This is a genomic window from Neobacillus niacini, from assembly GCF_023715785.1.
Taxonomy (GTDB): domain Bacteria; phylum Bacillota; class Bacilli; order Bacillales; family Cytobacillaceae; genus Neobacillus; species Neobacillus niacini_E.
Genome location: NZ_JAMBOX010000006.1, coordinates 1 through 115,343, shown reverse-complemented (window position 1 = coordinate 115,343; position 115,343 = coordinate 1). Strand labels below are relative to the sequence as shown.

At 44.1% G+C, this 115,343-nt stretch carries 115 protein-coding genes, 1 tRNA gene, 1 other RNA gene, 1 pseudogene and 2 riboswitches (1 of these 120 running past the window's edge); of the genes and pseudogenes, 31 read left to right on the top strand and 87 right to left on the bottom strand.

Annotated elements, in window-relative coordinates; translation table 11 throughout:
- The 4 genes from M3234_RS12990 to M3234_RS12975 form a co-directional block, all read right to left on the bottom strand.
- A protein-coding gene (locus tag M3234_RS12990) for a methionine ABC transporter ATP-binding protein (protein ID WP_262305121.1) crosses the window boundary here: on the bottom strand, window positions 1–1,001 show its 5' portion. The gene continues 25 nt to the left of window position 1, outside the view; only the first 1,001 of its 1,026 coding nucleotides appear in the window; it begins with the start codon at window positions 999–1,001; the stop codon falls past the left edge of the window.
- 120 nt (window positions 1,002–1,121) lie between these two features.
- A riboswitch (SAM riboswitch) is annotated at window positions 1,122–1,234 on the bottom strand.
- A 142-nt stretch (window positions 1,235–1,376) separates the two neighbouring features.
- The gene (locus M3234_RS12985; protein ID WP_262305120.1) at window positions 1,377–2,690 is read right to left on the bottom strand and encodes an O-acetylhomoserine aminocarboxypropyltransferase/cysteine synthase family protein; all 1,314 of its coding nucleotides are present in this window, start codon (window positions 2,688–2,690) and stop codon (window positions 1,377–1,379) included.
- Window positions 2,691–2,751: 61 nt separating this feature from the next.
- Window positions 2,752–2,854, bottom strand: a riboswitch (SAM riboswitch).
- A gap of 201 nt (window positions 2,855–3,055) precedes the next feature.
- A complete protein-coding gene (locus tag M3234_RS12980; protein WP_262305119.1) occupies window positions 3,056–3,406 on the bottom strand; it encodes an SCP2 sterol-binding domain-containing protein in 351 nt (116 codons plus the stop codon).
- Between the two features lie 127 nt (window positions 3,407–3,533).
- Complete coding sequence (locus tag M3234_RS12975; RefSeq protein ID WP_262305118.1) at window positions 3,534–4,796, bottom strand: MFS transporter; 1,263 nt, start codon at window positions 4,794–4,796, stop codon at window positions 3,534–3,536.
- A 301-nt stretch (window positions 4,797–5,097) separates the two neighbouring features.
- Here M3234_RS12975 and M3234_RS12970 point away from each other — a divergent pair, with 301 nt between their 5' ends.
- Window positions 5,098–5,958, top strand: coding sequence for a nuclease-related domain-containing protein (locus tag M3234_RS12970; RefSeq protein ID WP_262305117.1), 861 nt, complete (start codon window positions 5,098–5,100; stop codon window positions 5,956–5,958).
- A gap of 1,231 nt (window positions 5,959–7,189) precedes the next feature.
- On the opposite strand, the gene M3234_RS12965 is transcribed toward M3234_RS12970, so the two are convergent.
- The 8 genes from M3234_RS12965 to M3234_RS12930 form a co-directional block, all read right to left on the bottom strand.
- Window positions 7,190–7,498 carry a thioredoxin family protein gene (locus tag M3234_RS12965; protein WP_262305116.1) on the bottom strand — a complete coding sequence of 103 codons (309 nt, stop codon included), beginning with the start codon at window positions 7,496–7,498 and terminating at the stop codon, window positions 7,190–7,192.
- A 199-nt stretch (window positions 7,499–7,697) separates the two neighbouring features.
- Window positions 7,698–8,060, bottom strand: coding sequence for a toprim domain-containing protein (locus tag M3234_RS12960; RefSeq protein ID WP_066314318.1), 363 nt, complete (start codon window positions 8,058–8,060; stop codon window positions 7,698–7,700).
- 141 nt (window positions 8,061–8,201) lie between these two features.
- The gene (locus tag M3234_RS12955) at window positions 8,202–8,438 is read right to left on the bottom strand and encodes a YusG family protein (protein WP_262305115.1); all 237 of its coding nucleotides are present in this window, start codon (window positions 8,436–8,438) and stop codon (window positions 8,202–8,204) included.
- A 145-nt stretch (window positions 8,439–8,583) separates the two neighbouring features.
- Window positions 8,584–8,967: a glycine cleavage system protein GcvH gene (gene gcvH / locus M3234_RS12950; RefSeq protein ID WP_066314323.1), complete on the bottom strand. Its 384-nt coding sequence runs from the start codon at window positions 8,965–8,967 to the stop codon at window positions 8,584–8,586.
- A 70-nt stretch (window positions 8,968–9,037) separates the two neighbouring features.
- On the bottom strand, window positions 9,038–9,397 hold the full coding sequence (locus tag M3234_RS12945) for an arsenate reductase family protein (protein ID WP_262305114.1): 360 nt from the start codon (window positions 9,395–9,397) through the stop codon (window positions 9,038–9,040).
- 165 nt (window positions 9,398–9,562) lie between these two features.
- Window positions 9,563–11,344, bottom strand: coding sequence for an acyl-CoA dehydrogenase family protein (locus M3234_RS12940; protein WP_262305113.1), 1,782 nt, complete (start codon window positions 11,342–11,344; stop codon window positions 9,563–9,565).
- Window positions 11,345–11,410: 66 nt separating this feature from the next.
- The gene (locus tag M3234_RS12935; RefSeq protein ID WP_262305112.1) at window positions 11,411–12,586 is read right to left on the bottom strand and encodes an acetyl-CoA C-acetyltransferase; all 1,176 of its coding nucleotides are present in this window, start codon (window positions 12,584–12,586) and stop codon (window positions 11,411–11,413) included.
- 69 nt (window positions 12,587–12,655) lie between these two features.
- Window positions 12,656–15,046 (bottom strand): 3-hydroxyacyl-CoA dehydrogenase/enoyl-CoA hydratase family protein, encoded by a 2,391-nt coding sequence (locus M3234_RS12930; RefSeq protein WP_262305111.1) that lies wholly within the window; start codon window positions 15,044–15,046, stop codon window positions 12,656–12,658.
- Between the two features lie 217 nt (window positions 15,047–15,263).
- Here M3234_RS12930 and M3234_RS12925 point away from each other — a divergent pair, with 217 nt between their 5' ends.
- The gene (locus M3234_RS12925; RefSeq protein WP_262305110.1) at window positions 15,264–15,395 is read left to right on the top strand and encodes a YuzL family protein; all 132 of its coding nucleotides are present in this window, start codon (window positions 15,264–15,266) and stop codon (window positions 15,393–15,395) included.
- A gap of 165 nt (window positions 15,396–15,560) precedes the next feature.
- Here the strand turns inward: M3234_RS12925 and M3234_RS12920 are convergent, their stop codons facing one another.
- The 5 genes from M3234_RS12920 to M3234_RS12900 are packed head-to-tail and all read right to left on the bottom strand — an operon-like array spanning window position 15,561 to window position 19,487.
- On the bottom strand, window positions 15,561–15,812 hold the full coding sequence (locus M3234_RS12920) for a YusU family protein (protein ID WP_262305109.1): 252 nt from the start codon (window positions 15,810–15,812) through the stop codon (window positions 15,561–15,563).
- Window positions 15,772–16,563, bottom strand: coding sequence for an IucA/IucC family C-terminal-domain containing protein (locus M3234_RS12915; RefSeq protein ID WP_262305108.1), 792 nt, complete (start codon window positions 16,561–16,563; stop codon window positions 15,772–15,774). The genes M3234_RS12920 and M3234_RS12915 overlap by 41 nt, the downstream gene beginning before the upstream one ends.
- Window positions 16,556–17,377 (bottom strand): ABC transporter ATP-binding protein, encoded by an 822-nt coding sequence (locus tag M3234_RS12910; RefSeq protein WP_262305107.1) that lies wholly within the window; start codon window positions 17,375–17,377, stop codon window positions 16,556–16,558. The genes M3234_RS12915 and M3234_RS12910 overlap by 8 nt, the downstream gene beginning before the upstream one ends.
- A gap of 53 nt (window positions 17,378–17,430) precedes the next feature.
- Entirely contained in the window at window positions 17,431–18,486 is a 1,056-nt protein-coding gene (locus M3234_RS12905; protein WP_262305106.1) for a FecCD family ABC transporter permease, read from the bottom strand.
- A complete protein-coding gene (locus tag M3234_RS12900) occupies window positions 18,483–19,487 on the bottom strand; it encodes a FecCD family ABC transporter permease (RefSeq protein ID WP_262305105.1) in 1,005 nt (334 codons plus the stop codon). Before M3234_RS12900 ends, M3234_RS12905 begins: the two co-directional genes overlap by 4 nt.
- A gap of 385 nt (window positions 19,488–19,872) precedes the next feature.
- Between M3234_RS12900 and M3234_RS12895 the strand changes: the two genes are divergently transcribed.
- A complete protein-coding gene (locus M3234_RS12895; protein WP_262305104.1) occupies window positions 19,873–20,862 on the top strand; it encodes an ABC transporter substrate-binding protein in 990 nt (329 codons plus the stop codon).
- Window positions 20,863–21,093: 231 nt separating this feature from the next.
- Here the strand turns inward: M3234_RS12895 and rodA are convergent, their stop codons facing one another.
- Together rodA and M3234_RS12885 are read right to left on the bottom strand one after the other, a co-directional pair.
- Window positions 21,094–22,266, bottom strand: a complete 1,173-nt coding sequence (gene rodA, locus M3234_RS12890; protein ID WP_262305103.1) for a rod shape-determining protein RodA — start codon at window positions 22,264–22,266, stop codon at window positions 21,094–21,096.
- A gap of 135 nt (window positions 22,267–22,401) precedes the next feature.
- The gene (locus M3234_RS12885) at window positions 22,402–23,160 is read right to left on the bottom strand and encodes a DUF4931 domain-containing protein (RefSeq protein WP_262305102.1); all 759 of its coding nucleotides are present in this window, start codon (window positions 23,158–23,160) and stop codon (window positions 22,402–22,404) included.
- Between the two features lie 199 nt (window positions 23,161–23,359).
- Here M3234_RS12885 and M3234_RS12880 point away from each other — a divergent pair, with 199 nt between their 5' ends.
- Window positions 23,360–24,142, top strand: a complete 783-nt coding sequence (locus M3234_RS12880) for an undecaprenyl-diphosphate phosphatase (protein ID WP_262305101.1) — start codon at window positions 23,360–23,362, stop codon at window positions 24,140–24,142.
- A 126-nt stretch (window positions 24,143–24,268) separates the two neighbouring features.
- Here the strand turns inward: M3234_RS12880 and M3234_RS12875 are convergent, their stop codons facing one another.
- The gene (locus M3234_RS12875) at window positions 24,269–24,931 is read right to left on the bottom strand and encodes an FMN-dependent NADH-azoreductase (RefSeq protein WP_262305100.1); all 663 of its coding nucleotides are present in this window, start codon (window positions 24,929–24,931) and stop codon (window positions 24,269–24,271) included.
- A gap of 264 nt (window positions 24,932–25,195) precedes the next feature.
- Here M3234_RS12875 and M3234_RS12870 point away from each other — a divergent pair, with 264 nt between their 5' ends.
- The 5 genes from M3234_RS12870 to M3234_RS12850 all read left to right on the top strand — a co-directional run bounded on the left by M3234_RS12870 (window position 25,196) and on the right by M3234_RS12850 (window position 29,385).
- Window positions 25,196–26,140, top strand: a complete 945-nt coding sequence (locus M3234_RS12870) for a helix-turn-helix transcriptional regulator (RefSeq protein WP_262305099.1) — start codon at window positions 25,196–25,198, stop codon at window positions 26,138–26,140.
- A complete protein-coding gene (locus M3234_RS12865; protein WP_262305098.1) occupies window positions 26,137–27,006 on the top strand; it encodes an ABC transporter substrate-binding protein in 870 nt (289 codons plus the stop codon). Before M3234_RS12870 ends, M3234_RS12865 begins: the two co-directional genes overlap by 4 nt.
- Before the next feature lie 71 nt (window positions 27,007–27,077).
- On the top strand, window positions 27,078–27,776 hold the full coding sequence (locus tag M3234_RS12860) for an ABC transporter permease (protein ID WP_066314349.1): 699 nt from the start codon (window positions 27,078–27,080) through the stop codon (window positions 27,774–27,776).
- Window positions 27,773–28,519 carry an ABC transporter ATP-binding protein gene (locus M3234_RS12855; protein ID WP_262305097.1) on the top strand — a complete coding sequence of 249 codons (747 nt, stop codon included), beginning with the start codon at window positions 27,773–27,775 and terminating at the stop codon, window positions 28,517–28,519. The genes M3234_RS12860 and M3234_RS12855 overlap by 4 nt, the downstream gene beginning before the upstream one ends.
- A 104-nt stretch (window positions 28,520–28,623) precedes the next feature.
- Complete coding sequence (locus M3234_RS12850; RefSeq protein ID WP_262305096.1) at window positions 28,624–29,385, top strand: (S)-benzoin forming benzil reductase; 762 nt, start codon at window positions 28,624–28,626, stop codon at window positions 29,383–29,385.
- Window positions 29,386–29,607: 222 nt separating this feature from the next.
- Here the strand turns inward: M3234_RS12850 and M3234_RS12845 are convergent, their stop codons facing one another.
- The 10 genes from M3234_RS12845 to nadE form a co-directional block, all read right to left on the bottom strand.
- The gene (locus M3234_RS12845) at window positions 29,608–30,981 is read right to left on the bottom strand and encodes a HAMP domain-containing sensor histidine kinase (protein WP_262305095.1); all 1,374 of its coding nucleotides are present in this window, start codon (window positions 30,979–30,981) and stop codon (window positions 29,608–29,610) included.
- Window positions 30,959–31,669, bottom strand: coding sequence for a response regulator transcription factor (locus M3234_RS12840; RefSeq protein ID WP_262305094.1), 711 nt, complete (start codon window positions 31,667–31,669; stop codon window positions 30,959–30,961). Before M3234_RS12840 ends, M3234_RS12845 begins: the two co-directional genes overlap by 23 nt.
- Window positions 31,670–32,255: 586 nt before the next feature.
- Entirely contained in the window at window positions 32,256–33,773 is a 1,518-nt protein-coding gene (locus M3234_RS12835; RefSeq protein WP_262305093.1) for a flotillin family protein, read from the bottom strand.
- A 66-nt stretch (window positions 33,774–33,839) separates the two neighbouring features.
- Window positions 33,840–34,376 (bottom strand): NfeD family protein, encoded by a 537-nt coding sequence (locus M3234_RS12830; RefSeq protein WP_262305092.1) that lies wholly within the window; start codon window positions 34,374–34,376, stop codon window positions 33,840–33,842.
- A gap of 334 nt (window positions 34,377–34,710) precedes the next feature.
- A complete protein-coding gene (locus M3234_RS12825; protein WP_262305091.1) occupies window positions 34,711–35,445 on the bottom strand; it encodes an amino acid ABC transporter ATP-binding protein in 735 nt (244 codons plus the stop codon).
- A 167-nt stretch (window positions 35,446–35,612) separates the two neighbouring features.
- Window positions 35,613–36,308, bottom strand: coding sequence for an amino acid ABC transporter permease (locus M3234_RS12820; RefSeq protein ID WP_262305090.1), 696 nt, complete (start codon window positions 36,306–36,308; stop codon window positions 35,613–35,615).
- Window positions 36,295–37,128, bottom strand: a complete 834-nt coding sequence (locus M3234_RS12815) for an amino acid ABC transporter substrate-binding protein (RefSeq protein WP_262305089.1) — start codon at window positions 37,126–37,128, stop codon at window positions 36,295–36,297. The genes M3234_RS12820 and M3234_RS12815 overlap by 14 nt, the downstream gene beginning before the upstream one ends.
- 143 nt (window positions 37,129–37,271) lie before the next feature.
- Window positions 37,272–38,696 carry an amino acid permease gene (locus M3234_RS12810; RefSeq protein WP_262305088.1) on the bottom strand — a complete coding sequence of 475 codons (1,425 nt, stop codon included), beginning with the start codon at window positions 38,694–38,696 and terminating at the stop codon, window positions 37,272–37,274.
- A 147-nt stretch (window positions 38,697–38,843) separates the two neighbouring features.
- Window positions 38,844–40,040: an MASE3 domain-containing protein gene (locus M3234_RS12805; RefSeq protein WP_262305087.1), complete on the bottom strand. Its 1,197-nt coding sequence runs from the start codon at window positions 40,038–40,040 to the stop codon at window positions 38,844–38,846.
- 396 nt (window positions 40,041–40,436) lie between these two features.
- Window positions 40,437–41,258, bottom strand: coding sequence for an ammonia-dependent NAD(+) synthetase (gene nadE, locus M3234_RS12800; RefSeq protein WP_262305086.1), 822 nt, complete (start codon window positions 41,256–41,258; stop codon window positions 40,437–40,439).
- A gap of 105 nt (window positions 41,259–41,363) precedes the next feature.
- Between nadE and M3234_RS12795 the strand changes: the two genes are divergently transcribed.
- Window positions 41,364–41,876, top strand: a complete 513-nt coding sequence (locus tag M3234_RS12795; protein WP_262305085.1) for an acyl-CoA thioesterase — start codon at window positions 41,364–41,366, stop codon at window positions 41,874–41,876.
- Between the two features lie 73 nt (window positions 41,877–41,949).
- Here the strand turns inward: M3234_RS12795 and M3234_RS12790 are convergent, their stop codons facing one another.
- From M3234_RS12790 to M3234_RS12770, 5 genes are all read right to left on the bottom strand, one after another.
- Window positions 41,950–42,951, bottom strand: coding sequence for a DUF3231 family protein (locus M3234_RS12790; RefSeq protein ID WP_262305084.1), 1,002 nt, complete (start codon window positions 42,949–42,951; stop codon window positions 41,950–41,952).
- Window positions 42,952–43,023: 72 nt separating this feature from the next.
- The gene (locus tag M3234_RS12785) at window positions 43,024–44,007 is read right to left on the bottom strand and encodes a cation diffusion facilitator family transporter (RefSeq protein WP_262305083.1); all 984 of its coding nucleotides are present in this window, start codon (window positions 44,005–44,007) and stop codon (window positions 43,024–43,026) included.
- 193 nt (window positions 44,008–44,200) lie between these two features.
- Window positions 44,201–44,434: a group-specific protein gene (locus M3234_RS12780; RefSeq protein ID WP_262305082.1), complete on the bottom strand. Its 234-nt coding sequence runs from the start codon at window positions 44,432–44,434 to the stop codon at window positions 44,201–44,203.
- Window positions 44,435–44,511: 77 nt separating this feature from the next.
- Window positions 44,512–45,519, bottom strand: a complete 1,008-nt coding sequence (locus tag M3234_RS12775; protein WP_396953950.1) for an AI-2E family transporter — start codon at window positions 45,517–45,519, stop codon at window positions 44,512–44,514.
- A gap of 98 nt (window positions 45,520–45,617) precedes the next feature.
- Window positions 45,618–46,583 (bottom strand): polysaccharide deacetylase family protein, encoded by a 966-nt coding sequence (locus M3234_RS12770; RefSeq protein WP_262305081.1) that lies wholly within the window; start codon window positions 46,581–46,583, stop codon window positions 45,618–45,620.
- Window positions 46,584–46,886: 303 nt separating this feature from the next.
- Here M3234_RS12770 and M3234_RS12765 point away from each other — a divergent pair, with 303 nt between their 5' ends.
- Window positions 46,887–47,108, top strand: coding sequence for a hypothetical protein (locus M3234_RS12765; protein ID WP_262305080.1), 222 nt, complete (start codon window positions 46,887–46,889; stop codon window positions 47,106–47,108).
- Between the two features lie 78 nt (window positions 47,109–47,186).
- Complete coding sequence (locus M3234_RS12760) at window positions 47,187–47,816, top strand: DUF2085 domain-containing protein (protein ID WP_262305079.1); 630 nt, start codon at window positions 47,187–47,189, stop codon at window positions 47,814–47,816.
- Between the two features lie 10 nt (window positions 47,817–47,826).
- On the opposite strand, the gene M3234_RS12755 is transcribed toward M3234_RS12760, so the two are convergent.
- The 9 genes from M3234_RS12755 to M3234_RS12715 all read right to left on the bottom strand — a co-directional run bounded on the left by M3234_RS12755 (window position 47,827) and on the right by M3234_RS12715 (window position 54,461).
- Window positions 47,827–48,165, bottom strand: coding sequence for a helix-turn-helix domain-containing protein (locus tag M3234_RS12755; protein WP_262305078.1), 339 nt, complete (start codon window positions 48,163–48,165; stop codon window positions 47,827–47,829).
- A gap of 55 nt (window positions 48,166–48,220) precedes the next feature.
- Window positions 48,221–49,150 carry a type II secretion system F family protein gene (locus tag M3234_RS12750; RefSeq protein WP_262305077.1) on the bottom strand — a complete coding sequence of 310 codons (930 nt, stop codon included), beginning with the start codon at window positions 49,148–49,150 and terminating at the stop codon, window positions 48,221–48,223.
- A gap of 5 nt (window positions 49,151–49,155) precedes the next feature.
- Window positions 49,156–50,112 (bottom strand): type II secretion system F family protein, encoded by a 957-nt coding sequence (locus M3234_RS12745; protein WP_262305076.1) that lies wholly within the window; start codon window positions 50,110–50,112, stop codon window positions 49,156–49,158.
- A 2-nt stretch (window positions 50,113–50,114) separates the two neighbouring features.
- A complete protein-coding gene (locus tag M3234_RS12740) occupies window positions 50,115–51,458 on the bottom strand; it encodes a CpaF family protein (protein WP_262305075.1) in 1,344 nt (447 codons plus the stop codon).
- A 13-nt stretch (window positions 51,459–51,471) separates the two neighbouring features.
- A complete protein-coding gene (locus tag M3234_RS12735) occupies window positions 51,472–52,644 on the bottom strand; it encodes an AAA family ATPase (RefSeq protein WP_262305074.1) in 1,173 nt (390 codons plus the stop codon).
- Window positions 52,641–53,264, bottom strand: coding sequence for a Flp pilus assembly protein CpaB (gene cpaB, locus M3234_RS12730; RefSeq protein ID WP_262305073.1), 624 nt, complete (start codon window positions 53,262–53,264; stop codon window positions 52,641–52,643). The genes M3234_RS12735 and cpaB overlap by 4 nt, the downstream gene beginning before the upstream one ends.
- Window positions 53,265–53,310: 46 nt before the next feature.
- A complete protein-coding gene (locus M3234_RS12725; RefSeq protein ID WP_262305072.1) occupies window positions 53,311–53,712 on the bottom strand; it encodes a TadE/TadG family type IV pilus assembly protein in 402 nt (133 codons plus the stop codon).
- Window positions 53,709–54,221: an A24 family peptidase gene (locus tag M3234_RS12720; protein ID WP_262305071.1), complete on the bottom strand. Its 513-nt coding sequence runs from the start codon at window positions 54,219–54,221 to the stop codon at window positions 53,709–53,711. Before M3234_RS12720 ends, M3234_RS12725 begins: the two co-directional genes overlap by 4 nt.
- A 66-nt stretch (window positions 54,222–54,287) precedes the next feature.
- Window positions 54,288–54,461 (bottom strand): Flp family type IVb pilin, encoded by a 174-nt coding sequence (locus tag M3234_RS12715; protein WP_262305070.1) that lies wholly within the window; start codon window positions 54,459–54,461, stop codon window positions 54,288–54,290.
- Window positions 54,462–54,694: 233 nt separating this feature from the next.
- Here M3234_RS12715 and M3234_RS12710 point away from each other — a divergent pair, with 233 nt between their 5' ends.
- The 9 genes from M3234_RS12710 (at window position 54,695) to arcC (ending at window position 64,340) form a co-directional block, all read left to right on the top strand.
- The gene (locus tag M3234_RS12710) at window positions 54,695–55,036 is read left to right on the top strand and encodes a DUF192 domain-containing protein (protein WP_262305069.1); all 342 of its coding nucleotides are present in this window, start codon (window positions 54,695–54,697) and stop codon (window positions 55,034–55,036) included.
- 69 nt (window positions 55,037–55,105) lie between these two features.
- Window positions 55,106–55,969 carry a pilus assembly protein TadG-related protein gene (locus M3234_RS12705; protein WP_262305068.1) on the top strand — a complete coding sequence of 288 codons (864 nt, stop codon included), beginning with the start codon at window positions 55,106–55,108 and terminating at the stop codon, window positions 55,967–55,969.
- Between the two features lie 207 nt (window positions 55,970–56,176).
- Window positions 56,177–56,629: an arginine repressor gene (argR, locus tag M3234_RS12700; protein ID WP_262305067.1), complete on the top strand. Its 453-nt coding sequence runs from the start codon at window positions 56,177–56,179 to the stop codon at window positions 56,627–56,629.
- A 27-nt stretch (window positions 56,630–56,656) separates the two neighbouring features.
- Window positions 56,657–57,349: a Crp/Fnr family transcriptional regulator gene (locus M3234_RS12695; protein ID WP_262305066.1), complete on the top strand. Its 693-nt coding sequence runs from the start codon at window positions 56,657–56,659 to the stop codon at window positions 57,347–57,349.
- A 333-nt stretch (window positions 57,350–57,682) separates the two neighbouring features.
- A complete protein-coding gene (gene arcA / locus M3234_RS12690) occupies window positions 57,683–58,918 on the top strand; it encodes an arginine deiminase (RefSeq protein WP_262305266.1) in 1,236 nt (411 codons plus the stop codon).
- Window positions 58,919–58,992: 74 nt separating this feature from the next.
- A complete protein-coding gene (gene argF, locus M3234_RS12685) occupies window positions 58,993–60,003 on the top strand; it encodes an ornithine carbamoyltransferase (RefSeq protein WP_262305265.1) in 1,011 nt (336 codons plus the stop codon).
- A 381-nt stretch (window positions 60,004–60,384) separates the two neighbouring features.
- Window positions 60,385–61,749 carry a M20 family metallopeptidase gene (locus tag M3234_RS12680; protein WP_262305065.1) on the top strand — a complete coding sequence of 455 codons (1,365 nt, stop codon included), beginning with the start codon at window positions 60,385–60,387 and terminating at the stop codon, window positions 61,747–61,749.
- A gap of 69 nt (window positions 61,750–61,818) precedes the next feature.
- Window positions 61,819–63,309: a YfcC family protein gene (locus M3234_RS12675; protein ID WP_262305064.1), complete on the top strand. Its 1,491-nt coding sequence runs from the start codon at window positions 61,819–61,821 to the stop codon at window positions 63,307–63,309.
- 68 nt (window positions 63,310–63,377) lie between these two features.
- Window positions 63,378–64,340, top strand: a complete 963-nt coding sequence (gene arcC, locus M3234_RS12670; RefSeq protein ID WP_262305063.1) for a carbamate kinase — start codon at window positions 63,378–63,380, stop codon at window positions 64,338–64,340.
- A 401-nt stretch (window positions 64,341–64,741) separates the two neighbouring features.
- Here arcC and M3234_RS12665 read toward each other — a convergent pair whose 3' ends face one another.
- The 5 genes and pseudogenes from M3234_RS12665 to M3234_RS29295 form a co-directional block, all read right to left on the bottom strand.
- Window positions 64,742–65,344: an undecaprenyl-diphosphatase gene (locus M3234_RS12665; RefSeq protein ID WP_262305062.1), complete on the bottom strand. Its 603-nt coding sequence runs from the start codon at window positions 65,342–65,344 to the stop codon at window positions 64,742–64,744.
- A pseudogene (locus M3234_RS12660) lies at window positions 65,332–66,655 on the bottom strand (serine hydrolase domain-containing protein). Before M3234_RS12660 ends, M3234_RS12665 begins: the two are co-directional and overlap by 13 nt.
- 147 nt (window positions 66,656–66,802) lie before the next feature.
- On the bottom strand, window positions 66,803–67,153 hold the full coding sequence (locus tag M3234_RS12655; protein ID WP_396953952.1) for a GNAT family N-acetyltransferase: 351 nt from the start codon (window positions 67,151–67,153) through the stop codon (window positions 66,803–66,805).
- Window positions 67,135–67,932, bottom strand: a complete 798-nt coding sequence (locus M3234_RS12650) for a histidine kinase (protein ID WP_262305060.1) — start codon at window positions 67,930–67,932, stop codon at window positions 67,135–67,137. The genes M3234_RS12655 and M3234_RS12650 overlap by 19 nt, the downstream gene beginning before the upstream one ends.
- 149 nt (window positions 67,933–68,081) lie before the next feature.
- Window positions 68,082–68,213, bottom strand: a complete 132-nt coding sequence (locus M3234_RS29295; RefSeq protein ID WP_285858438.1) for a hypothetical protein — start codon at window positions 68,211–68,213, stop codon at window positions 68,082–68,084.
- 68 nt (window positions 68,214–68,281) lie between these two features.
- Here M3234_RS29295 and M3234_RS12645 point away from each other — a divergent pair, with 68 nt between their 5' ends.
- Entirely contained in the window at window positions 68,282–68,980 is a 699-nt protein-coding gene (locus tag M3234_RS12645) for a spore coat protein (protein ID WP_262305264.1), read from the top strand.
- Window positions 68,981–69,689: 709 nt separating this feature from the next.
- Here M3234_RS12645 and ssrA read toward each other — a convergent pair.
- The 14 genes from ssrA to rpoN all read right to left on the bottom strand — a co-directional run bounded on the left by ssrA (window position 69,690) and on the right by rpoN (window position 84,356).
- Window positions 69,690–70,025: a transfer-messenger RNA gene (ssrA, locus tag M3234_RS12640) on the bottom strand.
- Window positions 70,026–70,207: 182 nt separating this feature from the next.
- Entirely contained in the window at window positions 70,208–70,675 is a 468-nt protein-coding gene (smpB, locus tag M3234_RS12635) for an SsrA-binding protein SmpB (protein ID WP_066314480.1), read from the bottom strand.
- 379 nt (window positions 70,676–71,054) lie between these two features.
- The gene (gene rnr / locus M3234_RS12630) at window positions 71,055–73,448 is read right to left on the bottom strand and encodes a ribonuclease R (protein WP_262305059.1); all 2,394 of its coding nucleotides are present in this window, start codon (window positions 73,446–73,448) and stop codon (window positions 71,055–71,057) included.
- A gap of 53 nt (window positions 73,449–73,501) precedes the next feature.
- The gene (locus M3234_RS12625; protein WP_262305058.1) at window positions 73,502–74,248 is read right to left on the bottom strand and encodes an alpha/beta hydrolase; all 747 of its coding nucleotides are present in this window, start codon (window positions 74,246–74,248) and stop codon (window positions 73,502–73,504) included.
- Between the two features lie 130 nt (window positions 74,249–74,378).
- Window positions 74,379–74,612, bottom strand: coding sequence for a preprotein translocase subunit SecG (secG, locus tag M3234_RS12620; protein ID WP_066314488.1), 234 nt, complete (start codon window positions 74,610–74,612; stop codon window positions 74,379–74,381).
- Between the two features lie 111 nt (window positions 74,613–74,723).
- Window positions 74,724–75,272: a DUF6241 domain-containing protein gene (locus M3234_RS12615; protein WP_262305057.1), complete on the bottom strand. Its 549-nt coding sequence runs from the start codon at window positions 75,270–75,272 to the stop codon at window positions 74,724–74,726.
- 140 nt (window positions 75,273–75,412) lie between these two features.
- Window positions 75,413–76,711, bottom strand: coding sequence for a phosphopyruvate hydratase (gene eno / locus M3234_RS12610; protein ID WP_066314495.1), 1,299 nt, complete (start codon window positions 76,709–76,711; stop codon window positions 75,413–75,415).
- A 30-nt stretch (window positions 76,712–76,741) separates the two neighbouring features.
- Window positions 76,742–78,274, bottom strand: coding sequence for a 2,3-bisphosphoglycerate-independent phosphoglycerate mutase (gene gpmI, locus M3234_RS12605; RefSeq protein ID WP_262305056.1), 1,533 nt, complete (start codon window positions 78,272–78,274; stop codon window positions 76,742–76,744).
- Window positions 78,267–79,028: a triose-phosphate isomerase gene (tpiA, locus tag M3234_RS12600; RefSeq protein WP_262305055.1), complete on the bottom strand. Its 762-nt coding sequence runs from the start codon at window positions 79,026–79,028 to the stop codon at window positions 78,267–78,269. Before tpiA ends, gpmI begins: the two co-directional genes overlap by 8 nt.
- Before the next feature lie 142 nt (window positions 79,029–79,170).
- Window positions 79,171–80,355: a phosphoglycerate kinase gene (locus tag M3234_RS12595; protein WP_262305054.1), complete on the bottom strand. Its 1,185-nt coding sequence runs from the start codon at window positions 80,353–80,355 to the stop codon at window positions 79,171–79,173.
- 143 nt (window positions 80,356–80,498) lie between these two features.
- Window positions 80,499–81,506 (bottom strand): type I glyceraldehyde-3-phosphate dehydrogenase, encoded by a 1,008-nt coding sequence (gene gap / locus M3234_RS12590; RefSeq protein ID WP_262305053.1) that lies wholly within the window; start codon window positions 81,504–81,506, stop codon window positions 80,499–80,501.
- Between the two features lie 85 nt (window positions 81,507–81,591).
- The gene (locus M3234_RS12585; protein ID WP_262305052.1) at window positions 81,592–82,614 is read right to left on the bottom strand and encodes a sugar-binding transcriptional regulator; all 1,023 of its coding nucleotides are present in this window, start codon (window positions 82,612–82,614) and stop codon (window positions 81,592–81,594) included.
- 134 nt (window positions 82,615–82,748) lie between these two features.
- Window positions 82,749–83,006: a glutaredoxin family protein gene (locus M3234_RS12580; protein WP_262305051.1), complete on the bottom strand. Its 258-nt coding sequence runs from the start codon at window positions 83,004–83,006 to the stop codon at window positions 82,749–82,751.
- A gap of 27 nt (window positions 83,007–83,033) precedes the next feature.
- Entirely contained in the window at window positions 83,034–84,356 is a 1,323-nt protein-coding gene (rpoN, locus tag M3234_RS12575; RefSeq protein ID WP_262305050.1) for an RNA polymerase factor sigma-54, read from the bottom strand.
- Window positions 84,357–84,553: 197 nt separating this feature from the next.
- Between rpoN and M3234_RS12570 the strand changes: the two genes are divergently transcribed.
- From M3234_RS12570 to M3234_RS12550, 5 genes are all read left to right on the top strand, one after another.
- Window positions 84,554–85,201 carry a glycosyltransferase gene (locus M3234_RS12570; RefSeq protein ID WP_262305049.1) on the top strand — a complete coding sequence of 216 codons (648 nt, stop codon included), beginning with the start codon at window positions 84,554–84,556 and terminating at the stop codon, window positions 85,199–85,201.
- A 105-nt stretch (window positions 85,202–85,306) separates the two neighbouring features.
- Window positions 85,307–85,939: a glycosyltransferase family 32 protein gene (locus M3234_RS12565; protein ID WP_262305048.1), complete on the top strand. Its 633-nt coding sequence runs from the start codon at window positions 85,307–85,309 to the stop codon at window positions 85,937–85,939.
- 165 nt (window positions 85,940–86,104) lie between these two features.
- On the top strand, window positions 86,105–86,779 hold the full coding sequence (locus M3234_RS12560; protein WP_262305047.1) for a galactosyltransferase-related protein: 675 nt from the start codon (window positions 86,105–86,107) through the stop codon (window positions 86,777–86,779).
- A 69-nt stretch (window positions 86,780–86,848) separates the two neighbouring features.
- Entirely contained in the window at window positions 86,849–87,775 is a 927-nt protein-coding gene (locus M3234_RS12555; protein ID WP_262305046.1) for a glycosyltransferase, read from the top strand.
- 92 nt (window positions 87,776–87,867) lie between these two features.
- Window positions 87,868–88,791, top strand: coding sequence for an NAD-dependent epimerase/dehydratase family protein (locus tag M3234_RS12550; protein ID WP_262305045.1), 924 nt, complete (start codon window positions 87,868–87,870; stop codon window positions 88,789–88,791).
- Window positions 88,792–88,835: 44 nt separating this feature from the next.
- Here M3234_RS12550 and rfbC read toward each other — a convergent pair whose 3' ends face one another.
- From rfbC to rfbF, 3 genes are all read right to left on the bottom strand, one after another.
- Window positions 88,836–89,402: a dTDP-4-dehydrorhamnose 3,5-epimerase gene (rfbC, locus tag M3234_RS12545; protein WP_262305044.1), complete on the bottom strand. Its 567-nt coding sequence runs from the start codon at window positions 89,400–89,402 to the stop codon at window positions 88,836–88,838.
- 63 nt (window positions 89,403–89,465) lie between these two features.
- The gene (rfbG, locus tag M3234_RS12540) at window positions 89,466–90,575 is read right to left on the bottom strand and encodes a CDP-glucose 4,6-dehydratase (protein WP_262305263.1); all 1,110 of its coding nucleotides are present in this window, start codon (window positions 90,573–90,575) and stop codon (window positions 89,466–89,468) included.
- Window positions 90,576–90,586: 11 nt separating this feature from the next.
- Entirely contained in the window at window positions 90,587–91,363 is a 777-nt protein-coding gene (rfbF, locus tag M3234_RS12535; protein ID WP_262305043.1) for a glucose-1-phosphate cytidylyltransferase, read from the bottom strand.
- A gap of 237 nt (window positions 91,364–91,600) precedes the next feature.
- On the opposite strand from rfbF, the gene M3234_RS12530 reads away from it, so the two are divergent.
- Together M3234_RS12530 and M3234_RS12525 are read left to right on the top strand one after the other, a co-directional pair.
- The gene (locus M3234_RS12530) at window positions 91,601–92,368 is read left to right on the top strand and encodes a hypothetical protein (RefSeq protein WP_262305042.1); all 768 of its coding nucleotides are present in this window, start codon (window positions 91,601–91,603) and stop codon (window positions 92,366–92,368) included.
- Window positions 92,369–92,979: 611 nt separating this feature from the next.
- Window positions 92,980–93,657, top strand: coding sequence for a hypothetical protein (locus M3234_RS12525; RefSeq protein WP_262305041.1), 678 nt, complete (start codon window positions 92,980–92,982; stop codon window positions 93,655–93,657).
- Between the two features lie 51 nt (window positions 93,658–93,708).
- Here M3234_RS12525 and M3234_RS12520 read toward each other — a convergent pair whose 3' ends face one another.
- Complete coding sequence (locus tag M3234_RS12520; protein WP_262305040.1) at window positions 93,709–94,998, bottom strand: glycosyltransferase; 1,290 nt, start codon at window positions 94,996–94,998, stop codon at window positions 93,709–93,711.
- 148 nt (window positions 94,999–95,146) lie between these two features.
- Between M3234_RS12520 and M3234_RS12515 the strand changes: the two genes are divergently transcribed.
- Together M3234_RS12515 and clpP are read left to right on the top strand one after the other, a co-directional pair.
- Window positions 95,147–95,218: transfer RNA gene (locus tag M3234_RS12515), tRNA-Arg, on the top strand.
- A 228-nt stretch (window positions 95,219–95,446) separates the two neighbouring features.
- Window positions 95,447–96,049, top strand: coding sequence for an ATP-dependent Clp endopeptidase proteolytic subunit ClpP (gene clpP, locus M3234_RS12510; protein ID WP_066314571.1), 603 nt, complete (start codon window positions 95,447–95,449; stop codon window positions 96,047–96,049).
- A 608-nt stretch (window positions 96,050–96,657) separates the two neighbouring features.
- On the opposite strand, the gene M3234_RS12505 is transcribed toward clpP, so the two are convergent.
- From M3234_RS12505 to hprK, 20 genes are all read right to left on the bottom strand, one after another.
- Window positions 96,658–96,915 carry an HPr family phosphocarrier protein gene (locus M3234_RS12505; RefSeq protein ID WP_066314576.1) on the bottom strand — a complete coding sequence of 86 codons (258 nt, stop codon included), beginning with the start codon at window positions 96,913–96,915 and terminating at the stop codon, window positions 96,658–96,660.
- A 77-nt stretch (window positions 96,916–96,992) separates the two neighbouring features.
- Window positions 96,993–97,940 carry a DNA-binding protein WhiA gene (gene whiA, locus M3234_RS12500; protein WP_262305039.1) on the bottom strand — a complete coding sequence of 316 codons (948 nt, stop codon included), beginning with the start codon at window positions 97,938–97,940 and terminating at the stop codon, window positions 96,993–96,995.
- A gap of 147 nt (window positions 97,941–98,087) precedes the next feature.
- Window positions 98,088–99,071: a gluconeogenesis factor YvcK family protein gene (locus M3234_RS12495; protein WP_285858437.1), complete on the bottom strand. Its 984-nt coding sequence runs from the start codon at window positions 99,069–99,071 to the stop codon at window positions 98,088–98,090.
- Complete coding sequence (rapZ, locus tag M3234_RS12490; RefSeq protein WP_262305038.1) at window positions 99,068–99,964, bottom strand: RNase adapter RapZ; 897 nt, start codon at window positions 99,962–99,964, stop codon at window positions 99,068–99,070. Before rapZ ends, M3234_RS12495 begins: the two co-directional genes overlap by 4 nt.
- Window positions 99,965–99,986: 22 nt before the next feature.
- A complete protein-coding gene (locus tag M3234_RS12485) occupies window positions 99,987–100,445 on the bottom strand; it encodes an 8-oxo-dGTP diphosphatase (RefSeq protein ID WP_262305037.1) in 459 nt (152 codons plus the stop codon).
- A gap of 439 nt (window positions 100,446–100,884) precedes the next feature.
- Window positions 100,885–101,835 (bottom strand): thioredoxin-disulfide reductase, encoded by a 951-nt coding sequence (gene trxB, locus M3234_RS12480; RefSeq protein WP_262305036.1) that lies wholly within the window; start codon window positions 101,833–101,835, stop codon window positions 100,885–100,887.
- A 139-nt stretch (window positions 101,836–101,974) separates the two neighbouring features.
- Entirely contained in the window at window positions 101,975–103,465 is a 1,491-nt protein-coding gene (locus M3234_RS12475) for a tetratricopeptide repeat protein (protein WP_262305035.1), read from the bottom strand.
- A gap of 208 nt (window positions 103,466–103,673) precedes the next feature.
- Entirely contained in the window at window positions 103,674–104,303 is a 630-nt protein-coding gene (hisIE, locus tag M3234_RS12470; protein WP_262305034.1) for a bifunctional phosphoribosyl-AMP cyclohydrolase/phosphoribosyl-ATP diphosphatase HisIE, read from the bottom strand.
- A gap of 15 nt (window positions 104,304–104,318) precedes the next feature.
- On the bottom strand, window positions 104,319–105,080 hold the full coding sequence (hisF, locus tag M3234_RS12465; protein WP_262305033.1) for an imidazole glycerol phosphate synthase subunit HisF: 762 nt from the start codon (window positions 105,078–105,080) through the stop codon (window positions 104,319–104,321).
- A 15-nt stretch (window positions 105,081–105,095) separates the two neighbouring features.
- Window positions 105,096–105,815, bottom strand: a complete 720-nt coding sequence (gene hisA, locus M3234_RS12460; protein ID WP_262305032.1) for a 1-(5-phosphoribosyl)-5-[(5-phosphoribosylamino)methylideneamino]imidazole-4-carboxamide isomerase — start codon at window positions 105,813–105,815, stop codon at window positions 105,096–105,098.
- Window positions 105,812–106,438: an imidazole glycerol phosphate synthase subunit HisH gene (hisH, locus tag M3234_RS12455; protein WP_262305031.1), complete on the bottom strand. Its 627-nt coding sequence runs from the start codon at window positions 106,436–106,438 to the stop codon at window positions 105,812–105,814. The genes hisA and hisH overlap by 4 nt, the downstream gene beginning before the upstream one ends.
- A gap of 92 nt (window positions 106,439–106,530) precedes the next feature.
- On the bottom strand, window positions 106,531–107,118 hold the full coding sequence (gene hisB, locus M3234_RS12450) for an imidazoleglycerol-phosphate dehydratase HisB (protein ID WP_262305030.1): 588 nt from the start codon (window positions 107,116–107,118) through the stop codon (window positions 106,531–106,533).
- A 188-nt stretch (window positions 107,119–107,306) separates the two neighbouring features.
- Window positions 107,307–108,584 (bottom strand): histidinol dehydrogenase, encoded by a 1,278-nt coding sequence (hisD, locus tag M3234_RS12445; RefSeq protein ID WP_262305029.1) that lies wholly within the window; start codon window positions 108,582–108,584, stop codon window positions 107,307–107,309.
- Between the two features lies 1 nt (window position 108,585).
- Complete coding sequence (gene hisG / locus M3234_RS12440) at window positions 108,586–109,224, bottom strand: ATP phosphoribosyltransferase (RefSeq protein WP_262305028.1); 639 nt, start codon at window positions 109,222–109,224, stop codon at window positions 108,586–108,588.
- A 34-nt stretch (window positions 109,225–109,258) separates the two neighbouring features.
- The gene (locus M3234_RS12435; protein WP_262305027.1) at window positions 109,259–110,425 is read right to left on the bottom strand and encodes an ATP phosphoribosyltransferase regulatory subunit; all 1,167 of its coding nucleotides are present in this window, start codon (window positions 110,423–110,425) and stop codon (window positions 109,259–109,261) included.
- Between the two features lie 515 nt (window positions 110,426–110,940).
- Window positions 110,941–111,477, bottom strand: a complete 537-nt coding sequence (locus M3234_RS12430) for an acyltransferase (RefSeq protein ID WP_262305026.1) — start codon at window positions 111,475–111,477, stop codon at window positions 110,941–110,943.
- 5 nt (window positions 111,478–111,482) lie between these two features.
- On the bottom strand, window positions 111,483–112,133 hold the full coding sequence (gene ppaX / locus M3234_RS12425; RefSeq protein ID WP_262305025.1) for a pyrophosphatase PpaX: 651 nt from the start codon (window positions 112,131–112,133) through the stop codon (window positions 111,483–111,485).
- A complete protein-coding gene (locus tag M3234_RS12420; RefSeq protein WP_262305024.1) occupies window positions 112,126–113,070 on the bottom strand; it encodes a nucleoside recognition domain-containing protein in 945 nt (314 codons plus the stop codon). Before M3234_RS12420 ends, ppaX begins: the two co-directional genes overlap by 8 nt.
- A 27-nt stretch (window positions 113,071–113,097) precedes the next feature.
- The gene (gene lgt, locus M3234_RS12415) at window positions 113,098–113,913 is read right to left on the bottom strand and encodes a prolipoprotein diacylglyceryl transferase (RefSeq protein ID WP_262305023.1); all 816 of its coding nucleotides are present in this window, start codon (window positions 113,911–113,913) and stop codon (window positions 113,098–113,100) included.
- A gap of 46 nt (window positions 113,914–113,959) precedes the next feature.
- The gene (hprK, locus tag M3234_RS12410) at window positions 113,960–114,895 is read right to left on the bottom strand and encodes an HPr(Ser) kinase/phosphatase (protein WP_262305022.1); all 936 of its coding nucleotides are present in this window, start codon (window positions 114,893–114,895) and stop codon (window positions 113,960–113,962) included.
- Window positions 114,896–115,343: the final 448 nt, after the last annotated feature.

The following is a 115,343-nucleotide window of genomic DNA, read 5'->3' as shown; positions in this document are numbered from 1 at the left end:
CCCACTTGCTGTGAGTGAATATAATCGATGGCGTTCTGAATTTCATTCGTTTGACCATCCAAGTGAATGAATAATGTTCCATACGACCCGTTTTGCGTGTGTGATATATTCCCTTGCAGAATATTTACCACTACATCAAAATCGCGAATCACACGAGTGATAAGAGGCTGTTCAGCGGACTCTCCAAGGAAAGTAAGTTGGACTATCTTGCCATGCGGATAGCGCCCCAGCAAATGCTCGGCTGTTTCCTTTGTTTTTTCCTGCTCAGTTACTTGCTGTACGAATCGTTTCGTGATTGGCTGCTGCGGATTTTTAAATACATCGAGGACAGAGCCAAGTTCAACGACTCTCCCGCTCTCCATTACCGCAACCCGGTGGCAGATTTTCCGGATGACATGCATTTCGTGTGTAATTAATACAATTGTCAGGCCTAGCTTTTTATTAATATCCACTAATAATTCCAGGATTGAATCAGTCGTTTGCGGGTCGAGTGCCGAGGTCGCTTCATCACAAAGGAGAACCTTTGGGCTGTTCGCCAGCGCCCTTGCAATCCCAACGCGCTGCTTTTGCCCGCCACTCAGCTGGGAAGGATAAGCATCCTCCCGTCCTTCAAGTCCAACCAGTTTAATCAATTCGGCGACACGCTTTTTTCTCTGTGGTGCGCTTACCCCGGCAATTTCTAATGGGAAAGCAATATTTTCACTTACCGTTCTTGACCAAAGGAGGTTAAAGTGCTGGAAGATCATGCTGATTTCCTGCCTAGCCTTTCGAAGCTCGCTGCCTTTGATTTTCGAAATCTCGCGGCCGGCAACTGTCACACTTCCCTCTGTTGGCAACTCCAAACCGTTTAGCATGCGAATTAAGGTACTTTTACCGGCACCGCTATATCCAATTACCCCGAAAATTTCTCCATCTTTTATTTCTAGGTTGACATCATCAACAGCTTTTATCTGCCCTTGTTTTGACTGGAATATTTTCAGGACATTTTTGATTGAAATCATTGAATCACCTACTTTTCATCCTTGATATAGGTTTTGATTATTCTAGCGAAAGGATTCTTTTTTTGAAAAATAAAATGCCTTTCTGCACGGGCAGAAAGGCATCATAAAATACAATCCTTTCTCCCATCTCTCAAAGCTTTTTGGCTTTGTGTGAATTGGCACCATTTCAATTTTAAAAAATTGACGGTTGCCGGGCTTCATCGGGCACATCCCTCCACCTCTCTTGATAAGAGCTTAAGCAATCTTAATATTCAATTAAAATATTTTTCAAAAAATGATTTATGTTGGCTATCTTATCACGGATAAAAAGTAGTGTCAACGAAAATGTTACTGGAAAAGCTTTACGCCTTTGTTTTTAGCATGACTGGAAAATCCTTATGCCTTTGCCTTTTGCGAGACTAGGCCAGTTGCCGCCTCAATGGCTTGTTCCAGATCCTCAATTAAATCCTCGACATTCTCGATCCCAATGGATAGACGAATTAAATCTTCAGACACTCCTGCTGCTTTCAGCCCTTCAGCATCAAGCTGCTGGTGAGTCGTGCTGGCCGGGTGAATAATTAAGCTCTTGGCATCGCCGACATTGGCCACATGCGCCCAAAGCTGGATGTTGTCGATTAATTTCGCCCCTGCTTCCTTGCCGCCTTTAATTCCGAAAACAACCATCGAACCGGCACCCTTAGGCAAATACTTTTGCGCCAGCTCATAATCAGGATGCGACGGATGCCCCGGATAGGAAACCCACTCCACGGCAGGGTGGTTTAATAAGTATTCCACTACTGTCTTGGTGTTGGCGACATGCTCCTTCATCCGTACGTGGAGCGTTTCTAGACCTAGCGTAAACTGGAATGCATTCTGTGGGCTTAACGCAGGACCAAGGTCACGTAAGAGTTGGACACGTGCTTTAATAATATATGCAACTGCACCTAATGCCTCCGCATAGACAAGGCCATGATAGCTGTCATCCGGTGTTGTGAAGCCTGGGAATTTCGGCGAATTCCAGTCAAATTTGCCGCCGTCGACAATGACGCCTCCAGTTGATGTCCCGTTTCCTAATAGCCATTTCGTGGCGGAATGGACCACAATATCGGCGCCATATTCAATTGGACGGCACAAGTATGGTGTTGCAAACGTATTGTCAATAATTAAAGGAACCCCTGCCTCATGGGCGATTTCCGCCACTTTTTCTATATCAAGGAGGCGTAGGCTTGGGTTACCAATGGTTTCCGCAAAAACGGCCTTTGTTTTCTCCGTAATCGCTGCGCGGAAGTTCTCCGGATTATCGGCATCAACGAATTTAACCTTGATTCCGTATTTCGGCAGGGTTACCGCAAATAAATTATATGTTCCGCCATAAAGATTTCCAGCTGCCACAATTTCATCGCCGGCTTCAGCAACGTTGAGGATGGCCAGTGTAATCGCCGCCATGCCGCTTGCCACCGCCAATGCGCCGACTCCGCCTTCCAACAGCGCCACCCTATCTTCAAAAACAGTTGTCGTCGGGTTGTGAATCCGGGTATATATGTAGCCTGGCTCTGCGAGGGCGAACAGGTTAGCCGCATGCTCGGTGTTTTTAAATTGGTAGGCGTTGTTTTGATAGATTGGCACCGCACGCGCACCCGTTACCGGATCTGGCGATAATCCTCCATGAACACTCAATGTTTCGAACCGATAATTCTTCTTTTCTGTCATCTTTTTTCTCCCCTTTGATTAAAAATAAATCCCCACTTCATAAGAAGAGGGGCTCCCGCTCTTCTTATCTTCCAGAGCCCACTTGCTCTGCTGGAATTAGCACCGTGTGTAAAACCGGTTGCCGGGCATCTTTGGGCCAGTCCCTCCGCCTCTCTTGATAAGAAACTTTATAAATTTACTTTATTAGTAGAATATTTAAAAAATATAATACTAGACTTTTAATTCCGAGTCAATACCTTTGATTAAAATATTGTTTTTTAGGGTCTTCATAAAACTTAAGCACTGTACGGCTTGGCCACTTTACGAGACAAGCCTAGGGTCCGGATTAGGTGATTCGTAAAACAAGCGTATTGTGCACTAGCCCTTCAGGAGACAAGCGCACGGTCCGGCTTGGCCAGATAAAAAATAGATTCTAGCAACAGAGCCATTCTCAGCGGTGCAGATACTTTCAAGAATCCGCCTTTTTGAAGCGTCCTTAATCTTTCCGACCCTCGGAGAAGACGTGTTATATCGTCTGCATCACCGCAAATGCTGTACATTGTCGGCTCTATCTCTGTTCCATATGTGACGGAGGCAACGCCATTTTTAAAAACCAACTGAATAGTTTGTTCTTCCGTAATCAAGGATAGCCGTAAATCAGCAGACTCCAACAGCGGCTGCAGCTGCCCCTGCTCTTTAACCGCCATTAAAAAGGAATTAACCGCTTTGTTCATCATAACCACTCCGATCGCATGTCTATACAAATACTATTCAGCAATAGCTCTCCTATTCCTTTAAGATTCGCTCGACAAAAATCTGGCAGGGGTTGAGAAATAGGGTTGATTTTTCAAGAAATATGTCGGGTTATGATATTTTGGTTGTCGTTACCGATTTTTCTGCTTTTGTGGAGATTCCCTTGAAAACGATGAAGAAATAGAGCGACCCGATTAAATATAAGGTTGCGGTAATCGTAAACACATAGGCATAGCCCCAATATGCGCCGTACTGAACGACAATTCCGGTTGATACTGGCCCCATTAACGCCCATCCCAGGTTAAACACCATTTGGTTTACCGAATTGGCCAGGCCTTTCATCGAGTCGTTCACCTTTGACATCATCAGTGACATTTGAATCGGATTCCCGGCATTCATCAATGCTTGACGGAATAAAAATCCTAAGGCCGCAATCCATAGATGATTCGTATAAGCGGTAAGCAGGAGAAACGGCAGCGAAGCCAGCTGCAGGAACACAACCGCCTTTACCTCGCCCACCTTTTTTACGACCCATGGGCCAATAAACATCGCAAACGCCGTAGCCGCCTGTCCGAGTGAGATAATGAACCCGATAGATGTTGTGGAAGCGCTGAAACGGTCGGAAAAATACAAATTTAAATATGGAATAACCAAGCCTGAACCAAAGCCGATTAAAATTTGGGCAACCGCGAATAAGACAATTAGTTTCATGCCGTTATTTTTCCAAGAGAATGATTTGGCGGATTTCTTGGGTTCGGTAGATTTCCGGACCGGATTTTGAAATTTCATAGTCGGTATAATCGCAACTGTATAGATAATCGCGCCAATAATTAGTGTCAACCTAATGCTGTTTACATCGGTGACAAAGTATGAAAATACATCGGTTAACAGGCCTCCGAGCAAGCTTCCGACCACATTGGCCGCGGTCATAAATGCAAAATGCAGGCTGAATAAATTGACCCGCTGTTCTGGAGTTGAATTTTCCGCAAGCCACGGGATTCCAGATACCTGGAGAAAGGCCATTGCCAGCCCGCTGATGAACGCCAATGTAATTAACAACTGCTGGCCGGAAACCACACTTCTGGCTAGTAAAATAATCCCTGAAATAAGAACCCCGTATAAAATGACTTTTTTTCGGCTGTAGCGGTCGCTGATGATTCCCGCCGGTATCAGGATAAGCGCGGTGGCAAGCGAGGTCATCGAAATGACTTGCCCGTTAACGGCCTCCGAGTAGCCAAGCTTTCTTATATAAAAATTGTATATCACCATAAACACGCCTAAGCCGATCTGCGCAAGAATGTTGGCGATGAAGCTCAGTTTGATATTCCGGTTATATGTACTGAATTGGGCCGCCCAATTGTGGTAAAAGACCATTTTGTGTATGCTCCTTTGATATTTCTGGGTTCCGGGACCGAGTGTGCGGGTGCGATTTTTTGTGTTACGGAATCGGTTTGCGGAAGTGATATTTCGTATCCCTAAGTATCATAGTCCAGTAACTAAGTTTTTGTAAATCAGGAAGGTTCGCAATTTTAGGAATCGACAAAAGTTAACAAAAGTTTCATATGTTAGGTCCGGGAGTATGGGGAAATCTTGTAAAATTAAGTTGTATTTTAAAATTATGAAAGTTGGTGGATTTATGCTCATAAAGCCGCGGCAGGTCCCAAAGGAATTATCGATGGCGCGTTCATTAAATGCAAGGATGGATGTACTGGCGGAAGAAAAATGGAAAATTGAAAAGGGCCTTACCGGAGAGGTAAAGTTTGATGCCCTGACTGATGGGATGCTTCAAAATAAATGCTGCATCATAAACGGTTTGTGGCTGAAATCTGGAGACAGCGCTTTTCAAATTGACAAGCTGATGATTTTTCTGCGAAAAATTTACCTCATTGATGTTAAAAATTACGAAGGCGATTACCATTTTGATGCTGAGGGTCGACTAAAAAAAGGCGAAACATTTATACGAGATCCACTAAATCAATTAGAACGGGCAGAGACTCTGTTCCGCAAATTACAACATCAATATGGATACAATTTTACTATTGAATCATTTTTGGTTTATATTAACCCCGAGTTTACCTTATACAATGCTCCTCAAAATCATTTTGTTATACTCCCGACACAAGTGAATAAGTTCTTGAAAAAGTTGAATATGGAGTACTCAAAAATTAACGAAGGTCACGAGAAGCTGGCTGAGCTATTGGTATCACTTGATTTGATTGATTCGCCTTATGCTAATTATCCTGATTACAGTTTTAAAGGACTCGCAAAAGGTAACTGTTGCTGTATGTGCCATAGGCTTTCTACTTTTTTGCGAGGGATTAGACTAGTGTGTCGGGATTGTGGAGCTGAGGAACCGGTAGATGATGCTGTGGTGAGAAATGTACGGGAAATTATGATGCTGTTTCCGGAAATGAAGATAACAACAAAAGTGGTTTATGAGTGGTTGGGTGGCCATATATCTAAAAGAACGATCAGCAGAAACTTGATTAAACATTTTAAAAGTGTTGGAGTAAAGAAAAATCGCTATTATACCTAAACACTGCTTAATATCATCATTCCTTATAACGCGTTTGACTGGGGTTTTTCTTCAAACGCGTTATATGACCTTCTTTTATGACGCGCTTGACCGGGGTTTTTCCTCAAACGCGTTATATGACCTCCTTTTATGACGCGCTTGATCGAGGTTTTTCCTCAAACGCGTTATTTAACTCTTTCTTATGACCCGTTTGACCGGGGTTTTTCCTCAAACGCGTTATATGACCTTCTTTTATAACGCGCTTGATCGAGGTTTCTCCTCAAACGCGTTATTTAACACTTTCTTATGACCCGTTTGACCGGGGTGTTTCCTCAAACGCGTTATATAGCCCTCTCTTATGACGTGTTTGACAGAGGTTTTTCCTCAAACGCGTTATATGACCTTCTTTTATAACGCGCTTGATCGAGGTTTTTCCTCAAACGCGTTATATGACCTTCTTTTATGACGCGTTTAGCCGGAGATTCGACTGAAATGCGTTATATTACCCTCTCTTATGACGCGCTTGACTCAGGGTTCTCCTCAAACGCGTTATATGACCTTCTTTTATAACGCGCTTAGCCGGAGATTCGACTGAAATGCGTTATATTACCCTCTCTTATGACGCGCTTGACTCAGGGTTCTCCTCAAACGCGTTATATGACCTCCTTTTATAACGCGCTTGATCGAGGTTTTTCCTCAAACGCGTTATATAGCCCTTTCTTATGACGTGTTTAACCGGGGTATTTCCTCAAACGCGTTATATGACCTCCTTTTATAACGCGCTTGATCGAGGTTTTTCCTCAAACGCGTTATTTAACTCTTTCTTATGACCCGTTTGACCGGGGTTTTTCCTCAAACGCGTTATATAGCCCTCTCTTATGACGTGTTTGACAGAGGTTTTTCCTCAAACGCGTTATATGACCTTCTTTTATGACGCGTTTAGCCGGAGATTCGACTGAAATGAGTTATATAACCCTCTCTTATGACGCGCTTGATCGAGGTTTCTCCTCAAACGCGTTATATGACCTTCTTTTATGACGCGTTTAGCCGGAGATTCGACTGAAATGCGTTATATTACCCTCTCTTATGACGCGCTTGACTCAGGGTTCTCCTCAAACGCGTTATTTAACCCTTTCTTATGACCCGTTTGACCGAAGTTACCCCCAAAACGCGTTATGTCAATTACTAATAATCCCTGTTGTAATTTCTACACAAAAAAAACAGACGCCACTCCTAGCATCTGCTTCACATACTACCCCAAGTTGCCCTTAGTCTTCTCCAGCAAATTCATCACAGAGCGAAAGGCATATAAGGTTTCGACGACTTCCCCCTCCCGGATAAACAGCAAACAGGGGACGCTCTCCACAAAATACTCCACCGCCAGTCCCGGATAGAAGTTCAAATTCATTTTTCCAATTTCTATATCTGCAATTTCCTCAACTACCCCAAGCATTTTCCCGGCCACTTGGCAAGTGCCGCACATGGGTGTATAAAAATAAACCAGCCCTGTCCCGGCAGCAACCAGAAAGTCGGTTAAATCATTTTGATTCCATTCTTTCATGATAAGTTACCCATTTCTAAATTCTTGAATGGCCCATACAACAGTTTATTTAGCCAAATACTCGGAATTTACATCCCTAAAAACAGCACACTATCCAAACACCCGGCTTGGCGCTTCTTAAACAGTTCATTTCCAAACACTCGGACTTGCGCCCTCTTTAAACGGCCCATTCTCCAACCACTCGGAATTGCTGCCATACCTACAATAGCCCATTCTCCAAATACTCACTATGAACATCAATATTCGCGCCAAGGAGCACGGTCGCCAAATGATGCTCCGGAGCCGTGGCGACCTCGCGATACATCCGGTCTATATATAAATGCTCGGCATTGGGAAATTCGCGTTTAAACAGCTTGCGAAGCTTTTCCCCCGCCTCGTCGGCATCGACCAGGATATAGATATCCTTGTCTTCAAGGAAATCAATCCATTCGTCCAATTTCGAGTGGCTGATTGTGCCATTGGTACAAATGATTTCGACCGGCTCCTTAACGATTTCCTTTACCTTGTTTTTATCTGATTTTCCTTCGACGATCAAAACTTTGTCAACATACGAATCATTCATCATTCATCACCTGAGAAAGTCTGTTTTATGTTAACATATTCCGAATTTTGCTAATTGTGTGCGCTTGTTTGATATGTTAACTATAGCATCATTATTATTTTAAAAATAGGGATATGCTCATGAATGATGAATCACAAAATCCTAACACCATCCACCGTCATCACAATCAGTATACTTGGCATCCTTGCCCTCTGTCACCGTGACATGCTGAAATATTTTTTGCTGTTCCGCTTCGAAATGGTGGTCGAGTTCCGGTCGGATTTGTTCATCCAGCTTTATTTTTCCAATCGGCTGGTTCTCCAAAAAGAGTTCGATTTCCCCATTTTTCAGCTTGCCGATGACGCGGTCTGTGACATCGATCTTTTGTTGTTTTAACAACGATTTTTCCACCTTCCAATTGTTTTACGATTAGGGTCCCCTAATTTAACCTTTGGAATAGTGGTAATAAAAAACAGAAAAGCACCTCCGAAAAGGTGCTTTTCCAAAAATTTTGGCAACCCAACTTGGTGGGAAACCGGAATGATTAATCTTCTTTAATCATTGCCTCGTATTGTTCAGCCGTCAACAGCTTTTCAACTTCGCTGTTGTCGGAAACCTCAACCACAATCATCCATGCTTTTTCGTATGGTGATTCGTTCACAAACTCTGGGCTGTCGTTTAAGTCTTCGTTTACTTCAACCACCTTGCCGCTGATTGGCGCATAAAGCTCGGAAACAGTTTTAACAGACTCAACGCTGCCAAATGGGTCGCCGGCTGTGACGTCATCGCCGACTTCCGGAAGTTCAACGAACACGATATCTCCTAACTCAGATTGCGCAAAGTCGCTAATACCAATGCGCACTTTGTCTCCTTCTACTTTTACCCACTCATGGTCTTCAGAATAACGCAATTCTTTTGGTGTGCTCATTGTTTAAAATCCCTCCATTATTTTTTCAAAAAAATCTATCATCGAAAAATTTCGATTTCCATTAGAAATATTACTTCTGCCAGATTTCCTTATACTCGTCCTCTTTGAAGCCGACTGTTACATGCTCGCCGTCCGTTACTATCGGACGCTTTAATAACATGCCGTCGGATGCCAGCAGATCGAGCAGTTCGTCTTCTGTAGCGGTTTTCAATTTATCTTTGACGCCCAGTTCACGGTATTTCATTCCGCTTGTGTTGAAAAATTTCTTTAATTCCAGACCGCTTTTTTGGTAAAAATCCTTGATTTCCTCACGCGATGGAGGATTGTCCACAATATGTACTGCTTGATATGACAGCCCATGTTCATCAAGCCACTTCTTTGCGTTTCGACAGGTACCGCATTTCGGATACCAATAAAAAGCCAGAGACACCCATTTCACCGCCTTCACAAATATAGCTCACAATAGCATCTTACCATAACCACCATTAAAGAAAAAATATTCAATCAACAATTTCGACTAATTTCGTAAATATCCTGCCTCTTTACGGAAAAATTTAAAAGGGCTCTCGGAAAAACCAATGAGCCCTGTTAATTATTATACTAGATAGCGCTCTGCAGCGATGATCGCATCGGCAGCTTCGCGTTTTTTCGCAATGACGTTGATTGGAGTGTGGCGAGTCAGCTTGCGAAGCGTTGACAGCATCATGCGCAGCATATCGCCTTGCTCAACAGCCACAAGTGTTTCCTTGGCAATCGCTTCGATTTGATTAAACGCTTCTTGGCAGTAGATTTCAGTGTAAAGAAGCTTTTGCTTGTTCTTTTCGACGCCGTTTTTGGCAATCGATTTTTCTGTACGTAATACCACCGATTCCATGGCATAAACGTTTGATATAATATCAGCAATATTCGCAAGGATTTCTTGCTCCGCTTCAAGAGCTTTCCCGAATTTTTGTGCTGATAAACCAGCTGCAACCAGGGCAAGTTTCTTCGCTTGTCTTACAAGATATTTTTCCTGTGCCAATGGCTCATCGCCTGGCTCTTCCGGCATAAGCATCATCAATTCTTCTTGAAGCGCCATTGCTTTTTGGAATAAAGGAAGTTCGCCTTTCAACGCTTTCTTCACAAGCGTTCCTGGAACCAGCAGGCGGTTGATTTCGTTTGTTCCCTCGAAAATCCTCTGAATCCGGGCATCGCGGTATGCGCGCTCGATTGGATATTCTTGCATGAAGCCGTAGCCTCCGTGGATTTGCACGCCTTCATCTACCACATGGGCAAGCACTTCGCTGCCAAAGAATTTGTTCAAAGAACACTCGATGGCATATTCGGCAATCGAATCAGCCAACTTCTTGATATCCTTTGTTTCTTCGTCAGAAAGTTTGCCTTGGTTCTCTTCGTATAAGCCGATTGTGCGCCATACGGAGCTCTCAGCGGCATAGATTTCGGAAGCAAGCGTACCGAACTTCTCTTTCGTCAAATTGAATTGAGAAATTGGAGTCTTAAATTGCTGACGGCCGTTTGCATATTGAACAGTCATGTCAAATGCTTTCTTTGAGCCGCCAACTGCACCAATTGCAAGCTTATAACGCCCGATATTTAAAATGTTAAAGGCAATCACGTGGCCTTTACCGATTTCGCCTAACAGGTTCTCAACAGGAACTGGTACATCTTCTAAAATTAACGTACGAGTCGATGAGCTCTTGATCCCCATTTTCTTTTCTTCTGCACCAACCGAAACGCCTGGGAAGTCGCGGTCTACGATGAAGGCGGTAAACTTCTCGCCATCAATTTTTGCATAAACAACAAATACATCAGCGAAGCCGGCATTGGTGATCCATTGCTTCTCACCGTTCAGGATGTAGTGAGTGCCTTCTGCGTTTAATTTGGCATTTGTTCTGGCACCAAGGGCGTCAGAACCGGAGCCTGGCTCAGTCAATGCATAAGCGGCAAGCTTTGCCCCAGATGCAAGCGCTGGCAAATAGCGCTTCTTCTGGTCTTCGTTACCGAATAATACGATTGGCAGGGAACCGATCCCGACGTGGGCACCGTGAGAAAGCGCGAAACCGCCGCCTCCAGCCATTTTTTCCGTTATTAACGAAGACGTGATTTTGTCCAAGCCTAAGCCTTCGTATTCTTCAGGAACGTCAGCAGCCAACAGGCCAAGTTCGCCGGCTTCCTTCAACAATTTAACGGTGATATCAAATTCATGGTTTTCAAGGCGCTCAAGCACTGGATGGACTTCTTTTTCAACGAAGTCTTCCGCAGTCTTGGCAATCATTAAATGCTCTTCAGTAAAATCTTCAGGTGTAAAAATTTGCTCATATGAAACATCTTCAATTAAAAAGCTTCCGCCTTTTACAACCTTTTTTGTTTCAGTCATCTAAAATTCCTCCTATTAAAAAATTGTAGGGAGGGGAGCCCGTCAAACAGGCGCCCTATTAATGGATTACAGTAATTCGAATACGCCGGCAGCGCCCATTCCGCCGCCGATACACATCGTAACGACACCGAACTGCTGTTGTCTGCGTTTTAATTCGTTAATTAAAGTTAAGGTTAATTTTGCACCGGTACAGCCAAGCGGGTGACCAAGCGCAATCGCTCCGCCGTTAACGTTGACCTTTTCTTCATTAAGGCCAAGTTCACGGATGACCTGGATGGATTGGGAAGCAAATGCTTCGTTCAATTCGAATAGGTCGATATCAGATACTTGGAGTCCGGCAAGTTTCAAGGCTTTTGGAACAGCCACTACCGGACCGACACCCATGATTTCTGGCGGAACGCCGCCAACAGCAAACGAACGGAATCTAGCTAACGGCTTTAGGCCAAGCGCCTCTGCTTTCTCACGGTCCATCACCATTACAGCAGCTGCACCGTCGCTTGTTTGCGAAGCGTTACCTGCTGTAACGGAACCGGTAATTGAAAATGCCGGGCGAAGCTTCGCCAATGTTTCAAGATTTGTTTCAGGACGAACGCCTTCATCAACGGAAAATTGAACGGTTTTTTCAACAAGCTTGTTGTCACTGCCGACGGAACGGAACGTGACATCGACTGGCACGATTTCATCAACAAACTTGCCTTCCTGTATCGCTTTATAGGCACGCTGATGGCTTCGTACTGCAAAGGCGTCCTGTTCTTCGCGGGTGATGCCGTATTTCTTGGCAACTTCTTCTGCCGTGTGACCCATGCCCATGTAATATTCAGGGGCGCTTTCAACCAGCTTCACGTTTGGACGAATGACGTGGCCGCCCATCGGCAGCAAGCTCATCGACTCGACGCCGCCTGCAATTGCTGTGTCAGTGTGACCCAACATAATCGATTGTGCCGCATAAGCAATCGCCTGAAGTCCTGACGAACAGAAACGATTGACTGTGATGGCCGGAACAGTGTGCGGAAGACCTGCCAACGCTCCAATATTTCTTGCCACGTTCATTCCTTGCTCTGCTTCTGGTGTGGCACAGCCTATGACCAAATCATCGATATTTCCTTCATAACCGCCGGCACGCTTCAATGTTTCTTTGACAACCAAGGCGCCCAAATCATCGGGTCGAACCTGGGCAAGCGTACCTTTCTTTGCCTTGCCGACCGGTGTTCTTGCTCCGGCAACGATTACCGCTTCTCTCATGCAAGTTCCCTCTCTTTCTAGCAATCTATTTTTTCGAAAAAGGGCTGGGCAATTCCAGCCTGTGTTTAATTAATTTCTTAAAGGTTTGCCTTTTACGAGCATGTGCTGCATCCGCTGCTGTGTCTTTGGTTCTTTAATTAGGCTTAGGAACGCTTCTCTTTCAAGATCTAATAAGTATTCCTCATCAACCTCGGTTCCGTATGGCACCTTGCCGCCAGCAATAACGTAGGCAATCTTCTTGGCAATTTTCATATCATGCTCTGAGATGTAGCCGGACAAGCGCATTCCTTCGGCACCGAGCAACAATGTCGCATAGCCGGTTTCACCGACAACAGGGACCTTTTTCTTGACTCTCGGCTTATATCCTTTTTCGTGAAGGGCATGGACAGCCTGCTTCGCATCGTATAACAAATGGTCACCGTTGACGCTGATTCCGTCAGACTTGCTTAGGAAGTTGTTTTCACGTGCTTCTTCAGCGGAAGTCGACACCTTCGCAGTGGCAATCGCTTCGAATACTTTATTGGCTACCTGCTGCAGGTCAAACGGAACGCCATTTGGCATATTTTCTAAGTGTTTGATGTAAAGTTCTTTATTTCCGCCGCCGCCAGGCAATAATCCAACACCGACCTCAACAAGACCCATATAGGTTTCCGCAGATGCCTGGATGTGGGCTGCCGGCAGACAAACTTCGGCACCGCCGCCCAGTGTCATCGCGAATGGAGCGGCAACAACTGGCTTCGAGCTGTATTTTACTTTTAACAATGCCTTATGAAGCTGGCGCACAACCATGTCAAGCTCCCAATAGTTGTCGTCCTGGGCTTCCATCAGCATCATCGCTAGGTTGGCACCGACACAGAAGTTTTTGCCTTGGTTGCCGATGACGAGACCTTTGTAATTTTTCTCGACTTCATCAATGGCAAAGTTAATCATTTGAATGGTATCCATGCCAAGCGCATTGTTTGGCGAGTGGAACTCTAAGAGTGCTACACCATCACCAATATCAATTAAGCTGGCGCCGCTGTTTTTCTTAATGACACCTTTTTGCTTCTTGATTTTCTTAAGGTCGATTGCCTTTGGATTGAACTCGACCGCTAAGTATTCGCCTTTATGGTAGTAATACAAATCTCCGTTCTCTTCTTCCTTATAGAAGGAAGTGAAGCCGTTCTCCAGCATTTCAGTAACCCACGCCGGGACCTCCAAGCCGGATTCCTTCATCTTGCCGACTGATTTCTCAACGCCGATGGCATCCCATGCCTCGAACGGACCGTGCTCCCAGCCGAAGCCCCACTTCATCGCGCGGTCAATGGAGACAATATCGTCCGCGATTTCGCCGAGAAGCTTGGCTGCATATACAAGATTTTGTGAGTTCGTGTTCCACAGGAATTGTCCGGCACGGTCATTCGCGTAAACAAGCGCTTTCAATTTGTTGCCGGTTCCTTTTTCCTGCTTGGCAAGTTCCATAGAAGCAGTGGACAGTTTTTTGCGCGGTCCATATTCTAATGTATTGGGATTAAGTTCAAGTATTTCTTTACCTTTTTTCAGGAAAAATCCTTGCCCGGATTTGCTTCCAAGCCAGCCGTTTTCGACCATCTTCTTCATGAAGGCAGGAACTTCAAATACTTCTTTCTCGTGGCCTTCAACCTTTTCATACACATTGTTGGCCACATGATAGAACGTATCAAGTCCGACAACATCAAGGGTACGGAAGGTTGCGCTTTTGGCGCGGCCGATTAATGGACCGGTGATCGAATCCACTTCACCGACACTGTAGCCGCCCCTCAGCATTTCGCTTACTGTCACGAGCAGGCCGTAAGTACCGATGCGGTTGGCGATAAAGTTCGGTGTATCTTTTGCGACAACGACACCTTTCCCAAGGACATCTTCACCAAATGTCTTCATGAAGGAGAGGACCTCAGGATCCGTGTACTGTGTTGGAATAATTTCTAGCAACTTCAGATAGCGCGGCGGGTTAAAGAAGTGTGTTCCAAGGAAATGCTTTTGGAAATCCTCTGAACGGCCTTCAACCATTGCCTCAACCGAAATGCCGGAAGTGTTGGAGCTAATGATGCTGCCAGGCTTGCGGTACTGGTCGACTTTTTCAAAAACCTGTTTTTTGACATTCAAGTTTTCGACTACGACCTCGATGACCCAGTCAACATCTTTTAATTTAACGAGATCGTCTTCGAGGTTTCCTGCTTCAATAAGTGCGATGTTCTTCTTGGCGGCTAGAGGTGCCGGCTTTTGCTTGAGCAGTTTTTGAATATTCGTTTCCGCGATACGGTTACGTACTTGTTTATCCTGTAATGTGAGTCCTTTTGCTTGTTCTTCCTTCGTCAATTCACGTGGCACAATGTCCAATAATAGTGTTGGAATGCCGATATTGGCCAAGTGAGCTGCAATTCCTGAACCCATCACACCGGACCCGAGGACAGCCGCTTTTTTGATTAATTGGTTCAACATTGTCTCCCCCTTCAAACGTTTGAATGAATGCTCATTCATTTTTTTGTCAAAAAAAATTCACACTTAGAATGAGCTTTACTACTACAACTATAAAATATTTCAAAAAATTGTGCAATCAGTAAACGCGGAAAATTGAAATTTTTTTGAATAATGACATTCTTTTTCAGTTAGATATATTTTTCAGGGAAGGGCATCCTAACTGATGAGGTGATAAACGATGGCCAAAATGAAGAAAAATCCATCAAAAGCCGGGGTCAGTGCCGCAAGTGTAAAAGGCAATGCCGGACCTGGCCGTGAAGCCAGCGGGGTCGATAAGCAAAACAGCCAGAATAGCCAGTTTAAGAGATAATTTTTTTAAAAAAGGTGCCCTGCGACTTGGTCGGAGCACCTTTTTGTAATGATTGTTGGACCTTTATTTGTACTTTTTGATGTTTAATTTGCGCTTAGCTCCGTTTTATTTGCGGTTCTTCCACTTTTATTTGCGAAAATTAATACTTTTTTTGCGTTTCGCAAATTATTTCTTCATCGACTTCCGATGCTGCTCGTTCAGCACCTTAATTTCATTAATAATTTCCTTCATCTCAGCCCGAGCTTCAGGGTACAAGGTGCTCCAATGATTAATCAGTGCCGGCATCGATTTGGCGATGTGGCTGTATAGCGCCCATGCCTTTACCTTTTCCTTCGTTTCTTCATCCGCCTCTCCTACCAAAAGCTCGCTGTATTTTTCAAGCAAGGCCTCGAGCTGGTCCGCAAAGGTCTTCTCCATAAGCACACCTTCCATCCTTGGCGATATGGGCGCATGGGCAGACTTTGCAGCGTTTCGTGCTTCCTGCAAGCTGGTAGGTGAAGCAGCAGGTCTTCCGCTTCCTGACCTCGCCGCCCCATTCCTCCATGTACACCTTTTCACCATAATATTTTTGTATTGGGTTTTTCCTGTAACTACCAAATAACGAGCCGTCTGCTTCAAAAAGCAAAAACTTAAAGTCCTCGTTAGGATCGGTATCCTTTAACTCCGACTCATATAGCCAAAATAAATAGACCGCGATATTTTCCCATAAAATGAACCGGGAAATTTGAAATGTTTTTTCCAACATGACAATAACCGGATCAATGTTTTTCGTAAACAGGTCGCGGATGACAGCTTTTCGCCATTCTTCACGATTTTCAGCCGGATTCCAATCCTCCGCCGCCAACTCGCTAAACGAAAACATCGGTAACCATGCAGAACCTTTAACTGGCCTCTCCATAGTAACATTATCAAGCCCCACATCAATTTTTTTATTCCACGCGGACATCGCATATAGCGAGATTACTGCTAAAAACGCATACCGTTTTATAAATATGGAAGCAGCTATTTTTTGATTAGGAGCACCAATTGCTTCCGCCAGATTTGCGATAAATTCCTCCAAAAACTCCCTATCCAATAAATCATAAACCGCAAATGAATGACTAAGGTCCTGATTTAACCTGTACTTTTGCAGCGACAATATTTCTTTTTCCGTCAGTGCCTTAGCCATTGGCAGCCACCGCCTCTTTTAAGATCCGTCTGCCTTTTCCATATGGAATGCAAAGCGGGGTGCCGAACAGCGGGTCCATCGTCACTTCACAGTCCATGTCAAATACATTTTTGACCAGGCTGCAACTAATCACGTGCTCCGGTTTCCCTTGGGCATACACGTTTTGGTCCTTAATGGCGACAATATTATGGGCATAACGGCAGGCAAGGTTCAAATCGTGCAACACCATTACCACTGTGCGGTTTTGCTTTTCATTTAATTCAAATAGCAAATCGAGAATTTCAATTTGATGGGTCATATCCAGATAAGTCGTGGGCTCATCCAATAGAATAATCTCGGTATCCTGAGCCAGGGTCATCGCAATCCAGGCACGCTGGCGCTGCCCGCCCGAAAGCGAGTCAACCGGGCGGTCCTTTAATTCCTCAAGCCTCGTCGCTTTTAAGGCCTCGTTTACCTTTTTCTCATCTTCCTCCGACCATTGGCGCAGCCAAGATTGGTGCGGATAGCGGCCTTGTTTGACAAGTTGCAGGACAGTCAATCCTTCCGGTGCGGAGGGGGACTGGGGCAGAATCGCCATTTTTTTGGCAATCTCTTTTGTGGAAAGCTTGGAAATCGCTTTGCCATCTAGCAGGACCGAACCAGACTTTGGCTTCAACAGACGGGCGATTGAACGGAGGAGCGTCGATTTTCCGCAGCCATTTGCGCCGATAAACACAGTAATCTCGCCCTTTGGAATGTTTAAGTCCAACTCATTGATAATGAGCGTCTCCCCATATGAAATCGATAAATCTCTCGTTTCGATCGCATTCGTCATCAATGACAGCTCCTTTTTTTCAAGCTGAAGGACAAAGTTTCCCTCGCTATATATTATGCATTTCTTGTTTTAAAAAGCAGGTAAATAAAATAAGGGGCTCCTATCCCGGCTGTAAACACCCCAGCCGGAACTTCAAGCGGCGAAAACATTGTCCTACCGATTAAATCGGCAAGCATGACGAGAATCCCGCCGAGCATCGCCGAAGTCGGTAGCAGCGCTCCGAACGAAGAGCCTACCAATCTCCGCGCCATATGTGGCGCCATTAACCCGACAAAGCCGATGCCGCCGGCAAACGCGACCGAACCGCCAATCAAGGCTGTACTGATCATCAGCAGGATAAACCGGTGCTTTTGCACTTTCTCGCCTAAGCCTGTGGCGACATCATCGCCAAGTTCCTGAATATTAAGGATTCTGGCCGCTATCAAGGCAATAATCAGAAAGATGACCGCCCATGGAACGAGGATCGCAACGTTTTGCCAATTAGATCCATAAACGGTTCCGGTAATCCAAATATTCGCTTGGCTGGCCTGATAGATTGGCCCCGATACCATCAGGAAGGTCGTTAGCGCCTGCATCAGCGTGGAAATTCCGATTCCGATCAGCACAAGCCTAATGGGTGAAACGCCATTTTTCCAAGCCAAAAAGTATACAAGGAAAGCGACAACCCCGGCCCCGATAAAAGCGGCCAACGGCAACCAGGCAATGCTGACCGTCAATGAATGGTTTTTATCACTAAATATTGCGAGGAATCCGACGACAGCGGCGGCGGCACCGCCGGTTATTCCCAACACATCAGGAGAAGCGAGCGGGTTGCGGATCATCCCCTGCAAAATTCCACCGGCTACGGCCAATGACATCCCCACGATCAACGCCACGATAATCCTTGGCAGACGGAATGAGGTAATCACCAGCGTCTCCATTTCCGGTCCGGCACCAAACAACACTTTTACCACAGTCAGTGGATTGATCTTCATTTCTCCCGACCCGGTGCTGATAGTGAAAACTACAAACGCGATGAGGACAAGAATGATAAAAATGAAGCTCGCTTTTCGGTCAACCAATACCGAAAATTTCCCGCCTAAGAGGCGAAAATTTTTATATTTGCTCATCGTGCATTGAACCCCCTTCTCGCAATGTAAATAAAGAATGGAGTTCCAATGATCGCCGTCATGACCCCAACCGGGACTTCCGACGGCATAAGCAGATAGCGTGCGGCAATATCTGCTGCCAATAACAAAATCGCCCCTAACACACCGGCAAAAGGAATAACCCAGCGGTGGTCAATTCCAACAATCGATCTGGTCAGGTGCGGAACAACAATCCCCACAAAGCCAATCGGTCCGGCAACCGCAACTGAGGCACCAGCAAGTAAAATGACAATTACTCCGATAGCAATTTTTATAAAGCCAGTATTTAACCCTAGTCCCTTGGCCACATCTTCCCCCATGGCAAGGATATTCATTTTTCCGGAAATGAAAAGGGCGCCCACCCAGCCAATTCCTATATACGGAAGAACTGAAATCAGCGTCTCTAGCTTTCGGCCAGAAACGGAGCCAGCAAGCCAAAATAAAACCTGGTCTAAGAGCGCCTCATCAAGCACAAGCAGCCCCTGGGTAAACGAGGCAAACATCGCCGAAATCGCCGCCCCGGCCAAGGTCAGCTTCATTGGGGTCATACCTTCACGTCCGAAGGACCCGATGGCATACACGCTGATAGCTGCAACCGCCGCTCCGAGAAAAGCCAGCGCATTGAATCCTTGCATATTGTTCACGTTAAATAATGTAATGGCGGCGACGACCGCAAAGCCTGCCCCGGCATTGATTCCGAATATTCCCGGCGCTGCCAGCGGATTTTTCGTCAATGTCTGCATCAGCGCTCCAGCAATCGCTAGGCTTGCTCCTACCGCCGACGCAATTAACGCCCTTGGCAGCCGCACCGTTTCAATGATGATATGTTCATTGGAACCGTTATTATTGGTAAACGCATCAATTGCCATTTGCAAGGTCGTGTCCGTATAGCCAAACACAATGCTCGCGCCCATCAAGAACAGCATGACAATAATCGCGATGAGAAACCCGGCCCATTTTAATGAAGTATTTTTTAACAACATTTTCGTAAACCTTTCCAACATGGTTGTCTTACTTTAGCTAATCAGAATTTATTAAATAAATTCTGAACGCATAAATTCAACTACGCCTCTGTCTTCGTCCTAACGGACTCGCCAATCGGCAAGTTTCCATTTAAGTCTATCGGTAATTGATAATGATTGTCAATGAATAAGTGAGAATCATTTTCAATTGACTCAAAAAAGAGCGGTCCTCATATTTGATAATCTTTTTTAATTATACTATGAATGGAGGAAAAATAATTACTGATTATGAAAATCATTTTCATTTAAGCGTTGACATTGGGTATAGTGCCCCTTATGATATGGTTGTAGACTTTAAATGAAAATGATTATCATTAACAATTAGCTAAGGGGGCTACATAACAAAATGAAAGCAATAAAAACATTCCTTACCCTTATGTCCGTTATGGCTGTGATTCTGTTATCGGCATGCGGCGGCAACACCGAAGAAAAAAAGGATGAAAAAGCAGCACCCAATAAAACGGGAGAAACGTCCTACACTGTCGAGCACGCGATGGGTTCAACAACCATTAAAGGCACACCGAAACGCGTCGTGATTCTTACAAACGAAGGCACAGAAGCATTATTGGCCATGGGCGTAAAACCAGTGGGTGCGGTGCAATCCTGGCTTGGCGATCCTTGGTACGAACATATTTCAAAGGATATGGAAGGCGTTGAAGTTGTCGGAACGGAAAGTGAAGTAAATGTCGAGAAAATCGTAACACTAAAGCCTGATTTAATTATCGGCAACAAGATGCGCCAAGAAGCAGTGTATAATCAACTTAGCGCGATTGCCCCGACTGTGTTTGCGGAAACGCTTAGAGGCGACTGGAAAGAAAACTTCAAATTATATGGAAAAGCGTTAAACCTTGAGGAAAAAGGAAATCAAGTATTAGCAGATTATGATAAACATGTTGCTGATTTAAAAGGCAAGCTCGGTGATAAAGTGAATAAAGAGGTTTCTGTCGTCCGCTTCATGGCCGGCAAATCCCGGATTTACTATACCGACTCCTTCTCCGGCGTGATTTTTAACGAATTAGGGTTTAAACGTGCGGCCAAGCAGGCTGACCTGTTCACGCCGCAAAACAAGCTCGGAAACCTGGCTGTTGAGGTTGGAAAAGAAGTCATTCCAAAAATGGACGCCGACTACATGTTCTACTTCACATATGCTCCAAACGGGGACCAAACCGCGTTAAACACGGCCAAAGAATGGACATCTGACCCGCTTTGGAAAAACCTGAATGCAGTGAAAAGTGGCAATGCCTTTGAGGTCAGCGACGCCATTTGGAACACAGCCGGCGGCGTGCTTGCAGCAAACTTGATGCTGGATGATCTAGAAAAGAAGTTGCTTAAATAAATTTTATATACCTTCCCAGATGAAAAAACGAGGCTTGCCATGGCCTCGTTTTTTTCATTATTTTTTATTGGATATTCGCCAAAGATGGTTCGGTATTCGCCGAATTGTGGCGGTTATTCGCCGAGCTTGGTTCATTATTCGCCAAACTTTTGGAGGTATTCGCCGAATTGCATGTAGTATTCGCCAAACGCCAAATCCCACAAAAAAAAGAGCAGCCCGCAGGCCGCCCTTTTACGCAGAAGTTGAAAACATATACTTTTTATAATGATACCTGATTGAAAATATGAGCCCTATCCCCATCATATTCCCCAATAGCGCACTTCCCCCGTAGCTGATAAACGGCAGCGGGATACCAGTGATTGGCAGCACGCCGATGGTCATGCCAATGTTCTGGAACACGTGGAAGGTAATCATGCTGATGACCCCGACGCAGATATACGTGTAGAAATGGTTCTTTGTTTCCATACCCACTTTGGTAATATGGTAAATTAGCAGGAAGAACAAACTGATTAACACGCTTGCCCCTACAAAACCGAATTCCTCACCAACGACACTGAAGATAAAGTCAGTGTGGCTCTCTGGCAAATACACTTCGCGATTGCCATAGCCCTTTCCGCCGGTTTGACCGGACCCGATTGCCAGCAGCGATTTCGTCAGTTGGTACCCGGCCGAGCTTTGGAAGTTGTACGGGTCGAGCCACGAATAAATCCGCCCGAATTGGTACTGCTTTACCCCAAGGTATTTTTCCAAAATTTCCGGTTTCAACAATACAAAATAGAAAATGACCGAAATCATCGCGATTCCTGCGGTAAAAATCGGCACTAGCAGCTTCCAGGAGATGCCGGCAATGAAGATCATCCCAATTAATATCGCCAGGAATACGAGCGACGTTCCCAAGTCCGGCTGCTTCATCACCAACATCAATGGAAGCAGCGTAACCAGACCGAGCTTAACCAACAGCCACAAATCAGACTGGATTGTTTTTTCCTGATTTTTCAGATGGTGGTCGTCAATCACTCTAGCTAATGCTAAAATGATAAATATTTTTACAAATTCCGATGGCTGCAAGGAGCCAAAACCCGGAACCTTGTACCAACTTTTCGCCCCGTTGATTACTGGGGCTATGCTTGTCGGTGCCACGATTAAAAAGCCCAGCAGAAAGATGCCAAACCCGTAGGCATACCAGGTAAGCTTCCGCAACTGGTCGGAATCTAATGTCATGACGGCCGCGATTATGCCGCCTCCGGCCACATACCAAACAATCTGCTTAATCAAAAAGTTCTCTTTATATTGTCCTGTTGCCTGTGCGCTGTAAATCGACACACAGCTCGCCAAAAACAGCAGCATTACTATTAAAACCAAGCTGTAATCCAGCTTAGACGTTGTGTTTTTCGTTGAAGTCATGTTGAAGTCCCCACCTTAGATGAACTTGTCCATTTCTACATTATATTTTTATTGAGATGAAATCACAACTTCTAAACTGGGGATGGGTTTATTTACTATAAATGGCCGGCTTCCACTTGAGAAGCCAGCCATTTTTTAAAAGTAAATCTCTTTAACTCGTTCCGCCATCCAGCCAAGATTGTTTGGCACCTGCGGCAGTCCGTAACCAATGTACAGCGGTGTTGTGATAAACCGCGGGACGACTTTGGCATAAATTTTTCCATCAAGATGATAGAAAAAGATATTATAGCTTGTCGCCCTAAACGGAAAATGGTGCAGAATGTAATGGGCAGCGATTTGGAGATAATCAGCAAACTGGTCGGCAAAGCTTAAATCGGCGATTTCGACATTAAACTCATAAAACCCGACACGCGGCAGCGTCGACAGCGTAAACTGTACGCCTGTCTCCTCGGCCAGTAAGAGTCCCTCAAACATTTCATGATTGACTTTTTCATTATAATCAAGGTCATGCAGGCCAACAATCTGCATATGCGGATGGGCCAGCGTGCCCCCAGACAACGGACCATGATTTTTGAAAAAAATAACCGATTTGTAGCTGCCGGTTGCCTCTAAATCCAGCCAATGCCGCAAACCAAACCGAACCAACCTATGTAAATGGTCTTTCGGATAGGTTGACAGTTCGGCGTGGCAGTCATCCGTTTCAATCAGCACGGTTTGGTAAGCATTCTCCAAAACAGGATATTTATTTTTCAATAAGATAATCGGACCATCTACCTCAATCAGGTCGGTCAGCTCGTCACGTGCGCAAAAGGGACAGGCCTGCTCCTTGTTACGGTAGTTTTCCGGCTTTTTGACACCGATGGAAGTATTAAAGTGAAGATGTTTATTTTCCAAACCCGTATCCCCTCTCAAGTGCTTTAGTTCTATTTTATGGGAGAACGCGCCAGCTTTGCACATATTTTGATTTAGAATTTATTAACCATAATAGTTCATGCACCCTACAATTAAGAGAGTGTTTCATGAAATTGGATAAGTTGGCATATTCATGAATAGTACAGGCTTTCGTAAATTTACGAGAATGAGAGGGAACAATATGTTAACAAAACTCGAAGCTTTCATCCTTGGGATTATTCAGGGTTTGACGGAATTTTTGCCGATTTCCAGCACCGGCCACCTCTATTTGGGGCGAAATTTGTTCGGCCTGCAGGAAGCAGGGCTGTTGCTCGATACGATGCTCCACGTGGGGACGTTGCTGGCTGTGTTTGTTTTTTATAAAGATGAATTTATTAAAATGATTAAGAATCCCTTCAGTAAACTGACGTTTCTGTTAGTCATCGGGACCATTCCGGCTGTGATATTCGGTCTGGCATTTAAAGATTATATTGATGAAATTTCCAAAACCGGCGTAACGATCGGATGGGAGTTTTTAATTACGGGTCTATTCTTATGGCTAGCCGATTCCGCGAAAAATGGCCATAAGCGTATGGACGACATCAGTTATAAAGATGCTTTTATCATCGGAACGTTTCAGGCGGTGGCGATTATGCCGGCGATTTCCCGCTCCGGGATGACCATTGTCGCTGCCTTGTGGCGCAAGTTGGACCGCGAAACAGCGGCATACTTCTCCTTCCTATTATCGACACCTGCCATTGCCGGTGCGATTGTGTTACAAACAAAGGACCTGTTCAGCGGTGGCGGAGAGCAAATCTCTTTATCAGCGCTGATTGTCGGAATTGTCGCTTCCGCCGTGTTCGGCTACATCGCTGTTAAATGGATGATCAGCTTTTTGAAAAAACATTCATTGAAGCCGTTCGCGATTTATGTGTGGGCACTCGGAGTACTAGTGTTGTTCTTTCAGTTTACTGGGAAGTTCTAATTTGGCCAGTGGTGCAGGTGCGCAAATGAAAGTGGAGTTTTCCTAAATAAATGGCTAATTCCCGCAAATAAAAGTTCTATGTTTTATAAAAAACGGCCCGATTCTGTGCAATCGAGCCGTTTTTTCTTATAGAGTTACAGGTGTTTTTGCCATTTCCCGTGCGGCTGCTGCTGCTTTTTCCTTAGCGGCTGCCATGATTTCTGGGATTTGTTTCGGGAAGTGGTCCAAGCCCTCCGCATAAACGGTTTCCATCACATCAAAGCCTAGGAACTTAAGCGCTGTGCCTAAGTAACGGTCGCCCATCTCATAGTCGACCATCATGCCGGTGGAATAGATGCCGCCACGGGTTTGGATGTGGATCGCTTTGCGTCCAGTCAACAGGCCTTTTGGGCCTTCAGCCGTATTGGTAAAAGTCTTTCCGTGAAGGAACATACAATCCATGAAGGATTTCAAAATGGCCGGTGCCCCGAGGTTCCAAATCGGCGTAACAAACACATAGTAATCGGCATTGATAAAGCGATCAGCCAGGGCATGCATTTTTTCAAGCTTGCTTCGCTCTCCTTCAGACAGCTGGTCCTTGGTGTAGCCCATGAACGATAATTTTGCCCGGCCATATAATAAATCCATGTCAATTTCCGGGATATCCATGCTGTATAAATGCATATGCTCGATCTCTACATCCGGCTGCACCTTTTTAAACTCCTCTAAAAAGACTTCCCCAATTTGCGCACCTTTCGAGCGACTGATGTCTGTTTTTGGATTAGCGGTAATATATAAAAGCTTGGCCATTTGGATCCCTACCTTAAAAATTTATTAATTCCTATCATCAATACTACAACAATTTTTTAAGCTCACCATTGAACAATAAGTGAAGTTTGTGAAGATATTGTGAACTGGGTTCTATAGATAATATGTTAATGTAATAAACATTGAACAATTCGTGACATTTCCTAACAAAACTCAATTAAACCAGATAAAACTTAACAAAACATAACAAAAATCACATCCAATATGATATGATTTTTTTAAAATAATGGCATAGGAGGCGTTAATATGGAGGACAAGGCCTATACTCCCGATGAGGTCGCGCAGATTTTTCAAATTTCCAAACACACTGTATACGAGCTCATTAAAAGAGGAGAGCTCCAGGCCTTTAAAATCGGAAACAAAATGCGTATTGAACATGCAGAGCTGGAAAGATTCAAAGAGAATATGAAAGCACCAGCAAAGAAAATTCCGGCAGAACCAGGGCCAGCCGCGCACAATACCGCAGTGCCGATTCGCTTGTCTGGCAGCCACGACTTTTTAGTCGAGCATTTTGCCAAGCAGGCAACCAGTGCTTTAACCGTGCAAATTCAGCCTTCTTACATCGGAAGTCTTGAAGGGCTGATGCTCCTGTACCGGGGCCAATCCGATATTGCCGCCATGCACCTGTTGGACCCGACGTCCCATGAATATAACCTGCCGTTCATCCAGCAGCTCTTTATTTATGAACAGATTTTGGTCATGAGACTGGCGGAGCGGGAGCAAGGATTTATCGTGGCTAAAGGAAATCCAAAAGACATTCAGGATTTTTCCGATTTGACGCGAAAAAACGTGCAATTTATTAACCGCCAAAAAGGCGCAGGTACCCGCTTTTTGCTAGATTCCAAGCTTTCGGCACATGGGATTAACCCTAACAAAATCAACGGCTACGACAACGAAGAATGGAACCATCTTTCTGCAGCCTCTTACATAAGCAGAGGAATTGTCGATGTCGCATTCGGAATTCAGTCTGCCGCCAGCCAACTGGGGCTCGACTTCATTCCGGTTGCAAGGGAGAATTTTGACCTTGTATTTCGTTTCACCGATGAGAACAAACAAAGTCTCACCGAACTGATTCATTATTTACAATCTGACAGCTTTAAAAATAGCTTAACCTACTTGGAAGGCTATGATGTTTCACAGTTAGGAAAAATTATCTATCAAACTACCACGGCGGAGGAATTATCCCTATGAGAAAAAATCGTTTATTGACTATCCTGTTCGCGTTCATGCTTCTAGTTTTAGCAGCATGCGGCAATTCAGACACCAAAGATACTTCAGCAGCAAAGGAAAAGAAAGAAGCACCAAAACCAGAACCAACCGAAATGATCCTAGCGACTACTACGAGTACTCAAGACTCAGGCTTGCTTGATGTGATCCTGCCAATTTTTGAAAAAGAAAATAACGTTAAAGTAAAAACAATTGCTGTCGGAACTGGACAAGCCTTGGAAATGGGTACAAAAGGTGAAGCAGATGCGCTTCTCACCCATGCTCCTGCCTCTGAAAAAGCTGTCGTTGACGCTGGCGATGCCATCAACTACAAGCGCGTTATGTACAATGACTTTGTGTTAGTCGGACCAACTGAAAATCCTGCAGGCGTAAGTGGAAGCGATATTAAAGCAGCGTTCCAAAAAATCTCTGAATCAAAAGCAGTTTTCGTTTCTCGCGGAGATGACTCCGGTACCCACAAAAAAGAACTTGGTATCTGGACTGCTGCCAACCTTAAGCCAGAAGGCGAATGGTATGTATCAACCGGCCAAGGGATGGGACAAACGCTTCAAGTTGCTGCTGAGAAAAAAGGCTACGTGTTGACTGACCGTGCAACCTGGCTTGCGCAACAGAAGAACATGCCTGATTTGAAAATTGTTGTTGAAGGTGGCAATGATTTAATGAATATCTACCATGTTATGCAGGTTAACCCTGAAAAACACAACATGGTTAATGGAAAAGACGCTGAAAAATTTGTAGAATTCATGGTAAAACCTGAAACTCAAAAAGTAATCGAAGAATTCGGCAAGAAGGAATACGGACAATCATTATTTGTCAGCTATACAGAATAATCTTTCAAGGCCGGTGCTAGGTGCTAGTCCCGGCCTTTTCGACAACTTAGTGATGGAATGTGGAGGGCATTATGGAACTGCTAATCGATGGACTTAAGAAAGCGATAGAGATGATTTTTACCGGCGATCCCGAAGTGTTTTCGATTGCATGGCTGACTCTAAGGGTTTGTTTGATTGCTATTTTGATTAGCACCCTGATCGGCTTGCCGCTTGGCCTCCTTCTTGGTTTAACAAAATTCCGCGGGCGCCGGGTGTTGTTGCTGTTCATCAATATGGGCATGGGCCTTCCCCCTACGGTTGCAGGTCTATGGATTACGATGTTCCTCTGGCGCTCCGGTCCGCTAGGCGAGTGGAAATTGCTATATACACCAACGGCGATTGTCATGGCGCAAGTCCTAGTGTCTTTGCCAATCGTGACAAGCCTCACCTGCACCGCATTTCAGCAAATTAATGATAAAATGTTACTGCAAATCAAAGCACTTGGTCCGACCAAACTGCAAACATTAATGATACTGTTAAAACAAGCAAAAATCGCCATAATGGCTGCGATCATGGCCGGGTTTGGCCGGGTGATTGCCGAGGTTGGCGCCGCCATGATGGTCGGCGGCAACATTAAGGGTGACACGCGGATTTTAACGACTTCCATTGTCATGGAGGTCTCGAAGGGGAACTTCGACATCGCCTTGGCACTATCGTTCATTCTCTTATCAATTGCGCTATTGATTACCGCATTGCTGACATTCTTGCAGCAAAGGAGGCGTTTCTCGTGACGACACCGATACTTGAGCTGAAAAACCTCACTTATAAGGCACAAAGCCGAGAAATTTTAAATATCCCTCAGTTTGCGATTGGGGATGGCGAATTTCTTGGAATCATGGGGCCTAACGGTGCGGGAAAAAGCACTTTGCTAAAACAGCTGACTTTTTTGGACAATCCGACAAGCGGGGAAATTCTGTACCGTGGCGAGGCACTGCCCTCTGGAGGCGCACCGCTTGAGTTACGACGAAAATTCTCGATTGCCTTACAGCAATCATTACTCTTAGATGGAACCGTTTTTTACAATATTGCAATTGGATTGACGTTAAGAAAGGTTCCGAAAGCCATTATTAAGGAAAAAGTGGCTCATTGGCTTGAGCTGTTTGGCATTAGCCATTTGGCGAAAAAAAACGCCCTGTATTTATCGGGCGGCGAGGCCCAGCGCGTGAATTTGGCGCGGGCGATGATTATCGAGCCGGAAATCCTATTTCTTGATGAGCCTTTTTCTGCACTCGATTTTCCGACAAAAATTAAGCTGATGGAAGATTTCAAGGAAATCATCTCCGAAACGAAAACGACAGCTGTTTTTGTCAGTCATGACCTGATGGAAATCAACTATTTGACGAGCCGTCTGGCGATTATTGTTGGCGGCGAAATCAAGCAATCAGGGCCGACCCCTCTGGTCCTGGAGCATCCCAATTCTTCCACCCAATCCTTCCTGAACGAGTGGAAGAAGTTTTATCCGATAGCAAGATGACTTTATTGCAGCTCCTATTATGGGGGCTGCCTTTTATATTTGCTTTAAACTGGGCTGAGGCCTAAAATATGGGTAAAGATTAAATGTTGCTGGGGGAGTTTTTTGTGAAATATGCGATTATTACCGGAGCCTCAAAAGGTTTGGGAGCGGCGATTGCCAAACGGCTAATGAACGAAGAAATTTCAGTCATTTCCGTATCCCGAACAGAGAATAAGGAGCTCAGAAAGCTTGCATTGGAAAAAGGAACTGTATATAAACATTTCTCCTGTAATCTTGCTTTGGAAAAAGAGGTTCAGGAAGTATTTATGGAAATTTCTCATTTCATTTTTCAAAAGGACCCGAGTGAGATTCTTCTTTTTAACAACGCCGGTGTTGTAGACCCTATTCATACAGTAGGGAACTTGGATCAGACACCCGTCATTCGAAACGTCCAAATTAATTTAATTGCGCCAATCTTGATAACCAATATATTTTTTAACAAAGCACAACATACAGAAACAAAGGTCCAGGCAGTTAATGTGACCTCGGGTGCGGCTGTTCGCTCAATCGAGGGCTGGAGCGTTTATTGCAGCTCTAAGGCCGGGCTCAATATGTTCACGCAAACAGCGGCGCTGGAGCAGGCGGAATTGAAAACGCAGAATAAAATTATCGCGTTCAGCCCGGGGATTATGGATACCGACATGCAGGCAACCATCCGCTCATCCTCCAAGGATGCCTTTAGGGATCTGGATCAATTCAAGGGGTATAAGGAAAACAATATGCTGCTTCCGGCGGAAACGGTCGCGGATGCCCTAGTGGATTTAGTTTTGAGCGGGGATGCAGAGAGCGGGAAGGTTTATCATATCAATGATTTGTTAAACAAATAGACAGAAAAACGGCAGCCCTTGTATAGCTGCCGTTTATTATGCGGTCGTAGGGTCCAATCACATGCCATTGGCTACCCGTTTTGCGCTTCGCTCTCCATCTCGGTCGCCAATCGACCCTATTGGCTACCCATATCGCGCTTCGCTCTTCATCTCGGTCGCCAATCGGCCTTATTGGCTACTCATTCATAAGTTTACTCTCCCATCCGGTCGCCAATCACAAACCTAGTCCTCCCTCGGAAACCACAAGGTGATGCTTGTCCCTTTTCCGAGTCGGCTTTTTACCTTGATGATGCCTTTATGGGCGTCCATCAGCGCTTTTACGATCGACAAGCCGATCCCGACGCCGCCGGTTTTGCGGTCGCGCGATTTGTCGCCGCGGTAGAAGCGCTCGAAAATATGCGGGATGTCTTCCTCTTTCATGCCAGCACCTTCATCAGCGATCCTAAAACCTACAAAGCCTCCCCTGTCTGTCGCCACTGAGATGGTCACGCTTTTGCCTTCTGGTGTGTACTTTAACGCATTGTTGAGAACATTGGACAGAACTTGCATCAACCGGTCCTTGTCGGCGACAAATAATTCTTCATGTTCGGGCTCTTCAATCAAAAGCCCCACACCCTTTTCTTTAAAAATCGGCATGAACATCTCCCACAGCGCCGCCAGTACGCTTCCGGCATCCAGCTCGATTTTTTCAAGCTTCATTTGCGGGTTTTCCGCGGCAAGCAATTTTTCAAGCTCATTCACTAGCCGGACCAGGCGCATCAGTTCCTCATGGCAGGCCTGCAGGCGCGTCGAGGTTGGCTCCCAAATCCCATCCTGGAATGCCTCAATTTGGCTTCTTAATGTAGCCAGTGGTGTCCGTAATTCATGAGCAAGGTCGCCGGTAAATTGCTTCCGCAGCATTTCCTCCTTCGCCAGCGACTCCGCCAAATTATTAAATGAGATGGCCAAATGCTTGACCTCTGTCGGCAGCCCTTTCAGAGGAATCCGGATATCTAGGTTATGCTGTTGCAGTTCATTGGCGGCAAACTGCAGCTTTTGCAGCCCGGAGGTCAATTTTTTTGAAAAAAGCATACTGAAGACAATTGCCAGCACGACTGTCAAACAGACGGCCGCATAAATGTATAACTGAATCGTCTGGATAAACTTGTATTCATCATCAATCAGTCCCACGGGGTAGATCGCCACCAGCTTTCCGATGACGGTATTATTCACCCTGAGAGTGTAAGTCTTGGAATGCCACTGTTCATCATTCAGCCCGGGCTCGGTTAACCCCAGGCTGTTCAGCATGCTGCGAATGTTCGAGGAATCCATTTGGATTTGCCCGAACCGGTCGTACAACTGAAAATAAAGCTGCTCGCCCATCGCATACTCGTGGAGCATCGCAAACACCGGATCCTGCGTAAAATGTCCGTGCCTTTGATAATCCTTCTCAATTTCAGTGATAATTCGGTCAACCTTCTTATCCCTATTTCGGTCCAGGTAACTATTAAAGCTTTCCTCAAACCCCCACTGGATAAAAAAGCTGACAATCAGGATCCCGATCATCGAAATCAGGACGAGATAAAAAAGAATCTTAGACCGGAGCGTTTGCAGCATCTAGTACCCCTCCAAATTTGTAGCCCATGCCAAACACAGTCAGTATGAACTCCGGCTGTCGTGAATCGGTTTCTATTTTTTTACGAAGATTCTTGATATGGGTATCGACACTACGCTCGTAGCCCTCATAAAACATGCCCTCATCCTGAATTTTTTCGAGGAGGTCCATGCGGCTGTATACGCGGCCAGGGTTGGTCGCCATATTGGTTAACAGTTTGTACTCAATTGGGGTAAGGGTTATTAACTGCCCGTTAGCGGTAACTTCTTTCTTCTCTAAGTCGATCGAGAGTTTCCTTCCGTTAAACTCCAGTCGCTCCACTTTTTCAGGTTTCTTGATGCGTCTGAGGATAGCTTGGACCCGGACAACAACCTCCCTCGGGCTGAAAGGTTTTGTGATGTAGTCATCGGCCCCCATGACAATTCCGTTGATGCGGTCGTCCTCGGCTGATTTGGCTGTCAGCATGATAATTGGCACGTCCGACTCCTTCCGCACAAGGCGGCAAACCTCTTCCCCGGAAATGTCCGGAAGCATTAAATCTAATATAATCAAATCAGGGCTGACAGTTTTCGCTTTTTTCAACGCATCGATTCCATTATCAGCACTGTGAATTTCATAGCCTTCTCTCTCTAAATATGCCTCGAGAACTTCTACAATTCTACGTTCGTCGTCGACTATTAAAATCTTCATCGTAATCACTCCCCATACAATAAATATACCATGCCGGGTCTGTGATTTTTCTAACTTCACAAATTCACCACAAGTTCTTCATAACATCTTCAATCTTTTTCGATAGGATGAAGGTACAGAAGGTGATCACGACAGACCCCCAAGTTAGCGGGATCACCTTCCTGATGCAGTAAGCCACTTACTCATCCCAAAATACCTTTCTTTTGATATAACGGGTGTTCCGAAATGCGGGGCACTATTTTTTTGAAAAAAATTCGTCACAACAAGGTCGATTTCCCCACAAAAATTTTGTGTAGGCCCTTACTACAAAAGTTGAACCACTTACGACAAAATTTCGAACTCTCACTACAAAAACTTGGCCGCTCACGACAAAATTTCGAACTCTCACTACAAAAACTTGGCCGCTTACGACAAAATTTCGAACTCTCACTCCAAAAACTTGGCCGCTCACGACAAAATATCGGGTCCTCACTACAAAAATTTCAGCCCTCACGACAATTTTTGGAACAAAAATGGAACTCCGACCCCTTATACCTCAAAAAAATCCCTACCAAGCACTTCGCCCGGTAGGGATTTCGTACATCTATTAATCTTCCTTCTTAATTGCGTCAGTTAAATCTTCAATGCTTCGTTTTACATTTGATTTCCCGGAGTAGTTTTCAATCAATTCCTTAACGTCGATGCCGCTGGATGCCTTCAATGACTCCTGGAGGCTCGCCATCAAATTGGTGGCATAGCTGGTAATTTTGTTGGCACCGCCGCCATTTTCACCGGAACCGCCTGTGTCAACAACAGTAATCTTATCGATATTAGAAAGCGGTGCAGCGACCTGCTTCGCATATTCAGGCAACATTTTGACAACCATGTCAAGAATCGCAGCCTGACCGAATTGCTCGAACGCTTCGGCGATCTTTTCTTTGGCTTCCGCTTCGGCGAGACCCTTCATGCGGATAACTTCTGCTTCTGAAAGACCCTGGGCCTTTTGTGCTTCCGCTTTCGCAAGACCGTCGATGCGGACGCGTTCTGCTTCGGCTTTTGCCATCGCTTCAATCCGGTATTTATTGGCTTCGGCCTCGGCGATTTGCTTCGCTTTTTCCGCTTCGGCAGCCTGGATGACTGCATAACGGTCGGCGTCGGCTTTCTTCTTCACTTCGGAATCGTATTGACGCTCGCGGCGAAGGATTTCTTTTTCCTCGAGCTCGATTTGCTTTTGACGTTCAATAATCTTAACCTGCATTTCTTGTTCGGTAACATCTTGTTTCGCCTTGGCACTTTCAAGATCATAGGCCATATCGGCGCGAGCCTTGGCAATATCCTGCTCACGTCGGAATTCCGCTATTTTCAATTGATTCACTTTTTCAGCTTCAGCGATTTCAGTGGCCCGCTCTAATTCAGAACGTTTGGCATCTTTGGCTGCTTCCGCTTTTTTAATCCGGGTTTCTTTATCCGCCTCAGCTGTGGCGATATCAGCATCTCGCTTCACTTGCGCAATCCGTGGCTTACCAAGGGCATCCAGGTAGCCGTTTTTATCACGGACATCTTTTATCGTAAATGATACAATGACAAGTCCCATTTTCGCCAAGTCCTGTGATGCGACACGCTGGACTTCTTGCGAGAATTTATCACGGTTTTTATAAATTTCTTCAACAGTCATCGAACCAAGGATAGAGCGTAGGTGTCCTTCCAAAACTTCCTTCGCTTCATTTTCCCGATCATCCTTTGGCTTACCAAGAAACTGCTCGGCTGCAGTAGCGATTTCGCTAATCGAGCCGCCTATTTTAATGATAGCGACACCGTCGGCCATTACAGGAACGCCTTGCTCGGTGTAAACTTCAGGGGTGGTAACTTCCAATTTACTGGATAATAAACTTAACGGCTGGGCCTGTTGAAATACTGGCAAAATAAACGTACCGCCACCGCGGATAATTTTGATTTTATTGCCCGCTTCATCTACTTGTACGTTTTTATTCCCGAGAAAGCTTCCTGTTACAATCAGCGCTTCATCAGGTCCCGCGGTTTTGTACTTAGTTACAAAGACTCCAATCAGTGCAATTAAAATAAGTGCGACAATCCCAATAATGACCCATACAAAATTAAATTCCATCGAACAACCTCCTCTTTCTGTGGTGAATATTTTAGCCGGCAGATTTTTGGTCCACCGAGTACCTCACTATAAAAAACTTTCCAACTCCTGATTAACGGTTACCTCGAGGACGCCGTTTTTCACCTGAACCACAAGCACCTTGGTGTCGCTCTGAATCGCTTCGCCATCAAAGCTTTTCGCCGGCTTGGCAATTCTACCGCTGGCGTTCTCAATGATCACTTCGCCGTATCCGTCGACAGGAATTGGAGTGATGACCTTGCCAATCCGTCCCCTCAGGTCAGATTCTTTATAAACAAGTGATTCCTCCGCGGAAGACAACGGTACAAGTATAAATACATTTAATAACGTAACAAGAATAAATGAGATAACTGCGGAAATACCCAAAATAAGCAAATAATGAAGGCTGGTTAATCTTTCAAACAAATAACCGCTTGCAGATAAAAAGGTGATAAACGCCAAAATCAGTACCGGGTTTAAGAAGTGAAGGTCACCGGTATCAATATGCAATACATCCGCAAACAGGATATACAAAAACGTCAGGACCCCTGAAATAATCAGGGCGTACAAATAAACCGTCACGATTGGCAAGCCGAAAAGTTCCATTAGCATCATTCCTTTTCATAAATTGTATTTTGGGAAATACAAAGAAAGGTATTTCAGGGGGATTACGCTTTCAAATTAGCATGGTGGCATCGGTCCTTCCCTAGATGCTGTATGGTATGTAATACGAACAAAAACGGGAAAAGTTTCACTTTTTTTGTGGGAAAATTATGTTATTTTCCAAGCTATAAGTTTGAAAGCTTCCTATATTTAATTATACCTAATCCTTCTAACCTTCGACAGTATCTATTGTATTTTTCACAAAATAATACATGAGCAATCACATGCATGAAAAGTTTTTCCACAAAAAAATGCCCCAGCCTGAAGCTAGAGCACCTTACTGAATCATATTCAAAAACTTCCTTGTTCGTTCCTCTTTTGGGTTGGTGAAGATTTCTTCCGGCTTATTACGTTCTACAACAACGCCGCCGTCCATGAAAATGACTTCATCGGCGACATCCCGGGCAAAGCGCATTTCGTGAGTGACGACAATCATCGTCATCCCCTCTTGCGCCAAGTCTTTCATTACCTTTAGCACCTCGCCGACAAGCTCAGGGTCAAGCGCCGAGGTCGGTTCGTCGAACAGCATGACTTCCGGCTCCATCGCCAACGCGCGGGCGATGCCGACACGCTGCTGCTGACCGCCTGACAATTGCGCAGGATAATAGTCCATCTTATCGCCGAGACCCACTTTTTCTAACAGTGATGTCGCTCGTTTCCGTGCCGTTTCTTTCGACTCACCCTTGACAATTATTGGGCCCTCCATAACATTTTCGAGTGCCGTCTTATGTGGGAAGAGATTATAGTTTTGAAACACCATTCCGGTCAGACGCCGGAACGAGGCAATATTTTTTTTCGAAACAGCTTTGGAAAAGTCAAGGCTCTGACCCTCGATGGAAATGACACCGCTAGTCGGCGTTTCTAGGACATTGAGGCAACGGAGCATAGTGGTCTTGCCGGAACCGGATGGGCCGATGACCACCACTACCTTTCCTTTTTCCACCTGTAGGTCAATGCCTTTCAATACCTCAAGCTGACCAAATTGCTTGTGTAATCCTTTAATTGAAATCATTGTGATACTCCCTTTTTTATGGGATCTTTTTTGAGTCGCAAAGAAATATAGGAATTTCGCAAATAAAACAGTCAGAAGCGCAAATAAACTGTTAAAATCCGCAAATAAAATTTGGGGTCCCTCGCGAGCCGCAAATAAACTTACCTATTTCGCAAATAAAATTTATCTTACACGTACCGATCCAAGCGACGCTCCATGTATTGCTGCAAAATCGACAGGAAAAAGCAAAGCACCCAGTAAATTATCGCAGCCTCTGTATAAACGAGCAAAAATTCATAGTTACGTGCGGCAATTACTTGGGCGCGGCGGAACATTTCTGTCACTAGCACAAGCGAGGCAAGTGAAGTATCCTTTACTAAGCTAATAAATGAATTCGATAATGGCGGTACAGATACTCTTGCGGCCTGAGGCAGGATAATTCTCCGCAATGCCTGAGTGTATGTCATGCCAATGGAATATCCCGCTTCCCATTGCCCTTTCGGAATCGACAGGATGGCGGCGCGGATAATTTCCGACGCATAGGCCCCAACGCTCAGTGAAAAGCCGATTACCGCTGATATAAATGGATCAAGTGTGATTCCTAAATTCGGCAGCCCATAGAAAATAATGAATAATTGCACTAACAACGGCGTGCCGCGAATGATGGAAACGTACACGCGGGCAATTCCCTGAAACAGCTTTACATGGGAAATCCTTGCAAGCGCCGTTAACACCGCCAGAATCAAGCCAAAAACGAACGAAAGAAGCGTTAACGGGATTGTATTCATAATAGCTCCCTCCAGCATCGGCCAGAGGGAGGTTTTTGCAATCTCAATGAGTTTTTCGGCCCGTTCCGGGTCAGTAAAAATACTACTTAAGTACATCTACACCAAACCATTTCTCGGAAATTTTTGTATAAGTACCGTCATCCACCATTTCCTTTAATGCCTTATTGACAGCATCAACGAGTGTGTCACTGTTCTTTCTGAACAGGAACCCGCTGGCAGAAGCATCGGCACTTGTTGCAGCAATCTTAATCGGCGCATCCGGCTTTTGCTTCATATAATCGAGATAGGAAATTTTATCATTGATTGTCAAATCCACTCGCTTCTGGGCTAGCAGCTCAACGGACTGCTGGAAGCCTTCCACTCCGACAATATTCGCGCCATATTTTCTTGCCATATCGCCGTAATTGCTTGTCAGCGTTTGTGCGGCATTTAATCCCTTAATGTCTTCAAATGCTTTTACTTTATCGTTGTCCTTAGAAACAATCAAAACCGCCGCAGATTTAATATACGGATCTGAAAAATCGTATTTTTCCTGGCGGTCAGGACGGATTCCTACCTGGTTGGCAACCATGTCAAAGCGCTTGGCATCAAGACCGGCAAACATGCCGTCCCACTGGGTTTCTTTAAACTCTACCTTTACGCCAATCCGTTTGGCCACTTCTTCAGCCAGCTCAACGTCAAAACCGGTTAATTTACCGCTTGGATCATGGAACGTAAATGGAGCATATGTACCTTCTGTTCCGACAAGAATCTTTCCGTCATCCTTAACCTTGGCCAGTAAATCTTTGTTATCAGCCTTTTCAGCCGTCTTGTTATTCTCTTTCTTTTCATCCTTTTTCTCATCATCCTTGCCGCATGCCGCCAATACGAGCATGAAGCTTAGCAATAACGCAAATAATAGTGAAAGTTTTTTCATCGTTGAACCTCCTACATCCAATTCTCAGTTGTCTTATCGGTTTTTAATCTTATTACAATAGTTCAATTCTGTCAAAAGAAATATTTCGGTGTTATTTTTCCCTTTTTTAAAAAATAAAAACCTATCGAAAAAAAATCGATAGGCTAGGCGGATAATGCCTTCTTTTGTTTGACGATTGTACGCTTTTTCAAAATCGGGCGGCAGAACAAGATGCCGCTCGCAATTAGTAGGACTCCCAACCCAAACGTTTTGAGATCTGCAGTCCCGGCAATGATGACCCATGTCGAATAGAGAGTGGCGATCAAAGCGATGATCCCGTCGGTGATTCTGGCTTTGTTGCCAGTATATGTTTCTCCGGTTACGACAAGCTTTAACTGGTAAACCGATGAAATGAAATATGGGACCAGATATGCCAGTGTTGCAATGACAATGATAAAGTCAAAGGCGCCGGAAATCGATTTCGATATGGTTGAAAAAACAAAGATTTGCGCCAATCCGTTCGTTAACAGCAGCGAAAAGGACGGCAAGCCCTTTTTATCTTCTTTTAAAAATGCTGGCAGGAACAAGCCTTGTTTCGCCGCCTGGTATGGTACCTCCGCACTTAGCATGACCCAGCCGATGGTTGAACCGAACAAGCTGATCAATCCGACAGCCGCCAATACCTTGCCGCCAAGCTGGCCCAATACGGTTTGAATCGCATCGATTAACGGCTTATCCGACTGAATCAAGGTGTTTTGGTCAAGCATTCCCATTGCCAGGGTGCTGATGCCGATATAGATAGCCAACACGATAAATAATCCAAGAATCGTGGCGCGCTTTACATCGATTTGTTTTTTGGCACGGCCGGCAAACACCATGGCCGACTCGATCCCGATAAACGCCCATAATGTATTAACCGCTGCATTGTTAACCTGTGACATCATGCCAATGGCCTGTCCCGCTTCATTAAATCTTGCAGCGGTAAACGGCATGATATTACTTTTTTGAAAGGCAAACAAACCGACAATAATAAACAGAAAGAAACCGACCACTTTTGCGGCTGTGGCCACAAAGTTTAGTCTTCCGGCACTCTCCATGCCGCGCAAAATGATAAAGTGAATCCCCCATAAAAGCGCAGTGCAAATGATAAAGGTTAAACCGTTTCCTACTTTAACCGTGAAACTGCCGATGGTAAACCATGGCGTTGCGCTCGTTAAGATTGGAAAGAACGTCGATAAATAGCTGGCGAAAGTGGTAATGACCGCGACAATCCCAGCCAAGTTCCCGACCCAATAACCCCAAGAGGACATAAAACCTGATAATTTCGAAGCCGTAGAACCTTGTTTAAAAAGTGCACTGGCATAAATTTGCGGGCCGCCCGTCAAGTTCGGCTTGCGAATCGCCAAATTGCCGAACACCAACGCAATTGTCAACACACCAAAACCGGTAAACAGCCACGCCGAAATGACACCGGCAGGACTCGCTGCCTCCGATAACGACCTTGGAAGCATGAAAATGCCTGATCCAACCATATTTCCAACGACTAATGCCGTTAATACCCAAAAACCTAATTTATTTGATTTCCCCATGATGTTAGCCCCTCTCGATGAGCACCATTTCCTTTAGTATGCTAATATAATAAAACCTGCAATAGCACCTGTCAATTGAAAAATTTACCTCGCTAAAGTATTAGAGAATTAAAATAATTGCGCAAAAAAATGCGACCCAATGATGGGTCACATGACAGCAAACTTTGATCCTTTCTTGTTTCTACCCTTTATAGCAGGCTCCTGATAAAATCCAGTCATTTCAATAACAGATCCGAGCACCACTTCCGGTTCAAATTCATCGAACCCGGGCTTAATTGAGATTAACATTGTTTTATCAAGATGATTCATTTCAAAAACCGTTTTTTCTTGAAGGTTTAGCGCCAATTGGCAATATTCTTGGATTTTCGCAGGGTTCGCAGCAAAAACTTCCTTGAGCGGCTTCCCGATTAATTGATCTTTTTCAATATGCAGCTGCTGAAGCAATTCGCCCGCCCCATAAGTAAAGACAAACTGATTGCCCTTCTTGGCCGCTTTGAAAATAAACCCGGGCAGGTCGTTAATCAGCTTTTGATGTTCCATTTCGGCGCGCTCAAACTCCCCTTTTTTGAAATAAAAACCCTTCAGTATATAATAGAAGCCAATCGCCTTGAAAATATGGCCCGTAAAATTATCGAGGTCAAATACACTACGGTAAATGGTAAAAATCAAGCTGGTTAAAAGCAGGAAAAACAGTGCGAGCGCAATCGCCAGCTTTGTTTCACTTTTCTCCATGTGGTATTTGTAGAGCGTGAAAATGAGTGCGAGAAACTGCACGAAGCAGACGAAATATTCAATTCCGTTTTTTAATGGAGTCGTTCCCTTCCCCTCTATCACCAGGAGAGGGAGGCTTTTTTCAAAAGTAAAGACGACTGTTCCGATGGCACCAATCATTAGGAAAGCCAACAGATACATCGGAAAGCGGTAATCCCTTTTTAATTTCCAATTTGGAAGCACCAGAATGGCTAAAATCAACACGGCTTGAATCGCTCGTGCGGATACCCAGAACCAGGTAGCTTTGGCCACCGAGCTTTCAGTGAGGAAAAACGGCATTCCTTTGAATGTTAAGGTATGAAGCATATCCAACGTTCCCACAACGAGGAACGTAAACGACAGCAGCAGCATTTGACTCGACCCGGATTTTCCGTAGTTTTTCAATCCATATAGCATGATGGCGGATGATGTCGAGATGCTGAAGCTTTCAAGCAGGGTATGGAAACCAACATAATTAGTAGGGTTATAAATGATATTGATTTGCTCTTGGAACAAATGGATGCCAAGTAGCAAAACGATCGCCATCGTTGAAAAAACAAGAAATTTCCCTTCCGTTAATTGCGACTTCATCATCAACACCACCTCTATTGACCAGAGTTTTTCCTGATTTTATTATAGACCCGAAACAACCCTTAACACGGTTGCATTTATAGAATTTTTGTGAAAATTTTAAATACGTTTAGTGGATGGGGGATTTTCGGCCTTCGACTGCTCCAATAGGATTGCCTGTTTTTGTTGAGGACACTTTGCTTCACTTTTCACACCGTTCAGTCCTCTATCCACCTCATTGAGGACACTTTGCTTCAATTTTCACCCCGTGTTGTCCTCTATCACCCTGATTGAGGACACTTCACGTCAATTTCCCCTATGTTTTTTCCTCAATCCACCTTATCCAAATCCGCACCCTCTATTTTGAGGCTCTCTAACATCAAAAAGGGCCGCCCATCCAAGGCGGCCCCCCAAAAAAACTCACTTCCACCATTCATCAAACATGGAGGCGGGAAGTCTTCGCTTGTGTTCGCTCATCATATAGCGTTTTTCGACTTTGTCGGCAACTTCTGGCGAGACGGTCTTTCCCTCTAGGTAATCGTCAAGTTCATCATAGGTGATTCCAAGTTCCGTTTCATCGGCTTGGCCCGGTTTTTGATCGAGCAAATCGGCGGTCGGCACCTTTAAATACAGACGTTCTTCAGCACCGAGCTCTTGCAGCAGCGCCTTTCCCTGCCGTTTCGTCAGGCCCGTCAAGGGCAATACGTCAGCACCGCCATCGCCATATTTCGTGTAAAACCCGGTTACCGCTTCGGCCGCATGGTCCGTGCCAATCACAAGCAGACCCTCCATGCCGCCGACTGCGTACTGGGCAATCATCCGCATCCGCGCCTTTACGTTACCTTTTTGGTAATCGCTTAATGGCTGGCCAGGAGCAGTTGCATCATACTCCTTTTGTACCTCATCGACAGCTGCTTTAATATTAAACACCATTTCCTTATCAGCCTGAATAAACGCAATCGCCTTCTTGGCATCGTCCTCATCCTGCTGGACTCCGTATGGCAGCCGCACGGCTATAAACGTCGCGTCAGTCCCCTCACGACGGAGTTCCTCCACGGCCAGCTGCGCCAGTCGTCCTGCCAGCGTCGAGTCCTGGCCGCCGCTGACGCCCAATACATATCCTTTGGCCTTCGTTTTTAACAAATAATTTTTTAAAAAATCTACCCGCTTGCGGATCTCTTCCTTTGGTTCAATCGAAGGCGAAACGTTCAAATCCTTGATTATTTGTGCCTGCAAGCCCATCGATATCGAGCCCCCTTTTTTACATTATTGTTACTGTTAATGTACCACAATCGCTTCATTTTCACTAAAGTTAAGGGTAAATTATAGAGAGGAGGTTTTGAAAAAATGGACGCAAAAACATGCAATGAATCACGAGTGGTCCGGACAAGCCGGGTGTTTCCGAACGATGTCAATAACCATAACACGCTGTTTGGCGGCAAGCTGATGAGCGATATGGACATGGTCGCATCAATTTCAGCAACAAGGCATTCCAGGAAAGAGATTGTCACGGCCTCAACCGATTCCGTTGATTTTCTTCAGCCTATCACACAACAGGACTCGGTGTGCATCGAATCGTTTATCACGTGGACCGGCACTTCATCAATGGAGGTGTTTGTTAAGGTCATCGCTGAAAACCTATTAACCGGTGATCGAAAAATCGCTGCAACCGCGTTTTTAACTTTCGTTGCCCTTGATGAACACGGCAAACCAACCCCGGTACCAAAAATCATCCCGGAAACAGAAGAGGAAAAAAAGCTGTTCGAAACAGGAAAAGAACGTGCTGAAAAACGGAAGTTGCACCGCAAAAACAGCAAGGAGTTGGCGGCTTATTTTACGACAAAAAAGCCTTGGGAATGAGTGCAAACTCGCCCATCGGCCGTTTTGTTGGGAATAAACACCCCAAAAGGTTCGCTGCCATCAAACCGCGAACCTAGTCTATTTTTTGAAGGTCCCTCCTGCTTGGCGCCTGGGGCGGTTCTTGGAACCAGCCGTGATCCATCATGATATCGACCCCTTTGGCGGAATACAGCAGGATCTCTGCAATGTATTTTTGGTAATGCATGACCAAATCAGACCTCATTGACAGCGACAGAGCGTGGCCGAGCAGGGTAATGTCAATACTATTCAGAGAATGAAAAAGGGTGACGACCAGACGGTCAGAAAATGGACAGACAGTTGAGTCCGTCACCTCCATGTTGGTCGAAATGTTGCCCAACAGTTCCTCCTTCATCAAAATATTAGTAAAGGTTCTAATTTGATACTCGGATATTTTTTTCCCCTGCTTTATGAAGGCATGGATTTCCTTGTCCTTAACAACCTGAAGCAAGCCCATACAAAGCAAAGTAGAAAAGTAGTTTCGTTCGATATTGAAAAAAATCTCAGTGATTTCGGCGACGTTTACCGGCCGCTTTTTTCCAAAGCCGCTAAGGTAGGAAAGCTTTTCTGCATATTCCACCTTAGTCGGATAAGGAATCATTGGCGGTCGGTCATATAAGCCTTTCTTTAATAGTAACTCCGTGGATTTCTGGTATAAAACCGTGGATTCCTGAACCATTGTCACGAAAAAATCGAGCACATCTTTACGGGCAACATTTGCGGTAATAAAGCCCGTGTTAATCATCGATAGCCTGCTCATCATGTAGATGAAGGTGAGCCCGAACATATCATAAAATAATGGCGGGGCTGATAAATCAAGGTCATCCTCAGAAAAACCTGCTGGCACAGCAATGCCCTCCGCATTACAGATGCCGGTTATTTTTTCAAGATGTCCATTTGAAATCTGATAGGCCTGCTGGTAAATAGTCTTTAAATCATCATCCTGATTATGATGTTGGAAATAGGTGAGCAGGCAAACGGTCATGCTCTCTTGTAAATAGGCCGCCCAAAGACCGGCGATTTCTGAACTTGATAACCTGATGCTGCGCTCAACCATCACATATGCCCCCTAAAACATTCTCTACGTGTAGATTTCCAAACATTAACCTGAGTTATTCTCAGGTATCATTTATTTGGTTTTGGTTTCAGCAGGTTCCTTCTCTCCTTGCCAAGTTATTACTCCGTCTTCTTCGTCAATCTCAATTTTGACATCGGCCACGCCGTTTTCTGCGAATATTTTTTCATGCAGGCGGTCTTTAATGTCATCTGCCTCCGCAACTGTCAGACTCGGGTCGATTTCAATTTCCAGCTCGACATGCAAATCCTCGCCTTCCTTTATGACGGTAATTTCCTGGATATCCTTGACATCCGGGTCCGCCATCACCATAGCACCGATTTTGCTCTCCATTTCTTCGTCCGCCTGACCGATCACTCCAGCGGCATTGTCCAAAAACACTCTGCCGACTACAAAAAACATCATAAGCCCAATCAAAATAGAGGCAATTCCCTCAAGCCGATGGTAGTCAGTAAAATGGGCGATTACTACGGCAAGAATGGCTAAAACACCGCCCGAGGTGGCAACCAGGTCTTCCATGAACACTAGCTTGGTTGCCGGTTTTGCCCTGCCTAAATGGGCAAAACTTTTTACAAAAACAGTCGGTCCGCTTACTTCCTTACCAACTTCATGGAGCACCTCCTTCATCGCTTTGTAAAGGACAAAGGTTTCCAACAGGGTCGCAATTACCAGCACAATCAGGTTGATGATGAAGCCGCCCGACTTGGTAGGATGAAGGACATGATGGTACCCTTCTCGGATGGTTTCAAACGCCATGATTCCGACGATCAAAACAGCGCCAAGCAGAACCAGATTGACCAGACGGCCAAATCCGTTAGGGAATTTTTCCGTCGGGGCCTTTTTGCTTAATGCTGACCCAAAGAACACAAAAAATTGGTTTGCCGCATCCCCCAAGCTGTGCATCGTCTCCGCAAACATCGCAACATTCCCAGTAAACATATAGGCGATCCCTTTTATGATCGCAATAACCGTATTGACAATCGCCGCAAGCATCGCCGATCGATTTCCACGTTTCAATAATTGAAAAATTTCTCCCATTGTATCCCCAATCCTTTAATTGAATTTGCTAACCTTAATATTTTCTTTATTGAAGCGATGAATGCAGGTAAGGGAATTTTTCCATAATGATGAAAAAATAAGGACCTGTCTTGAAAGCGAAGAAGGGAACGAAGAAGGGATAAAATAAAAAGACCCCCATACAAAAAGCAGGGGGCCCTGGTAAATGATTCGTTTATAGGTTTCTCAACACCATATACAACCGGCTGGTCCGTTCACCCTTCTCTTCTTTGGATGCCAGGTCATATTTTTTCAATAAGTGAAACACTTCGTTCAGGATATCCTGGGTGTGTTCCTTGGCGAAAAACGCTTCAAATAACGGCACCATATCCTCAGGCAAAAATGGCTTTTGCGACTCGTACTTTTTTTGAACATCCTCATGGGTATGATCCAGCTTGCATTCACTCATGAAAAAATCCTCCTATTTCAATGATAACCATAGCATACCATTTTTACGTCCAAACAAAAAAGCCCCGAATAAGGGCTTTACGTTTTCTTCGTTTCCGTAACCTCCAACACATCCAGGAGGAACACAAACACCGGAATTCCGATGATCAATCCCCAGACGCCAAAGAAGTGCTCGGAGAAGATCAACACAATGAATGTATAGAATACGGGAAGATTGGTTTTCGAACTCATTAAGTTTGGATTCAAAATGTACGCCTCAATTGCATGAATGATGGCAATCGCGATTCCGACGTACAGAACCTTGATAAAACCGCCAATACTATAGGCAATAATCGTCAACGGGATCAACGAAATGATGACTCCGGCAACCGGGATCAAGCCTAATACGAATATCATGATGGATAAGCCGCCAAGCTGCGGAAAATCCATCAGCCATAAGGCCAGAGTGGTCAGCACACAGTTGACAACCGCGATGATAATCTGAGCCTCAATGACTTTACCGAAGGTTCTAACGAATTTTTGGGCAAAGAATTCAATTTCTACATAGATCGAAGCAACCTTGCTCGTTCTGAATTTCCTGGTAAATTCAATCAGGCGCGGTTTTTCCAATAAGAAGAATAAACTTAGCAATAGTCCCAGCAGGACCTGCAAGCTAATCTTGCTGATATCGGTAGCATATCTGAATAGAACAGTTACCCCCTGTTCGAGGTAGCTTGAGATTTTTTCCTCATTAATTTGGCCGATTATATAATTCAACACCACATTATCATGCTTCGATGTATAAAAAGCAGTCAGCTGTCTAATTAACTGGGTAATCTCACTTACAATCATCGGCAGGTACATGACCAAAGCATAGGAGAGCAATCCGACAATTACGGCATACGATATCAGGACCAGCAGCCTACGATTTAGCGGGATTTTCCGTTCAATAAATTGGACAAGCCGGTCCATTAGGAAGGTAAAAATGAACGTCAGCAATATTAAATTAATCATCGACCGCATCGCATATAACGCAATGGCAACGAAAACAAAGATTAAAATCCTTTTGAAACTGCTGCTTTGAAAGAGTTTATTTATCATCGGCAATTATCAAACCCCATTATTCTGACTATAATCCACCCATCCAGTGAAATTACATGTTTATTATAACAAATTAAAAAGGAAATTTCCCATGTAGAGTATGATTAAAATTGAACAGGAACCATTGAGCTGTCAATCGCTTTGAGTTCAAAGCCCTGCTGCTTTAAATAGTCGAGCAGCTTCGGCAAATGGGCAAGTGTTTCTTTTCTCTCATGAAGCAAAATGACAAATGGGCCCGAATGATTGGCCTTAGCATTCATTTGTTCTATGACTGAATTGACATAGCGTTCATCTTTATAATACCAATCCTTGCTATCGATATTCCAATCCCACATTAGATATCCATTAGCCGCTACAGCCGCTTTATATTCATCGGTCATATACGGCGCGCTGCCGTATGGGGTTCGCATCAAGTGCGAATCAATGCCTGAAATTTCAAGAAGCGTATTCCGATTTTGGTTTAACTCACCCAAAACGGAGTTGGCCGAAGCATAAAATGCATTCTTATTGTGGGACACACTGTGGAGCCCAACCGCGTGTCCTGAATCAACCATCAATTTAACCGCTTCAGGATACCTTCGAATATTCCCATCAATCATGAAAAACGTAGCTTTGGCATTATATTGCTCCAACAACGTGACAATCTCTCCGCTAAATGACGCCGGGCCATCGTCGAAGGTTAGAAAAACAGTTTTATTGTTAATCGCTGATTGTGCCCCATCAGGCTGAGTTTGATTAGCATTGGGTTCAGTCGGCGTTGTTTGGGAAGCAGTGGCATTTGATGCAGGCGGTGTCGCGGCTATATCAGATGATGTGGTATCCGTGCTTTCACGAGATGAAGCCATCGCCTTTTCCTGATGTTTGCGATGCAGTTCCTTCTCAGGTTTTTCATTAAGATAGTTGGCCGCTACAGCCTTTTTGATATTTTCATTGTTTTTATGATTAGTAGTTTCTTCGGCAGCATTAGCCTTAAAGTAGTTTGTCACAAGTACGGCAGTAAACAATACCACAATCGTGACAGCAAGTGCGATGACACCCTTGACCTGTCTTCTTTGCTTAAGTTTCCCCATTTTTCCATCCCTCTTTGTTAATTTTATTTCCTTCCTCATTATAGACGAAAATTCGACCGTTGTGTTTCATATCTATTAAAAATATTACAATTCTATTAAAACATTAGCCAGAATAGTAGAAAATCAGACAAGTTCCAACAAATCCCTTCTTTATCATTGTAACTTATATATGATGATAATGGTTGAAAAATTATAAATTTTTTCCAAAAAACAGACAGGCAAAATCCGGATGATTTTCACATACATATCAAGGAATGAAATGAATTTCATGTTGGCCGAAGCAAACCAAGTGGAGGTGTTGAAGTGTCCGGCGGACTGAAAGCCCTGCTTTACATCTTATCGTTTTTCATACCTGTAGTTGGACTTATTGTAGGGATTATTTGGATGAATGGTGAGGATGTTGAAAAGATGGCCATCGGCAAGACTTGTTTGATTATTGGAATTGTCTCGATTGTATTGAGCTGTATTTGTTGGTTTGCCGCAACAGCATTTTCGATTGTCCCGGCGTTTATGACGGGGTATTAATTTTTTGTAAAAAAAGACGAGACCCAATTCATCTCGGGTGAATTGGGTCTCGTCTTTTTGGGAAAGGAGTGATCACGTATGCTGGATGAAATACTTCATTTCTTTGGTGGGGCAATATGTCACCAGCTTGAGGACCGTTCACTCATGATTGATGGTAAACCACTATCTGTCTGTGCGCGTTGCACAGGGATTTATATAGGGATTTTTTCAACCTTGGTTTATTTACAATTATTCAAAAGGAAAGTAAATATAACCATTCCTTCAATTAAAATGAGTTTTTTTCTTCTATTATTAATGGTGCCGCTAATTATTGATGGGATCGGATCATATATCAACCTTTTTGAAAGTAATAATCTTAGGAGATTAATTACTGGGATGTGTTTTGGGTTTGTGTTACCGTACTTTCTATTTCCTTTGATTTTGGGAAAATCACTTAAGCACGTAAGTCAGCCAGTAATAAAAAATAATAAGGATATGTTTATTCCAATTCTTTTTAGTGCATCAATCGGTGGATTGGTATATTGGAGTAAACTTCCTTATTATTTATTCGATAGCTTAATAATTTTTACTATTGTTATCTGGTTTAGCTTATGTGTTTCATTTATGTTTTCACGTCTTAATATTCCAGCTTTAAGATTAGCCGTTTCTGTATTTATAAGTCTGGGATTTTTATCTATTCTTTCCCTTTTACATCAAATGGCCTCTTAATAAAAATTGATTATTTGTCCGAGTTAATGGCATCCAACAAATCTTTAATTTGTTTTATTTTTTGAGGACTCAGTTGCTCCTCATTCAGCTCAATTTCAACTTTTAGTTTATTCATTCCAGGTTCCTTGTCATTATTGGAAGGACTAGTCCCAATTCGATTTTTCACCAAGTATTCAACATCAACTTGTAACGCTTGCGCTATTTTTTCCAAAATATCCAAACTTGGATTTGTCTGAATACCCCGTTCCAATAAGCTTATATAGGACTTTGAAATCCCCGTCAAGATACTCAATTTTGTGATTGAAAGCCCTTTTTCCTTTCGGAGTCTTTGCAGTATTTGTCCATCCATTATACCTCTCCTTTTTGAACACCTTCCTTAAAAATTGTGAACCGGTGGGGCATTTTTACCCGCCCAGCCCCTTCGTCACCAATGTAATCACTAGCGGCCCTAATATTACGATAAAGAGGGAAGGAAAAATGAAAAATACCATCGGAAACAGCATTTTTACCGGCGCCTTCATCGCCTGCTCCCGGGCCGACTCACGCCGCTGCTCCCGGACACGCAGTGTCAAATTCCCCAACACCTTTGCCATACCGATTCCGAGCTGATCCGCCTGAATCAGCGAAGTAATAATACTTTGAAATGAGTGCGACGGCACCCGTCTCCTCAATTCATAGAAGGCTTCCCGTCTTGATTTTCCAAGCTTCATATCTTCCAACGTCATCAGGAATTCATCCGCGAGCGGCCCTTTTATATTGTAGGAAACCTCTTTCAAAGCCAAATCGAGGCCCATGCCGGCTTCCAACAACAGGTTTACGGTATCAAAGTAATCCGGCATCGCTTTATTGATTGCCTTGATTCTGGCTGTTTTCTTTTTCCCAAGATAAAAAATCGGCAGCCGGAAGCCCAGTAATACCATGGTGGCGACCATCACCCAGGCCAAGGTTTTATTTTCGGCACTTGGAAAAATAAATAGAAAGATGGCAAGGCCCATGCCGGCACTAAGCAGAATTTGAAACAACCTAAAATCAATGGCCGACTTCAATGGATATCCCGCATCTCTAAGCAATGAATCCAATCTTTTTCTATCTTCTTTCGAAACCTTTTTATTTAAGGCCTCAGTTCCTTTTTCCCAATATTGATCGAAAATCTGCTTAAGCTCGGATTTTTGTTTCTCCTGAAAACTCTCATCATTTTTAATGGCGGTTCCGCCAAAATACGTCTCCACACGTTCATTGATCGCAATTTTTCTTTTATAAATGGTTAAGAGTATCGCCGCAAACATCGTCGTTACAAACCCGGTTATTAAAAATACTAAAATCAAATCTCCCATTGTGGTTACACCTCAATTTGGATGATTTTCCTGATCCAGATCCAGCCAATTATATTTCCGAATGCCCCGACAAATATCATCAACCAGCCTAACGGATGCTGCAGCATCGGTGCAAAGTATTCCCAGTTTACTAGCGATAAATAGGCAGCAAGTGCTATAGGCAGCAGGGCAATAATCCACGATGACAGCCGGCCTTGTGCGGTTAATGTGCGCAGTTCTTCGAGAATACGCACCCTCCCCCTGATTGTTTCCTCCATCGTTTCAAGAAGTTCAGCCAAATTTCCGCCGCTTCTTCTCTGCGCCAGAATCGCCCTGACGACCACTTCCAATTCATTATTCGGCATTCGCTCAACCATTTCTTCAAAAATATCCTCCATCGGCATTCCCAGTCCCGCTTGCCGGAAAGCACGATCAAATTCCGGACCAAGCGGATCGGGGAACTCCTTGCCGACAAGCTGCATCGCCTGCATGAAACTAAAGCCCGCCCGCATAGAATTGGCCATCATCCCCAAAACCTCAATCAGTTGATAATTGATTTGCGCCAGGCGCTTTTTTCTTTTTTGCTTCATTATAGTCTTCGGAATCATAAATCCAACCGCAAACGCAACAATTAGAAGATACCAAGGCAGCCCAAGCAGAAAGGTTAAGATGATGGACCCGGCGGACGCCAGAAATCTTAGCGCCAAAAACTCTTCCGGTTTATATGTGCTGCCGGCTTCATTCAATATTTTTTCTGTTTTCCTGCTAATTTTAACATTTTCAAAAATTGCGGAAATGGAATGAAAAAATCGATAGACAACTGATTGCGGTTTTTCTTCCTCACTCTCCACCGTCTGTGAAGAGTCCAAGAAAGTTTTCATCCTGTGATCCATTCTTTTTTTTGCTGAAAGTTTATTTAAAATGAGGTAAATACTGAGAGTGCCGCCAATACAGACAAGAAAAGTTAGGAGTGCGATTTCCATATCTACCAACCTCCAAAAAACCATGACGCAGGTAATTTGTAGCCATTTACTTCAAGCTGTTCGGTAAACCTTGGACGGATTCCAGTGCTTGCAAAATCTCCGATAATCCGTCCATCCTCGGTGTAGCCTTTTTCTTTAAAAACAAACAAATCCTGAAGAACAATTGTATCACCCTCCAAATTTAGCACCTCGGTAATATGCGTGATTTTTCTTGTGCCATCCTTCATTCTCGCCTGGTGCACGATTAAATCGATCGCATTGGCAATTTGTTCCCGAATGGCCTTTATTGGCAATTCGTAGCCTGCCATTAACACCATCGTTTCGATCCTGGAAAGAATATCCCGTGGAGAATTGCCATGGCCGGTACTTAAACCTCCCTCATGGCCGGTGTTCATTGCCTGAAGCATATCGAGCGCCTCGGCACCACGAACCTCACCGACAACAATTCGATCCGGACGCATCCTTAGGGCATTCTTCACCAAATCCCGAATCGTAATTTCGCCTTTTCCTTCAATATTTGGTGGACGGGATTCCAGTGCAACAATATGTTCCTGATGAAGCTTTAGTTCGGCTGCATCCTCAATAGTGACAATCCTCTCATTATTAGGAATAAAAGACGACAATACATTTAATGTCGAAGTTTTCCCAGAACCTGTTCCGCCGCTAACAAAAATATTGAGTTTCGATTTTACACACAACTCAAGAAATTCGGCCATTTTTACATCTAGGGTCCCGAAATTGATCAAATCTTTTATCGTAAATGGTGTATCAGAGAATTTACGAATGGTGAGGCTTGGACCCTTTAAAGCGAGCGGTGGAATAATGGCGTTAACCCGTGATCCATCCGGAAGGCGGGCATCGACCATTGGCGAGCTTTCATCGATTCGGCGGCCGAGTGGTGCGACAATTCTCTCAATGACCCGCATGACATGCTGGCTATCAACAAAATGAACATGGCTCCGGTATATTTTTCCCTCTTTCTCGTAATACACCTCATCGTAGTGATTCACCATCACCTCGGAGATTTTCGGATCCTCTAACAACGGAGTGATCGGACCATAGGCTAAAAGTTCATCAGTGACGTAATGGATGATTTCCTGCTTTTCTTCAAATGTCAGCCTACTGCTCTCTTGTTCAAAAAATGTATCTGCCAGTTCGATAATTTTCTGTTTTTCCTTTTCTTTCGTTTGCCCGGGGTATTTTTTCAATTCTTCTAACAGATAGTTATGAAGATTGGTTTCCATCTCCCAAAATTCTAGAGATTTATTGATGTCAGTTAAATCAGAAACATTCTTTTTTATTTCAGTAGCCTGCGCTTCTTCAATATACTTTTTAAATAATGACACTTATTTCACCGCCTTATTTCCCAAGTAGAAACCATTTTTTCTCTCTTTTCTTTTCGACCGGCTCTCCACTCAGGTTGTCAGCCAGTTGCCAAACCGCCTTTCCAAGATGGCTGCGCGAATTAGAGAGCATAAACGGCTGACCCGCATTAATCGAGGAAGAAGCGATTGTAACCTGGTCAGGGAAAGTTTGATAGATTTTTGTTTCTAAAACCTCTTCGATTCTAGTAATGTCAAGACCCTGTCCCTTACCATATCTATTCAAAATCAATTTCACCTTTTCCTTAAGATGAAGCGTTTCCAAGGTTTCAAGATAAAGCTTGCATAACCGTACTATCGATAATTCATTAACAGTAAGGACGAGGATTTCATTCGCCATATTAAGACAGCGCAAATGAATTTCTGATAAATAGGGAGGTAAATCAATCAGGATGATGTCAAAAAATTCTTTTGCCTCTTCGATTGCCGCTTTGATATGTATTTCGGATATCCCTTCAAAAAATTCAGGGCGTGTCGGTGCGGCAAGTACAAAGACATCCCCATCAACTTGTGTCATATACTGTCTGATTGAGAATTGTTCGCGGCGATTTCTTTCCTTTACCCATTCGTAAATAGTCCGTTTAGGCCTCTCGTTGAAATAGATGGGAACTTCACCAAATTGGAGATTGCCATCAATCACCGCAACTTTTTTCCCCATTTTGGCAAAGGCGACTGCAAGATTTACTGTGATAACTGTTCTTCCAGTGCCTCCCTTGGGACCGGAAACCGCTATTACTTTGCTGCTTTCCTTTGCCAGTTTCGTAACATCAGGCTCCATCTTAGCCCGGTGCTGCATAAATTTTTTGGCATGGGCAGCGGTTTCCTTCAGTTCTTCGAGTCCGAATCTGGCAAGAAGAGTATCGGAAGCCCCGACTTGCATTGCCTTTTTCAAATTTTCCTTTTCTTCGGGCAATATCAGAATGATGTAAACATGTGGATAAAGAGCAGAAATTTCTTGGGATAGTTCGTAGACGCTGTAGTGTAATTGGACATTAAGAAACAAAACAGTTTTAGGGTCATTCAATGCTGGGTGAAGTCGATCAATCTTGTCTATGATTTTAAGACTGTATTGCTGCCTTTCCAAAAATGTTTTGATTTCTTCTGGACAAGTGTTCGTATCGGAAAAATAAACCCAGTTTATGTTCATCATTTCGTATTAGAATCCCCCTCTTTAATGACTTCTCTCGTTTGTTTATAGCCTGCCTTTCCTGTTTCCGGATCTTCCGTATTACGAAGCATTAAATAGAAACCATCCTTGGCTTTCGAGGCCAGACTTAGCATGACGCCTTCCTCAGGTGTAACTTCCAGCGTAACCGTTTCATAGTTAAGCGCGGCTTCCATGTTATCAGCTGATTTACCAGACGTAAGTACCTTAACGTTCTCAAGGACAAGTACAGCTGATTTATACTCTTTGCCTGTTGCATCGTCTTTGATAGTTTCATAGGCAATTACATCGACCATGGAATTTGGAACGATGTAGCCGGAAACACCGTGCTCCACTTCAGCTCTTATGGAGATAGCCCTTTTACCCTGGCTGACATCGACAACCGGATTAACAAACTCTCTTTTCAGAGCCTTTTCCTTCTCCGCTTGTTTCTCTTTCCTAATTTCTTCCGGTGATTTTTGAGCAGCTGCATCTTTCAGTTTCTGACCAACTGAAGCACTGGCTGGTGTCGTATCATTTTCCTTTGCAAAGATGGTTAGATAAACAAAACCTGCGACAGCAACTCCGAATATTAAGGATATTATCCAGATTTTTTTTGTGTTCATAGTGGACCTCCTATACCTAACCAATGTGAATAATAAAATTCATTTGTTATTCCACCCTCATTACAGTTGTATCTGTTATGGAATATTCTGAAATTTTAGTATCAAACAATTTATCTAAAAGACTGACTAGCGGAGTAATAAAACTAAATTTATAATTCAAAACTATTTTTGCTTCTGAACCGCTAGCGAGACCTGTTTTTCCATTTGGGAAGATTATCGTTAATTTGTTGGTAGTGTCTAGGCTGCTGGTAGTTGATGTAATCTTACTATCTATAGTCGCCTCATCACTTCCAATACTCATCAGTCTGGCAATTTCTCGACCTGTATGGTCTAAAGTTAAATAGACATGAAAAGCACGACCAAAATCTACAATTGCAAACAATAACATTACCAAGATGGGCAAAATTAGTGCAAACTCCACCATAGATTGACCTTTTTCTGATTTCATTTATATCCACCCCAGATTAGCGTACATAAAGTACCTAGAACAATAGCAATGCCGTAAGGAAATAAAATTCGACTTTTTTCTTTACCTATAGGAAAAATTATAGACCCAAGATTACTTCTAAAAAAAACAACATTAAAAATTAATGATTTAATTAAGTTTTTTAAACCATTATTTTTAACGATTAAAACAATTGCTATAAAGCCGCCAATCAATCCGGTATAAATAAAAGAATAAAATACAAAGCTTGTTCCCATTAATGCCCCTATGGCTGCCATTAGCTTCACGTCTCCAGCACCCATTCCGCCCAGTAAATAAGGTATTAAAAATACAATTAAGCCAACAAAAAAGCCCTTCGCGCTAAAAAGAAAACCTTCATAACCCGCGATTAAGCTATTATGAATAACTGCAAAAATAATGGTAGGGATAGTGATTATATTAAATATTTTGCGATATTTTAAATCGGTAAATAAACAAATCAAAAGAATAATTATTAATATTACATTTACCAATTATTGCTCCCCCTTTTTATTGAAAAACCCCGCTTCTCAAGCCTGAAAAGCAGGGCTAATTACGGATTATTGTTTTTTCTCTATAGCAGTAGTAATCTCACTAAACCAACCAGATATTTTTGTGCCTAGAGTTGCTAGCAATGCTACACAACCAACTACAATTAATCCAATAATCAATCCATACTCGGTTAAGGCTTGTCCTTCTTCTTCAACAACTAAATTCTTAATTTTTTCTAGCATTTCATTTCCTCCTTTAATAATTTACGGTTTTTTTGTTCTGTATTTGAAACTTAATTTTAATATATATTGAACGATAAATTTTGAAAACTCTCATTTTTGTTCGTTTTATCGTACTTTATTATAGTTTTCTAGATAACCCTTTGATTTTCTTGCTTTTTCTTAATATTTTGTTCTTTTAAAAGAACATCAAGTTTAATATAATGAAATTAATAACAAAATGGAGGAGTTTTAATATGAAAGGAAGCAAAATTAATATTCCTTTTAGAATAAAAGTGGCAGATTCCTTTTCCACTAGGTTAAAAGGATTAATGTTTCGAAAGGAACCTATTAAAAGTGAAGGACTCTGGATTGTGCCTTGTAACGCAGTGCATATGTTTTTTATGAGGTTTCCAATTGATATTGTTCTGCTTAATAAACAAAATGTAGTAGTTAGAGTATATCAGCATTTAAAGCCCTGGAGAATGACAAAACCTTTAAAATATGCTTATTCTACACTTGAACTCCCAGCAGGATCGACCGAAAAATTAGGGATTAAAAACGGTTGCATTATCCATTTTTCGAACCTTGGGAAATAATTAAAAACTCTAAGTTATAACTTTAAAATTATAATTCATTATATAGAACAAAAGAGAGGGGAATATCTATTGTATAAAATATTTCTTTATGAGGAAAAAGGTCAATCATTGGTCCTTATTGCTGTAATGTTAGCAGTATTAATCGGATTTGCAGGAGTAGCAATTGATGGCGGAAGATTATATGCTACAAAATCGGACCTTCAGAAGGCTGCAGATGCCGCAGCATTAGCAGGGGCTCAGGAACTACCAAATGCAAGCACTTCTAGAATCTCTGCAGAAGCATACGCTAAAGAAAATGGAGTCAAACAGGCAGAGATTACTTCCATTAATTCTTCTTATCAAGGTGACACAACCAAGATTGAGGTTAATTTGACAAGAAAGGTTTCATTTACTTTTGCAAGAGTTTTGGGATTTACGAGCACAGATATACCAGCTCGTGCAGTAGCTCAAAACGATAAATGGGATGGAGAGGCATTACCTTTTATAAATCTGGATAACAAATACGGGGCAGAAGGTACAATACTTAAAGCTTGGAATAAAGTCGACCCTGGTGATAAGGAAAGAATCCATAATGATGATTTAGTTATTTCGAAAGATAATACTAGTATCAAAGTTAAGTACCAAGATGGATCCATTATGTTTAAAAAAGGGAAAGATAACAGTATTAATGCTGCGTTGGATAATATATTGAAAGTGGGCAGAACTGTATATTTGTTTAGTTTGTCAAACAAGGTAATAGATTCTGGAGTTTACCAAAAGAAAGGTTCGGAAGAATTGAAGAACAAAGATCTAATTCCACTTAAAGATACGGTTCTTTTAGAATGTGAAATCGTTGAAGTTAAAAATAAAATTGTTACCTTAAAGTTTATGAAAGTATATGATATATCTGCCGGTGTTTTACCTAAGGGTGATACTTCAAAATTAATTGAGTAGAAAATGCTCGCTGCCACTCGTTTGGCAGTGTTTTTTGTTGGTTTAGATTAAATTTTGTAGCAGCACTTTTTTGATAGCTTCATATGACAATGTTATGATGTAAACCGTTCCCAAATCCTTCAAAATATGTTCACCATTTATCCATTTCAATTAGAAGAATTTAGCCATATGCTATAAATGAGACCACTATGAAAGCGGGTTCCGCCTATGAATAGAGAGATGCGTTTACAGCTTATATCTGAACTGATTACTGAACAAGAGGTGAAAACCCAGGAAGAATTGCAACAGTTGCTTTATGAAAGCGGTTTAAGTGTGACACAGGCGACGATTTCACGGGATATCCGGTCCTTACAGCTAATCAAGGTTCCTTCCAAGGATGGTACGCCTAAATATAGCTTTAAAGTCGATCAGGAACATTTAAATTCAGAAAAGCTGCGGCACAAGTTTAGGGATGCCCTTGTCAGCATGGAGGTTATTAACTACTTCATTATCATTAAAACATTGCCAGGCCATGCCCATTCTTTCGGTGCGCTCCTCGATTCGATGGAGCTTGACGGCAAGGCCGGAACGGTCTGTGGCAATGATACCTGCCTGATTATCTGCCGCTCCCCCCGCGATTCGCTTAAGCTTAAGCAGCAGCTTGAGTTATTGAAAAAATAATGATTCACACCGAAAGGAGAATGCCACATGCTCAACTCCAACGTGATTCATATGGATGCGCTTTATGATTTGAACCAGTTTGATATCTTAAAAGGCTTGCAAACCAAAACCCTGCAAAAATATTTGCCCTATTTTTATTTTCGCAGCTACAAGAAACATCAACGCTTGTTCACGCAGGGTGATCCCCGAGATAAAATCTACTTTTTGATGGACGGATACGTAATGTATGAGCGGAGCAGCGAGGATGGCAGCATGCTTTATCTTGATTTTATTAAAAAAAATCAGATGTTTCCGTATGGCGGCTTGTTTCAGGATAAAGCCTACCAGGACACTGCGATTGCAGTGACCGATGTGTATCTTTACTTTATGGAGACACATGTGTTAGAAAATTTGATTAAAACACACCCAAAACTTTTATTCCACGTTATTTCCAAACTGTCCGATATTTTAATTCTTCATCAAAAGAGGGTGCAAAAAATTCTTGTCCCGAACGCCCAAGACCGTGTTTTGCATACGCTGCAATTTTTAATGGAGGATCTTGGGGTTAAGGCCGACGGCGAAATCGTCATCCCTTGTCCGCTAACTGCCGCCAATATCGCCAAAATATCGGGGACAACCAGGGAAACGGTCAGTTTATTCATGAATCAATTAAAACGGGAGCAAGTCATTTCCGTTGATTGCAAGAAAATCCGATTTCATCAACCTGAATATTTCCATTAAGGGGCGGCTCTCAGTGCTGGTCTTTTTTTATGCTCATTTTTCAGAAAATTAGAACTTCAGTTGTGAACTATATTTGTCATTCAATCGATATGCAAGAAATCCCCCTTGACAATGTCGAAATGTATAAGATTTTGCATAAACATGCATGGCCATTTAAGGAGGTCAACAAAAAAACGTAAGGACTTTAACAGATGGGGTGTTAGATCGGTTACAAAAGCATGAGGCTGTTATCGCTTACAATGAAGGTGTAGAAAGGATAGTTAATTAAAAGGAGGAAGAAAAATAATGAGCAGTATCCTGGAACTGACTTCTCCGAAGCATACACAAAACCAGCTGAAGCATCCGATCCATGTGACATCAGAAATCGGTACCCTTCGAACCGTTTTAGTAAAGCGCCCTGGCAAGGAAGTCGAGAATCTTACCCCTGAATATCTGCAGCAATTATTGTTTGACGATATTCCCTATTTGCCAATCATTCAGAGAGAGCATGACTATTTTGCCGAGACATTAAAAAATAGAGGCATAGAAGTCCTATACCTCGAAAAATTGGTTGTTGAAACCCTGAGTAATCCAGAGATAAAAAAACAATTCATTGATGATATTTTACGAGAAAGCAAGGCGAATGTCAACGGGGCTTCCAGCGTATTGAGAGATTATTTACATTCGTTCACGACTGCCGGCATGGTCGACAAAGTGATGTCAGGGATTTTGAAAAAAGAAATTGAGCCGAGCAAGAAATCTCACCTATACGAGCTGATGGAGGATCATTATCCATTCTATCTTGATCCGATGCCGAACCTTTATTTCACCCGTGACCCGGCAGCAAGCATCGGAAACGGCTTGTCGATTAACAAAATGCGCGAACCGGCACGGCGCCGCGAATCCTTATTCATGCAATATATCATTAAGTATCATCCACGCTTTGCAGGCCACGACATTCCAGTCTGGCTGGACCGCGACTTCGGCTTCTCGATTGAGGGCGGCGACGAATTGGTACTAAGTGATGAAGTGATAGCGATTGGGGTTTCTGCCCGGACTTCGGCGAGAGCCATTGAAAAATTGGCTTTAAATTTGTTCAAAAAGCAATCTAACTTTAAAAAGGTTGTGGCCGTAGAAATTCCAAAATGCCGCGCGTTTATGCATCTTGACACCGTGTTTACGATGGTGGATTACGACAAGTTTACGATTCACCCAGAAATCCAAGGCCCAACCGGCAATATGAATGTCTACATTCTTGAAAAAGGACCGGATGAGGAGCATGTAAATATTACGCATCGCACCAACCTTCAGGAAGCGTTAAAAGAAGTGCTGAATCTTGATGAGCTTGTTTTGATTCCTTGCGGTGGCGGCGACGAAATTGCGGCATCCCGTGAGCAATGGAATGATGGCTCCAACACGTTGGCCATTGCACCTGGTGTTGTCGTTACTTACGACCGAAACTACATTTCCAATGAGTTATTGCGCTCATACGGCATTGAAGTGCTTGAAATTGCCAGCTCGGAATTGTCCCGAGGTCGTGGGGGCCCACGCTGCATGAGCATGCCGATTGTGCGTGAGGATCTTCGCTAGTAAAGGAAGCGGCCGGTTTGATGCCGGCCAGGGATGAATTTTTCAAAAAAAACAATTTAAAGGAGCAGATTCAAATGTTTGCAGTTGCACCTAATTTATATGGAAAAAGCTTTCTTCGCGAAATGGATTTTTCTAAAGAAGAGTTCTTATATTTCATCGATTTGGCCATGAAACTGAAGGATGAGAAGAAGCACGGCATTCCACATCGTTATTTGGCCGGCAAGAACATTGCATTGCTTTTTGAAAAACCATCGACACGTACTCGCTGCGCCTTTACTGTGGCTTGTATCGACCTTGGAGCACACCCAGAATATTTAGGAAAAGACGACATCCAGTTGGGCAAAAAGGAATCCATTGAAGACACAGCTAAAGTTCTTGGCCGTATGTTTGACGGGATCGAATTCCGCGGCTTTGAACACAAGAAAGTTGACATGCTTGCTGAGCATTCCGGCGTACCAGTATGGAACGGGTTGACTGACCAATGGCATCCAACCCAAACACTTGCTGACTTTTTAACAGTAAAAGAAAACTTCGGCCGCTTGGAAGGCATCAAGTTTGTCTATGCAGGCGATGGCCGCAACAACGTGGCCAACAGCTTGCTTGTCGGCGGCGCACTTGTTGGTATGGATGTTCGCATCGTCACTCCTGAGTCCCTGTTCCCAGATGCTGAAATCGTGGCGATTGCTGAAAAATTTGCTGTTGAATCCGGCGGCCGTGTGACCATCACCAGCAATGTCGACGAAGGTGTGGCCGGTGCTGACGTCATTTACACAGATGTATGGGTATCCATGGGTGAAGAAGACAAGTTCGCGGAAAGAATCAAGCTTCTCTCTCCATATCAAGTCAACATGGAAATGGTTAGGAAGACCAGCAACGACAATATGATTTTCTTGCACTGTCTGCCTGCGTTCCATGACCTTGAAACAAGCTATGGCCGCGCTATCCATGAAAAGCATGGCCTGCCTGAAATGGAAGTAACCGACGAAGTCTTCCGCAGCCAGCACTCCAAGGTGTTTGACCAGGCTGAAAACAGAATGCACACCATTAAAGCAGTAATGGCGGCTACTTTGGGTAAACTAGAATAGTGGAGTTTTTAGGAGGAGATGGAGATTTGCTCCTTCTCCTCTTTCTGAGGTGGTTGGCGAGTTTGCTGTCGGATGGGGTTTCGTTACTGTCGGATGAGCTTGCTTAACTGTCGGATAGGATCTCTTTCTGTCGGATAAGCTTGTTTTACTGTCAGATATGGTAATTTACTCGTGGATGAGAGTGCGTTTCTCTCAGATAACTCGAATTTACTCTCGAAGTTAGCGGTTTACTTGCAGATAAGCTACCCTAATTTGCGGATACGCACTTCTAACTTGCGGATAAGCTACCCTAACTTTCGGATATGCACTCCCAACTTGCGGATAAGATAATACTACTTGCGTTTTAAGAAAATTCCTTTAAAAAGGAGGAATCCTTGGAGCATGCCAATGAATAATATCTCCGAATCTTTCATTCCGGAGCTTCGAAAAATTGAAAGTGACTTCCATCAGGCGTTGATGGAGCTGGTGAAAATTCCAAGTGTCATCAATGAGGGCGAGGACGGGTTCCCGTTTGGCCGTGATATCGACCGTGCGTTAAGAAAGACCCTTGAAATCTGTGAGAAGCTTGGGTTCAGAACTTTTTACGATCCGAAAGGCTATTACGGCTATGCCGAGATTGGTGCTGGCAAAGAAATGATTGGCGTTCTCGGCCATCTCGACGTTGTACCTGCCGGAAAACTGGATGAATGGGTAGAGTCTTCTCCCTTTCAGCCAGCTATCAAAGACGGGAAAATGTACGGACGCGGCACCCAGGATGACAAAGGTCCGACACTCTCCGCGTTATTTGCGGTAAAAGCGTTAATGAATCTTGGGGTTATTTTTAAAAAGAGGGTTCGGTTTATCTTCGGCACTGACGAAGAAACACTGTGGCGCTGCATGAATCGCTATTGTGAAATCGAGGAAATTCCTTCAATGGGCTTTACCCCGGATTCTGTTTTCCCGCTCGTGTACGCTGAAAAAGGTTTACTGCAGCTCACACTTGAAGGCCGCAATGAAACCGATTTAAGAATTACTGGTGGTCATGCATTTAACGCGGTGCCTGACACAGCCCGATACGGTGGACCTAAGTTTGCAGAATTACAAGCAGCATTAGATGAACTAGGGTTTGGCTATGAAACAAATGATCTTCAAATTGCTGTTCTCGGGAAATCTGTTCACGCCCAAGTGACCGAAAAAGGCATTAATGCGATTAACCGCCTGCTCATAGCCCTAAAACAAATCGGCTACACCTCAAAAACAATTGAGTTTATCAATGATTTGGTCAAGGAAGACCCGTTTGCAACGGCGATTTTTGGAGAATGTGAAGATGAAGCTTCCGGAAAGTTGAAGTTCAATGTTGGAAAGTTGGAGTTAAACGAGGAAGTTGAACGATTGTCGATAGACATTCGCATCCCGGTCACAGCGGATAAAGAAGAGATCGTTGCGAAGCTTTCGGCAGCGGCAGCAGGATACGGCCTGGAATATAAGGAATTCGATTATCTGAAATCCATCTACATTCCAAAGGATGATTTTTTAATCAAGACATTGATTGGTGTTTATCAAGAGGTTACCGGTGACATGGAATCACAACCGATTTCCTCCGGCGGAGCCACCTATGCCCGTGCGATGGACAATTTTGTAGCTTTCGGCGCGGTGTTCCCGAATCAAACGAAAACAGAGCATCAGCCAGATGAGCACATCGAACTGGAAGAAATGTTCAAAGCAATGCTGATTTACGCCAAGGCGATTTATCAATTAACACGATAGGCTTGCATTCTTGCGGAGTGACGACCGCGCTCCGTGAGATACAATTCCATCTTAATGGAGGAATTCCAAATGAAAAAGTTTAAAATGCCTACCGCTTATACGTTATTATTCCTGATTATTGTTGTGATTGCGGCGTTAACCTGGGTGATCCCGGGAGGAAAATATGACACAAAAGTCGACAAAGCGACAGAGACGGAAATCCCTGTTTCCGGGACATACCAGCAGCTTCCGAGTGCCGACCAAACACCACAAGGTTTGTGGGAAGTTTTGAACGCTCCGATTAACGGATTTTTCGATGCAAAAGATATCGCCTTGTTCGTTCTGGTCATTGGCGGATTCCTTGGGGTTGTCATGAAAACCGGGGCGATTGACGCCGGAGTCACGAGGGTTATTCGGAAATTGAAGGGCCGGGAACAATGGCTAATTCCGATTTTGATGACCTTGTTTGCGATCGGTGGTTCCACCTACGGGATGGCCGAAGAAACGATTGCTTTCTATCCAATTTTAATTCCTGTCCTAATCGCAGCGGGTTATGACGCGATGACCGCGGTAACCATTATTGCGATTGGTGCAGGTGTGGGTTGTTTGGGGTCGACAGTTAACCCGTTTGCGACCGGGATTGCTTCCGGATTTGCCGGCGTTTCCATAGGTGATGGCATGCTGCTTCGCCTTATAATCTTGGTTGTTACCTTAATTATCTCCATCCTGTTCGTCATGCGGTATGCGAAAAAGGTAAAAGACGACCCGTCCAAATCGATTATTGCCAATATGAAAGAGGATAACGAAAAGCATTTCTTAAATCAAAAAAATGAAGACATTGAATTTACAGGCAAACGCAAAGCTGTTCTCACCGTATTCGGTCTAACCTTTGTCATCATGATTCTCGGCGTTATTCCATGGGCTTACAAATTTAATATTACTATTTTTGAAGATTTGGTAAATGCTTTAGGAAAAATTCCATTCATCGGAAAATTGCTTGGCGGCATGATTCCGCTAGGCGACTGGTGGTTTGGCGAGTTAACGATGCTGTTCTTAACCGCCTCTATTATCATCGCGTTCATTTACAAAATGGGTGAAGAGGATTTCACAAGTACTTTCATCAATGGCGCGCGCGACTTGCTTGGAGTAGCCATTATCATCGGAATTTCCCGCGGCATCACCGTTGTCATGGATGCTGGCGGTATGACCGCAACTGTACTGCATTGGGGCGAAGGCATGCTGGATAATATAGGTTCCGTGATGTTTACGAACCTGTCGTACTTATTCTACCTGCCGCTTTCCTTCCTAGTTCCATCGACTTCAGGACTTGCAACGTTGTCAATGCCGATTATGGCGCCATTGGCGGACTTCGCCGGTGTTGGCCGTGACATCATGATTACCGCTTACCAAAGCGCATCAGGGATCGTCAACTTGATTACACCAACAAGTGCGGTCATCATGGGCGCGTTGGCGATTGCCCGTATCCCATACAGCACGTATCTGAAGCATGTTTGGAAATTAGTATTGGTGCTATCCATTGTGGTTATGGTGCTAATGAGTGTTGCTACCATTATGGCTTAAGAGATTCATAGGGCGGCGCGGGTGAGTCCCATACCCTGACTTAACAACGAACGGAGAGGCGATTATAGATGAAAAAACAAAAAGTGGTTGTTGCCTTAGGCGGTAACGCGATTCAATCAGGTGATGCTTCCGCAGCGGCACAGCAGCAGGCGCTTGAAACTACAGCCCGTCAATTGGTTGATTTTATTGAACAAGGAATAGATATCATTATTTCGCACGGCAATGGGCCTCAGGTGGGTAATATTTTGTTACAGCAGGCAGCCGCCGATTCCGTGAAAAATCCGGCAATGCCGCTTGATACATGCGGCGCGATGAGCCAGGGCATGATCGGCTACTGGATGCAGAACGCCATGGATAAAGTGCTACGGGAACGGGGAATTGTGAAAAATATAGTGACGGTTGTGACTCGCGTGGCGGTCGATGCTGCTGACCCAGCGTTTGAAAATCCAACCAAGCCGATTGGACCTTTTTACAGTGAAGATGAAGCTGGGCGGATCATGGAAGAAACAGGGTTCAAGTTCAAAGAAGATGCCGGCCGGGGCTGGAGACGGGTGGTAGCATCACCAAGACCAGTCAGCATTTTAGAGCACGAGGTGATCAATTCCCTTGTTGAGGCTGGTAATATCGTGATTTCCGTTGGTGGCGGCGGAATCCCTGTCGTTAAAACAGAGACTGGCATTATTGGTGTCGAAGCGGTCATCGATAAAGATTTTGCCTCGGAGAAATTGGCTGAGCTGGTGAACGCAGATGCATTGGTGATTTTAACCGGTGTTGATAATGTTTGCATTGATTTTAACAAACCAACAATGAAAAAATTGAGTGACGTGAGCATTCCAGAATTGAATGGTTATATTGCAGAAGGCCACTTTGCACCTGGCAGCATGCTTCCTAAGGTTGAGGCAGCCATTCAATTCGCGGCGACCAGTCCGGGTCGAAGGACAATTATAACTTCGTTGGATCAGGCAGTAGCGGCCGTTGAAGGAAAAGCGGGTACAGTGGTTTCCTTACTGGGTGCACCGATTCTGGCGTAGATTGTTAAAAGCAAAATTTCTCTTTTTAGAAAAACCCCCTCTTCGAATGATGATTCGGACAGGGGGTTTTAGTCTTTGAGAATTATTGACGACACTTTCCTTCATTTGTTCACCGAAACTGTTATCAATCAGCTCTATTGATAACACTTTTGTTTGTTTTTCCACCAGAACTGTTGCCAATGAGCACTATTGACGACACTTTCCTTCGTTTTTCCCCCAGAACTGTTGCCAATAAGCCGTATTGATAACACTTTCCTTTGTTTTTTCACCAGAACTGTTGCCAATGAGCACTATTGACAACACTTTCCTTCGTTTTTCCATCAGAACTGTTGTCGTTAAGTCCTATTGACAGCACTTTTCTTCGTTTTTCCACCAGTACTGTTGTCAATAGCCATTTATTTTTATATTAAAAATCCTTGTGCCTGTCTATTGGCCCTCGGTAAGAGCGCACCTTCCTGCTTTTCATAGAAAGAAAGCATCTTTCCAAAGAAGGCATGCCGTGGAGAAGCCCAATGTACAATCAGTGCCGCACCCATTCCATAAACAGTGGCAACCAGGATATCCACCGGATAATGTACCCCTGCCCAAATCCGCGAAACACCAACGACCATGGCAAGAAGCAGCCACAACCGTCCTTCCCTTTTCCTCACTAACCAAATCGAAATACTAATCGCAAAAAATAAGATGGTATGGTCGCTTGGAAACGAATTATCGATTTCATGGGCCACAAGCTGGTTTACATCCGCCAGCACGGCAAACGGTTGGTTATGGGAGTAAAGGAGCCCGGAGACCTTCCCAAGCACCTCCGCAACCACAAATGCAAGCATTCCATTCAATACCATCAGCCGATTTTCCCGCGTCCTTGTCAACCAATAAACCACCAGACCCAAACATAAAACATACAGCGTATATTTCGCTAAAAAGAAGATAACAGGATTTAAAAACTCATAATCTTTCCCTAAATCATTTATTAACCTGAACACATCAATATTTAACTGCGACACAGAATCTTACCCCCTTGCGGCGCCTGATTCGGCGCAATAGCAGCCTTTTCTTTTTTAATAAACGGCTGAATCGCCCCAATTCCTGCTAATGTTGATAAGACAACCACCAGATTCACGGCCGTTTTCCATACTGGAGCTACTGCAAACAATAGCCGTTGCGAGCTGAACAGTTCATGGGTAAAGTTTGGCGCGAATGGGATGACCAGCAACACTAACGAAATGAACCCCAAAAGAACGGTTTGGAATGCTACCCGGTACCATCGTGCAGGCTTTAATGTCTGTTTGCCTTGATCAAGGCAAACAATCCATCTCACAAGTACAAAAACATTAACGGCCAACAACAAATATAGAAGGACCTTTGCCGAATAACCATTCCAAGACTGTTCAAGGTGCTCACTAAAATCGTAAAGAATCGCTGGTAGCATTGAATGCATGCTGTCCCCTTGGTTACTTAACCCAATAATCACAAAGTCATTTTCCCTACTTCGGAAGATATTGGAGCTAAAGCCATGAATAAATCCCGGGTGATACATCGACTTTCCCTCTTCGACGATATACATGCCATAACCATAAGCCTGGCCTGGCATGAGTGTCTTTTTTGTATAAGATTGGAACATTTTTTGTTTACTTTTTCCAGACAAAATCTTATCCCCGGCTAATGCCCGGTCCCACAAAAACAAATCCTCTAAAGTCGATGAGATGGCCCCCCCGGCATAGGCAAACGACGGATGAACATAGGGCGCCTTCTCGAAATCTTCATTCATGTAGCCAACTGCCCTCTTTGTCTGTTTGTCGGAATCGTAACCAACAGCGGATTGCTTCATTCCTGCAGGATGAAAAATTTCCTCTTGACATAATCCTCATAGCTCCGGCCGCTTACTTTTTCAATAATCCCGCCAAGCAAGTTGTAGTCTGTATTGTTGTATTCAAATTTTTCGCCCGGCTGACTTTTCACCGGTGCATCTTTAACCTTTTCAAAAAGCTGATTAACCGTATACTCTTTTCCATAATCTTCATCCTCGTAGTAATCTGCAGGATGGCGGCAGCTGTAAATTGTTTTGTAATCGAGCCAACAAGGAATGCGGTGTCCTTTGAATTTTTTATTCCGTTTTCCTTGTCCTGAAAGCCGTAGCCTTTTTCAAAAATAATTTCTCCTTTATATCCAACCAGCACCGAGCCGTTGAATTCCTGCTCGGTCAGGTACTGATCGAGTTCCTTTATGTTTGCCTCAATATTTGGCTGCAACGGCCATTGGAAAAATCCCGTGACACCGATATTGACAATTAACAGCAGAGCCAGGCATGTGATCATGAGTGTTTTTTTCATTGTAAATCCCCCATCCATTTTCATCTGCCCTAACTATACTGAGAAAAAGTCACACATTGTTAGTTACTGGAATAATCAAAACGGTCATCAAAAAAATAAAAGCCGGCTGGTTAGGCCGACTTTTGTTTACATTTATTTAGTTGGTTCCAATTCATAATATCCATATCCGTTGTGCTCGATAAGGTCGCCTTCAAATCCGGAAAGTGTATATTGATATTTCATTCCTAACCCTTCAATAATTGTTACAGAAGGGGTATTTTCCGGGTGGACGGTTGCGACAATCTTAGGAAGTTCTATCGTATTGAAGCCGTAGGCAACTACCGCCTGGGCCGCCTCCTTTGCATACCCTGTCCCTTGGTATTTCTTCTTCAGGCTGTAATAAACCTCAATCCGATCGAGGTAGACATCGTGGGGTCCGAGGCCGCAGATTCCAATGAACTCACTCGTTTCCTTCAGAAACACACCTAAATTAAACTTGTAAATCTTCTCTTTCGTATTTTTGGCGTTACAGCTTTTGGACCAGCGACTTCGCGCAGAACGGACAGCCGTTCCTTCGCTTTTTCCGGGGCAAGGTCGATTAAGTAGGAGACTGCATCCATTCCTAAAATGACCGAAGTAAACGTGTGACCAATGGTATTGTGCAGCTCGCCGGCCATCCGGTTGCGCTCTGCCTCGAGCGTCAACTCCTCCACTTTACGGGCGTATTGCTCCAATGCTTTGTTCTGCGCTCCAATCAAAGCGGTTTTTTGGAGATTTTCTTCCAGTAACAGCTTCATTTTTCGCTGGGTGTTCAACATCCTGTTGAAAATAAACCCAAAAGAGAATACCACCACAAGGACAAAGTAGTAAGTTGCAATACTCATAAACCTTGGCTCAATAGTATAAATAGAAAGAGTTAAAAACAATAATACGATGGAACTAAGCACCAGGGTATTTTTTCGGCCTAAATAACCAAGAATGAGTGCCGGCATAAACAACAGCGAGATCCCGACCGTTGTTTCGACATAAAAAATAAAATATATATGAAACAGGCCAACCAGCGTTAATTCAGTAATCGCGTATACAACATCATTTATGTATCTTGGTCGCCAAAATAAGTGGGGGGCGAGAACGCAAAATGCAAACCATAAAAAAAACAGTCCAGACGGTATTCCCATTTCTTCAGGATGTTGGGCGAAATAAATGACTCCGGTTAGATAATAAATAAACCTTACGATTGCCAATATCGTATCAACCCATATCCAGCTTCTGTTTGTAGGCATAGGTCTTCATTCCTATCATTCGTTCTTTAACTTAATGATAGCAACAACCATGATGTTTTGTCTAAAATTTTCCAAAAGACATTTGGAAACAAGTTCCTGCAGGTCGCGCCAAGGTCAAATTTTCGGGATTCAGCTCCTGTAGCAGCCGGTTAAATATTGTTGGTCGGAGCAAAAACCTTCTCGTCTTTTTCCGTCTGGAATTTGCTGACCAGGGGATTCAGCTCGGCCAGCCTGGAAAAGCGCTGCTCCTCTTCCTCATAAATATGAGCCTGATTTAGCATAACAAATCCTTTTTGTAACAAAATAAGGTTGGCTGTGTCCAATTATACGAAGGAGGAGATTTGGAATGATGCAAAATCAGCAGGGGCAAATGCACCAAAATATGCATACTGGGGCTGTGCCGCCGCAAATGAATCATGGCGGGCATGAGATGTTTGATGTGCATGAGGTGTTGTCGAGTTCGATTGGGTCAATGAATCATTATATGATGTACATGCAGCACGTGAAGGACCCAGAGCTGCGGGATATTTTGAACCGCCAATATCAATTTATGCAGGACGAATACAATATCACGCTGGAGTGCTTCAAAACCGGGCAGGAGCCCTCCAAAGACACGCAAACTTACATGATGAAGCAGGATAATGATTTCATTTATGGCCTGAAGCCGGCCCAGCCGAAGAAACCAATGCAGAATATGACAGAGATTTCCGATGAATTCATTGCTGGAGCGATGTTGGCTGCTTGTAAAGCAGGTGCTGCTCAAAAAACAATGGCTGCCTTGGAAACGACCAATCCTGTTGTCCGCCGTGTCTTGGCCGATTCCGTGCCAAACTGCATCGAAATGAGCTACGAACTGTCCATTTACATGAACAAAAACCATTATTACCAAGTTCCACAGTTGGCTCAGCAAGATGTGTTAACGATGACCAATGCCTACGCGCCGGCAACAGGCATGCCGCAAGCCATGAACATGAATGCCGGCATGGGCACTATGAATATGAACACAGGCATGGGCACTATGAACAACATGAACAATATTCAACATTAGAGGAAATAATAAGCTATCCGTGATGGGTAGCTTTTTCTGAATTTCGGGAATGACCCTCCACTTTATGTATAAACTAAAAGTTATCAAATTTTAGCAAATTGATTCGGTATCATACCACTTAGGAAGCACTATTTCATACTCAGGGTAATTGGTGAAGAATGTCGAATGATAAAATATAATAATTTAAAAAGAAAAATGAAGTATTTACTGCCCTTAGGTACATAACACCGTTCCTTAGAGTTCCACAAAAAAGGAAGCGTGCAGAATGGATACTAGAACAGTATGAAAATGTCACGCCTCGTAACGGAAAGTATAGCCCCCAATTACAAAATCAAAAAATTGACTTTGAAGAAAAATTTTTTCAAATATAAAAAAGACCAGCCACAAAGACTGATCTTGTTATCCACCTATGTATGGTGGAGACGGCGGGACGTGCGTTTCCATGCTTTCGCTATGGCACTGACTATATCTTGAACCTGCACGGTGTCAGGTCCCCCGGCGTATTATGCGAATCATAAATTTACCTCGATAGGCAGCGATTTCGCATCCTAGTACTACCATTTTGAAGTGGTAGCCTATAAGTCGATACACGGCTGTTGGATTACTCCACATACCGCTCGGCATTGCCGTATCGCTTTTTAAGCGACGTAGGTTTCACCGATAAAGCCGGATTTTCACTTATGTGTTACCACATAAGGCGACTAAAAATTAATCGAACCCGCGTCCAAAGATATCGGCACTTAAGCATCTACGAGTGTAGTCGATATATTGGCGATTCGCCGAGCCTTATGCCTATCGACAGGCGTCCGGTCAGCTAGCCTGGTTATTCTCTTCCTTCGTCCTCAGGCGGTGGACTCCGGCGTAGCCTACTAAGAGTGAGTCCGCTACCCTACCACATAGGCGATGGAGGGGCGAACAGCTATGCAGTTATTAAGCTGCGAAAGCTAAGTTGTTGTTAGTTTTGCCAGTTATGGCTTTGACGTTTTAACGAGGCCGATCCCCTCGACTCGCAACCTAAGCTCGAACTACCCCTGTCGAATCCGTAGCGTCCCCATTATAAGAATGTGCTGTTATTTTCAGCAACGACGTTAGGATACTGGCAAGCTTGTTTGAGCTAAAGTTTGTGTCGGATCTTAGCGACAAACTTATTATAACATACTGAGCGTATTTTTCAAATTGTAAGTATTTGTAAGGCGAACCAACTTGTAGGTTTTCGACGTCTCCAACCTACAGCTTCTGACGCTCACGGAAGGCACGTTCAATATCACGCTTCGCTTCTTTTTCTTTCAAGGTATGGCGCTTGTCATAATTCTTTTTCCCTTTTGCCAGGCCAATTAACACCTTGCAAAAACCATTTTTCAAATAAAGCTTCAACGGAATGAGCGCGTACCCTGCCTCTTTCACTTCACCATACAGTTTATTAATTTCTTTTTTATGAAGCAAAAGCTTGCGTGTTCTTAGCGGATCGTGGTTGTAACGGTTTCCTTGTTCGTATGGGCTAATGTGCATCCCGAACAAAACAGCTTCGCCATCTTGGATTCTGACGTATGAATCCTTCAGGTTGACCTTGCCGGCACGGATTGATTTGATTTCTGTTCCTTGGAGGACGATTCCGGCCTCGTACGTTTCCTCGATAAAATAATCGTGGGTTGCCTTTTTGTTTTGGGCGACAACTTTCCCTTCACCTTTTGGCATATTTTTCACCTCGTTTACCAGTTAATTTTAACAGAATGGGCATGAGGTGTACAATTAGGAAAATGGAATATGTGCCTTTTACAGGTCTATTAGACAGTTTTACATTAACAAGGATGATTTTGTCTTTTAGAAACCTTCTATTAGACACTTTCACACTTATCAAGCACGTTTTGTCTTTTAGAAGCCCCCTATTAGACACTTTCACACTCATAAAGCTCGTTTTGTCTTTTAGAAGCCTTCTATTAGACACTTTCACACTTATCAAGCTCGTTTTGTCTTTTAGAAGCCTTCTATTAGACATTTTCACACTTATCAAGCTCGTTTTGTCTTTAAGAAACAACAAAGGAAGGCCCAAAAACCAGGCCCTCCCCAAAAAACCCTATTTGTTTCTCCGTTTCCGGCTTTTTGCCTTTGGAACATTATCGTAAAATTTGCGTTTCTTTTTCGACTTGCCGGCGCTTCCTTGGCCGCCACCGCCACCGCCACTGCCACTGCCAGACTCTGACTTACGACCGCCCTGACCGCCAGCACCTGCACCACCGCGGGCACCTTCTTTGCCCCGACGCGGCTTGTTCGTGTCGCTGCCTGTTCTAAATATCTTCGGTCGATCTGGAACCTCCCGGCGCCGGGTGCCCTTCATGCCGACGATTTCAAAATCAATGATGCGTTCATCTTTGTTGACCTTGACTACACGAACGGTAATCTCATCGCCAATTCGGAACACGTTGCCGGTGCGTTCGCCGATCATTGCGTAATGTCGGTCGTCAAAGCGGTAATAGTCATCGGTCATATAGCTGACATGGACAAGGCCTTCAATCGTATTCGGCAGCTCGACAAACATCCCGAAATTGGTAACGGAGCTGATAATGCCGTCATACTCCTCGCCAATCTTGTCCTCCATATATTCCGCTTTTTTCAGTTCATCGGTTTCGCGCTCGGCATCAACGGCCCGGCGCTCCATTTTTGAAGCATGCTGGGCAATCTCCGGGAGCAGAGCATCCCATTTGGCCCGTGTCGCCTCATCCAGCTTGCCCTCCACGATATAGGTGCGAATCAAGCGGTGTACAATCGTATCGGGATAGCGGCGAATCGGTGACGTGAAATGCGTATAAAACTGCGTCGATAACCCGAAGTGGCCAAGGCTTTCCGGGTCGTATTTCGCCTGCTGCATTGACCGGAGCATCACGGTGGAGACAACCATCTCCTCCGGCTTGCCCTGGACCTCTTCAATAATTGCCTGCAACGCCCGCGGGTGGACATCGTTAGCGGTACCGCGTACGATGTAGCCAAAGTTCGTAATAAACTCGAAAAACTTCCGCAGCTTGTCTTCTTTCGGATCCTCGTGAATCCGGTAAATAAACGGAACATCCATCCAGTGGAAATGTTCGGCCACTGTTTCGTTAGCGGCCAGCATGAACTCTTCAATTAGACGCTCGGCCACCGAGCGCTCGCGCAACACAACATCGGTCGGGTGCCCTTCTTCGTCAACCAATACCTTTGATTCTTTGAAATCAAAGTCGATAGCGCCGCGTGTCATCCGCTTTTTCCGAAGAATCGCGGCCAGTTCCTCCATTGCCTCGAACATTGGAACTAGCGGCTCATACCGTGCCCTGACAGCCTCATCTTTTTCAACAAGAATCAGATTCACATCGTGGTACGTCATCCGCTCCGTTGTTTTGATGACACTTTGAAAAATTTCATGCGAAACGACATGACCTTCCGAATCGATTTCCATCTCACACGACAAGGTCAGTCGGTCGACCTTCGGATTCAATGAACAAATGCCGTTCGACAGCCGGTGGGGAATCATCGGAATCACCCGGTCGACCAAATAAACGCTCGTCGCCCGTTCGGAGGCTTCCACATCGATTGGCGTGCCTTCTTTTACATAATAGCTGACGTCAGCGATATGGACACCAAGCTTATAATTGCCGTTTTCCAGGTGAGTTACGGTTACGGCATCATCAAGGTCTTTGGCGTCGGCTCCGTCGATCGTGACGATCGTTTCACCGCGAAGGTCGCGGCGGTTGACCAGCTCGCTTTCATCAATGGTGTCAGGCACCTCATTGGCCTGCTGCAGCACTTCTTCAGGGAACTCCATCGGCAGCCCGTGCTTATGTATGACAGAAAGGATATCGACACCCGGATCATTTTTATGCCCGAGAATCGCGACGACTTCTCCCTCGGCACTTTTGCGGCCCTCTGGATAGGAGGTTAACTTAACGACAACCTTATGCCCCTCAACCGCTCCCTTGGCTGCGGCCTTTGGAATAAAAATGTCGCTGGTAAATTTTTTATCATCGGGAAGGACAAAGCCAAAGCTCTTGCTTTCAACATAGGTTCCGACAATTTGCTGGATGCCCCGTTCGAGTATCCTGACAACACTGCCTTCACGGCGCTGCCCCGACGTTTCAGACGAAATTCGCACTAAAACCGTATCACCATGCATCGCCGTGTTTGTTTCGGTTGGCGGGATAAAAATATCATCCATCCCAGGCTCATCCGGGATGACAAACGCAAATCCCTTGGCATGGCCTGTCAGCTTGCCGCGAATCAAGTTCATTTTTTGCGGCAAGCCGTAGCGGTTGGCACGGGTTCGGACTACCAGCCCTTTTTCTTCCATCTGCACGAGCGCTTTGACAAACTCTTTAAAATCGGCCGAATCCTCGATTCCAAAAGCCTCTTCAAGCTCCTGAACCGTCAAAGGTTTATAAGCCTCATCCTTCATATATTGCAAAAGCTTATCAATGTGCTTTTGAATATTTTCTTCCATTTATATATCCCTCCTCTTGGTCTTTCCACCGGTTTCATGGAAGGACTCTGTGTTTAAACGCGCCAGTCCAAGCTTTCCAGAAAAGCATAAACGTCCTCATGGAGCTGTTCCTTTTCTTTGTCCAGCGTAATCACGTGGCCTGACTCTTCATACCATTTAATTTGCTTTTTCGGCGATTCAATATTCTCATAGATGATATTGGCGCTCTCTGTGTTAATCATGTTGTCGTGCCGGGCTTGGACGACAAAGGTCGGTGCATAAATCAGATCGACATGATCCCGGACGTCAGCAATTAACGCCTGCAGCGCTTTTAGCGTGTTCATCGGTGTTTTTTTAAACTCGTTCATTTCCGATTCTACTTGCTCGTCACTTTTCCCTTCCCGCTTTTTGAATTCACGGGCATACTCGAGAACTCCCTCGTACATGACTTCTTCGCTTTTAATATGCATCGGGGCGCACATCGGCACAATGCCCTTTATAGGTACATTGTATCCCAATTTCAGGGAAAATACGCCGCCAAGTGAAAGTCCGGCAACGGCAATTTCCTCATGGCCGCGTTTTTTCAAAAATTCATAGCCGTTTAGAACATCCTGCCACCAATCTTCGGGGCCGGTATGGACCAGCTCTTCCGGGGGCACGCCGTGGCCCTTATAATGCGGCGCATGGCATGTATACCCCTTCTTTTCTAAAAATCGGCCCAGCATCCGGACATCGGAGGAATTTCCGGTAAAGCCATGAAGCAGCAGTACCGCCCGTGGGCCCCCCTCGAACGTAAATGGTTTTGGCAATGCGATTTTCATACAAAAAACTCCTTCTAATACCAGTTTGTCACTATTCTTTAGTTTAAGCAAACAGGGTATGAACATTCCATTAAAAAGACTTCTAGTATAATAAAAAACCCGGCTTTCGCGGCCGGGTTTCACTTTTTTATTAGATTTTAAAGTAAGTAACTGCAAGGGTAAGCAGGAAAAATAGTACTGATAATACCACGGTGATACGGTGCAGAATCAAATCAATTCCTCTTGCTTTTTGCTTGCCGAATAGGGTTTCTGCCCCGCCGGAAATGGCACCGGATAGACCAGCGCTTTTACCTGATTGAAGTAAGACAACAACAATAAGTCCGATACTTACGATGACTAATAGTGTAACTAAAAATGCATGCATGAATGGCCACCTCCTGAAAACGTACTGCACAGTATTTTAAATTTACCATATTCTTTGCCTTTTCACAACAAAAGTTCTGTGACAGCTTTTGGGAATATGGCATCAGTGTGTCTATTTTTCAAGCTTAATATTAAAATTTTGTTCGATGAATTCCTTTTCCTCATTAGTGGACGCGAGCCCCGTGGCTTTGCCGACCGTGCCGCCCTGAAGATTCCAGATCACGTTATGGTCATCGTCCGCATGGGAAAAATCCCCGTCAGCCCAGCGGTTTAAAATGTCGATGTAAACTTCGGAATTTTTATATTTGGACTTGTTTTGTGTGACTACGCTTAATAACCTGTCCACGCGCTGAGGGGTTAACGGAATTGCGCCCCACTTCTTTCTCGCAACAACTTTCTGGTGAGACATTTTATGAAGCGCCGCCATCACTTCCGTTTCCGGCATATCAACGGGAAACTCTTTCTCTGCCTGCTCGGTTGTAGCATCCTGAATTTGAAGGACCGGTTCGCCTTCTTTCGTTTTTTCTTCCTTCACCACAACAGAAGCCTTTTGAAATGGAAAAGACCCAGTGGAGTAAAAATAATAAAATCCAATCGCCAGCACCGCAAAAAGGATGATCAACATTTGGGTTTTTGATAAACGTTTCAAATATTTCCTCATTCCTCTTCCCCAGTCTTTCTTTGTCATAGGTTGTTTATATACTTATTAAACAAAGAACAGTTGATTCCCTGCTTTTAATGGAAAAATAAAACCCCCTAAGCTGGATTGTTAAGTCCAACTTAAGGGGGTCGCTTCAAACATTACTTCTTTAAGTTGTAGAAAGATTTAATACCATTGTATTGTGCAGTTTCACCCAATTGGTCTTCAATACGAAGCAATTGGTTGTACTTCGCAACACGGTCTGTACGAGATGGAGCACCAGTCTTGATTTGGCCTGCGTTTGTCGCAACAGCGATGTCAGCGATAGTTGCATCTTCCGTTTCGCCGGAGCGATGAGAGATAACTGCTGTATAACCAGCGCGCTTCGCCATTTCGATTGCGTCAAATGTTTCAGTCAAGGTACCGATTTGGTTTACTTTAATTAGGATCGAGTTGCCAATGCCTTTTTCGATTCCTTCAGCAAGCTTTTTCGTGTTCGTAACAAATAAATCGTCACCCACTAATTGAACTTTCTTGCCAAGACGCTCTGTTAATAGCTTGTGGCCTTCCCAGTCGTTTTCATCCAAACCGTCTTCAATGGAGATGATTGGGTATTTGTTAGCAAGCTCTTCGTACCAATCAACCATTTCTGCAGATGTTTTAACCACACCTTCACCAGCAAGATGGTATTTGCCATCTTCTTTGTTGTAGAACTCGGAAGATGCTGCGTCCATTGCCAGCATAACTTCTTCGCCTGGCTTGTAGCCTGCTTTTTCAATTGCTTCTACAATCGTTTGCAATGCTTCTTCGTTAGATCCAAGGTTTGGAGCAAAACCGCCTTCATCGCCGACAGCTGTATTCAAGCCTTTGCCTTTAAGAACTGATTTTAAAGTATGGAAAATTTCTGCACCCATTCGAAGCGCTTCTTTAAAGTTTGGAGCGCCTACTGGCATGATCATGAATTCTTGAATATCCACGTTGTTATCAGCGTGCTCGCCGCCGTTCACAATGTTCATCATTGGAACTGGAAGCTGCTTGGAGTTGAAGCCGCCAAGGTATTGATATAATGGAATGTCAAGGTAGTTAGCCGCAGCATGAGCAACCGCCATGGAAACGCCAAGGATGGCGTTTGCGCCTAATTTACCTTTGTTATCTGTACCGTCAAGCTCAATAAGGGCTTTATCGACAGAAACTTGGTCAAGGACGCTATACTCTTCGCCAACAAGCATTGGTGCAATAATTTCGTTAACATTGTCAACCGCTTTTTGCACGCCTTTGCCAAGGTAACGGCCTTTGTCGCCGTCGCGAAGCTCAACTGCTTCGTATTCACCAGTGGAAGCACCGCTTGGAACAAGCGCGCGTCCGAAGGCACCGGATTCAGTAAAAACTTCAACTTCAACAGTTGGATTTCCGCGGGAATCTAATACTTCACGAGCATAAACATCAGCAATATATGGCATTTTTATATTCTCTCCTTTTATTTAAAAAAATTATTTAATTAACGATTTTCCGGTCATTTCGGCCGGCTGGTCTACCTTCAACAAATCCAGCATGGTTGGCGCCAAATCGCCAAGAATGCCGCCGTCACGGAGGTCAACACCTTGTTTGGTTACAATAACCGGCACAGGATTGGTAGTGTGCGCCGTCATCGGATTGCCGTCAAGGGTCACAACTTCATCGGCGTTGCCATGGTCAGCGGTAATAATCGCTGTCCCGCCTTTTTGCAGGATGAGGTCGACAATTTTTCCTAAACATTCATCAACTGTCTCGATGGCTTTAACCGTCGGCTCAAGCATGCCTGAGTGTCCAACCATATCCGGGTTGGCAAAGTTTAAGAGTATCGCATCAAATTTGTCCGCTTCGATTTCCTTTAACAAGGCATCGGTCACTTCATAAGCGCTCATTTCCGGCTTAAGGTCATAGGTCGGAACCTTCGGCGAGTTAATCAAGATCCGCTCCTCGCCAGGGAATTTATCCTCGCGGCCGCCGCTCATAAAGAAGGTGACGTGCGGATACTTTTCCGTTTCGGCAATCCGCAGCTGTTTTAAATTGTTTTGCGACAGCACTTCACCAAGCGTGTTGTCCAAGTTGGTCGGCTTGAAAGCAACATAGCCGTCAACAGATTCACTGAAGTGGGTTAAGCAAACAAAATGTAAATGCTTTGGATGCTTCGGTCCACGGTCAAACGAGCGAAAATCCTCGTTCGTAAACGTGTTGGAAATTTGAATCGCCCGGTCAGGACGGAAATTATAGAAAATGACCGCATCATTATCCTGAATCGTTGCAACCGGCTTTCCGTCTTCCCTAGTGATGACAGACGGAATCACGAATTCATCAAAGATTCCGTGAGAGTATGAATCCTCGACAAGCTCCAATGGATTGGTGTAGGTCGGGCCTTCGCCGTATACCATTGACCGATACGATTTTTCCACACGCTCCCAGCGTTTGTCACGGTCCATCGAGTAATAGCGGCCGGAAATCGTGGCGAATTCGCCAACGCCATACTCTTTCATTTTGTCCAGGGTTTGCTGAATATATGTTGGTGCCGTTTTTGGACCGACATCACGGCCGTCAAGGAAGGCATGGATATATACCTTTTCTAAACCTTCTTCTTTTGCCAGTTTTAGCAAGGCGAACATATGATTAATATGGCTGTGAACTCCGCCATCAGATAGCAAACCAAACAAATGCAGGGCAGTTCCATGCTTTTTCGCGTGCTGCATGGCGTCGAGGAAGGTTTCATTTTTCACAAACTCACCTTCACGAATCGCAATGTTGACACGAGTTAGGCTTTGGTAGACAATCCGGCCAGCACCAATATTGAGGTGGCCAACTTCGGAGTTCCCCATTTGTCCTTCTGGCAGACCCACTGCTTCACCACTTGCCGTCAGGTGGGAATGCGGGTATGTTTCCCAGTAGCGGTCAAAGTTTGGCTTTTTCGCATGATAAACGGCATTACCTTTTTGCTCATCCCGGCAGCCGAAACCGTCCAAGATAATTAAAGCTACAGGAGCTTTACTCATATTTTCCACCTTCTAGTAATTGTAAGAATGATTGTGGCTCCAAGCTTGCGCCGCCCACTAGGGCTCCGTCAATATCCGGCTGGGCCATGTATTCCTTAATATTTTCCGGTTTCACGCTGCCGCCGTACTGAATTCTGATGGCTTCGGCTGTTTCTTGTGAAAATTGTTGTGCCACCACTTGGCGGATATGGGCGCATACTTCGTTGGCATCCTGTGCTGTAGAAGATTTGCCGGTGCCGATTGCCCAGATTGGTTCATAAGCAATCACGGTTTGCTTCACTTGATCTTCCGCTAAGCCTGTCAACGCTTTTTGGATTTGTGAACCAACAAGGTTCATGGTTTCGCCGTTTTCGCGTTGCTCTAACGTTTCGCCGCAGCAAACGATTGGGGTTAGATTATGCTTGAATGCTGCTAGCACTTTTTTGTTGACGGACTCATCGGTTTCGTTGAACATTTCACGGCGCTCGGAGTGTCCGATGATGACGTATTGGACGCCAAGGTCAGCGAGTGCCGCCGGGCTGATTTCTCCGGTAAACGCACCTTTGTCTTCAAAGTGCATGTTTTGCGCACCAATTTTTACTTCGCTGCCTTGGACGGTGTCCACTAAGCTTTGTAAAAATAAGGCAGGGGCGCAGATGACAGAATCCATCTTGTCTGCCGCTGGAACTTGCCCCTTCACTTCTTGGGCAAAGCTTTTTGCTTCGGAAAGTGTCTTATGCATTTTCCAGTTACCGGCAATAATCGGTTTACGCATGCTGGAACATCCTTTCTAAAAAGCGGATTTGTAGATATCTGTTCAGAATTGTAGATATCTGTCCGAAATTTGTAGATATATTTGAAAAATTGTAGACATCCTTCACTAATTGTAGATATCCATTAAAAATTTGTAGATATAGTTATTTATCGTTCAATGCCACAACACCAGGAAGTGCTTTTCCTTCGATAAACTCCAGTGAAGCGCCGCCACCTGTGGAAATATGGCTCATTTTATCGGCCAAGCCAAATTTTTCAGCAGCTGCCGCGGAGTCGCCGCCGCCAATAACGGAATAGGTGTCCCCAGCATCAGCCAAAGCTTCAGCAACAGCCTTTGTACCTCCAGCAAACTTATCGATTTCGAACACACCCATTGGTCCGTTCCAAATGACAAGCTTTGATTTTTGGATGACGTCACGATAAATTTCCGCTGTTTTTGGTCCTATATCAAGAGCTTCCCAATCGGCCGGGATTTCTTCAATCGCTACCACTTTTGTGTTGGCATCTGCTGAAAAATCATCCGCAACCACCGCATCAATCGGCATATAGAAGTTAACGCCTTTGGCTTTTGCTTTTTCCATAAATGACTTGGCTAGGTCAATCTTGTCCGCTTCAAGCAACGATTTGCCGATTTCATGGCCCTGGGCCTTCACAAATGTATAAGCAAGACCGCCACCAATGATTAGGTTATCGACTAACTCTAAAAGATTGTCAATTACGCCAATCTTGTCCTTAACCTTTGCCCCGCCAATAATCGCTGTGAACGGGCGCTCCGGATTCGATAATGCCTTGCCGAGAACATCAAGCTCTTTTTGCATTAAGAAACCAGAAACTGCTGGAAGATGGTGCGCGATTCCTTCAGTAGAAGCGTGCGCACGGTGGGCAGCGCCAAATGCATCATTGACATATAAATCTGCAAGTTCGGCAAATGATTTAGCCAACTCATCATCATTCTTTTCTTCTCCAGGATAGAAACGAACGTTTTCTAGTAACAGTACATCGCCTTCGCCCATCTCGCCGATTAGCGCTTTGACGGAATCTCCGTATGCTTCATCCGCTTTTTTTACGTCTTTTCCAAGCAGCTCGGATAAGCGTGCCGCAACCGGAGTCAAGCGCATTTCCTCTACCACTTTGCCTTTTGGACGGCCGAGGTGGCTTGCCAGAATTACCTTTGCTCCTTGCTCAATTAAATATTGAATCGTTGGCAGCGCCGCACGAATCCGCGTTTCATCGGTGATTTTTCCGTCCTGCATCGGTACGTTGAAATCAACCCGGCAAAATACGCGTTTACCCTTCACATCGATATCTCTGACTGACTTTTTGTTCATCGAAAAAGGACCTCCTATGTAGTGGCTTTTTTAAAAATCCAGAAACGCAGTAAAAAAGGAGAGGGGCAACCTCACCCACTCCCCTTTGGAATACCATACTCATTATATATAGTTTGTGGAATAAATTCCAACCTTATCCAATATTAAAGTCCTTTTTTAGCAAGGTAATCAACAAGGTCTACAACGCGGTTGGAGTAACCAACTTCGTTATCGTACCAAGAAAGTACTTTTACCATGTTGCCTTCCATTACCATAGTTGAAAGGGCATCGATTGTAGAAGAAACAGGTGCACCATTGTAGTCAGTAGATACTAATGGCAGTTCATTGTAAGCAAGAATGCCTTTTAAATCGCCTTCAGCAGCAGTTTTTAATGCAGAGTTAACTTCTTCAGCTGTAACGTCTTTCTCTAGTTCAACAACAAGGTCTACGACAGATACGTTTGGCGTTGGCACGCGCATTGCCATACCATTTAACTTGCCTTTAAGTTCTGGTAATACTAACGCAACCGCTTTTGCTGCACCAGTTGAAGTTGGAATCATGTTCTCAGCAGCTGCACGGGCACGGCGGTAATCTTTATGTGGCAAGTCAAGAATTTGCTGGTCATTTGTGTAAGAGTGAATCGTAGTCATCATACCGCGCTTGATGCCAAACTTGTCATTTAATACTTTTGCGAATGGAGCCAAGCAGTTTGTTGTACAAGATGCATTAGAAATAACATGGTGGTTAGCCGCATCGTACTTATCTTCGTTAACGCCCATTACGATTGTAATGTCTTCGTTTGTTGCCGGAGCAGAGATGATAACTTTCTTTGCACCTGCTTCAAGGTGTTTCGCTGCATCGTCACGCTTTGTGAAACGGCCAGTTGATTCAACAACTACATCGACACCAAGTCCGCCCCAGCCAAGCTGTGCAGGGTCGCGCTCAGCAAGAACCTTCACTTTGCGGCCGCCAACTACTAAATATTCGCCGTCAACCGTTACATCCTCTTGAAGTGTACCGTGTACGGAATCATATTTTAAAAGGTGAGCAAGCATATTTGCATCTGTTAAATCGTTGATTGCCACGATTTCAATGTTGTTATTTGTTAATGCCGCACGGAATACGTTACGACCGATACGTCCAAAACCATTAATACCAACTTTTACTGTCATGTTAATTTCCTCCTTAATTGGGTAAGGTTTTTATTTTTTAAAAAGGAAAAATCCTTTTTAATACACTGGTGCTTAAAAAATGATGTCAGCCCTTCAACAACTTTGTCGCAGCCCCCTCATCGGTGATGAGAATCGTTGATGCGGGCGCTTTTTTCATATAGGCTTTGATTGCCTTGGCCTTGGATGCTCCGCCTGCAACGGCAAGCACATTAGGGATTTCAGCAAGGTCCTCCAGCTGAAGCCCGATTGTCAACACTTTATGGACAATCTCGCCCTTTTCGTCAAAATAGTAGCCGAATGCCTCCCCGACTGCTTTACCCGTCTCAAGCTTTCTCAAAACATCCTGGCTGGTGTGTCGCCGTTCGGCCATTGTAATAGCATCTCCAATTCCGTGCAAAACCATGTTGGCTGAACGGATTAATTGCAGAATTTCATCAATTGCCGGCTCTTTAACCAAGGAATTGTAAATTTCGGTGCTAACTTGATCAGGAACATAAAACACGCGATGCTTGGAATGCGTTTTTTCCGCCATATTCGCGCAAATGGTGTTGGCTTGGTTATGTACATCCTCGCCTATCCCGCCGCGGGCTGGAACAAACAGCAATTCCTTTTTGTCTTGCATGGGAGTCAGTCGTTCTGCGACAGCAGCCATTGTGGAGCCGCCAGTGACAGCGATGATATTTTCCCCTTTAAATAGTCTTTTCATGCAGGACGCACTGGCTTTGCCAAGCTCAGCTTTTACCATTGGGGACTCATCACTATTCCCGGGAACGATGATGACTTTTTTAATGCCAAGCCTGTGCTTAAGCTCAAGCTCCATGACATCGATTCCCTTCCACTCTCGCATGAACCCTTCTAAATCCTCAAGCAAATTTTTTCCATCAGATGTTAAACTCATGCCGATGTTGTTACTGTAAATAAGATTTTGCTCTTTGAGGAATTCTACTTCACTACGGAGAATTCTTTCGGTCAGGCCGAGACTTGTCGCCAAACTCCTTCTGCCTACCGGCTGCATAAATCCTATGTACCTGAGAATCGTGTATCGTTTTTGCAGGACTTGAAAAAAATCGGGTAATAATCTTTTTGAAATTTCGATGAATGACTGCATGATCTCATTCTCCTTATATTATATGCCGCTGGTCAAAAAATGTCCACCATAGACATATTATGTCCCACGACATCCAAAAAAAAATCACCCTGTCTACGTTTTTCATTGTAGCAGGAGTGAAAGGGTATTTCAACTCATAAACTCTGGCTTTTTTCATGTAAACGGTTGCTTATGTCAAATTTGGTAACAAACCCATAAGCGACCTCTTCTCCATCGATATGAACGACGGGAATCATTAAACCATATCGCTCATGCAGCTCGTCATCTTGCTCAATATCCACTTCCTCGAGGGTGAATTCCCATTCATCCTCAAGCTCTAAAATAGCCGCCTTCGCCTTGTCGCACAACGGACAGCCTCTTCTTGTATATAACGTGATTGTTGACTGTGACATGCTCATAATCCTTTCTAAAAATAGCAGTTAATTAAACCTTTTCCTCTTCGAAGAGGACGGAATTCCGAGCTGGTCTCGGTATTTGGCGATGGTTCTTCTGGATACAACAATGCCCTCCGACGTTTTAAGCCGGTCAACGATTTCTTGATCCGACAAAGGTTTTGCTTTGTCTTCCTCGGCGACAAGCTGGCTGATGGCGTTTTTTACTTGGCTAGAAGAGGTGGCTTCATCCTCGGATGTTGTTTGAATCGTGCTAGTGAAGAACGATTTCAACGTAAATGTCCCTACAGGGGTTTGCACATATTTCTCGCGAACGGCACGGCTTACCGTCGACTCATGTACATCTAATTCCACAGCAATCTCCTTCATCGTCATCGGCAGCAAGCCTTGAGGGCCTTTCTGGAAAAATGTCGGCTGTTTCTCGACAATCTTGGACACCACCCGTGTCAATGTCTCTTTTCGCTGCTCAATGCTTTTCAAAATCCACTGATAGTCCTGAACCTTATCCTGAAGATACTTGCTTACTTGCTGATCTTGATCCTTGAACTTTTTATAGTATTGGTCATTAAAGCTAATTTTTGGTACTGGGTCATCAAACATTCTGACCGTTAATCCCTCGGGAGTCTGCTCAACAATCACATCCGGAATGATGTAGTGAGCTTCCTCCCGTCCCAACATTGCCCCCGGTTTCGGATTTAACAGCTGGATGCAATCAAAGACATCCTGGATTTCCTTCAATGATACCTGGAGTTCCTTTGCAATTTGCTTCCACCTTTTTTCGGCGAATGGAACAAAGTGGTCCGAGATAATTTTTTTTGCCAATTCGTTATCCGGTAGTTCATATTCCACTTGTATAAGCAGGCACTCCTGAAGATCTCTGGCACCGATTCCCGCCGGTTCAAGGGTTTGGATAATCACCAGACAATCCTCCACAAGCTCCTCTGAAATGTTTAACTTACCGGCAATTTCCTTTAAATCGCCAGTGAAGTAACCGTTTTCATCAAGATTCTGAATCAGACGACGGATAACTTTCAGCTGCTCCTCCGGAAATTTTTTTATGTTTAGTTGGGAAATTAATTGCTCTTCCAATGAAAATGGTTTGGCGGCAATCTGGTCCATCCAGTCTTTTTCCGCCTTTTGAAATTTGCGGCGGTTCCGGTCGATCAAAGGATTCATCGGCCTGACATTGACCTGTTCAATTTGCATAAGGGGATTTTCAAGTGCTTTATTTTCTAAAAAGTCGGTCAGCTCTTGCGCCGAGTATTGCAGCAGGGCAATCGCCTGTGACAATTCCTGGGTCATTGTCATCTTCAGCGTCTGCTGCTGCCATAAACCAGTCTTAAAATTCATTCCCTCTCCCCCCTTATCGTTATTTTACATGAAAGATGGGGTTTCTGGTATCGGAAAATTGTTTTATTTCTTATGGCTGGAAAGGGCAGATATTAAAATGGAGAAATCAACCTAGAACATTACAAAGGCTCGTTTCATATTTTAAATAGAATATAATATTCCGGCCTTTAAAATACACATTTAGGAGGAGCTTCCATATGAAAGTTCTGTTATATACCCCCTCTTATAAACGACCATATATGCTTCGTCAATGTATGCACGATATAAAAAACCAATCTTATACCGATTTTACCTACTCTATAAGCATTAAGTATGATAAAGAATCTGAAGTTTCAAATTATGACATCCTTTTTGATGATATTCTTGATGAAAGATTTATCATCCATTACATGAAAGATTCTACTCATCATACGAATGCCTTGTCTGCCATCCAGCACTGTCCAGAACCTTATGATCTTTATATTAAAATTGATGACGATGATATCCACAAAAAGGATTATGTCAAAACAATTGTCAATTATTTCCAGATGCATGAATGTGATATTATAAGTTCAGAAATTCATTATCAGTTAAATAATTATTATTTTTCAACAGGTAAATTTAGAAGCCTGGGCGGCCATTTTCCAAATAATACATTCTTGATGCCTCAAACATTTGCATTTAATCATAAAGCGCTTCAAGTATTGTATACCGTTGCAGATAACGGTCAACCTGATGATTTGCTGTGGAGGGACGCTTGGAGCAGGCATGGATTGAAAGATGCGAATGTAGATAATTCCAAAAATATCATCTGGCATATTCATGGAAAAAATGCAACAGTGGGGAATTGGTTCGTCCCCAATTAAAAATCTATGGTATGGTTCACCTTGCTATTTCAACAGACAAAAAATTTTGCATTGGGTTTCTAAATCCAATGCTTTTAAAAAAAAACAAAAGGGGTTGAAACAATTATGATACCGAAAGTTCTTCACTTTTGCTGGTTTGGTAAAACTTCTTATCCGGATGAGGTTAAAAAGTGTCTAGAAAGTTGGGATCGTCTACTGCCAGATTATAAAAAAGTGATATGGAATGAAGAAAACTTTGATATTCATTCAAATTTATATGTTAAACAAGCTTATGGTGCAAAAAAATATGCTTTTGTAAGTGACTATGTTCGCCTTTATGCTCTTTTCCATTATGGAGGAATCTATTTGGATACGGATGTAGAGGTTGTCAAAAATCTTGATCCATTTTTGGAGCATGCCGCTTTTGCAGGGTTTGAAGATGAATGGGTATTAAGTTCAGCGACTTTGGGGGCAATGAAGCATCACCCTTGGATAGCCCAATTGTTAGACTTATACAAGAACAAAGTTTTTATTTTTGATGATGGCAGTTGGGTGCCTATTCCTAATGTTGTCCCCATTACGGATTTAACAGAACGGAATTTCGGTTTAAAACGAGGAAATGATTACTATCAGGTCCTTAAAGATAATCTCCATATTTATCCAAGGGATTATTTCAGTCCAAAAAGTTTTCATAGCAGGAAAATAACATTAACACAAAATACGCATGCCATCCATCATTTCAACCATTCATGGGCATGAGAAATATTTCTAAAATAACAATTTAATAGTTTGATTTGCTGATTCGAATCAATCTCGCTTCAAAATATTATGCTCTCTTCTATGTCCCCATTTTTCATCCATGCATGCACCAAATTTGACTTATCCCCATCTACTAGTAGTGGATTATTAAAAGGTGGTGAAATCATGTTAGATAAGATATCTGTGCTTTTTCCTTTTGGTACCGACCATGGTCCAAGAGAGCAGAATTTTAATTGGACAAGACGGTTTTATGAAAAGATGATGGCTGAAGTAGAAATATGTATTGGAGAGTCCAGAGATCAACCATTTTCAAGGTCACAAGCGATTAATCATGCGGCTTCGCAGGCTACACGAGATATTTTCGTTATTGCTGATACAGATATTATTTTTGACCCGGCAATTCTGATAGAAGCTGTTAAATTACTTAATGTCTATACATGGGTACTCCCGTTCGACAAAAGTTTTAATATGGAGCAACAAAGTTCTGAAGCGCTTCTTAGAACGGAGCCTGGCTGGCCACTCACTGTTAAAGTTAATGGACACATACCAGGACAAATCGGATATGGATTAATGAATGTTATTCCTCGAAAACATTTCGAAGCAGTTGGAGGCTTCGATGAGAGATTTCTAGGCTGGGGAGGAGAGGATGATGCATTCGCTTGCAGCGTGAATGGATTATGTGGATGGCTATATAGAATGAATCATACAGCCTATCATCTATGGCATCCACCCGGTGACCTTACCTATTACGGAGAAAACCTGAAATACTTGAAACCCTATTATGAAGGAATTGATTCTTTAAAGAAGGAAATTGAAAAAAGAAAAAAAACGAAACCATAAAAATTAAAAAATAGCTTACTTTTAACACATTGTCTATTACTCCACTACTAATAAAGAGGGGTTACTTTAATGCGCAGACTCAAATTATTGCTAATTACCAGGGATTTCAGTAAATGGGTCCACACTGAACCCTTTTACCTGGCAAATGAATTATCCACGATAACCGACCTCCACATCTGGCATCAGCCCGGTAATATTCACAATATTTTAAAGGATATACCATTCGTTCCGGATTTTATTTTGATCTATCTTTATGGGTCAGCGGCTGAATTTTCTCCACCTATTTCTGGACTGGATACATTAGTGATTCCCTATGGGATATATGTCGAGGACCTTCATAATATTACAGACCTGCGAGAAGGTGTTAAAAAGGACAATATTAAACATATCTTCGCTTGTTATCGTAATGCTTTTCTAGACTACTATCCTGACCTCGCAGATAAAATGAAATGGCTTCCGCACCATGTAAACATAAATATTTTTAAAGATTATCGATTAAAAAAGGACATTAAAATGCTGATGATGGGCGCAGTTCATGACGGCCTATACCCTCTAAGGCATAAAATTCTCCAAACTTATTCTAGTAACAGTGACTTTGTGTATCATCCTCACCCGGGTTATCGAGATATTAATGACAATGAAGAAGTCCTCGTAAAAGAAAAATATGCAAAAGAATTGAACAGAGCGCAACTATTTTTTACAGATGGTACCTTCTTTAGATATCCGGTACTAAAATATTTGGAAGTATTAGCATGCAATACTTTATTACTCGCACCAGACTTACCAGAACTTTACGATTTAGGGTTCCGTTCAGAAAAAAATTATGTAGCGATCAATGAGATTAATTTTGTGGAAAAGGCAGAATTTTATTTAAAGAATAGCAAGGAAAGGGAAAGAATCGCCAAAAACGGCTATAAATTAATACAAAAAAGACATACCACAAATATCAGGGCAAAGGAACTTCGAGATATGATTATAAAAATTCTTGAAGAGTAACTTCAAACCCGGCATTATCATTTCAGGTCTAAATTCGATCCAATGATAATGCCGGGTTTAATAATGAATTTCACGAATTGAGGGGGAAGTAAATGAAGAAGGCAATTGTAACCGGAGCTAATGGATTTATCGGAAGCTATCTTGTAAAAGAGTTACTCTCTCTTGGCATAGAAGTTATTGCGGTAGTAAGAAATGAAAACTCAAATATAGATAAATTAGCCAAAAACGATAAACTGAAAATTGTATATTGTGACTTAAATGAACTTCCAAGTTTATCTCAAAAAATGAATGATCGAGATATCGATGTTTTTTATCATTTTGCATGGTCAGGCCCATCGGGGAATGCTCGAACAGATGAAACACTTCAAATGCAAAATGCATTGTGGACAGTAGATACTGTAAGAATCGCAAAAGAATTAGGTTGTAAGAGGTTTGTAGGTGCGGGCAGTATTATGGAAAATGAAACGATGGCTGCTGTATATTCTCAAGAGAATCAGCCTGGATTGGCTTATATATATGGAGCAGGTAAGCTTACAGCACATTGTATTAGTAAGGCTGTAGCAGCACAAATAGGAATTGAGCATGTATGGGGTACCATTACAAATGCGTATGGTCCCGGCGAGTTATCACCACGTTTTATAAACACTACGATTAGAAAAATAATCAACAATGAACCCTTACAATTTACTTCAGCAAAACAAAATTACGACTTTATCTACATTACCGATGTAGCAAAGGCTTTTTATCTAATTGGTCTGCAGGGAAAACCTTTTTGTAACTATACAATCGGAGGTTCAAACGCCAAACCATTAAGGGAATTTATTATTGAGATGGCGCAAACGCTAGCACCGGAAATAGAGCTTACCTTTGGTGACATTCCTTTTACGGGTATTAATATGGGCCTCGAAGAATTTAGTACTGCTGATTTAAAAAGAGATACTGGATTTGAGTGCACTGTATCTTTCCCTGAAGGTGTTAAAAGAACAATGGAATGGCTAAAACAGTATAGAAAATAAGAAAACTGCTGCCCCGATGGCAGCAGTTGCACGGAGAGAAGCGTTTAATTACTTCTCTCTTTACTTTTAAACTCCGAAAAGCTCTGTAGATTGTTGTCTTTTTCTGATAAGATCATTTGATCGATTAAATGAAGCGGCCAATTGATCCCGATATCTGGATCATTCCACATGATTCCGTCATCATACTCACCATAAAACTTCTCAGCGCACTTGTAGGAAACAATAGAATGTTCCAGCACAAGGTATCCATGGCCAAAGTGCGATGGTATATAAAGTTGATGTTTATTTTCCTCAGAAAGATAAAAGCCCCTCCACTCTCCAAATGTCGGGGAATCTTTTCTCAAATCTACAATCACATCGTAAATCTTTCCTGAGACACAGCGGACAAGCTTAGGCTGCTGGTTTACTCTTTGAAAATGAATGGCTCTAATAACCCCTTTATGCGAGTTTGTATAAAAAACTTCTTTTAAGTCATGGTTAATGCCATTCTCCTCAAAAACTTCTTTGGAATAATCTTTAATAAAATACCCTCTCTCGTCATAGGCAACAAAAGGCTTGATTAAAAACGCACCCTCTAAATCCAGTTTCTCAAATGAAAACCTTTGAATCATTTTTTGTCCCCCACAATCAAATAAGAATGTGATCCTATAAAACTTGTAACTCCTGTAATAAAATCAATACCCGGCACTAGTTTCATTGGCTTCCTCATCCTCATATTCAATAATCTGTGTTAGACATACGCCCCTAACGTCTCTTCCAGTTTTATAGGCCAGCGACCATTCGATCACTTTATCCAATGCGTAGTCCAAATCCCATTTCGGTTTCCAGCCTAATTCCGTTTTTGCTTTTGAACAATCTAATTTTAAATAATGTGCTTCATGCGGACCGTTGTTATGAACCATTTCAAAGTATGCCCCTGAACCCCACTTTTTGCATAATCGGCTGACAACCCATTCGACTGTTTGTTCACTTTCAGAATCAGGTCCAAAATTCCAGCCTTCCGCGTACTGGACACCTTCTTTATACAATTTCTGCGCCAATAATAAATATCCACTTAGCGGCTCCAGGACATGCTGCCATGGACGGATCGATTCGGGGTTTCTTATTTTTATCGTTTCCCCTTCCAATAGACACTGAATGCTATCCGGTATTAAGCGGTCCTTTGCCCAATCTCCGCCTCCAATCACATTTCCGGCCCTTCCGGATGCTATGGCGACACCATGCGTTTCATAGGTTTTAGGATTAAAAAAAGAGTTTCGATAACAGGCCGTAATTAATTCCGAACAGGCTTTGCTATTTGAATAAGGGTCGTAACCGCCTAGCTGTTCATGTTCCCGGTATCCCCAATGCCACTCCTTGTTTTCATAGCATTTATCCGAAGTTACATTTACAATCGCTTTTATTTTTTTGTTTTTCAGGTTTGCCAGCCTGATAGCTTCAAACAAATAAGCTGTACCCATTACATTTGTTTCATAGGTTTCGATCGGGTTTTCATACGAAGGCCTCACAAGGGGTTGTGCTGCCATGTGAAAAACAATATCCGGATTTGACTGTTTTAGGGATAGACGTAACTTTTCCCGCTCCCTAATATCACCAATAATGGTGTTTGTCAGCTTGTCTATTTCACACAACCCAAACAGACTCGGATTTGTGGGCGCCGGTAAGGAATATCCGGTAATTTCTGCCCCTAGATGATGCAGCCATAAACAAAGCCAAGACCCTTTGAACCCCGTATGCCCGGTAATAAATACTTTTTTTCCTTTCCAGAATTCTTTATCGATCATCATCCCACCCCCTAACTCCAAACTTTCCAAGGAGGGATTTCGGTCATCCAGAGCTCTTCCAAATATTTCTTATCCCGTAACGTGTCCATTGGGTGCCAAAATCCATCATGTTTATAAGCCATTAGCTGCCCCTCATTTGCCAAATTTTCAAGCGGTTCTTTTTCGAGTACAGTACGGTCATCCCCTAGATAATGGAACACTTCCGGCTGGAAAACAAAAAAACCGCCATTAATCCAGCTGCCATCACCTTTTACTTTTTCTTTAAAACTCTTCACTAATTGATCATTATTCAAAGATAATGCACCGAATCTTCCAGAGGGCTGGACAGCAGTAAGGGTTGCAATCTTTCCATGCTCGTTATGAAACTGTACTAGTTTTTTCAGATCCACATTCGCAACACCATCGCCATAAGTAAGCATAAACGGCTCATTCCCGATGTATTTCTGGATCTTCTTAACTCTTCCACCTGTCATTGTCTGAATACCCGTATTCGCCAATGTAATCTTCCATGGTTCTGCGAAATTTTGATGGATGTCTAATCGATTTTCTTTGCTAAAATCAACGGTAACGTCTGATTTATATAAAAAATAGTTTAAAAAATAGTCTTTTAACATATGGCCCTTGTACCCCAAACAAATAATAAACTCGTTAAATCCATAGGCAGAGTAAATCTTCATAATATGCCAAATAATCGGGTAGTCGCCAATCTCAATTAAAGGCTTAGGTTTCAAATGTGATTCTTCACTAATTCGGGTACCATACCCGCCAGCTAAAATAACTACTTTCATCCTCATCCTCTTTTCATCATGCTTTATAAAGGTTCCGGTTCTCCTCCAATCTGTAAGACGCCATATATAATATGATTTAATACACAGCTTGGTTGGATAGATGTAACGATATAATCCATTTTGGAGATTAGAATAGTTTTCTTTGCTCAAATTATGAAAATTAATGGATACCCGTCCAAACCCATTTACAGCTTGGTTCATAAAATACAAAAGGTTTAGGATGCGGAGGGGAAAAATTTGAATAGAAACAGATATAGCGGTTTTAAACCGAATGATGATTGGAGTAATGTCGTCAGCAGTGGAGAAGAAAGATGTTCTGATTGCGGCAGCAAAAAATGCAAATGTCATAAGGAAAAGGGTTGCAAAAAATGCGGTAAACAGGAGTGCAAATGTAAGCAAAAGGTTAATGTTGAAGTAAATATCAACAATGTTGCCGGTGCGACTGGTGCTACCGGAGCGACAGGGGCCACTGGACCTCAAGGGCCTCCAGGAAACACTGGGGCTACCGGTGCAACAGGAGCTACGGGAGCAGTTGGGGCGATTGGACCTACTGGCGCTACCGGACCTACCGGACCTCAAGGGCCTCCAGGGATGAAGGATCTTTGTTGCCGCTTTATATTGGAACATAGCACTCAGTTAGTGCCGCCAGCAATACAAGGAACTACAAATGTTTCCAAAGAACTAAGTGCTTGCATTGAAAAAGTATGTAATGAAGTGGTTGTTATCTCAGGAATACTTCACAAAGAAATAACTTACTCAACCTTTGATTCGCAAATGAACATTATCAACCATTGCTTGACTGACGAAGTTCCATTTCAGTGTTTAATAGACAGAGAGGATATCTCGGCGGGCGATCAATTTGAAATTAGCGACCTGCAGATTATCTGCGATGTCTTCGAAAGGGAAGCAAATTTTGGTCAAAAACAAAATGGGGCAGTGGTTGCTTTCCGTTTTGCAGAAAAAGAAGTCATAAAGGTTTGCATTAAAAAAACAGCTTCACCATAGCTGGCAAGAGCCCCTGAAACAAGGAACCCAGAGGCCTTTCCAACAATTATAATTTTTTATATAATTGATGGTTTTGTCCAAGCTTCCATTACAATGAAGCCATACAATATCTAAGAAAAACAGAAAAGCGAATTTAAGCAAATGTTATTCTGTTTTAATACTAACTTATAGAAAAGGAGTGCAATCATAAAATGCCAAAGATGTTCACCGGTTGTGATTTTACTAATCAAGTAGGCTTCGAAGCTACTTTTACACAAATCACATCTGGCCCAAATGCCGGTTGTGTAACATTAAGGGTAACAAACACATCTACTGTATCTTCTCCAAATGACCAACGGTTTATTGGATCTATCTGTATACAAGCGACTAGGAGTGGTCTTTCTGTAAATGGCGTTCCAAATCCTAGAGCGAATAATTGTCCAGGCTGCGGCAATACATTTCAGAATCCCGAAGTTGTTATTGATACAACTATGCAAGCCGATAGAATTTTTCCAGGCCAGTTTCGCGACTTTTTAATCTGTCCACCAGCTAATACACCTGCATTGACTGAGGCTGACTTTTTAGATGTAGCGATCCATTTCCAAAATGTCCCTAATGTTAACAGTGTATGTGTGCTTGCTGGCACTTGCCCACCTATTACAACGACAACAACTACTACAACTACCACTACTACTACCACTACTACCACTACAACTACTACCACTACTACCACTACTACCACTACAACTACTACCACTACTACCACTACTACCACTACAACTACTACGACTACTACAACTACTACATCTACAACTACAACAACCACTACAACTACTGCTGTTTGTCCAGTTGCAAATCCGCAAACTTGCTGTCAAGTAGTCGTTGAATTTTTAACACAACTCGTACCTCCTGCATTGGCAACAGAAGCAGGATTAGAGAATATTATGACTGAAGTATTCTTCGCGGAACCGCCAGTTGTAGAAAGTGTTTGCCCTGAAAAGGTTATTATTTGCGGTGTATTAACAAAACGAATCACGTTTACAGCAGTAGATGAATTTGGAAATCAAATGAGTAAAGAAATTTGTGACGAAAGACCATTCCAATGTGTCATTGATCGCATGGACGCAAATGAAGGAGACACATTCACTGTTTGTGGATTTGCCGTCTTGTGTCAAGGTACACCAGTAGTACAAAATGCAGGATCAAAACCAGGTTTAGGCGGAGTTGGGTCCGTACCTGTTGTTTGGAAAATTTCCGAAAAAGATATTGTAAAGGTTTGTATTCGTAAGGGCAATAACTGCGGCTGCTAATCACTTCCGAGAGTAATGGAGGAAATCCTGTGATTTCCTCCTTTTTACTTTTTAAAAAAAGCTGATTAACGGCTCCAATTGATTTTCCCAAATCCATTTTGGACTGTATCTTTGCCGCGCCAACGTTTTTGCTTGGATCACAGGTTCCTCCCGCATTCTATTCACAATAATTTGTCCATGTTCATTTAAATACGCTTGTTCAGAAGGTTTGTAAGCTTCATGGGTATCATAGCCAAAATTCCGTGCATCCCATTTCATAAAATAAGCATTCAGATTTTTCCCCAGTTCCTCCAATGCAGGCACCCTTTCATTTAATACAAGGAAATTCCCCTTGCTTGCCGCTTCCAGGACCGTCAACCCAAACGATTCAGAAAAAGATGGGCAAATGAATAGGTTAGATAAGCTGAATAGCTCTAATACTGCCTTTCGAGGAAACCCATTTTTAAAATCCTTCCTATCCGAAGTGAAAAACATATCTTCCTGTTTCAATCCTAAGGTGGCCCCTTGATTTCGTATGAAGCTTTTATAGTTCTTCGGTGAGATGTCACTGCTTGGAAAATCACAAAAAATGACCTTGACGGATTTTTCACAGGTCTTTTTGATGGCACCACCCAACATGGCTACCTTCTCAAACTTTTTTCCAGGCGTAAGCCGGCCTGGATAGACGATTAAAATATCCGGTGTTACCAAATCAATTTCATTGGATAATGCCTGTAATTCACTGCTTGCAAAGCTTAAAAGATCTAGACTGTTATTTACGGCCCGGCAGCGTCCCTCAGGAACATTGTATTGTTTCGCAAGAGCGGCCAGCCCCGACTGTGTCGGATAGACATAAATCGTGTTCGGCATGCCAGTATAACGGGCAGAAAAAGGCCATTTCGGATCGGGCGGACGATTGACTGGTGCAGAGTGGGTAAAAGCAATAAATTTTAGACGGGGCAATTTTTCCTGTGCTTTGCGGATTGCTACATTATGAACTAGATGCCAGCCCTGATAATGAATGTCATGCATGATGCAGACATCAACATCAGTTAATTTTCCAACCAAATCTTCAGCAATCACATTTGCTTCTTCAAAAAAAGTACTGTGTACTTTACCATCTGGCTGCGAATAATCCCTCCAATGAATTAGTTTTCCGTCTATTGAATTAACGACCTTTTCCCATTTAATCCTTTTATCCTGAAAAACACCATACAAATTATCGAGTGGACAACTTTCACTAACGAGTAACACCGGTTCGAGCCCCGCATCCAACATCATACGCAGCTGCTCCGCAACCACATTTACTAATGAGTAAGTGCTATCCAGTCCATTAAACATTGTAAGCAAGGCAACCTTCATAAAATCCCCCCTAAAAACATGACATCATATTATATACAAAGGGAAGCTTTTCCTGTGCTAGAATTATGCCATTATTCAAAGCTACCTTGAATAGACACTTGCAATTTCAAATAAAATATTCTATAATATAAAAGTCGCTAATAATTTTGCCCTCGTGGTGCAACGGATAGCACGTAAGATTCCGGTTCTTAAAATGTGGGTTCGATTCCTGCCGAGGGCGTTACTAAAAGAGACAGTCTAAAGAGTCATTAAACAAATGACTATTAGACTGTCTCTTTTCGTTTAATCAATTAGGTGGAAATTAGTTTTAAAAAGCTATGGGATTGGTTATGCTTATTGAGGGAAGTTGTCGAACAAATTTCGAGGTGAATTGTTTGACCTTTATTGACCATCATTGTATGATAACTATACATAAGCTTTTACATTTCCATTCAGAGGAGGAAGAAAAATGAATTTGATTCCTACAGTTATTGAACAAACGAACCGTGGCGAACGTGCATATGACATTTATTCCCGTTTGTTAAAAGACCGGATTATCATGCTTGGCAGCGCGATTGATGATAATGTGGCCAACAGTATCGTGGCGCAATTATTGTTCCTGGAAGCAGAAAACCCTGAAAAAGACATTACCCTATACATCAACAGCCCTGGCGGAAGCATTACAGCCGGAATGGCCATTTATGATACGATGCAATATATTCGCCCGAATGTATCGACTGTTTGTATCGGTATGGCAGCATCCATGGGTGCCTTCTTACTTTCTGCAGGGGAAAAGGGCAAGCGCTTTGCATTACCGAACGCGGAAGTCATGATTCACCAGCCGCTCGGCGGGGCACAAGGCCAGGCAACTGAAATCGAGATTGCCGCCAAGCGTATTTTGTTCCTTCGTGAAAAATTAAACGGCATCTTAGCTGAGCGTACCGGCCAGCCAATCGAAGTCATCCAGCGCGATACCGACCGCGATAACTTCATGACAGCTGAAAGAGCCAAAGAGTATGGCTTAATCGACAATATCGTAACACGCAACCCTATTGAAAAGAAAGATAAATGAAAACTCGCCGACTGACGAGTCCGTTAGGACGAAGACAGAGGCGTAGTTGAATTTATGCGTTCAGAATTTATGGATATAAATTCTGATTAGCTAAATAAGTTTGACAGTAACAACCGGCCCTTGATGCCGGTTGTTTTATTTTTATAAAATATAAATGCCTTGATTAGTTAAGTAATCAAGGCATAACTACTATCTATTAGTTCCAAAACAAAACCAATCATCCTTCATTCTTTTCACTTTGGTTTTCTTGGTTTTTCAGATGATTGTTTTGAGGTCGTAAAAATATTGGTTTCTTAGATTTTTTTTTCTGATCGGATGAATAATAGTTTCCAATATATGACGATCTTACATTGGAAGAATTACCTCCACAGCCACATCCCATTTTTTTCACTTCCCTTCCATTTAAACTTGCTGTCCTTGGGACACGAGAAGATCAACGTAGGTAATGCTTTAGTACATGTTCTATGTTAATATATGGAATTACAAAGGTATGTGCTTGGACCAATGCTCCTTTTTAAAAAGCATGGATTCCAAAAAAAAACAAATCTAAGATTGATTTTAGCCAAAATAAAAAGGTCCAGCCATCCACAACAGCCGAACCCTTCCTATTAATGATCTTTTTCAATAAACTGTGCCAGTTCGGTGATGGCTTTTTCTTCGTCATCGCCGTCCGCGATGATGTTGATTACCACTCCGGAACCAACCGCCAAGCTCATTAAGCCCATGATGCTTTTCGCGTTGACCTTTTTGCCGTCCTTCTCCAGAAAAATGTCGGCCGAAAAGCGATTCGCTTCCTGCACAAACAGTGCGGCCGGCCGGGCTTGCAGACCTGTTTTCAATTTGACTTCTACTTGTTTCTCCAACATGACAAATTCCTCCTCAAATATGTTCCTTTTGTATATATTATTCCAAAAAAATAAATTGACAATTTCTTCACAAAAAATTATTGCTTAGGCACTTCCCCGGCGCGCAGCTTTTCAGCAATCTCATCGATTTTCCGCAACCGGTGATTGATGCCCGATTTACTGATCGTGCCGCCGGACACCATTTCTCCCAGCTCTTTCAGTGTCACCTCGGTGTAGTTCATCCGAAGCTCGGCGATTTCCCGCAATTTATCAGGCAAAATCTGCAGACCGACAGTTTGGTCAATAAAACGGATATTTTCAACCTGCCGGAGCGATGCGCCAATGGTTTTATTCAGATTGGCGGTTTCACAGTTTACCAGGCGATTCACTGAATTCCGCATATCGCGGACAATCCGCACGTCCTCAAAGCGGAGCAAGGCGTTATGGGCGCCTACAATATTTAAAAACTCAGTGATTTTTTCCGCCTCTTTTAAATAATTAATATAACCTTTCTTCCGCTCCAACGTCTTGCTGTTGAGCCCAAATGTATTCATTAATTCACATAAGGAATCATTATGTTCCTTATAAAGTGAAGCAATTTCCAAATGATAGGAAGACGTTTCCGGGTTGTTGACAGAACCCCCGGCGAGAAATGCGCCGCGTAAATAAGAACGCTTACAACATTTCTTCTTGATTAGCTCTTCTGAAATATCGTGGATAAAGGTAAACCCTTCGCCGATGATTTTCATGTCTTCAAGAATTTCTTTTGCCCGTTCCGTCAGCCGGACAATGTAGACGTTGTTCTTTTTTAGGCGCATTTTTTTCCGAACGAGGAGTTCGACCTGCACCTGGTAATTCCTTTTCAATAATGTGTAAATTCTTCTGGCAATCGCTGCATTTTCGGTTTGAATATCGACAACAATTTTTCGATTAGAAAAGGAAAGGGAACCGTTCATGCGAATCAATGCCGACAGCTCGGCAAGGCTGCAACAGGGTTTCACTTCCAGGTTCGTTAATTCCTTTTTCGTTTCCGAAGCGAAAGACATTCCCTCACCTCCAACTGAAACAGACACTTTATTAAATGTAAACCCGCATGTAAACCCGCCGACTGGCAAGTCCGTTAGGACGAAGACAGAGGCGTAGTTGAATTTATGCGTGCGAAGCTGAAATAAAAAATAATACAGACACCTTATTTACGCTTCATAACGCTTTTTGGTTTCAGCAATTAATAAATTATATAAGATTTTTGCGACTTTTTTTGGATCATGCCGAAGCGCACCGTTTTCTAGGTTAGCGATGTCGGCGTGAACCACCTCAAGTCCAAGCTCGGAAAGACCCGGCAAATCGTAGGAAACAGGGTTTGCCAGTTCCTCTTTATAGCGAAGCTGAACATCCGGCGGAATCTCTTCATTATTCACCAGAATTGTGTTAATAAACGCACAGCTCATATGGTCATACAGCGCCCGCACATGGTCACTTGCTGAATAACCATGCGTTTCTCCAGCCTGTGTCATCAAGTTGCAAATGTACACCTTTTTGGCTTCCGAGCGGCATACCTCATCCCCCAGCCTTGGAACGAGGAGATTGGGCAAAATGCTGGTATATAAGCTGCCAGGCCCAAGAATAATCAAATCCGCCTGGCGAATCGCTTGAATCGCCTCCGGCAGCGGACGAATATGTCTCGGCGTCAAAAAAACCTTTTTAATTTTTTTACCGGAGTAAGGAATTTTCGATTCTCCGGAAACAATCATACCGTCTTCCATTTCCGCATGAAGCACGACGCTTTGATTGGCGGCTGGCAGAACCTTGCCTCGGACATTCAATACCTTGCTCATTTCCTGGATGGCATGGACGAAGTTTCCGGTAATCGAGGTCATGGCCGCCAAAATCAAATTGCCAAGCGAATGCCCGGAAAGCTCATTTGATGTTTTAAAGCGGTGCTGAAACATTTCCTCCACGAGCGGTTCGACGTCCGATAACGCCACCAGGACATTGCGGACATCGCCAGGGGGAGGTATATGAAGGTCATCGCGTATTCTGCCAGAACTGCCGCCATCATCGGCTACGGTGACTATCGCGGTGATGTCTACAGGATATTGCTTTAGGCCCCGCAGCAGCACCGGCAGCCCCGTTCCCCCGCCGATAACAACGATTCTTGGCTGACCAATATAGCTCATGTTGTCTTTTCCTTTCTCCTCTCAATGTCACGGTGTGAAACAACAGTTGTATAATCCTTTTGGAAAAATCGCCCGAGATATTCGGCTAAGGCGACTGAACGATGCTGCCCGCCGGTACAGCCAATCCCGATGACCAGCTGCGCTTTGCCTTCCCGTTTATAATGAGGCAGCATAAAGCTGAGCAGGTCGGTAACTTTTTCCAAAAACTTCTGCGTTTCAGTCCATTTTAAAACATAGCTGGAGACTTCTTCATCCATACCAGTTTTTGGACGCATGTGCTCAATATAATGTGGGTTTGGCAGGAATCGTACATCGAAGATAAGATCGGCATCAATTGGGATTCCGTGTTTAAATCCAAACGACATCACATTGACAGTAAAGATTTGATGATTATTCGCAGTAAACTCAGATAATATCTTCTCACGTAATTCCCGCGGTTTCATTTGGGAAGTATTGTAAATTATCTGGGCTCTTCCTTTTAATTCCTCTAATAGCTCGCGCTCAAGCTTAATTCCTTCAAGCGGTGAAGCTGACTTTGCCAGCGGATGGGACCTCCTAGTCTCCTTATAGCGGCGAACGAGTGTCGAATCATCCGCATCAAGGAAAAGAATTTGCGGGGTAACCCAAGAGGTTTCCGCGAGATCGTCATCCAAAGCTTTAAACAGATGGTCGAAAAATTCCCTGCCGCGAAGGTCCATGACAAGGGCCACTTTATTCATTTTATTCCCAGATTCTTTCATAAGTTCAAGGAACTTTGGCAGCAATGTAGGAGGCAAATTATCGACACAGAAGAACCCTAAATCCTCAAAGCTTTGAATTGCAACTGTTTTTCCTGCGCCGGACATTCCGGTAATAATGACCATTTGGATATCATTTGTCGAACCGGTACTCATTTGTATTCCCCCTATTCAATATTTAACCTGGATCTAATCGATAACTGATAAGCTGGAAGTCTTTGGTGTATGTAAAAGTACCGTAAATTATCCCTTTTCCATGGATCATGTAATCAAGAATATGATGGTCCCCAGCGGCCATGGGCAGACCTTTGATTTGGTCAATCGGATGCCACTGGAGCTTCCCTTCTTCTGATTCCTCGAGGTCGAGTCCGTCCGAATCCGTGGCCACAAACGTAAACATCATCCATTCTGAAAGGAGCTGATCCCCTTCCTTCATAATCATCGTGAAAATTCCTTTTAACTGTGGGTTCTTTAAGTATACGCCCGTTTCTTCACGGTATTCCCGGATGCAAGAATCCCGGACCGATTCACCCGGCTCCATCTTTCCGCCCGGTGCCACCCACCAGCCCCGCCGCGGTTTCTGCAGCAACAATACCTTATTATCTCTAATCAACACACAATTGGTGACCCGTTGCACAACAATTCACCCTCTTTATAAAAACGGTTGGTTACGCTAATATCCCAATATAACATAAATATTGATTCATACCATTATACTATGTTTAGAACACCGCCACAACGAATACAAAATTGATAATTCTGTTAATTATTTGTTAACAGTGATAATAGTTATTGGTGTCAGGCACCAATCTATGACTTTGCACCTTGTTAAAGGTATTATCACGGTTCCCCTTTTGCGTGGAGCACAAAAAAATAGCACAGGCTGCTGGTCCTGTGCGGAAAAGGTATATATTTTAAAGGGGGTCAATTTATATAAGCATACAATATTTTTGTTTCACTTCTGTTACAGTTGGGTGAAAAACGGGTTACTTTTTTCACTTTTTTGTTTACAAAATTTACAATAGGATAGTTTCCCCTTCGTTTCCGTGCTTCTTCCCTTAGTGACCCTATTACTTTTATTGCTTCAATTTCATTTCTTCCTTAAGCTCTTCCACATAGTGCTGTACACTTCGTGCGGCAATACTTCCGTCCCCAGTGGCGGTTACAATTTGGCGAAGCGATTTCTCGCGAATATCACCGGCTGCAAATATGCCCTTTACTTTTGTTTCCATTTCTTCATTTGTTTCGATATAGCCGTTTTCATTGGTAATGCCAAGGCTTTCGAATGGCTTTGATAGAGGGACCATACCGATGTATACGAACACCCCATCAGCAGGCAGGGTTTGTTCGGATCCATCAACTGTCGCTACCAATGTTACGCTGCCCACCTTGCCATCTTTATCATTAATTGATTTCACAGTATGGTTCCAGATGAAGTCTACTTTTTCATTGGCAAAGGCACGATCTTGAAGAATCTTTTGGGCGCGAAGTTGGTCGCGACGATGGACAATCGTTACTTTTGATGCAAAACGGGTTAAGTACACACCCTCTTCAACAGCGGAATCGCCGCCGCCGATGACATAAAGCTCTTTTCCTTTGAAAAACGCTCCGTCACAAACAGCACAATAGGAAACCCCACGGCCGCCAAGCTCTTTTTCACCCGGTACGCCGATTTTCTTATATTCGGCACCGGTTGAAATGATAACGGAGTAGGCTTTGTACTGTTTTGAACCTACGTTGACCACCTTGTAATCACCGTGGTCCACGATTTCCTTAATATCCCCGTAAGCATACTCTGCGCCGAACTTTTTCGCGTGTTCAAACATTTTGGTAGATAAATCCGGTCCTAAAATGCTCTCAAATCCCGGATAGTTTTCAACATCCTCGGTATTGGCCATTTGTCCGCCCGGCATTCCGCGTTCAATCATAAGCGTCGACAGGTTCGCACGAGATGTATATACAGCAGCTGTCATACCTGCAGGACCGGCGCCAGCAATAATGACATCATAAATTTTTTCTTCAGACATGGTTTTCACACTCCCTATATAAAAAAAACGATTAAGTCTAGTATTCCCGACTTAATCGTATTAAACATTCTATTTTAAGTCCAAAAATCTGCTCATCGTCCGCGGTAATTGGGCTAATTCTTCTGATTTTCCTAAATTACTAGTCCAGCAATTCATTAACTAACTTCGCATACTTTCCAATCGTCGCTGACGACACGCCGTAGCGGTTGGCCAGTTCCTGCTGTGACACCTTTTCACTGCGGAGACGATGCCAAACGTACTCCACAGCTCCGGCCCAGGCGTGTTTATTTTTCAAGGAGATGTTGGATTTGGCGACCTCTACAAACACCGAGAACCACATCAAATACAAGCCTGCTTCAACGGCGCCAATTGGCTGATAATTTTCGTAAAATAACTCAGCAACCTCTTGGGCCTCGGCCGTCCGGGATGGTTTCCCCGACCTGAGAAGCGAAATATATTCCTTTTCCAGCTTCGTAAACTTCTGATTTTGAAACAGTCGCTTTGAAGTAATGATTTCGTCTTTTTTGCTCGAAACCGATGTCAGGAAAAGGGCAAATAGCCGCTCCTCTACATAGTCACTTTCAAGCTTTTGAAAAATCGACCGAGACAGGTCTTCAAATCCACTGGCTGGCCGTTCGACATTCCAGGGCTCGTGACCTTCCTTATCTGGATTAAGCTCGAGAACCTTTTTCCATATCGTCACGGCAAATGTTTCTCGCCCTGTAAAAAACGCTGCATGGGATAGCCAGTAATAAAACGGACCATCGCCGTCAAACCCGGTTTTATATAATTTTTTTAACCAAAAATACGCAAGTTCATATTCCCCGACCAACGCGAACGAAGTCCCTAGCTTGAACTGATGCTCGCTTAGAAGCGGCTGGACCTTTTTCAGTTTTTCCAGCATCTCAGCAACATATTTTAGCTGCCCTTGGTAGTGGGCAAACACCATTTTGTTGCAGAACGCGTGCAGATTGCCCGGATTTCGCTTCACGACATCCTCCAGAATCGACTCCGCTTTTTCGTTCTTGCCAAGGTAAAAATAAGCGAGTGCCAAGTTATTGTAGGCTGACCAATATTCCGGATACTCCTCGACCACTTCATGCAGTAGTTCAATCGCTTTATGAAAGTAGCCCGTTTCCAACAGCTCGCGGGCCTGCTCTTGCTTGACGATTAAATCGTCCTGGTGGTAGAACTCCTCCTCCAAGTCATCCGATTCAAATGTCAAAAGCTCCAGCAATTCCTCGGCATCTTCGGAAAAATCTCCGTCCGGATCGAGTTCCAAATAAAGTTTTACATGGTGATAAGCATCTTTAAAAAATCCCAAATGGGCATAATTATTCGCTAAAAAATAGTGGCACTCCACCATTTCGTGCTCAAGATCTTCAAGGATGAGATGCAAGAGTCGGTTGGAATTTTCAAATTCGCCAAGTTCGGTTGACACAATCGCCAACTGGCAGGCAATCATCGGTTCACCCGGCTCAAGCTGCAGCGCCCGTCCCAGATATTTTTTTGCTTTGAGGAAATCACGTCGATGGTATGCCTTTATTCCTTTTTTGAAATAATATTCCCCCGTCGGGACAAATGTAACGATATTCCCTTTTTGCAGTCTTGCTTTAGCGTCCTTAACCATGAAGTCCTCCATCTTCCTTTTAATAACTTATGTAGTATAACACAATTCGGGCTTGTACGAGAAGGGATTGGCTTTGGTAAGGGGATGGGTATTTTTTGGAATGGGGGATGGGTGGGGGCTTTGGGGAGTGGCGGAATGCGATATGGCCAGATCGTTTGTCATTTTGGCCCAGAATAATTGAAAAAGTGACCAAAAAAACCGGCCCCTTTTAGGACCGGCCTTTGTGCCGTTCTTCTAATGTTCGCAATACTTCTTTAAATGGAAGTCCCTGTTCCACTAATAAAACTTGGAGGTGGTACAGCAAATCGGCGGCTTCCCACTTCAATTCTTCGTGGTCCCGGTTTTTTGCCGCGATGATCACCTCGGCCGCCTCTTCGCCGACTTTTTTCAAAATTTTGTCGACGCCTTTTTCAAAAAGATAAGTGGTGTAGGCGCCTTCCGGGCGTTCCCGCTCGCGATCCAAGATTACTTTTTCAAGAGATTGCAGGATTCCATAATCGGCAAGGCTTGATGTTCGCTTTGTAGCACCCTCGCCGGAAAAACAACTGACGGCTCCCGTATGACAGGCCGGGCCTCTTGGCTGCACTTGGACAAGCAGGGCATCCTGATCGCAATCGTACTTGATGCCGACAACTGATTGGGTGTTGCCGCTTGTTGCCCCCTTATGCCACAACTCCTGGCGCGAGCGGCTGAAAAACCAAGTTTCGCCCGTTTCCAGCGTTTTCGCAAGCGACTCTTTATTCATGTAGGCCAGTGTCAACACTTCCAATGTCTCGGCGTCCTGAAGGATGGCTGGGACAAGACCCTTTTCGTCGAAACGTATTTCTTCTATATTCATTGTCCATACTCCCTTTCAGCGAACCAATATTCCTTTATCACGCAAATAACTTTTGACTTCATGGATCGATGTTTCTTTATAATGGAAAATGGAGGCAGCCAATGCAGCGTCTGCTTTTCCCTTGGTAAATGCTTCGGCAAAATGTTCGGCGTTGCCAGCCCCGCCTGAAGCGATAACAGGAATCGACACAGCTTCACTGACCTCCTTTGTTAACGCCAGGTCGAAACCATTTTTTTCGCCATCGCTGTCCATGCTTGTCAGCAAGATTTCACCGGCGCCAAGCTCCATGGCCTCCTGAGCCCAGTCAATTACCTTTTTGTCGGTCGGAGTTCTGCCGCCATGGGTATAAACCCGCCACGTCCCAAGCTCTGCATCAAACTTTGCGTCGATGGCGACGACAAGGCACTGGGAACCGAAGTAGCTTGCCCCTTCTTTGATGAGGCCAGGATTTTGCACTGCTGCTGTGTTGAGAGACACCTTATCCGCCCCGGCGCGAAGGATTTTTTTCATGTCTTCTAGTGAATTGATTCCGCCGCCGACTGTGAACGGAATTGCCAGCTCGGAGGCAACGGCTTTAACGACCTCGACCATTGTTTTCCTACCCTCAACCGAAGCCGAGATATCAAGAAACACAAGCTCGTCAGCGCCCTGCTCATCGTAAAACCGTGCCAGTTCCACCGGGTCGCCGGCATCGCGAAGCTGGACAAACTGAATCCCCTTGACTACGCGCCCGTCCTTTACGTCAAGGCACGGGATGATCCGTTTTGTTAGTGCCAAAATAATCCCCTCCCCTTACACCAAAAGTGCTTCTTTTAACGTAAACCGCTTTTCATACAGCGCCTTGCCGACAATTGCCCCGCCAATGCCCTTTGCGGCGGCGAGTGCCTTTAAGTCTTCGAGACTGCTGACTCCGCCTGAGGCGATAACATTTTTGCCAGTTACTTTGGCAAGTTCTTGGACAGCAGTGATGTTTGGACCGGAAAGCATGCCGTCTGTCGCAATATCGGTAAAAATAAACGTCTCCGCTCCAGCGTCCGCAAACCGCTTGCCGAGCTCGACCGCTTTGACCGCTGAGGTGTCGAGCCAGCCATGGGTAGCGACATAGCCATTTTTGGCGTCGATACCGACTGCAATTTGTGCGCCGTATTTTTTAATCATCCCGATGGCGAAGTCTGGATTTGATACGGCAATGCTACCAATTATCACACGGTCGACGCCGTTTTCTAGATAATGGACGATATCCTGCTCGGTGCGGATCCCGCCACCGATTTGAATTTTTACATTATGTAGCTGTTTTGCTGCTTGGATCACAAATTGGTCGTTAACCCGCTTGCCGTCCTTGGCGCCGTCGAGGTCAACCATGTGAATCCACTGTGCTCCGTCTGCAGCAAAGTTGCGTGCCATATCAAAAGGCGAATTACCATAGACCGTTTCTTTTTCGTAATCACCTTGGAGGAGGCGGACGCATTTGCCGCCCCGCATATCAATCGCCGGATAAATGGTGAAGCTCATCGTACCGCCTTCCTTTCCACTGCCATTTTTAAAAAGTTATCTAGTAAGGCCATTCCCAATTTGCTGCTTTTTTCAGGATGAAATTGCATGCCGAAGATATTATTCCTTCCAACAACCGCCGCTACCTGCTCGTGGTAATCCGTTTTCGCCAGCAGCACATCGGATGTGCCGGCATCGACAAAATAGGAATGGACGAAATAGACGTACTCCTCTTCTAGGTTTTTTAGAAGCGGGGAGGGTTGCACAAATTTAAGACGGTTCCAGCCCATATGCGGCACTTTATACGGAACGCCATCCTTGGTTCGACCTGGGAACCTGCGAACATTTCCTGGCAGGAGGCAGAGACCTTCCGTAAAGCCATTTTCATCACTGCTTTCAAACAACAGCTGCATGCCGAGACAAATGCCGAGCACCGGCTTTCCAGTTGCCGCAAACTCCTTAATTGTGTCTTTTGGCAGCCGCTCCATCGCATCGCGAAAGGAACCTACCCCCGGCACGATTAACGCATCCGCAGCAAGCAGCTCCTGGTTATCGGCCGAAATAAAATAATCCGCCCCCAGCCGTTCCAAAGCTTTACTCACACTAAACAAATTCCCCATGCCGTAATCAACAATCCCGATCATCGAAATACATCCTTTCTAAATTGGGTGCCTGACACCCATAGCTGCATTACCAACGTATTTATCGTGCCAAGTTACTCCTTGGTGCCTGATTCCTAGAGCATTCCTTTTGTTGACGGAACGCCTTTGATGCGCGGGTCGATGGTGGTGGCTTCGTCCAGTGCCCTGCCTAGTGCTTTGAAGACTGCTTCGATCATATGGTGTGTATTTTTGCCGTAATGGACGATCACGTGCAGGTTCATCCTGGCCTCCAAAGCCAGCTTCCAAAGGAATTCATGGACAAGCTCGGTGTCGAAGGTTCCTACTTTCTGCCCCGGAAACTCGGCGCGCATCTCAAGGTGCGGACGGTTGCTGAGGTCGACCACTACCTGAGCCAGCGCCTCATCCATTGGCACAAACGCATTGCCGTACCGATTAATTCCCCGTTTGTCACCGAGCGCTTCGCGAAGTGCCTGCCCAAGACAAATTCCGATATCTTCAGTTGTATGGTGGTCATCGACCTCGATATCGCCTTTGGCATCAACGGTTAGATTGAATTGTCCGTGCTTGGCAAATAAATCAAGCATATGAGTGAGGAATGGCACACCGGTTTCAAGGTTGGAGCGCCCCTCACCGTCCACATCAAATACTAGTTTAATATTTGTTTCATTCGTTTTTCGATCAACTCTTGCCACTCGTTCCATGAAAAACACCTCTTTTTTTAAAAATAAGGCAGATTATATAAAAATTCTTTGGTTCAATTTGATATATCCGCGGTAATCTAGCATATATCCGCGGTGATTTAACATATATCCGCGAAAATTTAGATATATCCGCGATTTTTTAAATATATCCGCGGAAATTCCAATATATCCGCGAAGCTGGAATAAAGCTACTTCCGATCGTTTTCAAGTCTGATTTCAACGGCCCGAGCGTGGGCTTCCAAGCCCTCTTTCCGCGCGAATTCTGCTATTTTTGCGCCGTTCTCCTTTAATGCATTGCCACTATAAATAATCACGCTTGATTTTTTTTGAAAATCGTCGACGTTAAGCGGGCTGGAGAAACGGGCCGTTCCATTTGTCGGCAGTACGTGATTCGGGCCGGCAAAATAGTCGCCGACTGGCTCCGAGCTGTAACGGCCGATAAAAATGGCCCCTGCGTGACGAATTTTTCCAAGCAGCCCCATAGCATTGGCTGTCATAATCTCAAGGTGCTCCGGGGCCAATTGGTTTACCGTTTCTACCGCTTCGTCCATGTCGGCAGCCAAATAAATCGCCCCGTAGTCAGCTATCGATTGGGCGGCAATCTCCCGGCGGGGCAGTAGTGCCAATTGACGCTCCACCTCCGCCGCTACAGCTTCCGCCAATTCCGTAGAAGGTGTCACCAATACGCTGCAGGCCCGCGGGTCGTGCTCTGCCTGTGACAACAGATCGGCCGCCACTTCATCGGCACGGGCTGTTTCGTCTGCTAAAATAGCAATCTCGCTCGGGCCGGCAATCATGTCGATGTCAACATCGCCAAATACTTCTCGTTTGGCAAGCGCCACATAAATATTGCCAGGGCCAGTGATTTTATCGACCGCTCCAACCGTCTCTGTGCCGTAGGCGAGTGCCGCAATCGCCTGGGCACCCCCGACTTTATAAATCTCCTCCACACCTGCTTCTTTCGCGGCCACCAGTACCGCTGCCGGCAGCTTTCCGTCTCGGTCAGGCGGCGAGACCATTACAATTCGTTTGACTCCAGCAACCTTCGCCGGGATGACATTCATCAGCACTGACGAGGGGTAGGCCGCTGTCCCCCCCGGCACATATACTCCAACCGAATCTAACGGGGTAACCTTTTGCCCCAGAATCGTGCCGTTCTCTTCGGTCATCATCCATGACGGGCGTAGCTGTTTCTCATGATACGTCCGGATATTCTGGGCTGCCTCGCGGACAATCGAAATAAATTGCTCGTCCATTCGCTCATAGGCGTCGGCGATTTCTTTTTCATCAACAGAAAAAGCAGCCAGCGGCACGCTGTCAAATTTTTCTGTATACTCCCTTAATGCTGCATCACCGCGCTCACGCACATCGGAGATGATTCTTTTTACAATAGCATGTTGATCCGAGTTTCCAGATTCAATTGAACGCTTCAGCGAAATCTGTTCATTTACTTTTACGATTTTCATCTTAAAATTCCTCCGTGGAGACAACTTGATGAAGCCGGGCAACCAGGTCGTCAATCAGTGAATCTTTCAATCGGTAGCTGACGGGATTGACAATCAGCCTCGATGTGACATCTTCGATTCTTTCGTACTCGACAAGCCCGTTTTCCTTTAACGTCCGGCCGGTGGAAACGATGTCGACAATCCGATCTGAAAGCCCGATTAACGGGGCCAGTTCGATTGAGCCGTTCAGTTTGATGATTTCAACCTGCTCCCCCTGCTCGCGAAAATAAGCTTCAGCGACATTTGGATATTTCGTCGCCACTCTTGGGGCTACGTCATTCATTTTCGTATCCGGCATGCCGGCGACCGCCAAATAGCAGGTGCTGATTTTTAGATCCAGAAGTTCGTATACATCGCGCTCTTCTTCGAGCAGCACATCCTTACCGGCAATTCCGACATCGGCCACGCCGTGCTCGACGTAGGTGGCCACATCCATCGGTTTTGCCAGAATAAAACGCAGCTCTTCTTCGGGAACATCGATAATTAATTTTCGCGATTCGTCCAATTCCGGAGGCAGCCTGTAGCCAGCTTTTCGCAGCAGTTCCGCCGCTTCTTCAAAAATCCGTCCCTTTGGCATCGCGATTGTCAAAACGTTTTTCATCGTACGGCACCTCCGGGGAATCGTTTTTCGAACATCACTGCCCACCTCCGATTAAAAAGGTCGTCTCGGCGAATTTTTTTGTAAAGGCATCAGGGTTCTTCACACCAGTAATATCTTGAAGTACCGCCTGTTTACCCTCTTCATGCAGCTTTTTGGCAAGCTGGAAAGCTTCACGGCGCCGCTCCTGGCTGTAAAAAATGCAGTGCGTCACGGTTTCAGTTTTCCCGCCGCCAAGGGCCTCGAGCAGCATATCGGTCCGAACCGCAAACCCGGTTGCCGTGGCATTTTTTCCAAATTTCTCAAGCAGACTGTAGCGGCCGCCGTTGCCAATCGGAAAGCCGACGTTCCCTGCGTAAACCTCAAAGAGAATTCCAGTGTAGTAGCTCATATGGCTGACGATGGAAAAATCAAATTTCACATGCGCCTCGACACCGTAATCCTTGATTACCTTCCAAAGTTCCTGGATTTCGAGAATCGCCTGCTTACCCTTGTCGTTCTCGATAATTTCCAGAGCCTGGCCGATGACCTCTTCCCCACCCCTTAATTGGAGCAGCTTGAGCAGCCTTTGCTTGTCAATCGAAGATAGATTAAGCGATTGGACATTTTCACGGTAACCGACGTAATTTTTTTCAAATAAAAATTTACGCAATGCCGTTGCCCGTCCGTTCGTCCCTAGGATTTGCATGAATAATTCCTGGGCAAAACCGACATGGCCGACCGATACCTGAAATTGCTGTAAGCCTGCTTTTTTTAATGAAGAAATCAGTAGGGCGATGACTTCACCGTCGCAAGAAATCGTCTTGTCGTTTATATACTCCACACCGATTTGCTCAAACTCTGCCGGACGGCCGCCTTCGCGCTGCTGGGCCCGGTAGACGTTGGCCGAGTAAGCGAGCCTGACGGGTAGGTCTTCGTTTAATAGCTTGGCAGCAGCAACCCGGGCGATCGGGGTCGTCATTTCCGGCCTTAGTACGAGTGTATGCCCTTCCTTGTCGAGCAATTTAAAAAGCTGGGCATCGCCAATGGCCGAGGCGGCGCCCACCGTTTCATAGTATTCAAGAGTAGGGGTTTCGATAAATTGGTAGCCCCAAAGCTTCATCGTCTCCGCAATGGACGAGCGGACACGATGCTTTTTTTCGAGCAGTTCCGGGAGCGTGTCCCGCATGCCCAAAGGCTTTTCAAACATAAACAAGCGGCTCATTGTGCTCATTCCTTTTCGTTTGCTTTAGTCTGCTAATATATTAGAGGAATAAAGTTAATTATTAGTAGTTTAACGCTTGGGTAGGGTTTCGTCAACCGAAAAAAGTTCGGACGGTGACCTGCTTGAAAGTTATTCGCCGAAATTGTCTGGTTATTCGCCAATCGTTGGAGGATATTCGCCGAATGTAGTGTGTTAATCGCCGAAAATGGTAACTTATTCGCCGAATCAAGTAACTTATTCGCCAAGCCTTAATTAAAGCGTACCTCTAGAAGGGTAATTCTTGCAAATCTGGAATATATTTTACCGGACCCCTGATTTATTTCGCCGAACTTGCTATGTATTTCGCCGAACTAGGCCTGTATTTCGCGCAAAACAGACTACATTTCGCCGAATTCGGAAGAGATTTCGCCAAACCTTGTTTGGCGCATCGAATCTAATCCCAGAATCCGCATATTTCGCAAAAGATTCCGGCAAAACAGCAAAAAACCCGGTCACATCCAATGACCGGGCAGAAACTAAATATTCTTTTTTCCATAAATCGGGTCATCAGCCCAGCGTTCGGTGAGCTGTTCCCTCGTATAGACCATCCTCATCGGGTTGCCGCCGACGAAGCTGCCGGCCGGGACGTCCTTGTGTACCAAAGTGCCGGCAGAAACAATGGCGCCGTCGCCAATTGTGACACCGGGCATAATCGTCGAATTTGCGCCAATCATGACCTCATTCCCAATCACGACGTCACCGAGCCGATATTCTTTAATTAGATACTCGTGCGCCAGGATGGTCGTGTTGAAGCCGATCACCGCGTTGCGGCCGACGCTGATTTTTTCCGGGAACATAATATCAGGCATGACCATTAAAGCGAATGCAGTCTGCTCTCCGACTTTCATCCGGAGAAACGTGCGGTACAGCCAATTTTTCATGCCCAAAAACGGCGTATAACGCGCAATCTGAATCACGATAAAATTTTTGGCGACCTTCCAAAATGACACGGTTTTATATATTTGCCACAGCGAGTTTGCCCCTTCGACAGGGTAGCGTGTCGTGTTCCTCATTTTACTTATACCTCGAGAATGGTTAATAAATCAGTCATATTCTCTAGAATGTAATCAGGCTCATATTTAGCAATGTAGTCACGGCCTTTGATTGACCAGGCAACCCCGACCGTCACGGTGCCGGCATTTCTCCCGGCTAAAATATCATGATAATTGTCGCCGACCATCACGGCCTCTGCAGGACTCGAACCCAGTTCTTCCAATGCTTTAAAAATCGGCTCCGGGTCAGGCTTTACTTTTTCAACATGATCCAAGGCAATGACCACTTCAAAAAATTTGTCCAAACCCGTTAACCGCAGCCCTTTCAAGGCAACATCGTGCCGCTTTGTTGTGACAATCGCCAGCTTATAACCTTTTTCATATAACGTTTGAATTGTTTCGAATACACCCTCAAATTCTTTCACAAGCACGTCATGGTTCGCAATATTAAAGGTGCGGTATACCTTCACCATTTCCTCTACACGGTCTGGGTCAGCCCCAACCGTACTAAATGCCTCATGCAGCGTCGGCCCCATGAACGGCAGGACATCCTCACGCTGAAATTGTCCGGGATAATATTTTTCAAGTGTATGCAGGTAAGAGGTAATAATCAGTTCATTCGTATCGATTAATGTTCCATCCAAATCAAACAGCAGAGTGGTCATTTTGTTATTCATAGCTTGCTTCCTTTCGTTTTAACATTCCAGTGCGCCGCCAAATTGTACCGACAATCAGTGTGAGCGTAATCGCTACTCCAAGCCGGATGAGGAACAGCGGCCAGACCGGAATGCCCAGCGGTACGAAAATCAGCGTATCCTCAACAACGGCATGACAGGCAACCAGAAAAATAAATGCCAATGTTACGTCTTTTTTGCTGACCCCATCCTCTTGAACGGCCTGAATCATCACGCCAGCGCCGTAAGCAAGGCCAAACAATAATCCTGCCGCCATAGTGGTCGAGGTGTTTTCCTGCATGCCAAGAGACCTCGTAATCGGCGCCATTATCTTGGAAAACTTATTCAGCCATTGAATATCCTTCAGAAATTGAATCACGATCATTAGGGGAATGACGATCAGCGCCAGCTGCAGAATGCCAAGCCCTGCTTTTTCAAGCCCTTGTAATAGAATCTCCACTAACCCGGAGGCCTGTGCCGTATTTGTCTCAATCAAACCATATTTGGCCTGCTCGCTGCCGCCATGCCAGACCAGATTAATCACAGCTGCCGAAACAAAGGCAAGGCCAAGCCTGGTTGTCAATATAATCCAGATCTTGACGCCCGCTTTCATGGCGACCCCGGATTCAATAAACAAGTTATGTGAAAATGACAGCATTACTGCCAGGATGAATACTTCTTTAACCGAAAAATCGAGCGTCAAAATCGCGCCAATCGCCGCGTATAGGTTTAAGAAATTTCCGAGCACGAGCGGAATGGCTGCATCCCCTGACAGGCCAATCAACTTCATTAGCGGAGAAATAACTTTGATAATCCACGGCAAAACCGGCGTATACTGCAGTACTGCCACAATGAGTGTAACAGGAAAAATGACTTTCCCTAATGTCCATGTTGTTTTTAAACCAACCAATAGTCCTTTTTTTACTGAGTTGACTAGCATTTCTCCCGCGCTCCCCTTTAGATGTCTCTAGTTTTCCTGCGCCAAATAGCGAGTTTCAGAAAGCCGCGCTACTCGGCGGTAAATCACGATTGCAACAGCGCCAATGATTAACGCAATCGAGATGGTTTGCGCCATCCTCAGGCCTCCCAACATCAGGCTGTCAGTCCGCATCCCCTCGATGAAAAAGCGCCCAACCGAGTACCAAATCACATAGGTTAAAAACATTTCCCCGCGGCGCAGGTTGACGCGGCGCAGCAAAATCAACAGAATAAACCCGGCGAGGTTCCAAATCGATTCGTATAAAAAGGTCGGGTGGTAGTAGGTGCCGTTGATGTACATTTGATTAATGATAAAGTCCGGCAGGTGCAGGTTTTCCAAAAACGCCCGCGACACCTCACCGCCGTGGGCCTCCTGGTTCATAAAGTTGCCCCATCGCCCGATTGCCTGGCCAAGAATAATGCTCGGTGCGGCAATATCGGCTAGCTTCCAAAACGAAATCCCGCGTTTTTTTGCAAACACGTACGCCGTCACAACAGAACCGATCAGCGCTCCGTGAATCGCAATCCCGCCATTCCAGATTTGCGGAATGGCCCCAAGGTTGTTTTTATAAAAATCCCATTCAAAAATAACGTAATAAATCCGGGCGGAAATAATCGCAATCGGAATTGCCCATAGCATCAGGTCGGCAAACGTGTCCTTTGGCAGGCCGCGGCGGTCACCTTCACGAATCGCTAGATATAGAGCAAGTGCCAGACCGGAACCAATAATGATGCCATACCAATGCACCGGAATCGGCCCAAGCGAAAAGGCAATCGGGTTAAGCGGCTGAATATTTTCGTTCATATTTCATCTCCTCTTCCTGTTAAAACTGTTACTAGTGCATCGTTATTTACATTTCCTCATGTTCGCCATCTTCGATGACATCGGAAAGCCGCTCGGTAAACTGCTGTGCAGCATTCACGCCCATCCGCTTGAGGCGGTAGTTCATTGCCGCTACCTCGATAATGACAGCGAGGTTCCGGCCAGGGCGAACCGGGACGGTCAGTTTAGTCACTTCAGTATCGATGATTTTCATTTTTTCCTCGTCCAAACCAAGTCGGTCATATTGCTTTTTCGGGTCCCATAATTCCAAATTGATGACCAGCGTAATCCGCTTATTGCTGCGGACCGCACCGGCACCAAACAGCGTCATCACATTGATAATTCCCAAACCGCGAATTTCCAGCAGATGTTCAATCAATTCCGGCGAGGTCCCGACCAAGGTATCCTGGTCTTCCTGACGGATTTCGACGCAGTCATCGGCGACAAGCCTGTGGCCGCGCTTGACCAATTCAAGGGCAGTTTCGCTTTTACCGACGCCGCTTTTTCCGGTGATGAGCACACCAATTCCGTAAATATCGACGAGAACCCCGTGAACAGCCGTGGTTGGGGCCAGCTTGCTTTCCAAATAGTTGGTCAGGCGGCTGGAAAAACGGGTTGTTTTCAGGGGTGTTCTCAGAACGGGCACGGATTCGCGCTCGGAGGCCTCAATCAGTTCCTTTGGAACCTCCAAGCCCCGGGTGATAATGATGGCCGGGGTGATGTCGGTGCAAAGTCGCTCCATCCTGGATTCCTTATCCCGCTCGGAAAGCCCTTCAAAAAAAGTAAGCTCGGTCATTCCAAGCAGCTGGATCCGTTCGGCAGGATAGTATTCGAAATAACCGGCAATCTCAAGACCCGGCCGAGAAATATCACTCATCATAATCGGGCGGTTAATTCCTTCTTCACCACCGATTAATTCCAAATCAAACTTTTCAAGAATATCCTTGGTACGTACTTTTAACAAGGAAATGTCCTCCTTCAATAATGAAAACTTCAGCTGTTTTCTATGTAAAAACCAATTTCCTCTTATTTTAACATTTTTTTTATAAGAACCATACTTTTGTGGATTAAATGAAAACTCGCCGATTGGCGAGGCCGTCAGGACGAAGACAGAGGCGTAGTTGAATTTATGCGTGCGAAGCTGAGAGAAAAAATTTGGTAAAAATTTTATACTTTCATATTAGCTAAAAAACAAAAGGTCGGATTTGAATCTTTGCACCGTGCAAAACGTCTCTTCGGTGCCTGACACCATTTGGAGAACATAAAAAAGGTGCGGCTGCTTCATATGATATGCTCCCTATAAGGTAGACAGATGAAATAATAAAAATCTGTTTACTTTATTAGGGGGCTTTTTCTATGGCAAAAAGAGTTTACTCAGCACAGGAAAAACATGAGTTAATTGTGGCGTTTGA

Excerpts from the sequence above, each read along its gene's own strand:
- M3234_RS12985 (WP_262305120.1), bottom strand. The coding sequence starts at position 2,690 with ATGACAGAAAAGAAGAATTATCGGTTCGAAACATTGAGTGTTCATGGA.
- M3234_RS12980 (WP_262305119.1), bottom strand. The coding sequence starts at position 3,406 with ATGATGAACAAAGCGGTTAATTCCTTTTTAATGGCGGTTAAAGAGCAG.
- M3234_RS12975 (WP_262305118.1), bottom strand. The coding sequence starts at position 4,796 with ATGGTCTTTTACCACAATTGGGCGGCCCAATTCAGTACATATAACCGG.
- M3234_RS12970 (WP_262305117.1), top strand. The coding sequence starts at position 5,098 with ATGGCGCGTTCATTAAATGCAAGGATGGATGTACTGGCGGAAGAAAAA.
- M3234_RS12965 (WP_262305116.1), bottom strand. The coding sequence starts at position 7,498 with ATGAAAGAATGGAATCAAAATGATTTAACCGACTTTCTGGTTGCTGCC.
- M3234_RS12960 (WP_066314318.1), bottom strand. The coding sequence starts at position 8,060 with ATGAATGATTCGTATGTTGACAAAGTTTTGATCGTCGAAGGAAAATCA.
- gcvH (WP_066314323.1), bottom strand. The coding sequence starts at position 8,967 with ATGAGCACACCAAAAGAATTGCGTTATTCTGAAGACCATGAGTGGGTA.
- M3234_RS12940 (WP_262305113.1), bottom strand. The coding sequence starts at position 11,344 with ATGACTGAAACAAAAAAGGTTGTAAAAGGCGGAAGCTTTTTAATTGAA.
- M3234_RS12935 (WP_262305112.1), bottom strand. The coding sequence starts at position 12,586 with ATGAGAGAAGCGGTAATCGTTGCCGGAGCAAGAACACCGGTCGGCAAG.
- M3234_RS12930 (WP_262305111.1), bottom strand. The coding sequence starts at position 15,046 with ATGTTGAACCAATTAATCAAAAAAGCGGCTGTCCTCGGGTCCGGTGTG.
- M3234_RS12925 (WP_262305110.1), top strand. The coding sequence starts at position 15,264 with ATGGCCAAAATGAAGAAAAATCCATCAAAAGCCGGGGTCAGTGCCGCA.
- M3234_RS12920 (WP_262305109.1), bottom strand. The coding sequence starts at position 15,812 with ATGGAGAAGACCTTTGCGGACCAGCTCGAGGCCTTGCTTGAAAAATAC.
- M3234_RS12915 (WP_262305108.1), bottom strand. The coding sequence starts at position 16,563 with ATGGCTAAGGCACTGACGGAAAAAGAAATATTGTCGCTGCAAAAGTAC.
- M3234_RS12910 (WP_262305107.1), bottom strand. The coding sequence starts at position 17,377 with ATGACGAATGCGATCGAAACGAGAGATTTATCGATTTCATATGGGGAG.
- M3234_RS12905 (WP_262305106.1), bottom strand. The coding sequence starts at position 18,486 with ATGAGCAAATATAAAAATTTTCGCCTCTTAGGCGGGAAATTTTCGGTA.
- M3234_RS12900 (WP_262305105.1), bottom strand. The coding sequence starts at position 19,487 with ATGTTGTTAAAAAATACTTCATTAAAATGGGCCGGGTTTCTCATCGCG.
- M3234_RS12895 (WP_262305104.1), top strand. The coding sequence starts at position 19,873 with ATGAAAGCAATAAAAACATTCCTTACCCTTATGTCCGTTATGGCTGTG.
- rodA (WP_262305103.1), bottom strand. The coding sequence starts at position 22,266 with ATGACTTCAACGAAAAACACAACGTCTAAGCTGGATTACAGCTTGGTT.
- M3234_RS12880 (WP_262305101.1), top strand. The coding sequence starts at position 23,360 with ATGTTAACAAAACTCGAAGCTTTCATCCTTGGGATTATTCAGGGTTTG.
- M3234_RS12875 (WP_262305100.1), bottom strand. The coding sequence starts at position 24,931 with ATGGCCAAGCTTTTATATATTACCGCTAATCCAAAAACAGACATCAGT.
- M3234_RS12870 (WP_262305099.1), top strand. The coding sequence starts at position 25,196 with ATGGAGGACAAGGCCTATACTCCCGATGAGGTCGCGCAGATTTTTCAA.
- M3234_RS12865 (WP_262305098.1), top strand. The coding sequence starts at position 26,137 with ATGAGAAAAAATCGTTTATTGACTATCCTGTTCGCGTTCATGCTTCTA.
- M3234_RS12860 (WP_066314349.1), top strand. The coding sequence starts at position 27,078 with ATGGAACTGCTAATCGATGGACTTAAGAAAGCGATAGAGATGATTTTT.
- M3234_RS12845 (WP_262305095.1), bottom strand. The coding sequence starts at position 30,981 with ATGCTGCAAACGCTCCGGTCTAAGATTCTTTTTTATCTCGTCCTGATT.
- M3234_RS12840 (WP_262305094.1), bottom strand. The coding sequence starts at position 31,669 with ATGAAGATTTTAATAGTCGACGACGAACGTAGAATTGTAGAAGTTCTC.
- M3234_RS12835 (WP_262305093.1), bottom strand. The coding sequence starts at position 33,773 with ATGGAATTTAATTTTGTATGGGTCATTATTGGGATTGTCGCACTTATT.
- M3234_RS12830 (WP_262305092.1), bottom strand. The coding sequence starts at position 34,376 with ATGGAACTTTTCGGCTTGCCAATCGTGACGGTTTATTTGTACGCCCTG.
- M3234_RS12825 (WP_262305091.1), bottom strand. The coding sequence starts at position 35,445 with ATGATTTCAATTAAAGGATTACACAAGCAATTTGGTCAGCTTGAGGTA.
- M3234_RS12820 (WP_262305090.1), bottom strand. The coding sequence starts at position 36,308 with ATGTACTTAAGTAGTATTTTTACTGACCCGGAACGGGCCGAAAAACTC.
- M3234_RS12815 (WP_262305089.1), bottom strand. The coding sequence starts at position 37,128 with ATGAAAAAACTTTCACTATTATTTGCGTTATTGCTAAGCTTCATGCTC.
- M3234_RS12810 (WP_262305088.1), bottom strand. The coding sequence starts at position 38,696 with ATGGGGAAATCAAATAAATTAGGTTTTTGGGTATTAACGGCATTAGTC.
- M3234_RS12805 (WP_262305087.1), bottom strand. The coding sequence starts at position 40,040 with ATGATGAAGTCGCAATTAACGGAAGGGAAATTTCTTGTTTTTTCAACG.
- nadE (WP_262305086.1), bottom strand. The coding sequence starts at position 41,258 with ATGGGCTTGCAGGCACAAATAATCAAGGATTTGAACGTTTCGCCTTCG.
- M3234_RS12795 (WP_262305085.1), top strand. The coding sequence starts at position 41,364 with ATGGACGCAAAAACATGCAATGAATCACGAGTGGTCCGGACAAGCCGG.
- M3234_RS12790 (WP_262305084.1), bottom strand. The coding sequence starts at position 42,951 with ATGGTTGAGCGCAGCATCAGGTTATCAAGTTCAGAAATCGCCGGTCTT.
- M3234_RS12785 (WP_262305083.1), bottom strand. The coding sequence starts at position 44,007 with ATGGGAGAAATTTTTCAATTATTGAAACGTGGAAATCGATCGGCGATG.
- M3234_RS12780 (WP_262305082.1), bottom strand. The coding sequence starts at position 44,434 with ATGAGTGAATGCAAGCTGGATCATACCCATGAGGATGTTCAAAAAAAG.
- M3234_RS12770 (WP_262305081.1), bottom strand. The coding sequence starts at position 46,583 with ATGGGGAAACTTAAGCAAAGAAGACAGGTCAAGGGTGTCATCGCACTT.
- M3234_RS12760 (WP_262305079.1), top strand. The coding sequence starts at position 47,187 with ATGCTGGATGAAATACTTCATTTCTTTGGTGGGGCAATATGTCACCAG.
- M3234_RS12755 (WP_262305078.1), bottom strand. The coding sequence starts at position 48,165 with ATGGATGGACAAATACTGCAAAGACTCCGAAAGGAAAAAGGGCTTTCA.
- M3234_RS12750 (WP_262305077.1), bottom strand. The coding sequence starts at position 49,150 with ATGGGAGATTTGATTTTAGTATTTTTAATAACCGGGTTTGTAACGACG.
- M3234_RS12745 (WP_262305076.1), bottom strand. The coding sequence starts at position 50,112 with ATGGAAATCGCACTCCTAACTTTTCTTGTCTGTATTGGCGGCACTCTC.
- M3234_RS12735 (WP_262305074.1), bottom strand. The coding sequence starts at position 52,644 with ATGATGAACATAAACTGGGTTTATTTTTCCGATACGAACACTTGTCCA.
- cpaB (WP_262305073.1), bottom strand. The coding sequence starts at position 53,264 with ATGAACACAAAAAAAATCTGGATAATATCCTTAATATTCGGAGTTGCT.
- M3234_RS12725 (WP_262305072.1), bottom strand. The coding sequence starts at position 53,712 with ATGAAATCAGAAAAAGGTCAATCTATGGTGGAGTTTGCACTAATTTTG.
- M3234_RS12715 (WP_262305070.1), bottom strand. The coding sequence starts at position 54,461 with ATGCTAGAAAAAATTAAGAATTTAGTTGTTGAAGAAGAAGGACAAGCC.
- M3234_RS12710 (WP_262305069.1), top strand. The coding sequence starts at position 54,695 with ATGAAAGGAAGCAAAATTAATATTCCTTTTAGAATAAAAGTGGCAGAT.
- argR (WP_262305067.1), top strand. The coding sequence starts at position 56,177 with ATGAATAGAGAGATGCGTTTACAGCTTATATCTGAACTGATTACTGAA.
- M3234_RS12695 (WP_262305066.1), top strand. The coding sequence starts at position 56,657 with ATGCTCAACTCCAACGTGATTCATATGGATGCGCTTTATGATTTGAAC.
- argF (WP_262305265.1), top strand. The coding sequence starts at position 58,993 with ATGTTTGCAGTTGCACCTAATTTATATGGAAAAAGCTTTCTTCGCGAA.
- M3234_RS12680 (WP_262305065.1), top strand. The coding sequence starts at position 60,385 with ATGCCAATGAATAATATCTCCGAATCTTTCATTCCGGAGCTTCGAAAA.
- M3234_RS12675 (WP_262305064.1), top strand. The coding sequence starts at position 61,819 with ATGAAAAAGTTTAAAATGCCTACCGCTTATACGTTATTATTCCTGATT.
- arcC (WP_262305063.1), top strand. The coding sequence starts at position 63,378 with ATGAAAAAACAAAAAGTGGTTGTTGCCTTAGGCGGTAACGCGATTCAA.
- M3234_RS12650 (WP_262305060.1), bottom strand. The coding sequence starts at position 67,932 with ATGCCTACAAACAGAAGCTGGATATGGGTTGATACGATATTGGCAATC.
- M3234_RS29295 (WP_285858438.1), bottom strand. The coding sequence starts at position 68,213 with ATGCTAAATCAGGCTCATATTTATGAGGAAGAGGAGCAGCGCTTTTCC.
- M3234_RS12645 (WP_262305264.1), top strand. The coding sequence starts at position 68,282 with ATGCAAAATCAGCAGGGGCAAATGCACCAAAATATGCATACTGGGGCT.
- smpB (WP_066314480.1), bottom strand. The coding sequence starts at position 70,675 with ATGCCAAAAGGTGAAGGGAAAGTTGTCGCCCAAAACAAAAAGGCAACC.
- rnr (WP_262305059.1), bottom strand. The coding sequence starts at position 73,448 with ATGGAAGAAAATATTCAAAAGCACATTGATAAGCTTTTGCAATATATG.
- M3234_RS12625 (WP_262305058.1), bottom strand. The coding sequence starts at position 74,248 with ATGAAAATCGCATTGCCAAAACCATTTACGTTCGAGGGGGGCCCACGG.
- secG (WP_066314488.1), bottom strand. The coding sequence starts at position 74,612 with ATGCATGCATTTTTAGTTACACTATTAGTCATCGTAAGTATCGGACTT.
- M3234_RS12615 (WP_262305057.1), bottom strand. The coding sequence starts at position 75,272 with ATGAGGAAATATTTGAAACGTTTATCAAAAACCCAAATGTTGATCATC.
- eno (WP_066314495.1), bottom strand. The coding sequence starts at position 76,711 with ATGCCATATATTGCTGATGTTTATGCTCGTGAAGTATTAGATTCCCGC.
- gpmI (WP_262305056.1), bottom strand. The coding sequence starts at position 78,274 with ATGAGTAAAGCTCCTGTAGCTTTAATTATCTTGGACGGTTTCGGCTGC.
- tpiA (WP_262305055.1), bottom strand. The coding sequence starts at position 79,028 with ATGCGTAAACCGATTATTGCCGGTAACTGGAAAATGCATAAGACACTT.
- M3234_RS12595 (WP_262305054.1), bottom strand. The coding sequence starts at position 80,355 with ATGAACAAAAAGTCAGTCAGAGATATCGATGTGAAGGGTAAACGCGTA.
- gap (WP_262305053.1), bottom strand. The coding sequence starts at position 81,506 with ATGACAGTAAAAGTTGGTATTAATGGTTTTGGACGTATCGGTCGTAAC.
- M3234_RS12585 (WP_262305052.1), bottom strand. The coding sequence starts at position 82,614 with ATGCAGTCATTCATCGAAATTTCAAAAAGATTATTACCCGATTTTTTT.
- M3234_RS12580 (WP_262305051.1), bottom strand. The coding sequence starts at position 83,006 with ATGTCACAGTCAACAATCACGTTATATACAAGAAGAGGCTGTCCGTTG.
- rpoN (WP_262305050.1), bottom strand. The coding sequence starts at position 84,356 with ATGAATTTTAAGACTGGTTTATGGCAGCAGCAGACGCTGAAGATGACA.
- M3234_RS12570 (WP_262305049.1), top strand. The coding sequence starts at position 84,554 with ATGAAAGTTCTGTTATATACCCCCTCTTATAAACGACCATATATGCTT.
- M3234_RS12565 (WP_262305048.1), top strand. The coding sequence starts at position 85,307 with ATGATACCGAAAGTTCTTCACTTTTGCTGGTTTGGTAAAACTTCTTAT.
- M3234_RS12560 (WP_262305047.1), top strand. The coding sequence starts at position 86,105 with ATGTTAGATAAGATATCTGTGCTTTTTCCTTTTGGTACCGACCATGGT.
- M3234_RS12555 (WP_262305046.1), top strand. The coding sequence starts at position 86,849 with ATGCGCAGACTCAAATTATTGCTAATTACCAGGGATTTCAGTAAATGG.
- M3234_RS12550 (WP_262305045.1), top strand. The coding sequence starts at position 87,868 with ATGAAGAAGGCAATTGTAACCGGAGCTAATGGATTTATCGGAAGCTAT.
- rfbC (WP_262305044.1), bottom strand. The coding sequence starts at position 89,402 with ATGATTCAAAGGTTTTCATTTGAGAAACTGGATTTAGAGGGTGCGTTT.
- rfbG (WP_262305263.1), bottom strand. The coding sequence starts at position 90,575 with ATGATCGATAAAGAATTCTGGAAAGGAAAAAAAGTATTTATTACCGGG.
- rfbF (WP_262305043.1), bottom strand. The coding sequence starts at position 91,363 with ATGAAAGTAGTTATTTTAGCTGGCGGGTATGGTACCCGAATTAGTGAA.
- M3234_RS12520 (WP_262305040.1), bottom strand. The coding sequence starts at position 94,998 with ATGAAGGTTGCCTTGCTTACAATGTTTAATGGACTGGATAGCACTTAC.
- clpP (WP_066314571.1), top strand. The coding sequence starts at position 95,447 with ATGAATTTGATTCCTACAGTTATTGAACAAACGAACCGTGGCGAACGT.
- M3234_RS12505 (WP_066314576.1), bottom strand. The coding sequence starts at position 96,915 with ATGTTGGAGAAACAAGTAGAAGTCAAATTGAAAACAGGTCTGCAAGCC.
- whiA (WP_262305039.1), bottom strand. The coding sequence starts at position 97,940 with ATGTCTTTCGCTTCGGAAACGAAAAAGGAATTAACGAACCTGGAAGTG.
- M3234_RS12495 (WP_285858437.1), bottom strand. The coding sequence starts at position 99,071 with ATGAGCTATATTGGTCAGCCAAGAATCGTTGTTATCGGCGGGGGAACG.
- rapZ (WP_262305038.1), bottom strand. The coding sequence starts at position 99,964 with ATGAGTACCGGTTCGACAAATGATATCCAAATGGTCATTATTACCGGA.
- trxB (WP_262305036.1), bottom strand. The coding sequence starts at position 101,835 with ATGTCTGAAGAAAAAATTTATGATGTCATTATTGCTGGCGCCGGTCCT.
- M3234_RS12475 (WP_262305035.1), bottom strand. The coding sequence starts at position 103,465 with ATGGTTAAGGACGCTAAAGCAAGACTGCAAAAAGGGAATATCGTTACA.
- hisIE (WP_262305034.1), bottom strand. The coding sequence starts at position 104,303 with ATGAATATAGAAGAAATACGTTTCGACGAAAAGGGTCTTGTCCCAGCC.
- hisA (WP_262305032.1), bottom strand. The coding sequence starts at position 105,815 with ATGAGCTTCACCATTTATCCGGCGATTGATATGCGGGGCGGCAAATGC.
- hisH (WP_262305031.1), bottom strand. The coding sequence starts at position 106,438 with ATGATCGGGATTGTTGATTACGGCATGGGGAATTTGTTTAGTGTGAGT.
- hisB (WP_262305030.1), bottom strand. The coding sequence starts at position 107,118 with ATGGAACGAGTGGCAAGAGTTGATCGAAAAACGAATGAAACAAATATT.
- hisD (WP_262305029.1), bottom strand. The coding sequence starts at position 108,584 with ATGAAAATCGTAAAAGTAAATGAACAGATTTCGCTGAAGCGTTCAATT.
- hisG (WP_262305028.1), bottom strand. The coding sequence starts at position 109,224 with ATGAAAAACGTTTTGACAATCGCGATGCCAAAGGGACGGATTTTTGAA.
- M3234_RS12435 (WP_262305027.1), bottom strand. The coding sequence starts at position 110,425 with ATGAGCCGCTTGTTTATGTTTGAAAAGCCTTTGGGCATGCGGGACACG.
- M3234_RS12430 (WP_262305026.1), bottom strand. The coding sequence starts at position 111,477 with ATGAGGAACACGACACGCTACCCTGTCGAAGGGGCAAACTCGCTGTGG.
- ppaX (WP_262305025.1), bottom strand. The coding sequence starts at position 112,133 with ATGAATAACAAAATGACCACTCTGCTGTTTGATTTGGATGGAACATTA.
- M3234_RS12420 (WP_262305024.1), bottom strand. The coding sequence starts at position 113,070 with ATGCTAGTCAACTCAGTAAAAAAAGGACTATTGGTTGGTTTAAAAACA.
- lgt (WP_262305023.1), bottom strand. The coding sequence starts at position 113,913 with ATGAACGAAAATATTCAGCCGCTTAACCCGATTGCCTTTTCGCTTGGG.